Here is a 115,343-nt window from a genome sequence, read left to right on the forward strand (position 1 = left end):
CCACCTATTACCGCAACCGCGTGTTCGTGCAGGGCGGCAAGCTCAACTACAAGGAAAACCTGCGCAACATCGGCGGCATCTGGCGCATCGGCGACGAATGGTCGGTGTTCGCCTCGTACAGCGAAGGGTTCACGCTGCCGAACATCGGCATCCCACTGCGCAACATCAGCACGCCGGGCCAGTCGGTCAGCCGCATCCGCGACCTCGAGCCGATCATCTACAAGAACAACGAATTCGGCTTCAACTGGCGCGGCGACAATGGCGCGTTCGGTGCGACGCACTACATCTCGAAGTCGCCGTTCGGTTCCTCGCTCGCCGTGGACCCGCACACCACCGACTTCATCCTCTCGCGAGCACCGGTCCGTATCGAAGGCACGGAAGTGACCGGCGAGTGGCGCTTCAACGACGCCTGGAAAGTGAACGGGATCTACTCGCACATCACGGGCCGCACCGCCTTCTGGTCGGCGGACCCCGCGGGACGATTCGGCGCGGGCAGCCTGAACAAGCCCCTGGGCGTGCTCGACATCAACCCGGACAAGCTGGCGTATTCGGTCACCTGGAACTACTCGGCGCGTGGCGACGCCACGCTCGGTGCCACCTCGCTCTTCGGTCGCCATGTATCCGGTCACGACGTGCGTGCCTATGACGGCGCGACCTTCAGCTACGACGAGCGGACGCACGGCTATACCTTGTGGGACCTGGGCGTGAACTACAGCCTGGAGCGCTACGGCAAGCTCTCGCTCGGTGTCGAGAACCTGCTCGACAAGCAATACATCCTCAGCTGGTCGCAACTGGCGGGTTACCAGAACTACTGGGCCGGCCGCGGTCGCGTCACCTCGCTCACCTACACCATCACCTTGTGAGGCGATGGCGTTTCCACGGGGGCCGTGCCGTTCGGGCGGCCCTGTTGGCCTGCGTCCTCGCCGTCGCTCCGGCATGGGCGGGCGAGACGTGGTCGCCGGCACGGCTGGAGACGCTGCATGCCTTCCTGCGTGACGCGACGTCGAGCACCGGATATCTCGGCGGCGTGAGCCTCATCGTCCACAAGGGGCAGGTGGTCGACGTCGGTGTCTACGGTGACGAGGACCTCGGTCGCCGCCGGCCGATGCGGCGTGACGCGATCTTCCGCATCTATTCGATGACCAAGACGGTGACGTCGGTTGCGCTGATGATGCTGGTGGAGGAGGGCAAGGTATCGCTCGACCAGCCGGTGTCGGATTTCTTGCCCGGATTCGACACGCCCAGGGTCATGACAGGCGGCAGTGCCGAATCTCCCCTGCTCAGGGAGGCCTCGCGCCGTGTCACCCTGCACGACCTGCTGACGCATACCGCCGGGTATCCCGCCGGATTGCCAGGTGACCGTCTGGCCGTGGCGGCCATGGAACGCATCGATCCCCATGCCGCCGATGATCTCGCCGGCTTCGCCGGGCGGATGAGCCGGGTGCCGCTCGCCGCCGATCCCGGTACGCGTTTCGGTTATGACGGGGCTTCGCTGGAACTCGTCGCCCGGGTGGTCGAGGTGGTGGCGAAAAAGCCCTTCGCCGACTTCCTGAGTGAACGGATCTTCGTTCCGCTGGGCATGCGCGATACCGCGTTCTCCGTAGCGCCCGCCAAGCGCGGCCGGATCGTGGATCTGACCCGGATGGGCAACGACGGCCGGCTCGCGCTGGACACGAGTTCCAGCGCCCGCCATCCCGGTGAGTCACTGAATCGCTACACGAGTGGGGCCGGTGGCCTGTACTCCACAGCGGACGACTACGCCCGTTTCGCCCTGATGCTGCTCGACGGAGGCCGCGCGGGCGATCGTGTCCTGCTGGGGAGGAAGACGGTGGAACTGATGATGAGCAACCACCTGGGCATGCTCGATCCACCGGTCACCCCGTTCAACGCGGGCGAGGGCTTCGGCATCGGCGGTTACGTCGTGATCGACCCGGCACGGCGCGGCCAGCCGGGCTCGGTGGGCCAGTATGGCTGGGCAGGCGCCGCCTCCACCACGTATACGATCGATCCACGCGAACACCTCGTGGCGATCCTTCTGCTGCAACACCTTCCTCGCAACGACGGCGGCAAGGATCTCCCGCGCCTCGCGCGGCCTTTCTACGACCTCGTCTACCATGCCCTTCCATGACCTTCACGCCGCGCCCGCCCATGAATCCACCGCCTGACGACCGTGACGATACCCCCCGGGTGATCCACGAGTTCAAGTTTTCCCATGTCACCACGGGACGCTACCTTCCCACGCCCGGCAAGGCGCCCGGCTGGCCATTCGCCGAGATAGGTCACTGGAAGATGGATGTCGACGGCAGCGCGGACGACTGGGTCCGCGAACTGGCCGACTGGCGCCGCGAGCACCTCGTGCGGATCGGCTACGACGACGCCAACTACCGCCGCCCGGAGTTGCAGTGGGCACAGCGTAACTTCGTCCACGCGCAGATGATGGTGGAGGACCGCTACTTCTACGATCCAGTGGCGGGGCGCTACACGGTCGACCGGTACCTGGACGATCTCGAGGCACGCTTCGGCGGCATCGACAGCGTGCTGATCTGGTTCGTCTATCCGAACATCGGCGTCGACGACCGCAACAAGACCGATCTCGCTTTCGACCTTCCCGGTGGATTGGAGGGGCTGCGCTCCGCGGTGGATGACTTCCACCGGCGAGGCGTGCGCGTATTCCTGCCCACCATGCCCTGGGATCACGGCACGCGGCCGCCGGAAGAAAACGATTGGCGGACGATGGCCGGACTGGTCGAAGCGGTGGGTGCCGATGGCGTCAACGGCGATACCTACAACGGCGTACCACGTGCCTTCTTCGATGCCTGCGACGCCGTGGGCCATCCTGTCGTGCTGCAGCCGGAATCGACGATCAGCGCCGAGGAGCAGTTGATCTGGAACGTACAGAGCTGGGGCAAGAAGGCGCCCAACGAGGCTATTCCTCCCGTCGCCAAGTTCAAGTGGCTCGAACCGCGGCACATGATCAACTACGAGAACCGCTGGGGCCGCGACCGCAACCACGACCTGCAATACATCTTCTTCAACGGCATCGGTTACAACGCCTGGGAGAACGTCTGGGGTATCTGGAACCAGTTCACGCCACGCGATGCCGAATCGCTTCGACGCATCGCCCGCATCGAACGCCGCTTCGCCCCCGCGATGGTGAGCATGGATTGGCGGCCCTACGAACGGACCCTGCAAGCGGGCGTCTTCGCCAGCCGCTTCCCGGTGGAAGCCTATACGGTGTGGACGGTCGTCAATCGCAACGAGTACATCATCGATGGCGAGCAACTGGCCGTTCCCCATGCCGAAGGAACGCGGTACTACGACCTGTGGAATGGCGTGGCACTGAAACCGCGCATGGAAGAGGGAAGGGCGGTGCTGGGCATGGCCCTTGAAGGCCGCGGTTTCGGCGCCGTGCTGGCGTTGCGCGCAGGCGCGTCCGTGGATGGCCTCGACGACTTCCTCGCGGACATGCGTGCCGCTGCGGCCACGCCACTGGCCTCGCTCTCATCCACCTGGCGCAGCCTGCCACAACGCCAGGTCCCCATCGCCCGGACACTGCCGCAATCCTCCCCGCCGCACGGCATGGTGCCGGTGCCGGGCGGTGTGTTCGACTTCGTCGTCGGCGGCGTCGAGATCGAAGGGCAAACGTGGGAAGGCAACGATGTCCAGTATCCCTGGGAATCGAGCCCCCGCCGCGGCCACCGTCACCGTATGCCGATCGAGCCGTTCCACATCGACCGCACACCGGTCACCAATGCGCAATTCGCCGTCTTCCTCGCCGAGAGTGGCTGGGCACCGGCCGACGAACACCATTTCCTTCGCCATTGGCGTAATGGCAAGCCGCCTGCCGGTTGGGAAAACAAGCCCGTCACCTGGGTGGCGTTGGAGGACGCACGTGCGTATGCCGCATGGGCCGGCAAGCGGCTGCCGCACGAATGGGAGTGGCAGTACGCCGCCCAGGGCGGCGATGGCCGGCACTATCCCTGGGGCGACGACTGGCGCGACGACCGTGTGCCCATGCCGAATCGCGGGCGCACGTTGCGCGCGCCGGCGGACGTCGACGCGTTTCTCGCGGCGGCCAGTCCGTTCGGCGTGCTCGACCTCGTCGGCAACGTCTGGCAGTGGACGGACGAATACGAGGACGAGCATACGAGGAGCGCGATCCTGCGCGGAGGCAGTTCCTATCAACCGCAGACCTCGCACTGGTACTTTCCGCAGGCCTATCGCCTCGACCAGCATGGCAAGTACCTGTTGATGGCCCCGTGCAAGGACCGCTCCGGCTGCATCGGCTTTCGTTGCGTGGTCGACGCCGCATGAAGGTGCGTACCCGCCTGGATGGCCTTCTCGGCGATGCCCTGGCCGCGAACCTTCGCGGCCGGCTGTCGCATTTCATCGTCGATGAAAGAAGCCCCGCGATCGCTCTGTTCGCGCCGGAACGCCGCGCATCGAACGAGGAAGGCGACTGGTATGGAGAGCATGCGGGCAAGTGGCTGGTGGCGGCGACGCGTGCCGCGGCGCGCAGCGGTGACGCGGCCTTGCGTGCCAGCGTGCTTCGCGTGGCCGATTATCTCGTCTCCGTGCAGGAAGACGACGGTTACCTGGGTACTTACGCGCCGTCGCGGCGCTTCATGCGCCCGCAACCGCCGAAGCCGGTGAGCTGGGATGGCGCACCGAGCGTACGTACGTGGGACATCTGGACGCACGCCTACCTGATGCTCGGCCTCGTCGAGGTTCATCGCCAATGGGGTGGCGAGCACTATCTCGAAAGCGCGCGGCGCATCGGCGACCTGTGCCTGCACACGCTGACCGAAGGCGGCATCGACATCACGGATCTCGGCAACCACTTCGGCATGTCGGCGACCGTGTTGCTCGATCCCGCCGTGGAGCTGCACCTCGCCACGGGCGATCCCCGCTATCTCGAACTGGCCCGATGCGTGCTCGCTCAAGCGGATGCGAACCCGCCGCTTGCATTGCTGAAGCAGAGCCTCGCCGGCACCGATGCCGCCTTCATCGGCACGGGCAAGGCCTATCAGCTGGCCTGGAACATGGTCGGCATGGCCAAGCTACATCGCGTCACTGGCGAAGTCGACCTGCTGCGCGCGGTGAAGAACGTCTGGACCAGTATCCGCGATCACCACCTGACGCTCGGTGGCGGACCCTGGGGCGGCGTGGCACACCGTTCGCGCGAGGTTTTCAATGCCCCTGGCGCGTTCAGCCCGGAAGGCTATGTGGAGACTTGTTCGACCCTGGCCTGGATCCAGCTCAACCGCGAGTTGCTTGCGATCACGGGCGAGGCGCGCTATGCGGAGGAAATCGAACGCTCCGCGTACAACGACCTCCTTGCCGCACAGGCGCCCGATGGCGAGGACTGGTGCTACTACGTCTTTCCCAACGGCCGCCGCGTGCATACCACCTATTGGCGTTGCTGCAAGTCCAGCGGCGCCATGGCCGTCGAGGAACTGCCCGACATCGCCGTGGGCGTGCGCGATGCGGCGACCCTCGATGTCAATCTCTTCGGTGCCGGCGAATCGATGGCCACGCTGGAAGCCCCGGGGCGCGTCACGCTTCGGCAGGTCACGGCCTGGCCGTATCCGGACGACGTGCGCATCGATCTCGAGGTGGAGCGCGAGGCGCGTTTCAGGCTACGGATTCGCGTGCCTTCATGGGCGGTGGGCGCCACCGTGCTCGTCAACGGCGTGGCAGCCGACGCAACGGTCGTGCCGGGAGGCTACGCCACGATCGAGCGCGAGTGGCACACCGGCGATCGCGTCCTGGCGCACTTTCCCGCCCGGCCGACGGTGCATCACGCGACGAACCGCAACGTGCAGGAATCGCGTGCTCCCGACGGCAGCGCTGTGCGGCAGGAAGTGCTGCGTTTCGAATACGTCGGCTTCACCTGCGGTCCGCTGGTCTATGCCACGGAACGCGTCGACGGCTTCAAAACCAGCGAGACGGTGAAGCTGCCGGAAGGGCCGGTGGAGGATTGGCTCGTATGTGAGCGGGGGGAAGACGGCGAACCCATGCTGCGCTTCGATCCCGGATACCGGCCGCCGCTGCGGTTCACGCCGTATTTCGCCACGGGAGGCCGCCACGATGGGGCCTGGCGGCTCACATGGCTAGGCCTGGCGCCGGCGGACTGATTGCATCTTCAAGCAATATTTTCTGCTGCCAGAACATATCGAAGCGGGCTGTTTCGGGCATCCCGCCTGCTGCAAAGTGATTCGCGGAAACGGGACATGGCAACTGTGGATACCGAGGCAAACATGGAAACGTCGACATCGTCCCCCCGCCGAGCGTCCGGTCCACTCGCCGGCGTGAAGGTGCTGGACCTGAGCGCCTATATCGCCGGCCCCTATGGCTGCACGCTGCTCGCCGACCAGGGCGCGGACGTCATCAAGATCGAGCCGCCCGGTGGGGATAACCTGCGCCAGTATCCATCGACGCTGGCCGCCGAGAGCCGGGCCTTCCTCGGCGTGAACCGCAGCAAGCGCGGCATCGTGCTCGACTTGAAGCATCCGTCCGATCACGCCGCGCTGTTACGCCTCGTGCGCGAGACGGACGTGCTCGTGCACAATTTCAGGCCGGGCGTGCCGACACGGTTGGCGATCGACCACGAACGGCTCAACCTGATCAATCCCCGCCTGATTTATTGCGCGGTCACCGGCTACGGTGAATCCGGCCCGATGAAGGACAAGGCCGGCTATGACCAGGTCTTGCAGACGATGACTGGCATGTGCACCTTGCAGGGCAAGCGCAACGGTCCGCCGGAAGTGATCTACGGCTCGGTGGTGGACTACTACGCGGCCGCGCTGCTGGCGGCGGGCGTGTCATCGGCACTGTATGAACGCGAGCGCAGCGGCCTTGGCCAGTACGTCGGCATCTCGCTGCTGCGCAGTGCGCTCACCATGCAATCCGCGCGAATGATATGGGCCGAAGGCGAGTCGCTCGACATCGGTCGCGACATGCGGTCGGGCGGGGTCACCGGCATCCATCCCACGCGTGATGGCTACATCTACATCTCCGCCAATACGCCGCATTTCTGGAAGGCCTTGTGCGAGCGTACCGGCCTGCAGGCGTTGCATGACGACGAGCGCTACGACACCGTGCGCAAGCGTGCCGAGCACCACAACGAGATCGTGCCGCGGCTGCACGACGCGCTCGCCACGCACAGCGCGCTCGAATGGGAAGCTATCTTCGGCGACGCGGTGCCCAGCGCCGCCGCGCGTCGTATCGAAGACATGTTCGATCACCCTCAGGTGACCGCGGAGGGCCTTGTCGCCACGTTCGAACATCCCGTGGTGGGCCAGTATCGCGGGGTGAATCATCCCATCCATTTCGGCCGTACGCCGGCGCCGGAACCTTTCGCCGCACCGACGCTCAACCAGCACGAAGATCTGCTCGAGCGCTGAATCGGCGATTTGCCGGGACGGTGCGCGTCCCAGCCCTCCAACCTGCGATCATCGGTACCCGGGAAAGCCGCCCGGGCTCGCATGTGGAGGGTGTCATAAACATTATTGTCGTCGAAGGTGATCCGGCGCTCGGCGCCGCCATGGCGCGCGTGCTCGGGCAGATGACGTATGCGGTGACGTGGCTCCGGTGCGGCGCGGAACTGCTGGAAGCGCTGCGACTGCGCCATGTCGATCTGGCCTTGTTCGACGTCGATATTGCCACGGACCATGGGCTGGACATCCTGCGCCAGGTCCGCCGCGTTGGCATCCGTACGCCGCTGCTGGCCACGACGGCGTGCGAGGTGGTCGAAAGGCGCATCGCCATTCTCGACGCCGGTGCCGACGATTGCCTGACCAAGCCCTTCGACCTGGATGAACTCACGGCGCGTGTCCGCTGCCTTGCACGCCGCGCCCGTGGGTTCGCCGACAACGTCATCGAGCTGGGGGACCTGTCGATGAACCTGTGTTCCCTGGAAGTCACCTACGGGGGGCGGCGAATCGAACTCACCCGTCGTGAGTTCTCACTGTTGCAGATGCTGGTGGAACGGGCAGGTCGGATCGTCCGCCGCGAGGTGATCGAAACATCGATCTATGGTTGCGACGCGGAGGTGGGCCCGAACGCGCTCGAAGTCCTCATGCATGGCCTGCGGAGGAAAGTGGGACCCGGTGCGATCCGTACCGTACGCGGCTTCGGTTACATGGCGGTGCTTTGACGCAGGTGAGCGGCGACGCGTATCGCCGCGGCGAGGGGGCAGCCGTCATCGCTGCGGAAGCCCAGGTTACGTCCGCCGAAGGGAGCATAGCGATCGGGATCGGTGGCGCCGAAGATGCCGATCGTGATGGCCCGGGTCGCGGCCGCCAGATGCATCACGCCGCAGTCGGCACTCACATAGGTGTCGGCGGCATCGATGAACGCGGCGAGCTTGCGTGGATCGCTGGTGAAATAGGTCGGGTAGGCATTGCCGATGCGCGATTGACCATCTGCCGCCACGAGTTCGACGATGCGAAACGGCCCCGCACGCCGGATGAGCTCGTCGACGAAGGTTTGCCACCATGTGGCATCGAGGCGCTTGCGGCCCGTCGCGTTCGGGAAGATCGCCAGCGTCGGGGCATCGTTGGCGGGAGCGCTTTGCAGGACACGTTCCAGCATGGCCGCACCACGCTCGCGTTCCGCCGCTGACAGCCGGAGGTCGAGTGTGGGGATGGGCTCGAGTCTTGCCTCGCCCAGCGCACGCCGAAGCGCATGCACCGGCCGCGCAGCGAAATGTACTGGCGCATCGCCGCCGCTTCCCTCGACGCGTACCTGATAGCGGGCCTTCGCCATGCCGGCGGCGAGACGTCCGGATGACGATCCCGAAGCCGCATCGATGACGAGGTCATAGTGCTTGCGGGAGAGACTGCGCAGCGTTCGCAAGCTGGCTAGTGGGCGCCGCAACGCGCGACGGTCCAGGAGGAACAGTTCGCCGATCGTGGCGAAGCCACCGAGTATGCCGCGGGTTGCCTCGCCGGAGCCGAGCACGTCGACTTCCGCGCCCGGAAAGTGGCGCTCGATCTCACCCATCAGCGACGTGAGCAGCACCGTGTTGCCCAAGCGGTGATTCGGACGGCAGACCAGGATGCGCTGTATGCCGATGCGTGGCAGCTGCCCGGGGCCCACGAGGTTGTCCCGCGCAGGCAGGAGGTGCCGGAGCAGCCATGCCACGGCGCTGCGCCGGAAAGCGTGACCCCGACCGTGCAGTGGAGTGCGCGGCACGACCGGTTCTACCCGCTTGACTGAAACGACCGTCGACATGAAAGGTCTCGTGCATGCCCTGTGATCCGGGCGTTCCCGCTACGATGCCAAAGTCACCTTAGATGCAGCTGTCCGTTTCATGACGGTGTGCTTACAGCGTGCGTTTCTGCCCAAAGCATGCGCTAAGCCATCCGTAACACCATGGCAACATGGCAGCGGCCGCCCGGCGAAATCCCTCTTCGCACACCATGCCGCGCCTTGAACGCGGCACCACTATCCGCAGGATCATGACGCACCATGATGCTTCAGTCGCAACTACTTTCTGTCCAGGAACTGAACGGATTTGGCGTCGGACCGGTATCCATTACCCTGGCCGCTGGTGAACGGTTGGCGGTCATGGGTGCATCCGGCGCGGGAAAGTCGCTCCTGCTGCGCCTGTTGGCGGATCTCGATCCCGGGGAAGGCAAGGTCACACTCGCCGGGGAGCCGCGCGACGCGATCGCGGCCGCATGCTGGCGCCGCCGCGTGATGCTGGTGCCCGCACAGGCAGGATGGTGGGCATCCACGGTGAGCGGGCATTTCGAGCTTTCGATGATGGATACGGCGGTGGCGACGGCCGCGCGTCTCCTGCTTCCTCCGGACATCATGAAACGTGAGATCCGCGTGCTGTCCACCGGAGAGCGGCAACGCCTGGCCCTGGTCAGGGCATTGGCCCGGCAGCCCGAGGTGCTCCTGCTCGACGAGCCCACCAGTGGCCTCGACCCGGCGGCGACCGAGGCCGTGGAAGCCTTATTGGTCGAATGGAGCCGGGAGCGCAAGGCTATCGTGATGGTGACGCATGACGCCATGCAGGCGCAGCGCATGGCCCATCGCACGTTCACCATGAACCGGGGGAGGCTCATGCCGGCATGAACGTCATCTCGTTGCATCCCTACGACCTCGCGGTGGCGTCGACGCTGATCCTGCTCGACGCGGTGATCTCGCTGGTGTTCCGCTTGCGCCTGCATCGCGGATTGCTGTTGGCGGCGTTGCGCATGGTGGTGCAGCTGGTGGCCGTGGGCTTCGTACTTCGCTACGTGTTCGGCGTGGGCGAAGCATGGCTGACCCTGCTGGTGATCTTCGCGATGGTGCTGGTGGCCGCGCGCGAAGCGGCAGCGCGGCCCGTGCATCGTCTTCGACGCGGTGGCTTTCTCATCAGCCTCGCCAGTGTCGCCACGCCGGCCTTGCTGACGTGCCTGTTCGCGCTGCTGACCGCCATTCGTCCGCATCCGTTGCTGTCACCGCAGTACGCGATCCCATTGGCGGGCATCATCCTCGGCAACGTGCTCAACTCGGCAAGCATCGCCTTCAGCGGCGTGCTCGACGGCGTCGGCGTACAGGCATCGGCCATCGAGGCGAGGCTGATGCTGGGCGATACCTACCGTACCGCCACGGCCGAACTGGGCCGGGACGCCATCCGCCGCAGCATGATTCCCATCGTCAACCAGATGAGTGCCGCCGGTGTCGTGACCCTGCCCGGCATCATGACCGGCCAGATCCTCGCAGGCCTCGATCCGATGGAAGCGGTGAAGTACCAGATCCTGCTGATGTTCCTGCTCGCCGGCGGCAGCTGCCTCGCCTCGATGGTGGCGGTGTACCTCGCGGCGGCACGATTGACCGATAACCGGGGGCGGCTGCGGTTGGACCGACTCGCGACGGGTTGATTCCGATCAGCCGAGCGCGTGGTGTGCCGCCGCTCGCGCATGGATGGCGGCGGTGTCGAACAGCGGCACGCTGGCGTCTTCGCCGTCGACCAGCAGGGCGACCTCCGTGCAACCGAGGACGATTGCCTCGGCGCCCTCGTCCACCAGCCGGGACATCACTTGCCGGTAGCATTCGCGGGATTCGTCGCGAATGATGCCCTGGCACAGTTCGTCATAGATGATCCGGTGCACATCGTCACGGTCGGCGTCGTCCGGCACGACCACGTCGAACCCTCGCGCGGACAGGCGTTCGCGATAGAACGCTTGCTCCATGGTGAAGCGCGTGCCGAGCAATCCCACGCGGTGGACCGCATGGTGGGAGAGCGCATCGGCGGTGGCATCGGCGATATGCAGCAAAGGCAGGGCGCTGGCACGCTCGATCACCTCCGCCACCCGGTGCATGGTGTTCGTGCACAGTACGAGGAAGTCCGCGCCACCGGCTTCCAGTGAACGCGCCGCCGACGCCATGGCTTCACCGGCGCCGCCCCAATCACCTGCGTGCTGGAGGCGTTCGATTTCATGGAAGTCCACGCTGTAGAGCAGGAGGCGCGCGGAATGCAGACCCCCCAGCTCGTCCCGGATCGTTTCGTTGATGGTCCGGTAGTAGGGCAGGGTGGATTCCCAGCTCATGCCGCCGATGAGGCCGATCGTCTTCAAGTCGTTGCCCTGCGCGTGCCGTGGACGTCGCCCCAGCATAGACGATGGCTGGCGTGGCGCGTGCAAAGAGGGACCAATTGCACAAGCGCGTATCGTCTTCCTGTCGGACACTGCGATCATGTGTTACGCATAACCGTCCATCGTCAGGAATCCCTCATGCCACCATCCACCGCCGAGCCGGCAAGTCTTCCCCGCGCCACACTGTATGCGATGGCGCTGGCGGCGGGATTGGCTGTCGCCAATATCTATTACAACCAGCCGATGCTCGGCATCATGTCGAGGGACCTGCACGACGGCGCGGTGGAGCGGTGGATTCCGATGCTGACCCAACTGGGCTACGCCGCGGGCCTTCTGTTCCTGCTGCCCCTGGGCGATGCGCTGGAACGGCGCCGGCTCATCGCCGTGCAGTTCATCGTCCTGTCCCTTGCGCTGGTACTCGCGGCCGTGGCGCCGGGGCTGGCCATGCTGGCGGTGGCCTCGGTGATCGTCGGCGCGGCGGCGACGGTGGCGCAGCAGATCGTGCCCTTCGCCACGATCCTTTCCGCGCCGGAAAAACGCGGTGCCGCGGTCGGCACCGTGATGAGCGGCCTGCTCACCGGTATCTTGCTCAGCCGGACGATCGCCGGCTTCGTCTCCAGCATGGCTGGATGGCGGGCGATGTTCTGGCTGGCCGTTCCCGTGGCCTTGATCGGCGCGGTGCTGATGGCGACACGCCTGCCCGAGCATCGGCCGGCGCGACGTGTTCCCTATCGCGAACTGCTGGGCTCCCTGGTGGGCCTGTGGCGCGCCGAACCGCTGCTGCGCCGCGCGGCGCTCACCCAGGCCGTGATCTTCGCGTCGTTCTCGGCGTTCTGGACCGTCCTTGCGCTGCGCCTGGAACAGCCTCCCTTGCATCTCGGCGCGGCGACCGCCGGTCTTTTCGGCATCGTCGGCGCAGTGGGTGTCGCGATGGCGCCGGTCGCGGGACGCATCGCCGACCGGCGTGGGCCCTGGCTGGTCATCGCCATGGGTGCGGCGGCGACCGTGCTCGCCTGGGCTGTCTTCGCGCTATGGACGAGCCTTGCCGGACTCATCGTCGGCGTCATCGTGCTCGACTTCGGCGTGCAGATCGCCCTGGTCTCGCATCAACACCTCATCTACGGCCTGCATCCCGAATTCAAGAGCCGTCTCAATACGCTTTTCATGACGACGATGTTCCTCGGTGGTGCCGCGGGCTCGTTCGCCGCCGCGGAGGCGTGGCGGCGGGCAGGGTGGTTGGGCGTATGCGTGCTCGGTGGCGGCCTCGCCATCATTGCGCTCGTTTCGCGGATGCTGCACCGGCCGGCACCGCACCCCGTGCACGAGGCCTGAAAATAATTCAACCAAGTGGTTGACTAACGAGTGGTGCTTGCGTACATTCAACCTCATGGTTGAATTAGACGCCCCGCAACTGGACCCGATTTTCCACGCCCTCGGCGATCGCACGCGGCGGCACATGCTGCGTGAGCTCGCCGCTGGCGAGCGGACCGTGGGCCAGCTCGCCGAACCCTTCGAGATGTCCCTCGCGGCCGCATCCAAGCACATCAAGGTGCTGGAAAACGCAGGCCTGATCCGCCGCGAGGTACGCGGACGTGTCCATATCTGCCGACTCGACCCTGGCCCGCTGGCCAGCGTGAGCGAGTGGCTGGCCTTCTACGAGCGCTTCTGGACCGATCGTCTGGGCGCGCTCGACCGGCTCCTGCGTCAAGCCGATGCCCACGAGCCCCCGCCCTCCAAAGGAGACACGTCATGACCGACCTGGCCACCCCCGATACCTATGGCACGCTGATCGAACCCACCACGTTGAAGATCCAACGCGTCCTGCCAGGACCGATCGAGCGGGTCTGGGCCTACCTGACCGAGGGCGACCTGCGTCGCCAGTGGCTGGCGAGCGGCGAGATGGAGATGAAGGTGGGATCGACCTTCGAGTTCGTCTGGCGCAACGACGAATTGACGGATCCGCCCGGACAGCGGCCACCCGGATTTTCCGGCGAGCACCGCATGGAAGGTTCCATCACGGAGGTCGATCCGCCACGCAAGTTGGCGATCACCTGGGGAAGCACGGGTGGCGTCAGCTTCGAACTGGAGTCCAGCGGTGACCAGGTCCTGTTGACGCTGATCCACAGCCGTGTGCTCGACCGTACGATGCGACTGAACGTCAGCGCGGGCTGGCATATGCACCTCGACGTGCTGGCGGCGCGCATGGAAGGTACCCAGACCGGGCCGTTCTGGGACGGGTGGTTACGGTTGAAGGAGGAGTATGACGGGAGGCTTCCTGCCTGAGGAAATCTTCTGCGCCGCGTCATGCATGAGCACCCCTGATTGGATGGTTTTACTGGATGATTCATCCAGCCGTGGGTCGTTTATCGGCGGGATGAAGGGGCCTAAGCTCAAACCTCCATCGGCTCATGAAGGAGATATCCCGTGGCAGACCATTCCATCAAAGGCAAGGTCGTTCTCATCGCCGGAGGCGCCAAGAACCTCGGCGGCCTGATTGCACGCGACCTGGCTGGACAAGGCGCCAAGGCCGTCGCGATCCACTACAACAGTGCGGCTTCCAAGGCCGATGCCGATGCGACCGTAAAGGCGATACAGGCCAGCGGAGCGCAAGCCGTGGCCTTGCAGGGTGACCTGACGACGGCCGCCGCCGTCGAGAAGCTCTTCACCGACACCATCGCCGCGGTCGGTCGGCCGGATATCGCCATCAACACGGTGGGCAAGGTGCTGAAGAAGCCGTTCACCGAGATCAGTGAGTCCGAGTACGACGAGATGACGGCGGTCAATTCCAAGACCGCCTTCTTTTTCCTCAAGGAAGCCGGCAAGCACGTCAACGACAACGGCAAGGTCTGCACGCTGGTGACCTCGCTGTTGGGCGCATTCACCCCGTTCTATGCCGCCTATGCCGGAACCAAGGCGCCCGTGGAGCATTACACCCGCGCGGCTTCCAAGGAGTTCGGTGCGCGAGGCATCTCGGTGACCGCGGTCGGCCCGGGTCCGATGGATACACCGTTCTTCTATCCCGCTGAAGGCGCGGATGCGGTGGCTTACCACAAGACCGCCGCGGCACTTTCCCCGTTCAGCAAGACAGGCCTCACGGACATCGAGGACGTCGTCCCCTTCATTCGCCACCTGGTCAGCGATGGGTGGTGGATCACCGGCCAGACCATTCTCATCAATGGTGGCTACACCACAAAGTGAGGCAAGGACACCGACGGGCCAAGACGCATGGACAGATTCAACCAGTACAGGGTGTTCGCTCAGGTGGCGGAGATGGGCAGCTTCATCAAGGCGGCGAATGCCCTCGATGTGCCGCGGGCGTCGGTATCCGCGGCCATCCAGCAGCTGGAGGGCCAGCTGGGCGTGCGCTTGCTGCATCGTACGACGCGGCAGGTGCGGCTGACGACCGACGGGGAACAGTTACTGGACCGCGTGCGGCCGTTGCTGGCCGAAGTCGAAGACATCGATCAGCTGTTCCAGGCCAGTCGGCGGCAGGTGTCGGGACGACTCGTCGTCGATGCACCGAGTCGCATCGCCCGTCGCCTGATCGCCCCGGCATTGCCGGGTTTGTTGCGCCGCCATCCCCGGCTTCAATTGGTCCTGGGCTCGACCGACCGCGTCATCGACCTCGTGCAGGAAGGGGTGGACTGCGCGGTGCGCATCGGTGCGCCGCATGACAGCAGCCTGGTCAGCCGTCCACTGGGCCACATCGCCTTGGTCAACTGCGCGAGCCCAGCCTACCTGCGTGAGCACGGCGAACCGACCCAGCCTGGCGACCTGCAGCACGGACATTCGGCCGTGGGTTATGCGTCGCCTAAGACGGGCAGGGCGTTACCGTGGGAGTACCTGTCCGACGACGGTGGCGAGCAGCTGGTCGACGTATCCAGCAGGGTCGTCGTGAACAATGCCGAAAGCTATATCGCCTGCTGTCTCGCGGGACTGGGACTGATCCAGGTTCCACGCTTCGACGTCCAGCACCTGTTGGATTCGGGCGACCTGGTGGAGGTGATGCAAGGCTACCGTGCGGCTTCGATGCCGGTGTCATTGCTGTACCCGCATCGACGGCAGCGATCGCGGCGGCTGGCGGTTTTCCAGAAGTGGTTTGAAGCGTTGATCCAGCCACACCTGGATCGCTGACAGCGTTACCTCGGCCGAACAACGGGCTTGCGAGGGTGCCCGAGATCGGACTTGGTCCGATGTGCCTCGTTGCGGGGTACTTTTTTTCGCGCGTCGATTTACACGTATTCCGCGCTGAACGACTCCGCCTTTGTCACGGGTAAAGGGCCGATCGTGGCGGCGTGCTTCCCTCCTTTCGCATGCCATGCCTTGCCTGCCACCGTGAACAGCCAGACCTTTCCGTAATCGGTGACAACGGAGCCACCGGTAACGGAGCCACCGGTCTCCTGGGCCAAGGCAGGACGGCCAAGGTCCAGCCTTGCTTATTTCCGAGGGACTTCCTGGAACGCATTCACCATCGCATCCAGGAAAACACGGGCTTTTCGCGGCATGTTCGTTCGATCGGGGAACAGCGCGACGATGGGCAGGTCGCCACCATGCCAATCGGGCAGCACGCGTTCCAGCCGGCCGGACGCCATGTCGTGGCTGACGTCGACGATCGACTTCAACATGATGCCCAGCCCGGCGACGCACCAGTCGTGCAAGGCATCGCCATTGTCGACGCGCATGCGGGCCGGTGCCGGAATCGATTCTGTTGCGCCATTCGGGCCGTACAGACGCCAAGGGGCGACGAAATCTCCGTAACGCAGCAGGTCGTGGTTGCGCAGGTCCAAAGGCGTCGATGGACGGCCGCGACGATCCAGGTAGGCCGGCGCGGCCACGAGGATGCGCGAGTTGTCGGCGATCTTGCGCATGGCGGCACTGCTATCGACGAGTCCGCCACCGATGCGGATGGCCACGTCCGTCGCGCCGCCCACGACATCCACCACTTTGTCATCGAGGGACAACGAAATGGCGAGCTGCGGATAGCGGCGCGTGAGTTCCCCCAGAATGGGCGCCACGTGCCTGCGCCCGAACGACACCGGGGCGGACACCCGCAACGTCCCGACCGGCTCGTCGCGACCGGTCGCCAACAGCTCCTCGCCCTGGCGGATCGCCTCCAAGGCACGATCGATCTCGACCATCAGGCGTGCACCTTCTTCCGTCGGGGAGAGACGGCGCGTCGTCCGGTTGACGAGGCGCACGCCGGTGCGCCGCTCCAACGTGGCGAGCCGCTTGCTCACCACGGCAAGGCTGACGCCCATGGCGTTCGCGGCGGCGGTGAGCGAGCCCGATGCCAGTACCTGCTGCAACGTTCGAAGTTCGTTGAGATCGTCGAGCATGTTGCCTCGCAGTTGAGACTGACTAAGTTGATCGAGTAATTACATGTCTTTGTGGAAATTATTATGTTGTGGGCCTGCGCTGCGGGGCAAGGCCCGGGCGCTACACCGTCCCCTCAGGCCAAAACGAAGGACTATTCATGCGCACCCTTTTTGCCATCGCCTTGGCGCTTGCGGCCCCGTCCTGTTTCGCCGCCCAGGTGGACGACCGCGCGGCGGTCGCCATCGCGAAACCCCAGGAACTGGTCGTCGACGAGAGCCTTCCATCCACGTCCGTGGACGCCCTTCTGGCCCCCGTGGATGCGTTCTACGGGTTCTGGAACAACGGTAGCGCGCAGCTACTTTCCAAGGCGCTGTCGCCCTCGTTCATCGACCACACGTTGCCGCCCGGCAGGCCGCAGGGCCCGACCGGCCCCATGGTCGCCTCGAAGGCGTTCCTTGCCGCGGTTCCCGACCTGAGGGTGGCCGTGGTGCAGCGCCTGGTGGTCGGTGACCGGGTGGTCAGCCATCTTCGCTTCACCGGCCACTTTACTGGCGAGTTCATGGGCCGGAAGGGGCAAGGACAGCCGATCGACTTCATCGCCACCGACATCCTGCGCGTCAGGGCTGGTCGCGTCACCGACAACTGGCATCTCGAAGACAACCTCGCGTTCATGCATCAGATCGGCGCGATGTGACCTAGCGAGGCGGCTGCAACTCGCCCATGTCGAACAGCAGCACCTCGCCATCCACGCCATCGGAGAGCACGACGCGTTCCTCGCCGGTGATCTTGGCAGCGTCGCCCGCGGACAGCGGGTGACCGTTGACATGCACGCTGCCACGGACCACGTGGACGTACACCAGACGCTCGAAATCGATCGTGTGATGCGCGGTTTCGTCGGGGCCGAACAGCCCCGCGTAGATCCGGACATCCTGGTGAACCGTCACCGATCCGTGTTCGCCGGACTGGCTCGCCACCAGGCGCAGCTTGCCGCGCTTTTCCGCATCGGGAAAGAACTTCTGCTCATACCCGGGCGCCAGGTTCAGCTGGTTGGGGATGATCCATATCTGCAGGAAATGGGTCTCGGTGACCGCGTTGTTTTCCTCCGAATGCGTCACGCCATGACCGGCGCTCATGCGTTGTACTTCGCCAGGCCGGATCACGACGGCATTGCCCATCGAATCCTTGTGGGCCAGTTCTCCTTCGAGCACGTAGCTGATGATTTCCATGTCGCGATGGGAGTGCGTGCCGAAACCGGCTCCGGCGGCGACACGATCCTCGTTGATGACGCGCAGCGGACCGAAGTGGACGTGCTCTTCGTCGCGGTAGTCGGCGAACGAGAAGCTGTGGTGTGAATCGAGCCAGCCGTGGTTGGCGTGGCCGCGTTCGGAAGCGTGGCGAATGACGAACATGGTGTCTCCAGGATGAAAGATTGTGTTCCTACCGCCGGTTCAGGCCATCGCGATGGGGGAGGCCGGCTCGGCCGCGGCCAGAGAGTCGTGACGGATCGATGCGAGGTGTTCGTGCACCGCCTGGATCACGGCGGACCCCTCTCCGACGCCGGATGCGACGCGTTTCACCGATCCGGAACGGACGTCACCCACGGCGAATATGCCGGGGCGGCTGGTGGCATAGGGCGAGGTCGCGGGGATGCCGGCGCAGGCCCGTCCGGTTTCCACGAAGCCCTTCGCGTCGATGCCCACGCAATCGCCGAGCCAGTCGGTATTGGGATCGGCTCCGATCATCACGAACACGTTGCCGACCGGATGCACGACGACCTCGCCGGTGTCACGGCGACGGCACGCCACCGATTCGAGGTGCTCGTCGCCCTCGAAACGGACGATCTCGCTGTGGACATGCAGGGTGATCCGCGTGGAGTGCGCGATCCGTTCGATGAGGTAGTTGGACATCGTTGCCGCCAGGCCGCCGGCGCGGACCACCAGGTGGACCATCGACGCCGTGCGCGAGAGGAAGACGGCCGCTTGCCCTGCCGAATTGCCGCCACCGACGACGATCACTTCCTGCCCCTGGCAGAGTTTGCCCTCCATCGGCGTGGCGGCATAGTGCACGCCGCTACCCTCGAAACGTTCGTAGTCCACCGCCGAAAGCTTCCGGTAGCGCGCCCCCGTGGCCACGACGATGGCATGTGTGCGCACCTCTTCGCCGCCCTCCAGCTTCAGGCGATACGGCTGTTCGTCGCATTCGAGGGAACGGACGAAACGCGAGATGGCGAGCCGCGCTCCGAATTTCTGCGCCTGGATGTGGGCGCGTCCCGCCAGAGCCTGTCCCGAGATGCCGGTGGGGAAGCCCAGGTAGTTCTCGATGCGCGACGACGTGCCGGCCTGGCCACCCGGGGCCAGGCCCTCGATGACGACGGTGTTCAGGCCTTCGGAGGCCGCATAGACGGCGGCGGCGAGTCCCGACGGACCGGCGCCCACCACCACCACGTCGTAGACAAGCGCGTCGTCGAACGCCTCGGTCAGGCCGAGACGATCGGCGAGTTCGGCGGTGGAGGGCCGGCTGAGAGCGCTTTGATCGGGAAAAATCACCACCGGCAGTCGCTCGGCCGTGGTTCCCATGCCTTCGAGCACCTGGTCTTCGGCACCGGCATCGGAGGTATCGATGAGGCGATGCGGGTAGCCGTTGCGTGTGAGGAAGCGCTGCAGGGCAAGTGTCGCGGCCTCGTGCGCACCGCCCACGATGAGGACGCCACCGGTGCCGTTCTGGATCAGCCCGACACGACGAAGGATCAGTGCGCGCATGACGATCTCGGCGATGTCCGGCTCGGCCGCCAGCATGCGCTTCAGGGCATCGCGTTCGATCTTGATGACGCGCGTTCCGGCCATGGCACGCGCATAGACGAGGACCTCCCGCTGGTTCAGCAGGTCCAGCTCACCGGTGAATTGTCCATGGGTATGGGTCGCGAAGACGACCGGTTGCCCGGAAGCGTCGAGATCGAACACTTCCACGGTGCCTGCCACGATCACGAAGAAGCACACCGCGCGTTCGCCGCGGGCGTATAGCAGCGTATCCGCCTGGAAATCCTGCTCGACGCCGTAGTGCCGCGCCGTGTCGATCATGGACTCGTCGAGGCGTGGAAAGATCTGCGCCGTCCGCGCATAGGGATCGTTTGGATCGATGGTGTTCACGTCCGCACCCGGAAGGACAGCGATGGTCCCTCGCACTGTAGTGTCGGCATCGGGTGGCTGATTGAAGAATTCGTACCCCTGTCAAAGACTGCTTTCGATCAGTGGGATGGTTAACGCACATCGCTCCTCCGGGGCCCGATCGGGCCGGTGGGTGAAGCGGCCTTACCCGTCTGGTTATGGGCTGTGTCGGAAAAGTGGGTCGACGTCAGTTAAGGGCTTTCGACAGCAAGCAGTGACAAGGTGAAGGGAGCCCGACAGATGACGCCAACATTCCCTCTTGACTCTAGACCTGTATCAAAGGTCTAGACTCAACCCCATGAACACCCAAACCGCCCTCACCATCGGCCGCATCGCGCAGAGCGCGGGCGTCGCCATCGACACCATCCGGTTCTACGAGCGGGAAGGGCTCCTGCCCGAACCCAGGCGCCGGCCCTCCGGATACCGCGAATACGACCAGAGCGCCGTTTCGCGGCTGCGGTTCATCCGCCGGGCCAAGGACCTGGGTTTCACCCTGGAGGAAATCAGAGAGTTGCTGGCCTTGTCGGCTGACAGGCATGGCGGCGTGGAAGGCGTGCGCGAGCGCGCCGCGGCACGCTTGCAGGCGATCGACGAGCGCATCGCGGAGTTGCAGCGCGTGCGCGACGGACTGGCGGAGCTGGTGGAGGCCTGTCCGGGGCATGGGGCGCCGGAGGATTGCCCGATCCTCAAGGCGCTGGCGGAGCCGAACGCATGAGCCGCGCCTGCTGTGGACACGACGCCGGCGCACAGGCCGGCGTGGTGAAGGATCCCGTGTGCGGCATGACGGCGGACCCGGCGACCACGCCGCACCACGCCACGCATGAAGGCCACGATTACCACTTCTGCGGCGCGCGGTGCCGCGAGCGGTTCGTCGCCGAGCCGGGCAAGTACCTTGGCCCGAAGGAGCCTGAACCGGAAGCGCCGCCAGGCACGATCTACACCTGCCCGATGCATCCGGAGATACGCCAGGTCGGCCCGGGCTCCTGCCCGAAGTGCGGCATGGCGTTGGAGCCAGCGATGCCGACACTGGACGAGGACGATGGTGAAGTCCGCGCGCTCGGCCGGCGCCTGGCGCTACTGGTGGGCTTGACGATTCCCGTGATCCTCGTCGCGATGGGGCCGCATCTCGTCGACATGACGTGGCCCGAGCCCTGGTCGTCGCTGGCGCGCTGGGGCGAGGCCTTGCTGGCGACCGTGGTGGTGCTGTGGGGCGGCGCGCCGTTCTTCGCTCGCGGCTGGCGTTCGCTGATGCCGTGGTCGCCGAACATGTACACCTTGATCGCGCTGGGTACGGGCGTGGCGTGGTTGTACAGCGCCGTGGCATTCCTTTTCCCGTCGTCGTTCCCGCCCACCATGCGCAACGCACACGGCATGGTCGACGTGTATTTCGAATCGGCCGCGGTGATCGTCACGCTGGTGACACTGGGCGATTTCCTGGAGCTTCGCGCACGCCGCCAGACCGGAGAGGCCTTGCGCGGCTTGCTCGGGCTGGTGCCGAAAACCGCGCGCCGGGTGGCCGAGGATGGTCGCGAGGAAGACGTGCCGCTGGACAGCCTGCGAGTCGGCGACCACGTGCGGGTGCGGCCGGGCGAAAAGGTTCCGGCGGACGGCAGCGTGCTGGATGGCGAGAGCCACGTCGACGAATCCATGCTCACCGGTGAAGCGATGCCGGTGGCGAAACGCGCGCACGACAAGGTCACGGCCGGTACGCAGAACCAGCACGGTGCGTTGACGATCCGAGTGGATCACGTGGGCGCGGACACGGTGCTTTCGCGCATCGTCGCGATGGTGGCCGAAGCGCAGCGTTCACGCGCACCCTTGCAGCGCGTCGCCGACAAGGTCGCCGCGTGGTTCGTGCCCACGGTGGTGATCGTAGCGATGCTCGCCTTCGCCGTTTGGTGGACCGTGGGCCCGCAGCCTTCGCTGGCGCATGCGCTGGTGGCGGCGGTGTCGGTGCTGATCATCGCCTGTCCCTGCGCCCTGGGCCTGGCGACGCCGATGTCGATCATGGTGGCCAGTGGCCGCGGTGCCCAGGCGGGCGTACTGTTCCGCGACGCGGCAGCGATCGAGACTTTGCGCGAGATCGACACGCTGGTATTCGACAAGACCGGCACGCTGACGGAAGGCAAGCCGGTGCTGACCGAGCTGCGCAGCTTCGGTTCCGATCGTGCGGAAGCACTGGCTCTTGCCGCGGCGCTGGAACGTCCCAGCGAACATCCACTGGCCGCCGCGATCGTCGCCGCCGCCGAAGGCGAGGGACTGGCGATCCCTACGGTATCCGGGTTCCAGGTGGCGGTGGGGCGCGGTGTCACTGGACGAGTGAACGGGCGCGACGTCGCCATTGGCAATGCGCGGTTGATGGAAGATGACCGCGTGGATGTCAGCGTCGCGCACGAGGCGGCCGGGAAGGCACGCGCGAAAGGCGCCACGGTGATGTTCCTTGCCATCGATGGCCGGTTGGCCGCGCTGCTTTCGCTTGCCGACGCGGTCAAGCCGTCGACGAAGCCCGCGTTGGATGCCTTGCACGAGGCAGGCGTGCGACTGGTGATGCTGACGGGCGACAACGAGGTCACGGCGAAAGCCGTCGCCTCATCGCTGCCGATCGACGAGGTGCACGCGGGTGCGTCACCGGAGGACAAGGCCCGTCTCGTTTCCTCGCTCAAGGCGAAGGGCTTGAAGGTCGCGATGGCGGGCGATGGCGTGAACGATGCACCAGCGCTTGCCGCCGCGGATATCGGCATCGGCATGGGCAACGGCAGCGACATCGCGATCCAGAGCGCATCGGTGACCTTGCTCAAAGGCGACCTCGCCGGTATCGCAAGGGCGAGGGCCTTGTCCGAGGCCACCGTGAAGAACATCCGGCAGAACCTGTTCTTCGCGTTCATCTACAACGCGGTCGGCGTGCCGGTGGCGGCGGGTGTGTTGTACCCGCTGCTGGGAGTGACGCTGTCACCGATGATCGCCGCGCTGGCGATGAGCCTGAGTTCCGTATCGGTAGTGGGTAATGCGTTGCGCCTGCGACGCGACACGTTCTAACCGAAGAGCCCGCACCTCGACTTGAGATGCGGGCTCCCACAAACAGCCGGTCAGCGCTTGTCGAAGGAGGGTGGGACGTCCGAGGGTTTCGTCGCCCACGAGGTGTTCGGCTTGTCCGACAGGTCGAATTGCAGCTTGCCGCCCTTCCGTGCGAACGATTCCGGTAGCCACGCGCGCGTGGACACTTTGCCGTCCACCTTCAGCGCGGTGACATAGGGCTTGCCGATGCCCGCGTTCGGCGCCTCGATCGTCACGTCGCCGTTCTCGCGATGCACGACGGCGCGGGTGAACAGCGGGCTGCCTGTCACCATTTCCGCACGGCCTGGAATCGACGGATAGATGCCGAGCGCGGCGAATACGTACCACGACGACATTTCGCCGAGATCGTCGTTGCCGGGAATGCCGTTGGGCGCGTTGAGCCAGATCGTGTCGAGCACGCGGCGGACCAGTTCCTGCGTCTTCCACGGCTGTCCGGCGTAGTTGTAGAGCCAGGGCGTGCCGATGGACGGCTCGTTGTCCAACTCGGCGTGCAGGGGGCCCGACTTGGTCACGGCGAAGCTGCCGTCGGGCTGATAAAAGAACGCGTCCAGCCGCTTGCGCGCCTTGTCCCGGCCGCCCATGGCGTCGAACAGGCCACCGACGTTGAAGGGCACCATCCACACGTACTGTGCGGCACTGCCTTCGACGAAGCCGTCTTCCGTGGATGGCGTGAACGCGTGCGGGGCTTCCTTGTCGTCGTCCTTCACCAGCGCCCAACTTCCGCCGGCATTGCGGTTACGGATGTAGCCCCCTTCCGGGGTCGCCTTCGGGTCGAAGAGGTTGCGCCAATACTGCGCACGTTCCAGGAAGCGGGCGGAGGTAGCCGTGTCGCCGAGGCGCCCTGCGAGCGCGCTGATGCCGAATTCGGCGGCGACGGTTTCCAGCGTATCGGCGGCCGGCCCCCAGGCGGGCGCGCCGACCGGGATGTAATGCAGTTTCAACCAGGCGTCGAGCCCGGGGCGTTGGCCCACGCATTCGACTTCGCAGCCATCGTGCGAGGTATCGAGAGCGGTCGGATTGTCAGCGGCGTGCACCAGCGAGGCAAGGGCGCCCTTGACGTCGAAGTCGCGTGCACCGAAGGCATACATGCCGGCGATCGCGGCGGCGGACGGATCGCCGTTCATCACATGCGTGCCACCGTTGTTGTGCGTCCAGCGATCCCATACACCATTGTTCTGCTGCGCCTGGTTGTAGAGGCTCTGCGCGATGTCGCTGGCGGTCTCCGGTTCCAGCCAGGCCACCAGCGGCAACTGCGACCGGTAGACATCCCAGCCGGAGAAGTTGGCGTACTGCGCCTTCTGGCTGCCGGTGACGCGATGCACGGCGTTGTCGAAACCGCGGTACTCGCCGTTGACGTCGCTGAAGACGTTGGGATGCATCAGCGCGTGATACAGCGCGGTGTAGAACACCGTGCGTTGGTCGGGCGTACCGCCTTCGACGTCGATGTGGGAGAGTCGTGCGTTCCAGGCGTCGACGGCCTTGTCGCGCAGGGCTTCGAATGTCGTGCCCTTCGGATTCTCGGCATCGAGGTTGGCCTGCGCATTGGCGAGGCTGACGTACGAGATGCCGACGCGAACATTCACCACACCGGTTCCCTTGGCGAACCCGACCCACGCACCGGAGCCCTTTCCCGCCGCCGGGAACCCCTTTTCGCCGTAACCCGTACCGCCTTCCGCGTGCGTGCCGCCCTTGTGCACGCTCGTGTCTTGCCACGTACCCGTGGAGGTGAACGGCTGATCGAAGTCGGCGACGAAGTAGAGCGTGTAGTAGCTGCGCCGGTCGGCTTCGTTGATGTAGCCGCAGAAATTGCCGCTGGTCACTTCGCCCGTGACGCGTCTTCCACCCTTGTCGACGGTGACACTGGCCTTCTCGGAGCCGGCCTCGGAATCGGAGGCACGCACAAGCACGTTCGCCGGCTTGCCGGCGGGGAAGGCGAATCGTGCCGCGCCCGAATGCAACGCGGCGGTAAGGTCCACGGCCACACCGTTGTCGAGCGTCACGTGGTAGTGGCCCGCTTTGGCTGTTTCGTTCGCGTGCGAGAACTTCGATGCATACGCATGGCGGAAGTCCGTCGACGGCGAGACGGTGACCTCGTCCGCCACCGGCATGATCGGCACGTCGCCCGAACCACCCGCGCAACCCCAGCCTTCGACGTTGGTGAGACTGAAGCCACGGATGGCATCGGCGCGATATTCATAACCGCCGGGTGCCGCGATGGGTGCCTTCTTTCCCGGCAGGGGCGAGGCTTCCGGACTGAACTGCAGCATGCCGAAAGGAACGACGGCACCGGGGAAGACGTTCCCTCCGTTCGTCGTGCCGATCAGTGGATTCACCCATTCGGCCGGGCCGGAGGTGGCGCCCGCCAAGGGGGGTACGAGTGCGGCGGCGAGGGCGATCGAACGAAAGGCGCGCAAGGGTGAACCTCCGTGAAGCCGGGATTTATCTCGATTGAAATCGCTCCGCGGCCGGTTGTCCCGTGCCAACGGTCATGCTTCGAGAAGATTTACCAGAGGATGCCGTCGACCGGCTTCACCGGCTCCAGGCCATGCGCCTCGCCGAGGGAGTCGCGCAGGTCGATCTCGATGCCGCGGGTGAGGGTCGTCAGCGGCACGTCGTCTTCGAGGTTCTCGAAGGGGTTCTGCATGTCGTTGCCGATCTGCAGCAAGGCCAGGAACAGGAAACCCGCCACGGTGGAGCCGAGCGGGGTGTACAGGCCCAGCGTCTCGACCAGCCCCAGCGGAAGGAGCAGGCAGAATCCATGCGTGAAGATGGCCGGATACGTGGCGTACTGCTGCGGCAATGGGGTGTTCTTGATCCGTTCCATGCCACCTTGCGCATTGGAAATGTCGGACAAGGTGCGTGCGATGGCCGCGAGCAGGATCGGCTCGGGACGCGCTTCGCCGATCCATGCCGCCGTGCGCGCGTGGATGGCGTTCGGCACGTTGGCGACCCCGCGCAGCGCGGCGATTTCCTCGTCGGGAAGGCGTGCGCCCAGTTCGTCCCATGGGGATTGCCGGCGCAGGTGCAGGCGCAGCGCGTGCACGTAGGCGACCTGCCGATGCACCACGGTCGCGGCGGCCGTGCGGTTGGGAAGCAGCGTGACCGCCTCGCGGCCCAGCGTGCGCGAGGCATTGACCATCGCACCCCAGAGCGTCCGCGCCTCCCACCAGCGCGCATAGGCGGTGGTATTGCGGAAGCTGAGGTACACCGCCACGGCGGAGCCGAGGAGGGTGAGGGGCAGGGCGGGGAATTCGGCCGTCCAGCGCGGGTGCATGAAGTACCACAGGGCGGTCACCGCGACGTCCCAGGCCAGCAGCCAGATGAGCGGCCGCCCGACGTAACGCAGGATGTGCCCGAGGTGGGCCCGCCCCGGAAGGATCATGCGCCGTGCTCGCGCTTGATCGCCTCGGCAAGGGGGAGGAAGCGGTTGGCCGCCTCGTCGAGAATGGACACCGTGCCGTCGCCGATGTCGTAGACCCAGCCTTGCAGGGTGATGGCATCGTTGGCCATGGCCGCGGCCACCGCCGGGTGCGTGCGCACGTGGGTGAGCTGCAGGCGCACGTTTTCCTCGATCACCGCCTGCATGGCCTCTGCGCCTTCCAGCTTGCGCGCGAACACGGTGCTCTTGGCCGCCTGCGCGTTGCGCAGCCATGCCTCGACCGTGGGCAGGTCCTTGGTGGAATCGGGATTGAGCAGGCCCTTCATGGCGCCGCAGTCGGTGTGGCCGCAGATCACGATGTGGCGCACGCCGAGCACCATCACCGCGTACTCGACCACGGCGGACACGCCACCGAGCATCTCGCCATAACCCGGCACGATGTTGCCGATGTTGCGGCAGACGAAGAGTTCGCCGGGCTGGGTCTGGGTGATCATCTCCGGCACCACGCGGGAATCGGCGCAGGTGATGAACAGGGTATGCGGGCTCTGGCCCTCGGCCAGTTCGTCGAACAGGTGCTGCCGTTCGGGGAAGACCTTGTGGCTGAAGTCCTCGACACCCCTCAGCAGGCCTAGCAGGCTATCGTCGCGTGGCGTTTCCTGGGTCATGTAGTCACCTTGGAAGATCGCGCCGCCCGAACCGGGCGGCGCCAGGAGCGCAGTTTAGGGCAAAGCCGGCTCCCCCAGGAGGCGGTTTTACACCTCCACGTCTTCCTTGTACGCATCGATCGGGATGCAGGCGCACATCACGTTCTTGTCACCATAGACGTTGTCCACGCGCGACACCGGAGGCCAGTACTTCGACAGCTTCAGCGACGGCAGCGGGAACGCGGCCAGTTCGCGCGGATAGGCGTGGGTCCACTCGCTGCCCGTGACCATCGTGGCCGTGTGCGGGGCGTTGCGCAGGGGGTTGTCCTCGCGGTCCAGGCGACCGTCCTCCACCGCGCGGATCTCGTCGCGGATCTGGATCATGGCGTCGATGAAGCGGTCGAGTTCGTGCTGCGATTCGCTTTCGGTCGGCTCCACCATCAAGGTGCCGGCCACCGGGAAGCTCAGGGTGGGGGCGTGGAATCCGAAGTCGATCAGGCGCTTGGCGACGTCTTCCGCACCGACGCCGGTGGCGTCCTTGAGAGGGCGCAGATCGAGGATGCACTCGTGCGCCACCAGGCCGTTGCGGCCCGTGTACAGCGTCTTGAAGTGCGGCGCGAGGCGCTTGGCGATGTAGTTGGCGTTGAGGAGGGCCACCTGGGTCGCCTTGCGCAGGCCTTCCGTGCCCATCAACGTGATGTACATCCACGAGATCGGAAGGATCGATGCGGAGCCGAAGGTGGCCGCGCTGACCATGCCGACATCGCCCTCGCCACCGAACGCGCGCGGCAGGAAGGGAGCGAGGTGCGACTTGACCGCGCACGGGCCGACGCCCGGGCCGCCACCGCCGTGGGGGATGCAGAAGGTCTTGTGCAGATTGAGATGCGAGACGTCCGAACCCCACTTGCCCGGCTTGGCCACGCCGACCAGGGCGTTCATGTTGGCGCCGTCGGTGTAGACCTGGCCGCCGTGCTTGTGCACCGCTTCGCAGATGGCGACCACGTCTTCCTCGAACACGCCATGCGTGGAGGGGTAGGTGATCATGATGGCGGCGAGGCGGTCGGCATATTTCTCGGCCTTCTCGCGGATGTCGTCGACGTCCACGTTGCCGTTCGCGTCGCAACGGGTGACCACGACCGTCATGCCGCACATCTGTGCCGACGCGGGATTGGTCCCGTGCGCCGATTCCGGAATGAGGCAGATGTCGCGGTGGCCTTCGCCGCGCGAGCGGTGGTAGGCGCGGATGGCGAGCAGGCCGGCATATTCGCCCTGCGCACCGGAGTTCGGCTGGAGGCTGACGGCGTCGTAGCCGGTGCATTCCACCAGCATCGCTTCCAGCTCGTCGATCAGCTGTTTGTAGCCCTGGGCCTGGTCGGCCGGCGCCAGCGGATGGATGTTGGCGAACTCCGGCCACGTCACCGGGATCATCTCGGCGGTGGCGTTGAGCTTCATGGTGCACGAGCCCAGCGGGATCATCGTCCGGTCGAGCGCGAGGTCCTTGTCGGCCAGCCCACGCAGGTAACGCAGCAGTTCGTGCTCGCTGTGGTGCGTGTTGAAGACCGGATGCTGGAGGAAGTCGACGTCGCGCAGCAGGGGCTTCGGCAGGGCGTCGTGGACCTCGGCGTCGAGTGCGTCGATGTCGCCGACGCTGGCGCCGAAGATGCCTGCGAGCGCGACGATGTCCGCACGCGTGGTGGTCTCATCGAGGCTGATGCCGACGCTGGATGCGTCGATGGCACGCAGGTTGACGCCCGCGTCGGCGGCCTTGGCGTGGACCGCCTTGGCCTCGATGCCGGTGATATGCAGCGTGTCGAAGAAGTCGCCGCCGACGGCGATGCCGGCCCTGCGCAGCGCCACGGCGAGGATCGTCGCGAGGCGGTGCGTGCGGCGTGCGATGCGGACCAGCCCTTCCGGACCGTGGTACACGGCGTACATGCTGGCCATCACGGCGAGCAGCACCTGCGCGGTGCAGATGTTGGACGTGGCCTTCTCGCGACGGATGTGCTGCTCGCGCGTCTGTAGCGTGAGACGGTAGGCCGGCTTGCCCTCGGTATCCACGGAGACGCCGATCAGGCGGCCCGGCATCGAGCGCTTGTATGCGTCACGGCAGGCGAGGTAGGCCGCGTGCGGGCCACCGAAGCCATAGGGCACGCCGAAACGCTGCGTGTTGCCCACCACGATGTCCGCGCCCCAGCTGCCCGGCGCGGCGATCAGGGTGAGCGCGAGCAGGTCGGTGGCGACGCAGACGACGCCGCCACGCGCGTGCGTCGCATCGGCCAGCGCCTTGTAGTCGTTGATGCGGCCGAAGGTGTTCGGGTACTGCAACAGCACGCCGAAGCTATCCACCGTGGCGCCTTCGCTGTCGTCGCCCACGTGCAGTTCGATGCCGATGCCGTCGGCACGGGTGCGCAGTACTTCGAGCGTCTGCGGATGGACGTCCCTGGACACGAAGAACACGTTCGACTTCGACTTGGCGGATCGCTTGGCCAGCGCCATGGCCTCGGCCGCGGCGGTGCCTTCATCGAGCAGCGACGCGTTGGAGATGTCCATGCCGGTGAGGTCGGCGACCATCGTCTGGAAATTGATCAGGGCTTCCATGCGGCCCTGCGAGATTTCCGCCTGGTACGGCGTGTACGCCGTGTACCACGCGGGGTTCTCGAGCACGTTGCGCAGGATGACGTTCGGCGTGAGTGTGCCGTAGTAGCCCTGGCCGATGAAGCTGCGGAAGACGGTGTTGCGGTCGGCGATCGCGCGGATCTTCGCCAGCGCCTCTTCCTCGGTGACCGCGGCGGGCAGGGCGAGCGGAGCGGGCGACTTGATCGAGCCGGGAACGATGGCGTCGGTGAGCGCGTCGAGCGTGTCGTGGCCGACCACGCGCAGCATCTCGGCGATCTCGGTGTCGTTGGGGCCGATGTGGCGCTCGATGAAGGCGCCGTGGTTCTCGAGGTCGCGCAGCGAAGGAGAGGTTTTATGGCTCATGGGCTTGGAGGCATCCGAAATAACGCGCCGTGCCGGCACGTGGGGCGCCCCTCTGTCCTTTTGCCTGAGAGTTTGGAGGCGGGAGCCTCTTGCACCTTCGGCGCCGGATCGAACCGGTCTCTCCAGAGTGATGACCGCGCGGTGGTTTTGGGGCCTGAGCGATTACGGGCGTTGCGCCTTCGGCAGCGGGTCCTTCCGCTTCTCCCACCGTGCATTACCTGGCCGATTATACAGGGGTGGAGGGCCGGGAAGAGGGGCTGTCGGTGGATGAGGCCGGGAGGAAACGGGCAGGCATCCCGGGCCCGCGTAAGCGGTGCCCGGCGTCCCTGTAGGTGCTGGCGGCGATTCGCACGGAAGTTCCTGCCGTCGTGGCGTGGTCGTGTTGGCATCTTCGCTCTTCGTGACGAGAAAAGTAGGTAAGTGTGCGTTTCTCTCCGTTGGGGAGGTGGCCTGGAGTGAGAATGCTCTCACTGGGTGGCCGCCGGACGGGACTAACGTCGAAACCGGACTACGCACAAGGAGGTCCCCCATGAGAATCCCCACTCTTGCTATCCGTTCCCTCACGCTGGCCGTCGGTTTCGGCCTGACCTTTCCCTCGGTCGCGTCCGACCTGGCGGCGGTCTCGAACCGGCTTGCCGCAGCCTCCACCAAGGGCACGGGCGGGAGTCCCGCCTTGCCGCCGTCGGCGACGCTGGTGGTTTTCGGCTCGCCAGCCGGTCCTTCGCGGCCGGACAACCGGGGCGCCGCGACCATGTCCGCCGCCGGCCTTCTATCGGACGATATCGACCGCTTGTCATCCCTGTCGCCCGGCGACGTCCTGGCCGTCCTGGGCACGGACGTTCTTCCACTCGCCGAGAACCAGGCCGCATCGCTGAAGCGACTGTTCAACGCTGGCGTCCCCGTCCTGTTGCAACGCGATGGGCCGGCGCCGGTCGCTCCTTCCCTGGTCACGCCACTGTTCGGCATCGCGCCGACGGCCGGCGACGCCCTCTTCCATCGAAACGCGGATGGGGGGGTGGAGGTATTCGCCGCACCGGAAGGGCAGGTGGCGGATGTGGCGGATCTTCTATCGGCCATGATGGCCAGTGTGAGGCAGCAGCCCGATCCGGCCGAGGGCGGACAGTATCGTCTGTCGGCAGCAGAAGCGGTCGAGGGTGCGGCGGTGCTGCCCGCCCGGCATTTCGATGTCAACTTCGTCGATCCCTCCGGTGAGATCTTGGGCGTTACCGGCATCGACGTCGTGCGTAGCCGTACACGCTCGACCGACCTGAAGCTCATCACCTTGACATCGAAGGTTTCGGTGAAGCCGAAACGCGCGGGCATCGTCGATGGCGACCGGGACAGGAAGAACCTGTGGGGTGCCTATCTGCCATTGAAATATCGCCTTCGGCACAGCCTGGCGATGGAGGGTGCCGCGCCGACTTACATGGACCACTTTCCTGTGACGGACGGCCGCACCGAATACACCCAGGTCGACACCGATAGTCGCGGGTTCACCGTCGGCGGTTCCACCGGGACGGAACTGAGTTCGACGGGCAAGCCCGACGATGTGCTCGCTTCGAAGGTCCCATTCAATCTTTCCTTCGGCTATGAGCACAAGTGGCAAACGAGCCTCAGCATGACGTTCAACGATTACTCGATGCTCGCCGCTCCCAGTGGACCCGGTTCGGTGTCATGGGAAGCCTTGATCGCTCCAAAGCTGGAGAATGTCCTCATCAAACGTTGGGGTGCCGACATGCCCCAGCTGACGGAGGAAAAGATGACGCCCATGATGCGTGCGGCGGCTTTCAACACGCTATCGGAATGGAAGCTCCCGGGTGACTACGAGGACATGGCCAAGGTAACCGTGTCCGGAGGTTACGACCTCGACCGTAAAGAGTGGTGGTGGCAGCGCGCCGATGTGCGCCACGACAAGGGAGTGGATACACGGTCGGTGCTTGCCGACTTCGTGCTGGACATGTCCGACCCGTACCTTTCCGCGGAGATCACGGTGCTGATCCGTAGTGCCACCGGTTCGGGCGCTTGCCTGCGCGACAACCAGGGTAACGTGGGCCTGGCTACCTGCAACGCGGCCGACCGGCGACAGATGTGGGGATTGGATGCGTCCAGCCGCTACGTCAATCGCGGCTCGCTCCGCTGCTTGTCCGTGCAGCCTTCCACCCGGAGCGTCATCACGGATACCTGTGAGAACATCACCTACGAGAAACAGTGGCAATGGCGGGCGGATCGCCTCCACTCGCTGGTGGACCACGGCAATTATCGGCTCTATGTCGAAGGAGGCGCGGTGCACTATCACGCACCGGCGGGACGCTTCCAGGATTATCCCGTGAATCCTTACGGCGCCCCGCTCGAGCCGTGGACGAACTATCCCAATTCACCTCGTCCCGGCATCGATGTCCAGCCCGCACCGCTTGGCAGTCGACCCTTGGAGATCGGGCCCGAATGGGCTTCGTTCCAACGGGTCGGTGACGACCAGCGCTGGCGCGTCGAGATTCTCCGGACGGGCTTGTAGCGACTTTCTGAGCCCGGAAATAGCGAAGCCCCGCACCCTCGAAGCCCCGCACCGCTGCGGGGCTTCGTCTATAATCGATGCTCAGAAGGGCTCGGTAGGCCGACAACGCTCCGATTCGGGTGAACTCCAGAGCGATCAGAAGGAATCGGTAGCAATCCAATGAGTCTCTATAAAGAATTTTCCGTACGCCTCAGGCTTCTTATCAAGAAGAATCCGGAGTTGATCACCACAACTCTCAGTAACATCTTCACGATGAGGCTCATTGGTAACAAAACGCATGGCGATCTCGCGGAGGTCGCCATTGCGGAGTTCATTAACCAATACATGTACGACTTCAGCTCGTTACACGTAGGGAAGGATCTTTATCGGGCAAAATCGAACGAAGAAGACGTAACGATTACGAACGACATTACGAACGAATCGTTTCCTCTGAGCCTCAAGGCATACGGAGACGGACCTCTTCAGTTGTCCACGGACAAGAATTTTCGAATGTTTCCCGCGCTCAAGGAGATCGGTCCGCTCATCCAGGGCGATGCCATCGATGCTCTTTGGAGGTCGGAAGTCTTTTCAGGGTTTGGCTCCTTGAACGTGCTTCCTCTTATCTATGACGAGAAGAAGAACCGCTGCAATATTCTCGTGTTCGATCACGAGAGGGCGCAGCAGAGCGTCTCTCGAATCGTTCTGGAGGACCAGGGTAAAGGACGCCTTCATCCGGTTTATCGGTTTTATGATTCCGGCGGTGGCTACATTTGCGAGGTTCGATACGGCGGGGCGACGGCGAACGCGCTTCAACGAGGCCTTTGGACGCACACCCGGAATGGCCTGAAGTACTTCGACAGCGTGACCGATGGCTGGATCGGCTATGCGCACAACACCGTTCTCGTAAAGCTCTTTTCTCATGCCTTGTTGGCGACAACGGCCGGTCACGAGAGGGCACTTGGTGAATTGCGTGCCGATATCGAAGCTCAGAAGATCGGAGGAAATCTTCGATGAGTGCAGCTGGCTTGCTTTCCGCTGTCCGTCTCGAAGAGGCTCCGCCGACGGAGGGCATCAAGTACGCTGGTTCGAAACTCAAGCTTCTTCCCCACATTCTCGAGATGGTGAAGAGAGTGTCTCCCACGACCGTACTTGACGGCTTTTCCGGCAGTACGCGCGTGTCCCAGGCGCTCGCTCGTTCAGGATATACCGTCCACTCCAACGATCGATCGGTATGGTCCGAGACACTCGCATCGGCGTACCTGAAGCATGATCGGCCCATGTCCTATTATCGGGAGCTGATCGCCCACTTGAATGGCCTTGCGCCTGTGGATGGTTGGTTCACCGAAAATTACGGCGGAAGCGTGAGCTCGGGCGGCTCCCTCGGGTTCGACGGGCTGAAGAAGCCCTGGCAGATTCATAACACTCGCAAGCTCGATGCCATCAGGGAAGAGATCGATCGCTTGTCGATCAGCGAGGTGGATCGCTGCGTGTTGTTATCCGCGCTGATGCTCGCTCTGGATGCGGTAGATAACACCCTCGGTCATCACGTGTCCTACCTGAATGATTGGTCCCCCCGGTCATACAAGGCGTTGGACCTGAAGTTGCCCCGGCTGATGCCTGTCGACGGCACGCACACGGTGACGCGCATGGATATCTTCGATCTCTTGCCCGATGTCGAGGTGGACGTCGCGTATCTCGATCCTCCATATGGATCGAATAACGAGAAGATGCCGCCATCGAGAGTGAGGTATTCCGCCTACTACCATCTTTGGACCACGGTGTGTCTCAATGACCGGCCGGAGACGTTCGGTAAGGCGAAGAGGCGGGTCGATTCCAGCGATATCGCAGGCTCCTCGGTGTTCGAGGATTTCCGCCGAGGCTCCTCCGGCAGATTCCTGGCCTTGGAGGCGATACATCGAACGCTCAAGGAGGTTCGGGCGAGGAACATCATCCTGTCGTACAGCTCGGGAGGAAGAGCAACCGCCCAGGAGCTGAGGGATGTCATCAACGACATTGGAGAACTTGTCGAGGTCGAGGAGATCGACTATCGAAGGAATGTCATGTCGACGATGCGGTGGACCAATGACTGGAGCAGGGCAGCCGAGACGCCCAACAAGGAGTTCCTGTTTCTCATCGAGAAGAAGGGTTGAGCGACGTACCCCGCTTTCAGTACAGGCAAAGTGCATGCTATCGCAAAGCAACCCGGAGACTGGCTGCCAACTCAATGCGTTCCTCGTTGGTATAGGGCACTTTCTGCCCCGCATGTAGTCCGTCGTTCGAGTAGCGAGGAAATACATGAAGATGAAAGTGCCACACATCTTGATCGCCGGCCGGCCCGTTGTGTTGGCGAGTGGAGATTCCTTCGCAGCGGAAGGCATTCCGCATAGCGTGCGCTAGGCGACGCGTGGCTCGAAAGAACTCGCTGCCAAGGTTGTCCGGGATGTCCAATACGTTCTCATAGTGGCCCCGAGGTAGCACCAGGCAGTTGCCTTTTATTCCAGCGTAGTGGTGAGTGGGAACCAAAGCGAATACGTCGGCATCCACCAAGACAACGGCTGCTTCTGGAGTAGGCGACGGAAGCGTCTCGGCAATACGGCAGAACGGACACTCGTAGCTGGGTGGGGCGTTCTTCATAAGGCTACCTACCAATAGATCCCATGGTGGGGCGTGTTCCTGCGGAGTGCCCCGGTTACCCGTCAATGAACTAAGGGTAAGAAGGTCTGGGGTGGGCCATGTGTACCAAACACCAGCGTGGACGAAGCGCAGCTTCCTGAATCCCAGATACGACAAAGCCCGCATCGCTGCGGGCTTCGTCTATAATTGGTGCCCAAGAGAGGACTCGAACCTCCACGGTTTTACCCGCTAGTACCTGAAACTAGTGCGTCTACCAATTCCGCCACCTGGGCAGGTGTCTCGAAACAGCTTCGCTGTCCCGTGAGCCGCGTAGATTAGGTAGGTCGAGGAAACTTGTCAACGATTTTGCCCCCCGGATGTGAAACTATTTCACTTCCCCCTTCAAAGGTCCTTACGTGACGAAGAAACAGAAAGGTTCGGGAGCCGACCGCGGCCCTCGTAAACCCAAGGCCAGCCGCCCCGGCAAGGCGCTGGCCAAGTTCGGCGGCAAGGTGCCGCCGGCCGTGGTCGATCCCCATGCCGATCGCGAGGCCCAGCGCTACGACCAGCCGATCCCCAGCCGTGAGGCCATCCTGGCCCTGCTGGAGGAGCGCGGCGAACTGCTGATGGCCGAAGATATCGCCCGCTCCCTCCGCCTGTTCACCGACTACGAGATCAACGCGCTGGACCGCCGTCTGGGCGCCATGGTCCGTGACGGCCAGCTCCTGCGGAACCGCCGTGGAAGCTATGCCCCAGCGGAGAAGCTCAGCCTGATTCCCGGCCGGGTCATCGCCAATGCCGAGGGTTACGGATTCCTGCGTCCGGACGAGGGTGGGGAAGACCTCTATCTCTCGCCATCGCAGATGCGCAGCGTGCTGCACGGCGACCGCGTGCTCGCCAGCGTGGTCGGCATCGACCGCCGTGGACGCCGCCAGGGCGCCATCGTGGAAGTGCTGGAACGGCGTTCACCGCGCCTCGTCGGCCGCGTGGTCGTCGAGAACGGCGTGACCCTGGTGGAGCCGGATGACCGCCGCCTGCACCAGAACATCATGATCCCCGCCGGCCGCGACGCCGGTGCCCGCTCCGGCGAGATCGTGGTCGCCGAGATCACCGATCCGCCGACACCGCACCGCGGTCCCATGGGCACGATCCGTGCGGTGCTGGGCGAGCGTCTGGAGCCGTCACTGGTGGTGGAGATGGCGATCGCCAGCTATGACCTGCCCCACGAATGGCCCGCCCAGGTCGTCCGGCAGGCCGAGGAAGTGGAGCCCAAGGTCACCGCCGAGGAGCGTAAGGGCCGCACCGACATCCGCAAGTTGCCGCTGGTCACGATCGACGGCGAGGACGCCCGCGACTTCGACGACGCCGTCTATGCCGAAGCGCTGAAGGGTGGCGGTTTCCGCCTGATCGTCGCCATCGCCGACGTGTCCCACTACGTACCCGTGGGCACGCCGCTCGACGTCGAGGCGTACGACCGCAGCACCTCCACCTATTTCCCCGGATTCGTCGTGCCGATGTTGCCGGAGACGTTGTCCAACGGCATCTGCTCCCTCAATCCGAAGGTCGACCGCCTGTGCATGGTCTGCGACATGGAGATCGACGAGGAAGGCGAGGTCGTGCGGTCGAAGTTCTACGACGCGGTGATGTATTCGCACGCGCGGCTCACCTATAACAAGGTGTGGCAGGCCGTGGGCGAGCGCAACGCCGATGTGCGCGACGAAATCGCGGACGTGCTTCCGCAGGTAGAGACCCTGCACCGTCTCTACAAGGTGATGGCGAAGGCGCGCAAGCGTCGCGGCGCCATCGACTTCGAGACGCCCGAAGTGAAGTTCCGCCTGGCTCCGTCGGGTGACGTCGTCTCCATGGGCGCCAGCGACCGCAATGACGCGCACAAGCTGATCGAGGAATGCATGATCGCCGCGAACGTGCAGGCGGCACGGTATCTGTCGAAGCGGAAGATCCCGGCGCTCTATCGCGTGCACGCTTCGCCACCGGCGGAAAAATACGACGACCTCCTGCAGTTCCTGCGCGAGTTCAAGCTGAAGATGCCACCGGCCGACGAGGTCACCCCCGCCGACTTCTCCGCCTTGCTCAAGAAGGTGCACGATCGTCCCGAAGCGGAACTGATCCAGTCGGTCCTCCTGCGCGCGCAGAGCATGGCCGTGTACCACCCGGAGAACCAGGGCCACTTCGGCCTGGCGCTGGATGCGTACGCGCACTTCACCTCGCCGATCCGTCGTTATCCCGACCTGCTCGTGCATCGCGCCATCCGTTACGCGCTGACCAAGGGCAAGCCGGCCGACTACACATACAGCGAGGGCCAGATGGCCTCGATGGCCGTGCATTGCTCGCAGCGCGAGCGCCGTGCGGAAGAAGCCGAGCGTGATGTCGACGAGCGCTTCAAGTGCGCCTGGATGGAGAAGCATGTCGGTGAGGAGTTCGCCGGCACGATCACGGGAGTCACGTCGTTCGGCTTGTTCGTCGAACTGGCGGCATCGCGCGTATCCGGTCTCGTCCATGTCTCGCAGTTGCCGAACGACTACTACAAGTTCGACCCGGTTCGTCACCTGTTGTCCGGCGATCGCACGGGCGCCAGCTATCGCCTCGGTGATTACGTGAGCGTGCAGGTGCTGCGCGCGAGCCTGGAAGATCGCAAGATCGATTTCCGCCTCGTGGCCCGTCTGGCCGCATTGCCGAAGCCGCCTCCGCCGGTCGTTGCCGCACCCGCGCCGGTGCCGCGCTCGGGCATGGCGGAAGCCGGAAAGGCGTTCGGCCGTGCCGCGAAGAAAGCGGTGGGCCGGATCTTCGGCAAGAAGACGAAGGCCCCGGTTGCCGCCGAGCCGGTGGCGGAGCATCATGCGCGGCCTGCTCGTCAGGCGGTTGTCGAGACCGAGGCTGGCGGTGTCGCGCGCAAGCGCGCTTCCCACTCCAGGGATGCTTCCCACTCGAAGGACGTTGCGCCGTCGAAGGACGGGGCTCGTTCCACGGGCGGAAATCGTTCGAGAGGGAGGCAGGCCGCGGGGAGCGAGAGGCCAGCGCCCAGGAAGGGCGATGCGCCGCGCAACGACGTGGTGAAGGGGCGCGGAGCGAAGGACGCCCAGCCCGCGAAACAAGCCGGAACCAAGACGGCGGCCAAGCCGGCGCCGGTGAAGAGCGCACCCGCGAAATCCGCGGCCAAGAGCGCACGACGTAGACCCAGGAGCAAGCCGCAAGCATGAGCGAGTCGTGGATCGTTGGCATCAATCCGGTCGAAGGCGCGCTAGCCAACGATCCGGATCGTGTCCGTGAAGTATTGATCGAGCAGAATTCGAAGAACGCGCGCGTGAACGAGATTGCCGCGCAAGCGCGCAAGCTCGGCTTGCCGGTCAAACCGGTGGGCAAGGAGCAGCTCGAGAAGCTCGGTGGCGAAGCGCGTCACCAGGGTGTGATCGCCCGTTACGAGACGCCGCCGCTGCGTGGGGAGAACGATCTTCCCGCGTTGCTCGACGCGGCAGGGTCCGATGCCTTGGTGCTGGTGCTCGATGGGGTCACCGATCCGCATAACCTCGGTGCTTGCCTGCGCAGCGCCGCGGCCGCGAACGTGACCGCCGTGGTCGTGCCGAAGGACCGCGCCGTCGGCATCACGCCGACGGTTCGTCGTGCGTCGGCGGGCGGTGCCGACCTCGTACCGGTGGTCGCCGCGACCAACCTTGCCCGTGCCATGCGTCTGCTCAAGGACGCAGGGGTATGGATCACGGGGCTGGACGGCGACACCGACCAATCCATCTACGACATCGATCTCAAGGGCCCGGTGGCGTTGGTGATGGGTAGCGAGGGCGACGGCATGCGCCGTCTTACCCGTGACACCTGTGACTTCGTGGCGAAGATCCCGATGCCTGGCGGCATGGAAAGCCTCAATGTCTCGGTGGCCACGGGTATCGTCTTGTTCGAAGCGTTGCGTCAGCGAGGAGGCAAGCGATGAATCTGTTCTGGCACGACTGGGCCGGCCTGATCGGTGTCACCCTGGTGTTGGTGGCGTTCTTCCTGCTCCAGGCACACAAGCTGTCGGGACAGGGCTATCCGTACCAGGTGATGAACCTGGTCGGCGCCTTCGGCATTCTTCTTTCGCTGATCTTCGGTACGTTCAACCTCTCCGCATTCCTGCAGGAGATGGCATGGTTCCTGATCAGCGTGTACGGCATCGTGCGCGGGGTGAAGGCGAAGAAGGCGGCCGCGGCGCCCCTGCTGTAGCGATCTTGGTGGTCGCTCGGGGTCAGCGGGGGGTTACACGGGGTGTGTAGAATGTCTGGCGGATCGGCGCAATGCCGGTCCGCATGCGGGGACGACCTCGCGATGCGCATCATCTCCGCGGGGACGGCCCCGCCTATGCGGAGCCGCTTCCATGTACTGGATCATCCTTGTTCTCGCCGGTCTCTTCGAGATCGCCTGGGCCGTCGGCCTGAAATACACCGAGGGTTTCTCCCGTCCCGTGCCCAGTCTGCTGACCGGTACGGCGATGGTGATAAGCATCGTGTTGCTTGCCATCGCCACCAAGAAATTGCCGCTGGGTACCGCATACGCAGTGTGGACCGGCATCGGCGCGGTAGGCGCGGTCACGATGGGCATCGTGTTGTTCGGCGAGTCGGCACAGCCGTTGCGGCTGCTCTGCGTGGGGTTGATCGTGATGGGGATTCTGGGGCTCAAGCTGACGTCGGCGGGTTGAATCGCTGGATCGCTGGAGGGAGAGGGCTATCCTGTCGCCGCTGAAGCGGCTCCCACACGGGCCAGACAGGCCACAGGCCGTCTTTGTGTGGGAGCCGCTTCAGCGGCGATGCCCTCAAGGCTTGTCGAAATCCGGGCTAGCCGTCGTGTCGCGCTTCGTGCGCGGGGCCACCAGCGGTTCGCCGTGGACCACGAACCAGACATTCTCGGCGATGTTCGTCGCATGGTCGCCGATGCGCTCGATGTTCTTGGCCATGAACAACAGATGCGTGCATGGCGTGATGTTGCGCGGGTCTTCCATCATGTAGGTGAGGAGGGCGCGGAACACCACCGTGTAGGCCTCGTCGAGGTCCGCATCCGACTTCCATACCTCATAGGCCGCCTCGGCATCCTGCTCGTCGTAGGCCTTGAGCACATTGCGCAGCTGGTCGGCGGCGAGTTCGGCGAGGTTGGCCAGGCCGCCCGCTGCCGTGATCGGGGCCACGCGGCTGAGTGGAATGGAGCGCTTGGCCACGTTGGCGGCATAGTCGCCGATGCGCTCGATGTCCGCGGCGATGCGCAGCGCCGCGAAGACGTTGCGCAGATCGCCGGCGATCGGCGCGCGCAGGGCGAGCAGGCGGACCACGTCCTGGCTCACTTCCTGCTCGAGCGCGTCCAGCGCGTCGTCATTGTCGACCACGCGCTGGGCGGCGCGCTCGTCGCGGCGCTCGACCACGTCGATGGCCGCTTCGAGTTGCGCAAGCGCCAGTTCGCCCATCCTGACGATCTCGCCGGTGAGACGCTTCAGTTCGCTGTCGTAGCTCTTGATGATGTGTTCGTGCGGATTGTTCATCGCGGGGCCTCGGAGTAGGGGGCGCTCAGCCGAAACGGCCGGTGATGTAGTCTTCGGTCTGCTTCTTGTCCGGCTTGGTGAAGATCTTCTCGGTCCGGTCGAATTCGATCAGCTCGCCCATGTACATGAAGGCGGTCATGTCCGAGCAGCGTGCCGCCTGCTGCATGTTGTGCGTCACGATGACGATCGTGAAATCCTTCTTGAGCTCTTCCACCAGCTGCTCGATGCGGCTGGTGGCGATCGGGTCCAGCGCGGAGGTCGGCTCGTCGAGCAGCAGCACTTCGGGCTTCAGCGCGATGCCGCGGGCGATGCACAGGCGCTGTTGCTGGCCACCGGAAAGACCGAGCGCGCTCTGCTTGAGCTTGTCCTTCACCTCGTCCCACAGCGCCGCGCCACGCAAGGCCTGCTCCACGCGGCTTTCCATCTCCGAACGCGAGAGCTTTTCATGGTGACGGATGCCATAGGCGACGTTCTCGAAGATGGTCATCGGGAACGGCACCGGCTTCTGGAACACCATGCCCACCTTGCTTCGCAGGCGGTTCAGCGAATACTTCGGATCGAGGATGTTCTCGCCATCAAGGATGATCTCGCCGCTGGCACGCAGGTTCGGGTAGATCGCATAGATGCGGTTGAAGATGCGCAGCAGGGTGGACTTGCCGCAACCGGACGGCCCGATGATCGCGGTGACCTTCTTCTCCGGCACGTCCATGGCGATGTTCTTGATCGCGTGGAAGTCGCCATAGTGGAAGTTCACGTCGCGCACGGTCATCTTCGCCGGCACCTGGCCAAGGTCGACGCCCGAGGCGTGCGGCGACGTGCCGAAGCCCGGCTGGGAGGCGACTTCGTTCATGTTAGTCATGGGACACCTTGGAGCGCGAGAAGACGAAACGGGCGATCAGGCTGAGCGCCAGCACGAACATGGTCAGCACGAAGGCACCGGCCCAGGCCAGGGTATTGATATCGGGGCTGGGATCCTTGGTGTACTCGTAGATGACCTGGGGCAGGCTCGGCATCTTGTCGATCGGGTTGAAGGTCATGAAATTGTTGCCGAAGGCCGTGAACAGCAGCGGCGCGGTCTCGCCGCTGATACGGGCCAACGCGAGCAGCACGCCGGTGACGATGCCCGAGCGCGCGGCGCGGATCAGGATCTGCATCGTCAGCTTCCACTGCGGTACGCCGAGTGAGAGCGCGGCTTCGCGCAGCGTGCCGGGCACCAGGCGCAGCATCTCGTCGGTGGTACGTACGATGACGGGCAGCGCGATCAGCGCCAGGGCGATACCGCCCGCGATACCCGAGAAGGTCACGTCACCGTTCGTCAGCCACTTCGACGGCAGCACGATCACGGTATAGACGAAGAGGCCCAACACGATCGACGGCGCGGAAAGCAGGATGTCGTTGAGGAAGCGGATGGTCGGGCCGAGCCGGGAGCGCAGCGAGTATTCCGCCAGCCAGGTGCCGGCGGCAACGCCGATGGGCGTGGCGATCAGGATGCCGAGCACGTTGAGGATCAGGCTGCCGACCATGGCGTTGGCCAGGCCGCCTTCTTCGCGGTAGGCCGTGATCTTCGTGAAGAGCTGCGGCTTGAGGCCGGCGATGCCCTGGCTCAGGGTTTCCCAGAGGATCCAGGCGAGGAATAGCAGGCCCACGGCGGTGGCCAGGATGCTGAAAGCCATCGCCACGATGTTCTTGATGCGGCGCGTCGTATAGAGCGAGGCGGACATTACCTGCCCTCCTTCGTGGCGAGCCGGCGGAGCATGAGGCGGGCGATGAGCAGCACGATGAAGGTCACCACGAAGAGCAGGAAGGCCAGCGCCATCAGGGCCGACTTCTGCAGGCCCTCGGCCTCGCCGAACTGGTTGGCGATGGTCGAGGCGATGGAACTGCCGGTCTCGAGGATCGACGGGGTGAACTTGAACGTATTGCCGAGCACGAAGGCCACGGCCATGGTCTCGCCCAGGGCGCGACCCAGGCCGAGGAAGATGCCGCCGATCACTGCGGTACGGGTGTAGGGCACCACGATGTCCCAGACCACTTCCCACGTGCTCGATCCCAGCGCATAGGCGGACTCTTTCAGGCGCGTCGGCACCGTCTGGAACACCTCGCGCATCACGGAGGAGATGAAGGGGATGATCATCACCGCCAGGACCAGCCCCGCGGTGAGCACGCCCGCACCGAAGAACGGGTATTCGCTGGAGAAGAACTTCGCGATCCATGGCACGTGCTGAACCAGCCACGAGACCTGACCATCCGGCGGGTCGGCGCTGAAGTTGTTCATCAGCCAGGGCTTGATGTGCTCGGCGACGAAGGGAGCGAAGATGAAGAGGCCCCACATGCCGTAGATGATCGAAGGAATGCCGGCCAGCAGTTCGATGGCCGAACTGACCGGACCGCGCAACCAGTCGGGCGCGATCTCGGTGAGGAAGAGGGCGATGCCGAAACTCACCGGCACGGCGAACACCAGGGCGATGACGGCGGTGGTGATGGTGCCCATCACCGGCACCAGGGCGCCGAACTGGTTGTTGCCCGGATCCCAGGCGTCGCTGGTGAGGAAACCCCAACCGAAGGTGGCGAAGGCGTCGCGGCCGAGCCAGAGGGTGGACAGCGCGGCGCCGATCAGGGTGACCAGGACGAGCAGTGCACAGGCCTTGAGCACCCAGCCGAAAAGCCGGTCGTTGCGTGCATCGGTTGCGTTTCGGCCCGCCTCGATCGCGCGGTCTGTTTTCGGGACGGCGTTGCTGGCGGTGGCATGCATGATGGGTTCGGGTTCCCGGGCCTATGCAGACGTGTGGGTCGCCGTCCCTGGCGGGACGGCGACCCCCTTGAACGATACTCTGGGCCCGCTATGTGTCAGCCGGACTGTCGAGATCGGGTCAGTTCTTGAACTCCGAAGCCCAGTAGGCTTCGATCTGCTGCACCAGCGGCGCCGGAAGGGCGACGTAGTCGAGCGAGGCGGCCTGTGCCTGGCCCTTTTCCAGCGACCACTTGAAGAAGTCGAAGGCGACCTTGGAGTGCGAGGCGTTCTTGGCTTGCTTGTACATGATCACCCAGGTCGTCGCCGTGATCGGCCACGCCTGCGCACCCGGGGCGTTGGTCATGATCAGGTTGAAGTCCTTGGCGCTCTTCCAGTCGGCCGTGGCGGCCGCGGCGGCGAAGCTGTCGGCGTTCGGCTGTATCCACTGGCCGGCGGCGTTCTGCATCTGCGCGTAGGAAAGCTTGTTCTTGGTAGCGTAGGCGTATTCCACATAGCCGATCGAGCCCGGGATCTGGCGCACATACTGCGCGACGCCTTCGTTACCCTTGCCGCCCACGCCCGCCGGCCATTCGACGGCCGTGCCGAACTTCACCTTCGACGCCCATTCCGGGCTGACCTTGGACAGGTAGTTGGTGAAGTTGAACGAGGTGCCCGAGCCGTCCGAGCGATGCACCACGGTGATCTTGACGTCGGGAATCTTCATGCCGGGGTTCAGCGCGGCGACGGCCGGATCGTTCCAGCGGGCGACCTTGCCCAGGTAGATGTCGGCGAGCAGCTTGCCGTCGATCTTGATCTGGCCCGGGGCGACGCCCTGCAGGTTGACGATGGGAACGATACCGCCGACGACGACGGGGAACTGGCCGAGGCCGAACTTGGCCAGGTCTTCCGCGCTCATCGGGGCATCGGAGGCGCCGAAATCGATCGTGCCTTCCTTGATCTGGGCGATGCCCGCACCCGAGCCGACCGACTGGTAGTTCAGCTTGTTGCCGGTGTTCTCAGCGTACGTCGCCGACCACTTCGACAGGACCGGATAGACGAAGCTCGAGCCAGCGCCCGTGATGTCGGTAGCCTGGGCGGACATGCCGAAAAGGGACGCGGCGACGAGCGCTGCAATGCGGAGTTTGTGTGTGAACACGGAGCTTTCCTCGGGTGAATGAGTGTCGGGCGAGGCCCGCCCGGGGCTGTATTCCAGCCTTGCCGTGTTGCAATGAGACGTACTGAATGTTGCAGCGATATGACACCCGCCTTTTTGGTGTCATATTCAGGGGCTTACGAAATATCTTAGACGGTGAGCGGAGCCGCCATTTCGCGCTCCGCCAGTTCCAGGCGACGCCAGCGGTTGACGATTTCGCAAAAAAGTTCGGCCGTTCGCTCGGCATCGTAGATGGCCGAATGCGCCTCCCGCGTGTCGAAGGATATACCTGCCGCCAGGACCGCCTTGCTCAGCACCGTCTGGCCGTAGGCGAGACCGCCCAGGGTGGCGGTGTCGAAGCAGCTAAAAGGGTGGAATGGGTTGCGTTTATGGCCCGTGCGGCGCACCGCGGCGTTGAGGAAGGCGAGGTCGAAGGCCGCGTTGTGGCCCACCAGGACCGCTCGCTGGCACTCGGCCGCCTTCACGGCATCGCGTATCGCATTGAACACGTGATCGAGCGCCTGGCGCTCGGGCAGGGCGCCGCGAAACGGGTGGTCCGGATCGATGCCGGTAATTTCCAGCGATCGAGGGTCGATGTTGGCGCCCGGGAAGGGTTCGACATTCGCCGAGACCGCCGCCTGCGGCACCAGGAAGCCCGAGGCCTCCATGGCGATGGGCACCACGGCTATCTCCAGCAAGGCGTCGCGTTCGGCATCGAAGCCGCCGGTCTCGACATCGACGATGACCGGCAGGAATCCCCTGAACCGCCCGGCCATGCTCGAAGCGGTGCTGTTACTCGTCGTATCCATCCTCAAAGGATATCAGCCCGGGACCCGCACCGGCACGGGCCCCGGCCGTTCCCGGACGTTAAGGGAATGTGCGTGTGTCTCCGATCTGTAATAAAAAAGGCATGGAACGGTAAAGGCGACGGCTCATCCTTCGCGCCGTTGGGCCCTTTTGAGGTTTTTCGGACAGAAAAGTCTCAGGAGGGGTCAGGGGTTCCACACACAATCCATCCTTAAGCGGAGAAATCCCATGCGTTCCAAGTTGCTCACGGTGGCCATCGCTGCCGGTCTGGGCGTGACCAGCTTCTCGGCCCTCGCCGCGACGCCCAAGTCGCAGCAGCCGGCCCGGGTCACGGTCGACGCCGCCACCCTTCAGCAGCTGCAGGCGCAGCTCGCCGCGCTCCAGGCCAAGGTCTCCGAGCTGGAGAGCAAGCAGGAAGCCCAGGCTGACGCTCAGGTAGAAACCGCCAAGGCGGTCAACGACGTCCAGGTGCAGGCGTCCGACGCGGTCGCCGCGACCAAGAAGTCGAGCGACAAACTCTCCTACAAGGGCGTCAATCTCACGCTTGGTGGCTTCCTCGCCGCTGAAACGATCTATCGCACGCATCAGGAAGGTGCGGACATCGCTTCGAACTACAACGCGATCCCGTACAAGAATTCGTCCGTCGGCCGTATGTCGGAAGGACGCTTCAGCGCGCGCCAGAGCCGCGTGTCCTTGTTGGCGCAGGGCGATATCAGCCCGGATACGCATGTGGCCGGCTACATCGAGGCCGACTTCCTCGGCGGTGCGCAGACCGCGAACCAGAACGAGTCCAATTCGTTCAACCCGCGCGAGCGAAACGTCTACATGACCGTCGATTGGGACAAGCCGGGCCTGCACCTGCTGGCCGGTCAGAACTGGTCGCTGCTCACGTTGAACAGCAAGGGCATCATCCCGCGTAACGAAGCGGCACCGCCGCAGATCGATGCCCAGTACCTTCCGGGCTTCAGCTGGGCCCGTCAGACCCAGATCCGTCTCGTGAAGGATTTCGGCAAGGAATACTGGCTGGGTGTCTCGCTGGAAAATCCGCAGACGACGTTCTACGTGAGCCCGAACCAGTCCAAGGCGCCGGTCACCTCGATTTACAATACGGCTGCCGGCTCGGGCTACGATTCGGCGAATACCCTGTCGCTGAACCACATTCCCGATGTGATCGTGAAGTTCGCCGCCGACCCCGGCTTCGGTCATTACGAAATCTTCGGTCTGGGCCGTGCGTTCTACAACCGCTACAACTCGGGCAGCGGCAACAGCAACCACAACGTCTACGGCGGTGGTTTCGGCGTGGGCATGCTCCTGCCGCTGGTCGACAAGGTGCTGGACTTCCAGTTCTCCGGCATGCAGGGGCGCGGTATCGGCCGCTATGGCTCGGCCCAGCTGCCGGACGTGACCTTCAAGCCCAACGGCGCCATCTCTCCGATCAAGGAGAACATGCTCCTTGCCGGCCTGACGCTGCACGCATCCCACGACTTCGACATCTACGGTTTCGCAGGCCGCGAGCGCGAGCAGAAGCAGGATTACACCTACAACGGCGTGGCCTTGGGCTATGGCAACAAGGCCTACAACAACGCGGGCTGCGATATCGAAGGTGGCACCTGCGTAGGCAACACCAAGCAGATCTGGCAGGGCACGCTGGGCTTCTGGTGGAAGTTCTACCAGGGCAAGTTCGGCAAGGCGCAGTTCGGTGCCCAGTACTCGCACACCGTGCGTGAGGCATTCGAGGGCGTGGGTGGTTCGCCCAAGGCCAAGGAAGACATGTTCTTCACCAGCTTCCGTTACTACCCGTTCTGATATCCCCATCGGGAGAAACCCGATGCGATGGGTTGGAAAAGCGGCGGGCTTGCCCGCCGCTTTTTTTGTGGCCGGAACCTTTCCCGGACCTTTCCCGGGACTTTTCCAAGGCCCACCCCTGGCGGGAGGCGGGATAAACTGGAGCGGCATCGATGACAAAAGCTTGGGAAAAGACTGCCCGGCGATGATTGTCGTTCGCCGCCCACCGAGCCCCGCACCCCATGCATATCCTCCTACTGGAAGACGACACCGAGTTGGGCGAAGCGATCAAGCATGCGCTCGAACATCAGTCTTATGCGGTGACATGGCTGACCGATGGCCGCCAAGGCGCCGCCGCGCTAGGCGATGCCTCGATCGACCTGGTGTTGCTCGATCTTGGCTTGCCCGGCAAGGATGGCCTGGAGGTCCTGCTGGAGGGTCGTCGCGCCGGGGTCAAGACGCCCATCCTGGTGATGACCGCCCGCGACGCGCCGGAAGCCCGGATCAAGGGGCTCGACCTCGGGGCCGACGACTACCTGGTCAAGCCCTTCCACCTGGGCGAGTTGGCGGCGCGTATCCGGTCGTTGACCCGCAGGGCGCAGGGGCTCGTCGAGAATCGCGTGGAGGTTGGGGGGCTGATGCTCGATTTGGCCACGAAGGACGTTACCTTCCGGGGCGAGCGCATCACCCTTACCCGTCGCGAATTCGCCGTACTGCGCATCCTGATGGAGCGGGCAGGCCGAATCGTCCGGCGTGACACCCTGGAGGGGTCGGTTTACGGTTTCGATACGGTCGTCGACCGCAACGCCATCGAGGTGCACGTGCACTGGCTGCGCCGCAAGCTGAGCGCGGAAGTGATCCACACCGTGCGCGGCATCGGCTACATGATGCCCCGGGAGCCCCGGTGAACTTCAACAGCCTGCGCTCGCGCCTCACCTGGCTGATCATCCTCGTCCAGGTGGCGATCCTTATCCCACTGGCCATCATCAGCTACCAGCGCGAGCTTCATGAGATGAACAAGCTGCTCGATGGGCGGCTTGCCCAGGCGGGTCGCACACTGGGGACCTTGATCGCCTATGGTCAGGGTGGCTACGCGGCGCACGATCCGGATCGTGCCCTGGAGCTCGCCACCGAGGCTCAACGAGGTACCGTCGTCATCTCGGTCCATGCCAGGAACTATGAGCCGGAGGTCGGTTTCCAGGCCTACGATCCCAAGGGGAAGTTGCTCGCGGCCACCGCCAATCTCGCTGATCTCCCCCCGCCGACATCCGCGGAGCGCGGTTTCAGCGATATCGAGCGCAGTGGCATGCGCTGGCGGCTGTTTACCTTGACCAACCGTTTCAATCTCACCATTCGCATCGGTGAGCGGGCGGAGAATCGTTACGACATCACGCGGGGCCTCGTCCTCGAGCATGGCTTGCCGTTGGTCATCGGGCTGCCACTTCTCGCATTGCTGGCGGGACTCGCGGTCAAGCAGGGACTCAAGCCCCTGGCTCTCCTGACGCGCATCCTTTCCCAGCGTGAGCCCGGCAGCCGGAAGCTTATTTCGATCGACCGTTCGCCCGACGAAATCAAGCCGCTGATCGTCACCCTCAATCAACAACTGGAGCGGCTCGAGGACGCGCTCGACCGCGAACATCGGTTCGCTGGCGACGTGGCACATGAACTGCGCACGCCGCTGGCTGCCACCATGATCCACATGGAAAGTGCCCTCATCGCCGACGACCCCGCCGAGATCCAATACACCCTGCGAAATGCCCGGCGCAGCCTGGGCCGGCTGGGGCGCCGTATCGAGCAGATCCTCGCGATAGCCCGGCTCGAGGCGGGAGCGGCTTCCCAGCATCGTATTCCGCTCGACCTGGTGACGATCGCCACCGAGGTGGTCGAGGAACTGGCCCTGGTCATCGCGGAAAAGGACATTTCGCTCAGCCTGAATCACGATGAGCAGGAGCTGCTTGTCTCTGGACACGAGGTGGCCCTCACCGCCATGTTCCGCAACCTGGTCGAGAATGCCCTCCGATACACGCCCGAGCGTGGCCATGTCGACATCGCGATCCGCCGCATCGGCGAAAAGGTTTCGATTGCCGTCGCCGACGATGGGCCCGGCATCCCCGAAGAGCGCCGCCAAGCGGCATTCCAGCGCTTCCACCGGGTGGGCGAGACGTCGGAGGCCGGATACGGGCTGGGGTTGAGTATCGTGCAGCGCGCGGTCGAACTGCATGGTGGTGCCATCGAATTGCTTGAGGCCCCTTACGGGCAGGGCCTTCTCGTGCACATCGTTCTCGACGCCTTGCGCCCTGGCGAGGTGACAGCGGTCTAGGATCGGCGTTTCGCCAGGCACAAAAGATTTCCACAAGAATCGGTCCGGATAATGACCCAGGGCACTACTGCCCGGTCTGAATCCAAGCGACACCGCCGATGAAACCTACCGCGCAAACGCGACATGCGAAACGAAACGCGTACGTCTTGATGCTGTCACATCAGGTCGCGCCAGGGGCTGTCGCATGCTAGCCCTGGTCCGTATCGCGTTATCGCGCCCGTATACCTTCATCGTGTTGGCCCTGTTGATCCTGATCGCCGGCCCACTCGCCGCCTTGCGCACGCCGACCGACATCTTCCCCAATATCGGCATTCCGGTCATCAGCGTCGTCTGGACCTACAACGGATTGCCGCCGGATCAAATGTCCGGGCGAGTGATCTACTACTACGAACGCCAGTTGACGACATCGGTCAACGATATCGAACACATCGAGTCGCAGTCCCTGCCCGGCGTGGGTATCGTGAAGATATTCTTTCAGCCAGGCGTGGACATCCGTACCGCGACGGCTCAGGTGACATCCATCTCGCAGACCGTCGTGAAGCAGATGCCGCCGGGGATCACGCCGCCACTGATCCTCAATTACAACGCGTCCACTGTTCCGGTACTGCAAATGGCGTTGTCCAGCCCGGTGCTGTCCGAGGCCACCATTCGCGATATCGCCCAGAACTTCATGCGCCCGACGCTGATCTCGGTGCCCGGGGTAGCCATCCCGACACCTTACGGCGGCAAGCAAAAGCAGGTGACGCTCGATCTCAATCCACGCGCCCTGGCAGCGAAAGGATTGTCGGCCCAGGACGTCGGCAATGCACTGGCCGCGCAGAACCAGATCATTCCCGTGGGTACCGCGAAGATAGGTACCTACGAATATCACGTGCAACTCAACAACAGCCCCACCGCGATCGATGAGCTGAACAACTTGCCGATCAAGACAGTGAATGGCGCGACCATCACGATCGGCGACGTGGCCCACGTCCGGGACGGCGCTCCGCCGCAAAACAACGTGGTCCGTGTGGACGGGAAGCGTGCCGTGCTCATGCCCGCGCTGAAGAATGGCAATGCGTCCACGCTGGACGTCGTGGCGGGCATCAAGAAACTGCTTCCGCTCATCGCGGAAACCCAGCCAAAGTCGTTGAAGATGAACCTGCTCAGCGACCAGTCCCTGTTCGTGAAGTCCGCCGTGGCATCGGTTGCGCGGGAAGGCGTGATCGCCGCCGTTCTTACCTCGGTGATGATCCTCCTGTTCCTGGGTAGTTGGCGCTCCACGGTCATCATCGCGCTATCCATCCCGCTCTCGATCCTGTCCGCCATCGCGTTGCTGTCCGTGTCCGGGCAAACGCTGAACGTCATGACGCTGGGTGGTCTTGCCCTCGCGGTCGGGATCCTGGTCGACGACGCCACGGTGACCATCGAGAACATCAATTGGCATCTGGAGCAGGGCAAGGACGTGATGAGCGCCATCATGGACGGCGCGAAGCAGATCGTGACGCCCGCATTCGTCTCCCTGCTGTGCATCTGTATCGTCTTCGTGCCGATGTTCATGCTCGATGGCATCGCGGGCTTCCTGTTCCGCCCGATGGCCCTGGCCGTCATGTTCGCGATGGTTTCATCGTTCATCCTCTCGCGCACGCTGGTGCCGACGCTGGCCATGTTCTTGCTGAAGCCGCACCGGATGGAAGGTGGTACCGGGGCCCACCCGGAAGACACCTACCTAAATCACCACGAGGGAGACCAGCATACGAAACGGCATGGCGTGGTGCTGCGCGGCCTGATTGCATTGCAAATGGGGTTCGAGCACAGGTTCACGCGCATACGGGATTCCTACTATGGCGTCCTGGCCGTGGCCTTGGATAACCGGAGACGTTTCGTTCCTGGTTTCCTCATCTTCGTGCTGGCATCTTTCGCGCTCGTTCCAGCGCTGGGGCGCGACTTCTTCCCGACCGTGGATTCCGACTCGATCTCGATGCACGTGCGTGCGCCGATGGGAACCCGCGTGGAGGAGACCGCAGCCGAGTTCGATCACATCGAACGCGCTATCCGGCAGGTGATCCCACCCGGGCAGCTGGACACGATCATCGACAACATCGGCCTGCCATTGAGTGGCGTGAATCTCGTGTACAGCAGCAGTGGCACGATCGGCTCCCAGGATGGCGATATCCAGATCGTGCTGAAGGAAGGTCACGCTCCCGCGGCCGATTTCATGAAGCGACTTCGGGAAGCGCTGCCACGTGAGTTTCCTGGAACCCAATTCGCTTTCCTGCCGTCGGACATGACCAGCCAGATCCTGAATTTCGGGTCCCCGTCGCCACTGGATGTATCCATCGCGGGACGTGACCGCGCAGGCAACGAAGCCTACGCGGAGGCGATCATGAAGGAGATGCGCAAGATCGATGGCATCGTGGACGTTCGCCTGCAACAGAGTTCCAGCTATCCGCAGTTGAACGTCAAGGTCGATCGGGTGCGTGCCGATGGACTCGGTATCACCGAGCGGGATGTCACCAACAGCATGGTCGCATCGCTCGCGGGCAGTTCACAGGTAGCCCCCGCGTTCTGGCTGAATCCCAAGAACGGTGTGTCGTACGCGATCGTCGCCGCCACGCCTCAGTACCTCATGGATTCCATGGCCGATCTCAAGGCGTTGCCGGTCACGTCCTCGGGGAACGGGTCCACGCAGATCCTGGGTGGTCTCGCCACGTTCACCCGCGGACCGAGCGACGCGGTGGTTTCCCATTACAACATCATGCCTGCCTACGACATCTATGCGTCCATCCAGGGGCGCGACCTGGGCGGCGTGGCCAGCGACGTACAGAAAGTGCTGGCACGCTTCGCCGCGACCCGGCCGAAGGGCTCGCTGGTGTCCTTGCATGGACAGGTGGGAACCATGACGGAGGCATTCAGTGGACTCCTGTTCGGTCTGGCTGGCGCCGTTGTGTTGATCTACCTCCTGATCGTGGTGAACTTCCAGTCGTGGGTGGATCCCTTCGTCATCATCACCGCCTTGCCTGCGGCGTTGGCCGGCATCGTGTGGATGTTGTTCCTCACCCACACGAGCCTTTCCGTGCCCGCACTGACAGGCGCCATCATGTGCATGGGTGTCGCAACGGCGAATGCGATCCTCGTGGTGAGTTTCTGCCGCGAGCGGCTCGCCGAGCACGGGGATCCCGTCAAGGCCGCGCTGGAGGCGGGCTTCACCCGGTTCCGGCCCGTGTGCATGACCGCGTTGGCGATGATCATCGGCATGCTGCCCATGGCGCTGAGCCAGGAACAGAATTCGCCGCTTGGTCGTGCCGTTATCGGTGGCCTGATGTTCGCCACGTTCGCCACGCTTCTTTTCGTGCCAGTCATCTTTGCCATCGCGCACGGTCGTACCGCGCCCGAATCGACTGAACATCAACTCATTGGGAACCAACCACATGTCGCATGAAGCCATTGCCGCGATACCCGGGCGGCCGCCCCGCGTTCGCCTGGCGCTTGCCATCGGTCTTTGCCTTGCCGCGGTCGGTGTTGTCGCCGGCCTGTCACTGCGGGCGGTCGAATCACACGAGCTGAGCACCTGGACCAAGGCACAGTTGACGCCAAGTGTGCAGGTGATTTCCGCGTCGGCCCTCAGCGCCACGCAAGGACTGACCTTGCCGGGCCACCTGGACGCGTGGATCGCGACCCCCATCCACGCACGCGTCGGTGGCTACCTGAAGCAGTGGAACGTGGACATCGGCGAGAAGGTGAAGGCCGGCCAGGTGCTGGCCTTGATCGATACGCCGGAACTGGATCAGCAGTTCGAGCAGGCCAAGGCCGAACTCGTGCGTGCCGAGGCAAATGTCCGGTTGGCGGACACCACGGCGAAACGATGGCAGAACCTGCTCGTTTCACGCTCGGTATCCAAGCAGGAGGCCGACGAAAAGGCCAGCGAAGCGGAAACTGCGCGAGCCAACCGGCTCGCCGCGCAGGCGGATGTCGATCGCCTGGCGGCCCTTGAATCGTTCAAGCGCATCGTTTCCCCCTTCGACGGGACCGTAACGGCGCGCAACACGGACATCGGCGATCTCATTACCGCCAACACCAACGGAGGCGACCCGCTGTTCTCGATCGCCGACACGAGCAAGATGCGCCTGTATGTGCAGGTTCCGCAGGGGTACGCCTCTTCGATCGTACCTGGCATGAAGGTCAAACTGCTTGTCCTGGGCCATGGCGGAGAAACCGTGAATGGCTCCCTGATCGGCACGTCACGCGCCATCAATCGCGCATCTGGCACCTTGCTGGCGCAGTTCAAGGTGGAGAACCCCAACCAGGATCTGCTACCTGGAGATTTCGCCGAGGTGCAGTTGTCCACGCACGGTTCCGCGAACACCGTGACGGTTCCTGCCACGACGCTGCTGTTCCGGGCGGCTGGACCACAGATCGCCGTGCTGGGAAAGGACAACACGGTTGTCTTGCGTGACGTCCACATCGCCATGGACCTGGGAGACAAGCTGGAGATCGACCAGGGCTTGCATCCGGATGACCGGATCATCGATCACCCCACCGATTCGCTGGCTCAGGGAGACATCGTCCAGCCTGCCGTGCCGCAGACCGACGGAATCCATCATGCCAAGAATGCGTGAGCTGGCCCTGAGTGGGGTGTGCGTGATCGGCCTGTTGGGCCTGGGAGGGTGTTCACTCGCACCCACCTATGTCAGGCCAGCCGTGGGCGACCTGCCCGATGCCTACAAGGGCGCTGTCAACCCACAAGGCTGGACGATCGCCCAGCCCAGCGACGCCGCCGCACGGGGACCTTGGTGGAAGGTCTACGGCGATCCGACGCTGGATGGCCTTGAGGAAAAGCTCACGGCCAACAATCCCGATATCGGCGTCGCCCTGGCAAGGCTGGACGCGTCGCTCGCGTTCCTCCAGCAGATCGGGTCGCAGGAAGCGCCGCAGGCAGGCGTTTCGGTCAATCCAACGAATGCCAGGCAGTCGGACCACCGACCGCTACGCGGTTCCAATCAGCCCAATGAATACGATACCCGTACCGTGGGCTTTGGCGTGGATTACGAGCTCGATCTCTGGGGGCGCATACGGAACGAGGTCGCTCAGGGCAAGGCAAACAGCGATGCGGCCAAGGCCGACCTGGCCGCCGCCCGCCTCAGCTTGCAAGGTGAACTGGCCGACCTCTACATCCAGCTGCGTGGTGACGATGTCGAGCTTCGCATCGTTCAGAACTCGCTTGCCGCGTTCGGCGAAGGGCGGACGATCACACAGAACCGCATGGATGGTGGGGTTTCCTCCGGACTCGACGTGGCGCGAGCGAATGCCCAGTATGCCGACGCCGAAGCGCAGGCGACGGAACTGGGCGTGCAGCGAGCGCTGACCGAACATGCCATCGCGGCATTGATCGGTGAATCGGCTTCGAATTTTTCGCTCCCCGCGGAGACATCCGCTCTGGCGGTACCGGCCATCCCTCTGGATGTGCCTTCCACCCTCCTGCAGCGTCGGCCGGACATCGCCGCCGCCGAACGGCGGGCTTATGCGGCGAACGCCGGCATCGGCGTGGCCCGCGCGGCATATTTTCCGACCCTGAGCCTGGGCGCTGTTCTGGGTTGGCAAGACGTCGGCCACGGCAGCCTCCTGGCCGCCAGCAACCAGTTCTGGAGCCTGGGTCCGCTGGCTTCGCTCAGCCTTCTCGATGGCGGTCTTCGGCGTGGACGCGAGGCTGAGGCGAAAGCCGAATTCGCGGCGGCCTCCGCGCAGTACAGGGGCGTCGTGCTGAAGGCGTTCCGGCAAGTGGAGGATGACCTGACGTTGTTGCAAGGACTGGGCCGCGAGGGCAAGCAGCAAGACGAAGCCGCCGATGCCGCCAGGGAGTCGCAGACGCTGGCGACCAACCGCTACAACGAGGGCGTCGTGAGCTATCTGGAAGTGGTGACCGCGCAGACGGCGGCGCTGACGGCCGAGCGCACGGCGGAGCAGGTGCGGACCCGTCAGCTACAGGCGAGCGTCGACCTGATCCGTGCCCTGGGCGGCGGCTGGAGCGAGGGCGCATCGGGAACATTACAGGCGAACGTGCGCCAGTAGGAGGCGCACGTTGGTCGGCAGGCGCTGCCGGCGATCGCTTCAGGGCGGTCTGTCCGATTTCATGAGGGTGGGAACTTGGCATATCAAACATTTCGACGTGTGGTGGCGATAGTCCTCATCACGGGACTTGCAACGGGGTGCGGACTCCGGCTTTCCACCAGCACGGTCCAACCGTCCGACACCTACGGCCTCTGGGAAGACAGGCTGGATCACATGCCATTTCTCTTTCACTTCCCGGACGGGCATCTCGAGACCTTCGACGATCGCGGGAATGCCTTGACGGAGGCCGGCGGCACGTCGGACGTCGATTCCGGGAGACGGGTAGAGGTCTACATCGGAGGCCTCCCTTCCTCGACGGGCTCGCTGTGCGGCAATCCGACGGTTCACGTATCGCCGGGGGCGGAACCCGCCGGGGCGAATGTCGTCTCGGCGCTTTGCGATCGCTCTCGTACCGTCGTGTCCTTCAGCGACCATGTGAGGCCCCGTGTCCTGGCGGCTACCCGAAGCTACGTGCCGCGTGTTCGCCACCTTCTCCTGGAAGGTATATGGGAGAGTGTCGCGCAGGAGCCCGAGCCGCTACACGAGTAGTTGGCTCCCGGAGAACGACGGAGGCCGCCCAGGTCCGCCGTTTTCGTTCCCGGTTGCGAATCGTCTCAGCATCGCACCGCGCATCCGGACGTCCAAATCCTGAATGGCATCGGTTGCCTTCGCGCGCAGGAGCCGTCAAAAACCCTTGCCGGATCACAGTTTCGATGCAAAAAACCCGGTCAATCTGAATTTGTTGCATCGCCACACTTGCACCCGTCACATTCGCTGGGTAGGTTCGGGTGCATGAACCTCCTTCCGACCGCCACCCTGCGTCGCATCGCGAGCACGTTTCTCGTGCTTCTCGCGCTGTTCGTCGTGTGCGCCGGCGTACAGGCGATGCCGTGCGAACGGCATGCCTCGTCGGTCTTGGAGCAACAATACGCGTCGCCCTCGGGTGGCGCCGTCGACGACGTCGTGGACCTGGCCGACCAGGACCCCGTGCCCTCGATCGAAGATAACGGCGGCGGCCTCGACGACACCTTCGATGTGCCTCCGCAGCACGTGGTGACCGTGCCGCATCTGGTCGAGGCCCGTCCGCAAGGCATTCTGCCTGCACCCCGCCCACACCATCCCAGCCTGGATCTGCGCCCTCCCATCGGCTGATCGTGCCGGCGCCGTTCCGTGCGCCCGGCTTCGTTACATCCCTGTAACCCGTTGACCCGTGCGTGCCGGCCAAGCCGGCCGTCAGCGAGCGTGCGCGCTCGCCCCCCATTCTCCCCAAAGAGGAACACCGCCATGGAACGTCTCATCCAGGGTTTTCATCACTTCCGCCGCCACATGACCGCCGAGCAGCGCGAGCTCTTCGCACGACTGGCTTCGGGGCAGACGCCACACACGATGTTCATCACCTGCGCCGATTCGCGCGTGATGCCCGAACTGATGTTCGCGGCCCAGCCAGGTGACATCTTCGTCTACCGCAACGTGGGCAACATCGTTCCACCCTACGCGCAGCACGTCAGTGGCGTGATGGCGGCGATCGAATACGCCGTCTCGGCGCTCAAGGTGCAGCACATCGTCATCTGCGGTCACTCCGACTGCGGAGCGATGAAGGCGCTGCAGAACCCGGCGTTGCTCCAGGGCAAGCCGTCGGTCGAGCAGTGGCTCAAGCATGCCGATGTGGCGCGCTACGTGGTGGCCGAAAACCGTCCCACCATTCACGGCGAGGAAGGCCTGCGCTACCTGACCGAGGAGAACGTCGTGGGCCAGCTGGAACATTTGCGCACCCTGCCTGCGGTGGCCGCGGCCATGGCCAATGGCAGTTTGCGCATCCACGGCTGGATCTACGACATCGCCAAGACCGAGATCACCGCCTTCGATCCGGTCGAGGGCCGCTTCCGCCCGCTGCTCGCCGGGGATACCAACGTGCCGGACGCTACGCCGCACGCGCGCTTCTCCACGCCGCCGCCGGTCGCGTCCGCCGCTTAAAGGAACGTTCGCCATGCGTGCTTATTTCTCCCAGGGCCTGTTTGGCCGCGACCTCCTAGGATCGGTGGTCGTTTTTCTTGTCGCATTGCCGTTGTGCATGGGTATCGCGATCGCGTCGGGCATGCCGCCCAGTGCGGGACTCATCACCGGCATCGTCGGCGGTATCGTCGTGGGCGCCATCGCCGGTTCGCCACTGCAGGTCAGCGGTCCGGCGGCGGGCCTCGCGGTCCTGGTATTCGAACTGGTGCGCGAGCACGGCGTGGCCGCTCTCGGTCCCGTCGTGCTTCTTGCCGGCTTGATCCAGATCGCCGCGGGCCTTTGCAAGGTAGGCGTGTGGTTCCGCATGACCTCTCCCGCGGTGGTCGCCGGTATGCTGTCGGGCATCGGCATCCTCATCGTCGCTTCGCAGTCGCACGTGCTGCTCGACGCGGTTCCCAAGGCCCGTGGCCTGGAGAACTTCGCCGCGCTGCCCGGCGCCGTTTGGGAATCGGTGACGGGAGCCGGGGAGGGGCAGGCGCCCGCCGCGCTGATGATCGGCCTCGGTACGATCGCGATCATGCTTGCGTGGGAAAAGCTCCGTCCGGCAAGGCTGCGTTTCGTACCGGGCGCACTGCTCGCGGTGGTGGCAATGACCGCCGCGGCGCAGTTCGGGGCATTCGACGTGAAGCGCGTGGACGTGCCGTCCAACCTGTTCTCGGCGGTGACGTTGCCGAGCCTGGGCAGCCTGTTCGGCGTGTTCGACGCGACACTGCTCGTGGCCGCGGCGACCTTCGCTTTCATCGCCAGCGCGGAGACCTTGCTCTCGGCGGCCGCCGTGGATCGCATGCATGATGGCCAGCGCACCAACTACGATCGTGAACTCACCGCACAAGGCGTGGGCAACCTCATCTGCGGTTTCCTGGGTGCGTTGCCGATGACGGGTGTGATCGTGCGCAGCGCGGCCAATGTGCAGGCCGGTTCGGCCACGCGCATGGCCGCGATCCTGCACGGCGGCTGGCTGCTGGCCTTCGTGATGCTGTTGCCGTGGCTGATGCGGATGACGCCGGTCTCGTGCCTCGCGGGCATCCTCGTGTTCACCGGCGTGAAGATGGTCAACCCGAAGCAGATCAAGAGCCTCGCGGCCTATGGCAAGGGTACGGCTGCGGTCTACGTCGCGACCACGCTGGCCATCGTCGCCACGGACCTGCTGACGGGCGTCATCGTCGGCTTCGGGTTGTCGCTGCTGCGTCTGGCGCTGCTCTCGTCCAAGCTGAAGATGGACGTGACGCATCATGACGAGCCGGGCATGGCCACGCTGCACCTCGAGGGATCGGCCACGTTCCTGAAGGTGCCGTCGATGGCGCGTACGCTCGAGCGCATTCCACCGAACACGCGGCTGTCGGTGATGATGGACCGTCTGCATCACGTGGATCAGGCGTCGCTGGAGTTGCTGCGCGAATGGGGTAGCAATGCCTCCAAGCGTGGCTGCGAGTTGATCGTCGACTGGCAGGAGCTTGGGCGGCGGGTGGAGGGTTCGAGGCAGGCTGCCTAGTTCCGGCATCGCCGAATCGCCGACAAGTCGGCTCCCACCCGATTATCGGAACCTGGTGGGAGCCGATCCTGCTCTGGTGGGAGCCGACCCTGTCGGCGAAGTTTTTGCTTTGGTGTGGGAGCCGACTCCGTCGGCGATGCCCTTAGCCGAGATCCTTCGTCTTATGCTTGTAAGCGCACAGGTCGACGATCGGGCAGACAGGACACTCCGGCTTCCGTGCCTTGCATACATAGCGCCCGTGCAGGATCAGCCAGTGGTGCGCGTCCTGGATGAACTCCTTCGGGATCACCTTGACCAGCTTGTCCTCGACCTTGCGTACATCCGGCCCTGGGGCGAGTCCCGTGCGGTTGGCGACACGGAAGATATGCGTGTCCACCGCCAGGGTCGGCTCGCCGAATGCCGTGTTCAACACGACATTGGCCGTCTTCCGGCCGACGCCCGGCAGTTCCTCCAGCGCTTCGCGTGAACGCGGCACCTCGCCGGCATAGCGGTCGACCAGGATCTGGCTCATGGCGATGAGGTTCTTCGCCTTGTTGTTGTAGAGGCCGATGGTGCTGATGTAGCCCTTCAGCTTCTCGAGTCCCAGGTCGAGGATCTTCTGCGGTGTATTCGCCACGGGAAACAGCTTTCGCGTGGCCTTGTTCACGCCGACATCGGTGGCCTGTGCCGAAAGGGCGACGGCGGCCAGCAGCTCGAATGGCGTGGTGTATTCCAGTTCGGTCTTGGGGTGTGGATTCAGCTCGCGCAGGCGGCTGAACATCTCGACCACGTCGGCCTTCTTCACGGGGGATCCTTTTTCTTCGCCTTGGCCCTGGCCAGGGCCTCCAGCACGGGGTTTCGCGCCGTGGCCGCGGCGACGTCCGCCTTGCTCGCGGCGAGCTTGCGTTCGCGCGTATCGCGTTCGCGGGCGAGCCGCCGTTCGCGACGCTGGAAGCGCGAGCGGGCGGCGTCGGCATGTACGCGGTCGTCCACTTGCGCCAGTGGCATCGGGTCGAGCGCGATGCAGTCCACCGGGCAGGCGGGTACGCAGAGTTCGCAGCCGGTGCAGAGGTCGGCGATCACGGTGTGCATCAGCTTCGACGATCCGACGATGGCGTCGACGGGGCATGCCTGGATGCACTTCGTGCAACCGATGCAATCGGCTTCCACGATGCGTGCCAGTGTTCTTGGCTTCTCCACGCCATGCGTGGGATCGAGCGGAACGATGGGGCGATCGAGCAAGGTGGCGAGCCGCGCGATGCCGGCGGCGCCACCGGGCGGGCAGCGATCGATACCGGCATCACCGGCCGCGATCGCTTCCGCATACGGGCGGCACCCGTGGAACCCGCATTGCTCGCACTGCGTCTGCGGCAGCAGGTCGTCGATCCGGTCGGCGAGCGTTGGCGTCATGGCTGGCGCGTGCCGATGGATGGTCGTCAGCGAACGGTGGCGCCCGGCACCGCACCCTGGTCGGCATCGAGCAGGAACAGGTCCGTACCGCCGTCGCCGGCGGAGAGGATCATCCCTTCGGACAGGCCGAAACGCATCTTGCGCGGTGCAAGGTTGGCGATGAAGACGACATTGCGACCGACGAGCTTTTCCGGTTCGGCGTAGGCGGCGCGGATACCCGAGAAGATCTGGCGCTTGCCCAGTGGGCCGGCATCGAGCTCGAAGCGCAGCAGCTTGTCCGAGCCTTCGACGAACTCGCAGGCGAGCACCTTGCCGACGCGCAGGTCGAGCTTGGCGAAGTCGTCGATGGAAATAGTGGCGTTCGCGGTGGCGGCGTCGGTCATCGGTTTCGGTGCTTCCGTGGTTTTCTTGGTGGGCTTGGCGTTCGCGGTGGCGGCCTTGGGCTGTTCCGCGGGAGAGAAGGATTCTTTCGAAGCCTCGATCATCGCCTCGATCTTTTTCGGGTCGAGACGGCCAAACAGCGGCGAGAAGGCGTTGACGGTATGACCGAACAACTCGCGGCGGGCATCGGCGAAGTTCGCGATGGGTGCGCCGAGGAAGGCCTCCGCGGCCGCGACGGTGATCGGCAGGATCGGCTTGAGCAGGCCGGACAGCAGGCGGAACGCGTTGATGGCGAACGAGCAGACCTGCTGCAGTTCGTCGCGGCGCGACTCGTCGCGCGCGATGACCCAGGGGGCCTTTGCGGCGATGTAGCCGTTCACGGCATCGGCCATGGCCACGAAACGGCGCGAGACCTCTGCGAATTCGTCCGCCTCGTACACGGCCTCGATGCCCTCGTACTGGGCGAGCAGGTCGCGCCACAGCGCCGTGGCTTCGTCGTCGAAGCGATCGGCGAGGGCACCGGCGAAGTGGGTATGCAGGAATCCGGCCGTGCGGCTGGCGATGTTCGCCCACTTGCCGACGAGGTGCGAGTTGACCCGTTCCTCGAACGATTTGAGGTCGAGGTCGACGTCCACCGGCTGCGGGCCGAGCATGGTCGCGAAGTAGTAACGCAGCGCCTCGGGGTCGAGCCCCGCGTCGAGGTAGGTGCGAGCCTGGATGAAGGTGCCGCGCGACTTGGACATCTTCGCACCGTTCACCGTCAGGTAGCCGTTCACGTGCAACGCCGTGGGCGTGCGCATGCCGGCGCCGTGCAACATCGCCGGCCAGAACAGGCCGTGGAAGTTGATGATGTCCTTGCCCAGGAAGTGGTGCATCTCGGCGGTGCTGTCGGGGCCGAGGAAGTCGTCGAAACGCAGCCCCATCCGTTCGCAAAGCGCCTTGAACGAGGCGAGGTAGCCTACCGGCGCATCGAGCCAGACATAGAAGAACTTGCCCGGGGCGTCGGGAATGGGGAAACCGAAATAGGGGGCGTCGCGCGAGATGTCCCAGTCGCGCAGCCCGCCGTCGAGCCATTCGGCGAGCTTCGCCGTCACGCCACTGTTCGCCACCGGCTTGCCGCCGGTGAACTTGCCGTCGAACCAGTCACGCAGCAAGGTTTCGAACTTGCCCAGCTCGAAGAAGTAGTGCTCCGAATCGCGCAGGATCGGCGTCGCGCCGGACATCACGGAATAGGGCGCGATGAGGTCCGTGGGCGCGTAGGTGGCGCCACAGTTCTCGCAGTTGTCACCGTACTGGTCGGGCGTGCCGCAATTGGGGCAGGTGCCCTTGATGTAGCGGTCCGGCAGGAACATGTCGCGCTCGGGATCGTACAGCTGCTGGATATCGCGGCGGGCGATGTAGCCGCCGTCGCGCAGGCGCGTGTAGATGGCCGTCGCGAGATCCCGGTTCTCCGGCGAATGCGTGGTGTGATACTGGTCGTAGCTGAAGTGGAAGCCGGTGAAGTCGGCCTCATGGCCGGCGCGGATGCCGGCGATGTAGTCTTCCGGGGACTTCCCCACCTTTTCCGCCGCCAGCATGATCGGCGTGCCGTGGGCGTCCTCGCCGGCGACGTACCAGACCTCGTTGCCCTGCATTCGCTGCGCGCGCGCCCAGATATCGGCCTGGATGTAGCCGAGCATGTGGCCGAGGTGGAGCGGGCCATTGGCATAGGGAAGCGCGTTGGTGACGAGGATGCGACGGGCCATGGGGATCGGGTCGGTTGCGGGACCGGGGATTATGGCATGCGCGCTTCCGTCCTGACCCCGCGTGTCCTGGCGGTGGCTGCTACGATTCGTCTTCCTCCCTGCCCAAGGCCGCCTGCATGACCCGTCCCGTCCGTCTCGCCATCAGCGGCGCTTCCGGCCGCATGGGGCTCGCGCTGCTCGGGCTCGTGCGTGACGACGAACGGTTCGAGCTCGCCCGGGCCATCGTCTCGGCCGGCTCGCCGCGACTCGGCAAGGCCGCCCATGGCGATCTCTCCGCGTTGCGCTTCACCGACTGGACCGACGCGGCCGGTGTCGACGTCGTCGTCGACTTCAGCGGACCGGACGGCCTCGCGGCGGCGCTCGATCATTGCGAGGAAAGCGGCGCGGCGCTGGTCACCGGCACGACCGGGCTTTCCGACGCGCTGGAAGAACGCCTGACAAAGGCGGCGGAGCGCATCGCCGTCCTTCGCGCCGCCAATTTCAGCCTCGGCGTGGCCGTGCTCACGCGCCTCCTGCGTGAAGCCGCGGCGGCCTTGCCGGGGTGGGACCTCGACATCGTCGAAGCCCACCACAACCGCAAGGAAGACGCCCCGTCCGGAACCGCGCTGGCGCTCGGTCATGCGGCAGCCGCGGGTCGTGGCGCAAGCCTGGACGAACTGGCCGTCTATTCGCGCGAAGGCCGGCCGGGCGCGCGCAAGGCCGGCACGATCGGCTTCGCCGTCGTGCGTGGTGGCGACATCGTCGGTGAGCACCAGGCCTTGCTGATGGGGCAGGGTGAACGCATCGAACTTGGCCACCGCGCGACCGACCGTTCGATCTTCGCGCGCGGAGCCCTGGAGGCCGCCGCCTGGATCGCCGGCCGGGCCCCCGGCGCCTGGTCGATCGAAGACGTGATCGCCTCCAAAAGGGGTTGATATCTCGAAGCCGTGTTAACATCCGCGCCGATGTCATTGGGGAGTAGCCATCCTCGTTCCCCCTGAGGAGTTCGCGTCAACAGACTTGGCGGTCCTTGCGACCCCATGGCGCGAACGGCAGCGGCGCATGGAGAGTGCGTCGCCGGCCCGGCGAGACCTTTGGCCATCGACATGCTCACCCGGCCGGGCGAGCGGTGTCGTTGTGCCATCGGTTTTCTCGCGCTCGCCCGGCCTATAAGCGAACCATGCTGCTGACGTGTTTCCTGTTCCTGGTTTCCGCCGGGGCCATCTATTTCGCCTGTGAGTACTTCGTCAACGGCGTCGAATGGTTCGGGCGCAAGCTCAACCTCGGCTCGACCACGACCGGTACCGTGCTGGCGGCTTTCGGTACCGCGTTGCCGGAAAGTGCCGTGACCTTCGTCGCCGTGATTTTCGGCAAGTCTCCGGAAGCGCGTGACATCGGTGTCGGGGCGGCGCTCGGTGGCCCCCTGGTACTGGCGACCGTTGCCTACGCGGTGGTCGGATTCGCTTTATATGCAGGGCGTAAACGCTTGAAAAGGCCGGATACGCGGATCCGGGTGGATAACCGGCGGCTGGCGCGCGACCAGTCGTGGTTCCTGGCGATCTTCGTCGTCAAGGTAGGCCTCGGCCTGGTCGCCTTCAGCTGGAAGCCATGGCTTGGCGTGCTGTTCCTGCTTTCGTACGCATTCTACGTGTGGCGTGAAATGCGCGACGACATCAGCGGTCCGGACGACGAGGTGCTCGAGCCGCTCACCTTCCGTCCGAACGACGCGAATCCCGGCATGAACTGGGTGATCCTGCAGACGGGGCTCGCCCTGGTGGTGATCGCCATTGCCTCGCGCACCTTCGTCTGGCAGTTGGAAGCGCTGGGCGAGTTCTTCCATCTGTCACCGCATCTGGTCGCGCTCGTGTTGAGTCCGGTCGCCACCGAATTGCCCGAGACCGTGAATGCGCTGATCTGGGTGCGTCAGGGCAAGGAGCGGCTGGCGCTCGCGAATATCTCCGGGGCGATGATGATCCAGGCGACGATACCCAGTTCGCTCGCGCTGTTCGCCACGCCGTGGCTCTTCGACACGCCGTTGATCGTGGCGGGCGTGATCACGGCCGTGGCGGTGGTGGCCTTGTGGGCGATGTTCCGCCGGGGAGCGGTCGAGGCGCGCTGGCTGATGCCGATCGGGGGGCTTTACGGGGTGTTCGCGCTGTTCGTGGGGTGGTATTTCGGGGCGCGCTGAGGGAGTCCGAATCGTCGACAGGCCCGGCTCTTGTGGGAGCCGGCTGTGCCGGCGATCTTGCTGAGTCGGGCATGTCTTCGCGAGGCCCGTCGCCGCTGAAGCGGCTCCCACAAGTGCGGCCGTTCCACCCTGCGGTATGCAGTCGAAACCTGGTGGGAGCCGACCCTGTCGGCGATGGGGTTGCCTCAGTCCGGATGCGAAGCGCTACGGTCGCGGTCGGCGCCCATCTTGCGGTCGAGTTTGCCGAAGATCTTCTTGAATGCCCGCGAGAACTTGCCTCGCTTGGTCTTGCGGGTCTTTTCCTCTTCCGAGGTCAGCCACGCCACCTGGATCACCCGGCGCTCGCCCTCGTAGGGCAGGTGACCGTGGAAGGAGTTCTCGGCACGACGGAACACGGCGAATTCCCCGTACAGCGGCTTCAACTCCGGCGCGACCATGTCGTCTATATCATTGATCGAGCGAAGGAAACGCAGGCAGCCATCGCTGGTGTCCGGCCACATCGGATTGAGATAGATCAAGGCCGTGGCGATTTTCGACTTGCTGTCGGTGTGGATGGTGCCGTGGCGTCGGTTGAGCAGGCGGCAGAGGGTGACCAGGGTGGGGTAGTTCTCCAGGCCTTCGATGCCCAGGTGGCGGCCGATGGCCGCGGAGAACGCCCGCGAGGTCATCTGCTCCACCAGCTCGTTCACCGAGGGGCCGCAGTCGCTGGCGTCGTAGGGGAAGAACCCTGCGCTGCTGTACTGCGGGAAGTCGCGCTCCAGGTCGTTGCGTGCGTCGTCCGGGAGCTGTCCGTGGGCGATCATGAACGAGAACGGCTCGTGCCTGATGTCGGTGTCGGGACGTTCCAGGCGGGCGGGGTCGAGCAGCATGCGGGCGAGTCTCGGGTAGGTACCTCGCGGGCATTGTATCGTGTCGGGCCGCTGTCCCTGCGATATTCGGCCACGTGCGCGTTCATCGTTTGCCGGTGGACAGAATGGGCTTTCACACCTATCATTCTTACCCGCCCTACGATTCCTTATCCCCAAGGCCCACGAGCCGCTTTTTGCTGGCTTGCGGGCTTTGCTGCACCTGAAGGCGGCCATCCCATGCGTACTCCTGCTCTGCTTGCTCTCGAAGACGGCAGCGTTTTTCACGGCCACGCGGTCGGTGCCCGCGGTGAGACGGTTGGCGAGGTGGTGTTCAACACCGCCATGACCGGTTATCAGGAAATCCTGACCGACCCGTCGTACTCCCGCCAGATCGTCACGCTCACCTATCCCCACATCGGCAATACCGGCACGAACGACGTCGACGTCGAGGCCGACCGCGTCCACGCGGCCGGCATGATCGTCCGCGACGTTCCGCGCCTGGCCAGCAACTGGCGCAGCACCGAACCGCTGCCGCATTACCTTGCCCGCCACGGCGTGGTCGCCATCGCGGGTATCGACACCCGCCGGCTCACCCGCATCCTTCGCGAGAAGGGCGCGCTCAACGGCTGCATCGTGGCTGGCGAAGGCATCGACGCGGACGCCGCGGTGGCCAAGGCCAGGGCCTTCCCGGGCCTCAACGGCATGGACCTGGCCAAGGTGGTCAGCACCACCAAGACCTACCAGTGGAGCGAGGGCGTCTACGACCTCGACAAGCAAGCGTTCTACAATGCGCCGAAAAAATACCGCGTGGTGGCCTTCGACTATGGCGTGAAGCAGAACATCCTGCGCCTGCTCGCCAGCCGCGGCTGCGACATCACCGTGGTTCCCGCGCAGACACCAGCCTCGGAAGTGCTGGCGATGAACCCCGATGGCATCTTCCTCGCCAATGGCCCGGGCGACCCGGCCGCGTGTGACTACGCGATCGCCGCCACGCGCGAAATCCTCGAAACGAAGATCCCGTTGTTCGGTATCTGCCTGGGCCACCAGATCCTGGCGCTGGCGATCGGCGCGAAGACCTTGAAGATGAAGTTCGGCCACCACGGCGCGAACCACCCCGTGAAGGACCACGATTCGGGCCGCGTGCTGATCAGTTCGCAGAACCACGGTTTCGCGGTGGACCCGGATACCCTGCCGGCCAACGTGCGCATCACCCATACCTCGCTGTTCGACGGCTCCCTGCAGGGCTTCGCCCTGACGGACCGCCCGGCGTTCTGCTTCCAGGGCCACCCGGAAGCCAGCCCGGGCCCGGAGGACGTCGGCTACCTGTTCGACCAGTTCATCGCCTCGATGGAGCAGGGCAAGGCGACCAAGGCGTCCTGACGCCGTACCGCCGCCCGCTAGACCATCAGCCTTCGATTCGCGAGAGAAACCATGCCCAAGCGTTCAGACATCAAGACCATCCTCGTCATCGGCGCCGGCCCGATCGTCATCGGCCAGGCCTGCGAGTTCGACTACTCCGGCGCGCAGGCATGCAAGGCGCTGAAGGAAGAGGGTTACCGCGTCGTCCTGGTCAATTCGAACCCGGCGACGATCATGACCGACCCGGAGACGGCCCATGCCGTCTACATCGAGCCGATCAACTGGCAGACCGTCGAGCGCATCATCGCCAAGGAGCGCCCGGATGCCGTGCTGCCCACGATGGGTGGCCAGACCGGTCTCAACTGCGCGCTCGACCTCGCCGACAACGGCGTGCTGGAGAAGTACAACGTCGAGTTGATCGGCGCGTCGCGCGACGCCATCCGCATGGCGGAAGACCGCGACCTGTTCCGCAAGGCCATGGCCGAGATCGGCCTGGAGTGCCCGAAGGCCGAAGTGGCCCGCTCGATGGAACAGGCGCTGGAAATCCAGACCACCGTCGGCTTCCCGACCATCATCCGCCCGAGCTTCACCCTGGGTGGTTCGGGTGGCGGCATCGCCTACAACAAGGAAGAATTCGTCGAGATCGTCGGCCGCGGCCTCGAGCTTTCGCCGGTGCACGAGGTGCTTGTCGAGGAATCGGTGCTGGGCTGGAAGGAATTCGAGATGGAAGTGGTCCGCGACAAGGCGGACAACTGCATCATCGTCTGCTCGATCGAGAACTTCGACCCGATGGGCGTGCACACGGGCGATTCCATCACCGTCGCCCCCGCGCAGACCCTCACGGACAAGGAATACCAGCGCCTGCGTAACGCCTCCATCGCGGTGCTGCGCAAGATCGGCGTCGATACCGGCGGCTCCAACGTGCAGTTCGGCATCAACGCCGAGGATGGCCGCGTCGTGGTCATCGAGATGAACCCGCGCGTGTCGCGTTCGTCCGCGCTGGCCTCCAAGGCCACCGGCTTCCCGATCGCCAAGGTCGCCGCCAAGCTCGCCGTGGGCTACACGCTCGACGAGCTCAAGAACGACATCACCGGCGGTCTCACCCCGGCCTCGTTCGAGCCGTCGATCGATTACGTCGTTACCAAGATCCCGCGCTTCGCCTTCGAGAAGTTCCCGGCCGCCGACGCCCGCCTCACCACCCAGATGAAGTCGGTGGGCGAGGTGATGGCGATGGGCCGCACCTTCCACGAATCCATGCAGAAGGCCCTGCGTGGCCTGGAAATCGGCAAGACCGGACTGAACCCGACGGGACTGGATATCGGCAGCGAGGAAGGATTCCAGATCCTCAAGCGCGAATTGCGCGAACCGCGCCCGGATCGCGTCTTCCACGTGGCCGACGCCTTCCGAGCGGGCCTTTCGCTGGAAGAAGTGCACAACCTCACCCGCATCGATCCCTGGTTCCTCGCCGCATTCGAGGACATCGTGATGACCGAGGGCGAAGTGCAGCGCCAGGGCCTTACCGCGCTCGACGAGCCGCGCATGCGTGAACTCAAGCGCATGGGTTTCTCCGATGCGCGCCTGGCCGAACTGGTCGGCACCGACGAGGCCGCCGTGCGCCACGTGCGCCGTACGCTCGGCGTGCGCCCGGTGTACAAGCGCGTCGACTCCTGCGCCGCCGAGTTCGCCACCACCACCGCGTACATGTATTCCACGTACGAGGAAGAGTGCGAGGCCAACCCCACCGACAAGGAAAAGATCATCGTCCTGGGCGGTGGCCCGAACCGCATCGGCCAGGGCATCGAGTTCGACTACTGCTGCGTGCACGCGGCGCTCGCCCTGCGCGAGGATGGATTCGAGACCATCATGGTCAACTGCAACCCGGAAACCGTCTCCACCGACTACGACACCTCCGACCGCCTGTACTTCGAGCCGCTGACGCTGGAAGACGTGCTGGAGATCGTCGACCTCGAAAAGCCCAAGGGCGTGATCGTGCAGTACGGCGGGCAGACGCCGCTGAAGCTCGCGCGCGCGCTCGAAGCCGCCGGCGTGCCCGTGATCGGAACCTCCGCCGAGTCGATCGACCTGGCGGAAGACCGCGAGCGTTTCCAGCAGCTGATCACCAAGCTCGATCTCAAGCAGCCGCCGAACCGCACCGCGCGCAATGCCGACGAAGCGTTGGCCCTGGCCCGCGAGATCGGCTACCCGCTGGTCGTGCGCCCGAGCTACGTGCTCGGTGGCCGTGCCATGGAAATCGTCTACGCGGACGCCGACCTGTCGCGCTACATCCGCGACGCCGTGCAGGTGTCCAACGATTCGCCGGTGCTGCTCGACCGCTTCCTCGACCACGCGGTGGAAGTGGACGTGGACATCGTCGCCGACGCCGAGGGCAACGTCCTGATCGGCGGCATCATGGAGCACATCGAGGAAGCCGGCGTGCACTCGGGCGATTCCTCGTGCTCGCTGCCGCCGTACTCGCTCTCGCAGGAAGTGCAGGACGAGATGCGCCGCCAAGTCACCGAGCTGGCCCGCGAACTGAAGGTCATCGGCCTGATGAACACGCAGTTCGCCATCCAGGGCGACGATGTCTTCATCCTCGAGGTGAACCCGCGCGCCTCGCGCACGGTACCGTTCGTCTGCAAAGCCACGGGTATGTCGTTGGCGAAGATCGCCGCGCGTGCCATGGCCGGCCGCACGCTCGCCGACCAGGGCACGACGAAGGAGATCATCCCGTCGTACTACTCGGTGAAGGAAGCGATCTTCCCGTTCCTGAAGTTCCAGAACGTCGATCCGATCCTCGGTCCCGAGATGCGTTCCACGGGCGAGGTGATGGGCGTCGGCCGCAGCTTCGGCGCCGCCTTCGCACGTGGCCACGAAGCCGCCGGGATCAAGGCGCCGCCGAAAGGCAAGGTCTTCATGTCGGTGCGTGACGCCGACAAGGACCGCCTGCTGCCGATCGCCCAGGACGTCGCCGCGCGCGGTTACGTGATCGTCGCCACGACCGGTACGGCCGCGTTCCTGGAGCACAACGGCGTGAAATGCGAGCGCATCAACAAGGTGCTCGAGGGCCGGCCGCACATCGTCGACCTGATCAAGAACGGCGAGGTCGTCTATATCGTCAACACGACGGAAGGCAAGCAGGCCATCTCCGATTCGTTCTCGATCCGTCGCGAGGCGTTGCAGCAGCGCGTCACGTATTCCACGACCGTCGCAGGTGCGCGTGCCCTGGTGCACTCGCTGGACTTCCACGCCAATGGCGAAGTGAACAGCCTGCAGGACCTGCACAAGGAGCTCAACGCATGAGCAGCACCCGTCCTCCCATGACCCAGAAGGGCGCCGAGCGCCTGCGCGCGGAACTGGAGTACCTGAAGGGCCCGAAGCGCCAGGAAATCATCGCGGCGGTGGCCGAGGCGCGTGCGCACGGCGATCTCAAGGAAAACGCCGAATATCACGCCGCACGCGAGATGCACGGCTTCAACGAGGGCCGTATCGGCGAACTCGAAGCCGCCTTGTCGAACTCCGAGATCATCGACACCGAGCGCCTCGGCGTCGGCAAGCGCATCGTCTTCGGTGCGATCGTCGACCTGGTCGACGTCGACACCGACACGAAGGTCACCTACCAGATCGTGGGCGACCTCGAGGCCGACATCAAGCAGAACCTCATCGCGGTGTCGTCGCCTATCGCCCGTGCCCTCATCGGCAAGAGCGAAGGCGACGAGTTCGATTTCACCGCGCCCAATGGCGTGAAGAGCTACGAGATCATCGGCGTTCGCTACAGCTGACGCCTCAGAGCAGATCGGCCTGCTGGGTGGCGGTATACCAGAGCAGGCCGTAATGCCCGTAGGGGAACGTGTAGCTGGCCGTTTCCCCCTGGATCTGCGACGTGTGCACGCCATAGACCAGGCACACGCCGCCGTAGCAGTTGATCTCGTCGGCGTACGACTTGAACGAATACATCTTCGCGCCGAAGCGATGCCCGGCGATGCCGTTGAGGAAGGGGCTGCCGATCGACAGGCCCCAGGCCCCGCAGGTCGTCGTGGCGACGTTGAAGGGATACATGCCGCACGAATAGAGGCCGCGGAAGGCCCCCGCGATACCGATGAAGGTGTCGACCGAGCCCGAGGCACCGATGCGGTCGATCACGCGGGCGGCGAGGGTGGCGCCCATCGAGTGGCCGATGACGTCGATCTTGCCCGTGCAGGAGGAGGCCAGCGCATCGACGATGGCGTTCTCCACCGGCGTTTCCTCGCTGCCGTTGTGGTCGTTGCAGGCGGCGCAGAACGCGTTGCCCCAGCTGGGCGCGAGGATCTGCGATTCGGCATAGCCGCGCTGGCGGAGCAGATCGTGGGTGGCCTGGAAGTCGGATGGGCTGCCGGTGTTGCCGTGCACGAGCACGACGGAATCGACACAGGCCGCGTGGGCGGAACCGCAGACGAGCAACAACAGGGCGAACAGCGACATGGTGAAACGCATGGCTTTGCCTCCGTGGTGTGATGCGCGCGGTCAGACCACCCCGAGCGCGTAGTAGGCGACGATCGCCACGAAGACCGCGAGGGTCTTGATGACGGTGATCGCGAAGATGTCGCGGTACGATTGGCGATGGGTGAGGCCGGTCACGGCCAGCAAGGTGATGACGGCACCGTTGTGTGGCAACGTGTCCATGCCCCCCGACGCCATCGCCGCGATGCGGTGGAGCACCTCCATCGGGATGCCCGCGGCGTGCGCGTTCTCGATGAAGGACTGGCTCATGGCGCCGAGCGCGATGCTGAGGCCGCCCGAGGCCGAACCGGTGATGCCGGCGAGCGCGGTGACGGAGACGGCCTCGTTGACGAGCGGGTTAGGTATCGCATGCAAGGCATCCGCGACCGTGCGGAAGCCGGGCAGCGCGGCGATCACGGCACCGAAGCCATACTCGGACGCCGTATTCATCGAAGCGAGCAGTGCACCGCCCACGGCGGCCTTGCTGCCTTCGGCGAAGCGGGTGGCGACGGGACGCCAGGCGCATGCCAGCACGCAGGCGATGCCGAGCAGCAGCGCCCCTTCGACCGCCCATATGGCGGCCACCTTGGAAACCTCCTGCACGACCGGCGGCGCGCTGCCGACGACGGTGGGAACGAAGGACTGGGTACTGCCGTAGACGCGCGGTATCGCCACGGTGAGCAGCTTGTTCGCCACGCCCACGACGACCAGGGGCAGGAGGGCGATCAGAGGGTGCGGCAGGCGCTCGCCGGTGAACGCGACCGGCTCGTTGGCCAGGTCATCGCCGTAGCCTTCGCCTGCGACCGCCGCGGCGCGCCGGCGGCGCTCAAGGTAGAACAGACCGGCGGCGAGGATGAAGACCGAGCCCAGCGTGCCGAGCCACGGCGCGGCCCAGGTATCGGTGCCGAAGAATGCCGTGGGGATGATGTTCTGGATTTGCGGCGTGCCCGGCAGTGAGTCCATGGTGAAGGTGAAGGCCCCCAGCGCGATCGTTCCGGGGATCAGCCGCTTCGGTATCCGTGCTTGGCGGAACAGTTCCGCGGCGAAGGGATAGACAGCGAACACGACGACGAACAACGACACGCCGCCATAGGTGAGCAGCGCACAGACCAGCACGATCGAAAGGATGGCGCGCTTCTCGCCGAACAGGCCGATGGTGCCGGCGACGATGGAGCGTGAGAAACCCGAGAGCTCGATCAGTTTGCCGAACACCGCGCCGAGCATGAACACGGGGAAGTACAGCTTGAGGAAGCCGACCATCTTGTCCATGAACAGGCCGGTGAACATCGGCGCGACGAGGCCGGGGTCGGTCAGCACGACCGCGCCCAGCGCCGCCACCGGCGCGAACAGGATGACGCTGTAGCCGCGATAGGCGACCAGCATCAGGAAGGCCAGCGCGGCCAGCACGATCAGCAATGCCATCGAAACATCCGTCCCCAGGTCGGTCTATGCGTCCGTCGGACGGCGAGTATCCGCAGGCGGGGGATGGCGCGGCACTGTACCAAGGTACAAGTGTGGCCATCACGGCCTGTTCCTATGCTTCGTGTCATTCGGCGCCGAGGGGGCGTCGCGCACAGGTATCCGGGGGATGTCCATGAAGCACGCACCGCTGACGCTGGCGATCGGTCTGGCAATCGGTTTCGCCGCCACGCTTCCCGCCATGGCACAGGACGCCGGCCAGGCGAACGCGCCAACAACGACGGAGGCGAAGAAGAAGCAGCAGGAGGCCACGCAGCTGACCGAGGTTACCGTGAGCGCCCGGCGTCGCGAGGAATCGCTGGAGAAAGTGCCGGTCGCCGTGAGTGCCTTCTCCGAGGAGGACATGAAGGACCTGCAGGCGACCAGCATCGATGGGCTACAAGGCGCCGTGCCGAACATGAACATCGTGCAGGGGCGCGGTTCGTCGTCGTCGGTGAATATCTTCATCCGTGGCATCGGCCAGCCGGACGCGCTGCAGACCTTCGACCCGGGCGTGGGCATGTATGTGGACGATGTCTACTACTCCCGCATCCAGGGCGCCCTCATCAGCCTGTTCGACGTCGACCACGTGGAAGTGCTGCGTGGACCGCAGGGCACGTTGTACGGAAAGAACTCCACCGGCGGTGCGGTCAAGGTCGTCACGAAGAATCCGGGCGCCACGCCGGAAGGGTCCGTCGAGGCCACCTTCGGTAACTATGGCCGCCGGGAGGGCCGGTTCTACGGTTCGACGCCGCTGGGCAAGGATGGCGCCTGGTCGGCCTCGCTGGCCGGAGCGATCACGCGCAACGACGGTTATGTCCACGACTACAGCGGCCACGACTTCAACAACGACGACACCAAGTCGATCCGGGGCAAGCTGCGTTTCCATCCTTCGGACACCTTCGACGGCGTATTGGCCCTCGACTACACGAAGATGGACACGGCGCTCACGCTTGGCCAGCCGGTGTCGCGGCTCACGCGCACCGACCTCGTCCTCGGCACGGTGACCTTGCTGCAGCCCAACCTCGACGAAAAATACAATTTCCATACGAGAACCTCGTTCCCGTCGAATGATGGCCAGGAGCTCACGCACAAGGGCGTGGCGCTGAACATGAATTGGAAATTGTCCGACCAGTGGAACCTGAAGAGCATCACCGCCTACCGCAAGCTCGACAGCGAATCCTATATCGACATCGACGCCTCGCAGTTCGAGCTGGGCGACGTCTTCGTCGGCTTCCACCAGAAGCAGGCCAGCCAGGAACTGCAGTTGGCCTTCGATAACGGCAGTAACCTCCAATCGGTGTTCGGCGCGTATTTCCTGCGGGAGAACGTGCCGTCCACGCAGTACGCGTTCGCCGACGACCTGTTCGCCATCGCGGGCCGGACGGTGCCGTTCCTGCGCACCATCGGCGACGACCTCACGACGAAAAGCTGGGCGGGTTTCGCTCACGTGAACTGGGAATTCGTTCCGAGCTGGACGCTTGCCGCCGGCATTCGCTACAGCAGGGAAAGCAAGGATTACGACCGCACGACCAGCACGTTCTGGGGCGCGCCGCTGGCCGCCTTGAACGAAACCGTGCCGCTCGCGCGCAACAAGGACTGGACGGCGTGGACGCCGACGGTGAGCCTGCAAAAGCAGTTCGACCCGCAGACGATGTGGTATGTCTCCGCCAGTCGCGGCTTCAAGTCGGGTGGTTTCAACGGCCGTGCGAACTCGGCCGCCGAGGCGAAGACGGCCGAGTTCGACCCGGAATACGTCTGGACCTTCGAGACGGGCCTGAAGCTGCGCAGCGCGGATAACCGCCTGCAAGCCAACCTCGCGGCTTTCCACAGCAACTACAAGGATTTCCAGGCGCGTGTCTCCGAGATACAGAATCCCGGCTCGCTGACGCCGACCTTCGCCTTTCCGGTGATCAATGCCGCGAAGCTGAAGATGGATGGCTTCGAGGCGGAAGGCGTCGCACTGGTGGGGGAGGGCACGCGCCTGAGCACCCAGATCGGTTACCTGAAGGCGAAGTACGACCGCTTCGACGATGCGCGACTCGATCCGTCGAACCCCCAGTACAACCCGACCATCCACGACCACGTGCCGTTCTCGCCGAAGTGGACGGCACGCGTCGCCGCCACGCAGACCTTCAATCTCGCGGGTGGCGCACTGACCGTCGGCGCCGACGCCTCCTACCGTACCGAGACGTGGCTCAGCGTGGACAACTACGCGGCGCTGAGCCAGAAGGCATACACGCTCGTCGGCGCGTTCGGCATCTTCGATTCCGGCGACGGGCACTGGCAGTTCCGCGCCGGCGTCCGCAATGCGACGAACAAGGTCTACAAGACCGATGGCCAGGAGTTCTCGAGCGTCGGTAACATCCGCACGGCGTACTACGGCATGCCGCGCAATTACTACGCGTCGGTGCGCTACAACTTCTGACAAGGGGAATCCCATGCGCCGTCTGTTGCTTGCCTTCGCCTTGCTCGCCGGTGGCGCTTCCGCCGCCGATGCTCCCGCCGCGTTGCCTTCGCTGAAGATCGACGCGTCGCGCGTCACGGTCGCCGGCCTGTCTTCGGGCGCCTACATGGCCACCCAGGCACAGGTAGCCTATCCGGACGTATTCCATGGCGCGGCCCTGGTTGCCGGCGGTCCCTACGGTTGCGCCCGGGGAAAGCTCGACGTGGCCTTGGGTAGCTGCATGAAGGGAACGCCCGTGCCTGATGTCGCCGCACTTGCGGCACAGGCGCAGTCGCGCGCCGCCAAGGGCGAGATCGGTCCGCTGTCGAGGCTCGCCTCGGCCAAGATCTATGCCTTGCATGGCGCGCAGGACGCGCTGGTGGCACCGGCGGTGGGACACGCCTCGGCCGGCTTCTACGATGCGTTGAAGAAGGCCGATCCGTCCCTCGCGGGCATGAGCGTCATCGACGACGGCGACCGCGCCTTCGCCCACAACCTGCCGATCGCGGCCAAGGGCGACGACTGCGGCAAATCCGTCTCGCCCTTTCTCGGCCATTGCGGTTTCGACGCCGCCGGGGAGATCTTCGCGAAGCTTTATGGGAAGCCTTCGCGTGACGCCTCGACGGCACGCGGCGAAGTTCGCGCATTCGACCAGGATGCGTACAGGAAGGACGGCAAGGACGCCTTCCTGGCCTCGACGGGGTACGTGTACCTGCCGCCGGATTGCCTTGCCGGGAAACCCTGCGGCGTGATGGTCGCCTTGCACGGCTGCAAGCAGAACGCGGACCTGGTCGGGAAGGCCTTCGTGGAGGACGCCGGGCTCAACCGCTGGGCGGACGTCTACGACGTGGCGGTCCTGTATCCTCAGACCCGCGCGGTGTTCGCGCCATTGAATCCGCAGGCATGCTGGGACTGGTGGGGATATTCGGGGGAGAACTACGACACACGCGCCGGCGTGCAGTTGCGCTGGCTGGTGGATGCGCTGCGTGGGTTGGGGCTTCCAGCCGTGAAATGAGGCATGTCGCCGCTGAAGCGGCTCCCACAGAAGATCGCCCCATCGCGGGAGTCTCTTCCGGAAGCCCCATCGCGGGGGTTCCCTCTGGAAGCCCGGCCGCTGCAGCCCCCTGTGGGAGCCGCTTCAGCGGCGACGCTCTCGGCCCTCACCCATGAGCCCCTGGATCGTCACCACCGCCGCGGCGCTCTGGTTGTGCATGCTCTTCGCCGTGGCGCTCTTCGGCGAGCGCAAGCCCGCCTTCCTCGAGCGTCGCTGGGCGATCGTCTACGCGCTCTCCCTTGCGATCCACTGCACCTCATGGACCTTTTACGGCACGGTCACCCAGGCCTCGCGTTCGGGATGGTGGCTTCCGCCGACCTTCGTCGGCGCGATCCTGATGTACCTGTTCGCCGTGGGGGTGTTGCGGCGGCTCGTCGTCATGGCCCGCGACTACAACGCGGGATCGGTCGCCGACCTGGTTTCCGCCCGCCTGGGCAGGCATCGCGGGCTTGCGGCGCTGGTCACCGTGGTGATGCTGATCGGCATCGTTCCTTATATCGCCTTGCAACTGAAAGCTGTGGCTATGAGCTACGGCCTGCTCGCTCGTGGGCGTGATGCCGAGGCACCGGCGTGGCAGGACAGCGCCCTCTACGTCGCCCTGCTGATGGCCGCGTTCGCGGTGCTGTTCGGCACGCGCCGCGCCTCGGCCATGGCGCACAACCGTGGCCTCGTCCTCGCCATGGCATTCGAATCGCTGTTCAAGCTGGCCGCGATGCTCGCGCTGGGGACACTGCTGATCGACGCCGCGCCGGACCCGGTCGCGGTCGCGCGCGCCGCGGCCATGCCGCACGACGCCAGCGGCTTTCCCGCCTTGATCCTGCTCGGTGCGCTGGCGATGTTCACGCTTCCGCACCAGTTCCACGCGGGCATGGTGGAATGCCGCGACGTGCGCCACGTGCGTACCGCGAGATGGCTCTTTCCCGCCTACATGCTGCTGATCTCGTTGCCGATCCTGCCCCTGGCGAGGCTGGGTGACGCCACCCTCGCGCCGCTCGGCGTGCCCTCCGATCTCTATGTGCTGGCCTTGCCGCTGTCACGCCAGCAGGGCGGGTTGGCCTTGTTCGCGTTCCTTGGCGGCTTGTCCGCGGCGACCAGCATGGTCGTCGTCGCCACGCTGGCGCTCAGCCTGATGGTGGTGAACCACTTCATCGCTCCGCTGCGCGTGCTTGGCGGCTGGGGTCGCGACGAGCGTGGTGACCTGCGCGGGCAGGTCATCACGCAGCGCCGCGTGGCCATCGTCGTGGTGATCCTTCTCGCCTGGGCGTATAGCCGCATGCTCGCGGGTAACGACGCGCTGGCGGATATCGGCGGCATCTCGTTCTCCGCACTGGCCGGTCTTGCTCCCGCCTTGTTGATCGCCGTCTACCGTCCGCGCACGGGCGCGCGCGCCGTGGGCGCCGGGCTCGTCGCCGGCACCCTGGTGTGGCTGTATGTCGTGCTGCCCGCCCTGGTGGCGCCCGGGCCGGCGTGGGTGGTGGCGGGACCGTTCGGCATCGGTTGGCTGGCGCCGGATCGCCTGCTCGGGCTCGACGACTGGAGCCGCCTCGGCCGCGCCGTGGTATTGGGGCTCGGCGCGAATATCGCCACGATCGCCCTGGTCGCGCCATCGCGCTACGGCCGCGCGGCCTTGCCTTCGGCGGAACTCGGTGGTGTCGACGTCGGTGACCTGCATGCGCTGGCCGCCCGGTTCCTCCCCGAGGAGCGCGTCCATGCCTTGTTTGCCGAGGCACCGTCGCAGGGTGCCGCGGGCGGGGCGCTCGCGGCACTCGTGGAACACGAACTGGCGGCGGTGATCGGGGCCGGCTCGGCCCGCCTGCTATTGCAGGTGGTCCATCGGCAACGGCGGGACGAACTGGACACCGTCGCCGCGATCGTCGGCGAAGCGACCCAGGACCTGCGCTTCAATCAGCGCGTACTCGAAGCCGCCCTGGAAACGATGAGCCAGGGCATTTGCGTGGTGGACGCGGACTTGCGGCTGGTGGCGTGGAACAGACCCTATGCGGAACTCTTCGGCTACCCACCGGGCATGTTGCGCGTGGGTCGCCCGGCGACCGATCTCGTCCGCCATAACGTCGCCAGCGGGTTGATCGGTCTCGGTGACATCGACTCGCGCGTGGAGCGCCGCATCGCGCACATGCGCCGCGGTTCGCCGCACCTCGCCGAACGCCGCTTTCCCGATGGGACGGTGGTGGAAATCCGCGGCAATCCGATGCCGGGTGGAGGGTATGTCGCCACCTTCACCGACGTCACGTCGTTCCGCGAGGCCGAGGACGAACTGATCCGCGCCAACGAAACACTCGAGTTGCGGGTGACCGAACGCACGGTCGAACTGCAGCAGGCGATGGCGGCCGCCCACCAGGCGAACGAGGCCAAGGGCCACTTCCTCACGGCGGTGAGCCACGACCTGCTGCAGCCGCTGCATGCCGCGCAACTCTTCGCCCATGCCTTGCGTTCGGGGCACGGCGACGATGAAACGGCACGGCACCTCGATGGCGCGCTGGCCGCCACGGAGAACCTGCTTGCCGGCCTGCTCGACATCGCGCGTCTCGAAGGCGGCAGGCTGGAGCCACGTGTCGCCGACGTGGCGCTCGCCGACGTCATCGGGCCACTCGCGGCGGAAAGTCGTGCGCTCGCGGTGGAGCGGGGTATCCGCTTCGATTGCGTACCGACCCGTGCGTGGGTGCGTACCGATCCGCAATTGCTGCGCAGGATCGTGCAGAACTTCCTCGCCAACGCCTTGCGCTACGCCGAAGGCGGGCGCGTGCTGCTGGGTTGCCGCCGGGCGGCTGACGGAATACGCATCGAGGTGTGGGATACCGGGCCCGGTATCGCTCCCGGTGACCGCGAGGTGATCTTCGAGGCGTTCCGCCGGGGCGACGCGGCGGCAGGACAAGGCCTGGGTCTGGGGCTTGCCATCGCCGAACGCACGGCAACCCTGTTGGGCCACCCGCTGGCGTTGCGTTCGTGGCCGGGGCGCGGCAGCGTCTTCGCTGTCGTCGCGCCCGGCGCCCCGTACGGCGCGATCGAAGCACCGCCACCGCCTGCACTCGTGGCGGCGATCGCCGGCCACGCGATCGTGGTGGACAACGATCCGGCGGCGCTCGTCGCCACCGCCACGCTCTTGCGAGGCCTTGGTTGGACGGTCGACGCGTTGCGCACCCCCGAAGGTCAGGCGACCGTGCCGGACCTGCTCGTGCTCGACTACCACCTCGACGCGGGACGCACGGGACTCGATGCCTTGCGTGTGTTGCGCGCGCGCTTCGGTGACGTGCCCACGGTATTCGTTACCGCCGACCGCGACATGGACCTGCGCGCACGGCTCCAGGATGCGGGAGGAAGTGTGCTCTACAAGCCGCTGAAGCCACTGGCGATGCGGCAGGCTATGCAACGTCTCGTGGCGAGGGCGTAGCCGCTTCGGCTGTCCGTCAGGGTTCCATCCCGCCGAGGTCCAGCGAACGCAGCAATACGCCCGCCTGCGTACGATTGCGTACCTCCAGTTTCTCGAAGATCGCCGTGACGTGCGCTTTCACGGTGCGTTCCTGCACGCTGAGCCGGTCCGCGATCTGTTTGTTGAGCAGGCCTTCGGCGAGCATGGAAAGCACGCGGAATTGTTGTTCCGTGAGCCGTGACAGGCGGGTGGCGAGGGCGGTGTCGTGGGCATCCGCGGGGAGCGCGGCGACCGCGCGCGCCAGCTCGGCGGGCAACCAGTGGCCGTGGTCCAGCACGTTGCGCACCGCTTCGGCGATGGTTGCGGGATCGGCACTCTTGGGAATGAAACCGGCGGCGCCGTGCGCAAGGACACGGCGCACCACGGACGGCTCGTCGTGGGCCGACACCACCAGCACGGCCACGCCCGGGTATTGTCCGCGTAACGCGGCGAGGCCGGAGAGGCCTCGGCTTCCCGGCATGCGCAGGTCCAGCAGCACGAGGTCGGTGTCGGGCGCGTCGGACAACGCGGCGAGCAGACTCGCCAGGTCCGCCGCGTCGGACACGTCGGCATCGGGCACGGCCGCGGCGGCCGCTTGCCGGAGCGCGGCGCGGAAGAGGGGATGGTCGTCGGCGACGAGGATACGGTTCATCGCTGTCGACGGTAGCGGTGTAACGCGGCTCCGTCGAGTGCGTGTTGCCCTTTCGTACGATGGCGGGTGGCGAGCCGCTTGCTATCGTGCGCCGATGTCACGCATCTTCTCCCTGGCCGTCATCGCCGCCGCTTCGTTCGGTGCCCTCTCCTGCGCGACGGCGCCCGCCACGAGGAAAGAGGCCATGTCCACACCCGACCGCTTCGGCGAAGTACGCGTCACCACGCATCGCGACGGCGACGACCTGTTGAGCGGGGGACTCGGCTTGCGCGGCCTCGCCGGCACCCCGGCGGCATTCGCCCGGCCCGCCGCGCCGACGCCGGCGGAACTTCGCCGACGCGCCATCCAGGGCAGTTGGAAGGGCATCGCGGATCTCGGTCCGCTCGGTGGCTTCGGTACGCTCTATGGACGGATGCCGAGCGTGCCCGGCCGCGAATTCACCGCGTTCGCGACCTTGCCGGGCGTGCGTGTTCCACATCGCGTGCTGGTCCAGGTGCCGGACGATTTCGATCGCACGAAACGTTGTCTCGTCGTCACCGCGTCGTCGGGATCGCGTGGCATCTACGGCGCCATCGCCCTGGCCGGCGGCTGGGGTCTGCCGCGAGGCTGCGCCGTGGCATACACCGACAAGGGCACGGGCGCTGGCTATTTCGACACGGCGGACGGCACCGGCGTCGCGCTGGATGGCACGCGGGCGAAGGCCGGCGAGGCGCCGCTGGAATTCGAGCCTGCGGGAACGGCGCCGCACGCCGGCATCGCGGTGAAGCATGCGCATTCGGGCGACAATCCTGAAGCCGATTGGGGCCGCCATGTGTTGCAGGCCGCGCGGTTCGGCCTGGCCATGCTCGATCGCGCTTTTCCCGATGCGGCGCCGTTCACCGCGGGGAACACGCGCATCATCGCGACGGGCCTGTCCAACGGTGGCGGCGCGGTGTTGCGTGCGGCGGGCGACGACGAGGACGGCATGCTCGCGGCCGTCGTCGCGCTGGAGCCGAACATCCATGTGCCCGGCCATGGCCGGGCCTTCTACGACTACGCCACGGAGGCGGCGCTGCTGCTTCCGTGCGCCCTCGCCGCGCCGGCGTTCGATGGCGTGCCCTTCGCCCGGGTGGCCACGGCCGCGCCGCCAGCCTGGGCCCTGCGCTGCGCGTCATTGAAGGCCCATGGCAAGCTCACCGCGGTGACGCCGGGTGCGCAGGCGTCCGAGGCCCTGGCCATGCTGCGCGCGTCCGGATGGCAGGACGATGCGCTGGCGGTGGGTGCCTCGTCGACCTCGCTCGATCTCTGGCGCGCCGTGACCGCCGCCTACGCATCGGCATACCTCAGGCGACCGGTGGGCCGCATGCCCTGCGGTTTCTCGTACCACGCGCAGTACCCGGGCGTCGGCCTGGCGGACCCGGCCAGCGCGATCGTCCGCGCCGCGTGGTGGGCCGATGGCTCCGGCGTGCCTCCTGGCGCAGGGGTGCTGCTCGCGGGGGGCACCGACCTCTCGCTCGATCCGACCTTGCCCGGCAACCTGTGCCTGCGCGAACTGTGGATAGGGCAGGGGGCGGACGCGCGTGGCTTGCGCCAGGGCGTCGAGGCCACCCTGGCGCGGCTTCCACGTGCGGGCCTGCCGATCCTCGTCGTCCATGGCGCGCAGGACGGCTTGATCCCGGTGGCGTTCAGTTCCGAGCCTTACGTGGCGTGGCTGCGTGCGTCGGGGCGTCTGCCGGTGTTCTGGAAGGTGCCGTATGCGCAGCATTTCGACGCCTTCCTGGCGTTCCCGGATTTCGGCGATCGTCATGTTCCATTGCTGCCGTTCGGATACGCCGCGCTGGACCGTGCCTGGGCCCACCTGGCCGAGGGCAGGCCGCTGCCCGAGGACGCGGCCGTGCGCGAGGCGCGGCCCCGCGGCCCCGGTGCGTTGACCGCGGAAAACCTGGGCTTGCCCTTGCATTGAGGTCTTCGTCACGCCTTCTTGCTTGAACTCTTGGGAATCGGGCGCCATCTTCGGTAGCCTTTGCAGCCCCCTGGCCCGGCCGCGCGAAGCGACCGGGCCGACTTTCAACGAGTTACAGGAATCGCGATGACCATCAACGTCACCATGAAGACGAACAAGGGCGACATTCACCTGCGCCTGCACGACGAGAAGACCCCGGTGACGGTGGCCAACTTCGTCAACCTCGCCAAGCGCGGCTATTACGACGGTCTGTCGTTTCATCGCGTGATCCCCGATTTCATGATCCAGGGCGGCTGCCCGGAGGGTTCGGGCCGTGGCGGTCCGGGTTACCGCTTCGGCGACGAGTTCGACGCCAGCCTCAAGCACGACAAGCCCGGCATCCTGTCCATGGCCAATGCCGGCCCGGGCACGAATGGCTCGCAGTTCTTCATCACGCACGGTGCGACCCCGTGGCTCGATGGCAAGCACAGCGTGTTCGGCGAGGTCGTGGGTCCGGAAGACCAGGCCGTGGTCAACAAGATCGTCGGCGACGACACCATCGAGAAAGTAACGGTCGAGGGTGACGTGGACGCGCTGCTCGAGAAGCAGGCGGCCAAGGTGAAGGAATGGAACGAGGTGCTCGACGCGCGCTGAGGCGGGCGAGGGTGCACCGGTGGAGAACGCCGCCTTCGGGCGGCGTTTTCGTGTCCGGGGATCACCGCTGAAGCGGCTCCCACAGACAGCACGACTTCGTCCACGGGTGCGGCAAGTCTTGTGTGGGAGCCGCTTCAGCGGCGATTGGCGCGTTTGCGCGGCCAGACCGGCCAGGCCCGGTGGGAGCCGACCTTGTCGGCGATCCGCGCGGCGGCGCGGCCAGACCTCCGCACCCCGTGTTAAAATGCCTGCCTTTGCCCATCCCCCCGCCGAGGAAACGATGCCGCAGCTCGCCAAGCGTATGGGTCGCGCCAAGCCCAGTGCGATCATGGTCATTGCCGAAAAGGCCAAGCGCCTGAAAGCCGAGGGGCGTGACATCGTCAGCTTCTCGATCGGTGTGCCCAATTTCCTTCCCGGCGAGCACGTATACGCCGCCGCCCGCGAGGCGCTGGCGAAGGATTCGGGCCAGTACGGCAGCAATCGCGGCGCCGACGCGCTCATCGACGCCTTCCTGGCGCACATCGAAGCCCTGGGTCTCACCGGTTACACCCGCGCCAACGTGACGACCGGCGTGGGTGCGAAGCAGGTGCTCTACAACCTCGCCGAAGCCCTGCTCGACGAAGGCGACGAGATCGCCTTCCCGGCGCCGTACTGGACCAGCTACCTCGACATCGCCGAGATCGTCGGCGCGAAGATCAACATCCTGCCGTGCCCGCCGGAGCAGCACTACAAGCTCACGCCGGCCCAGCTCGACGCCGCGCTGGCCCGCAAGCCGCGTGTATTCCTGTTCAACAATCCGTCCAATCCCACGGGCATGGTCTATACGCGCGAAGAAATCGTCGCTCTGGCCGACGTGATCGCGAAGTACCCGGATACCTGGATCATCACCGACGACATCTACAACACGATGGTGTTCGACGGCGTCGGTTACCACAACTTCGTGCATGTGCGTCCGGAACTGAAGGACCGCGTGATCTTCGTCGACTCGCTGTCGAAGACCTACGGCATGCCTGGCTGGCGGGTAGGCTTCATCGCCGCACCCGAAGCCGTGGCGCTCGCCGTCACGACGCTCAACTCGAATCACATCACCAGCCTGCCGGAAGTGGTCGGTGCCGCGGCCGTCGCCGCGCTTTCCGGTCCACAGGACGTGCCGGCGGCGAAGTGCGTGGAGTTCGCGGCCAAGCGCGATCGCGTGTACAACGCACTGGTTTCCATTCCTGGCGTGGTCTGTCCGCGTCCGCAGGGCGCGTTCTACGCGTTCCCGGACATCTCCGTGGCCTTTGGCAAGAAGCACAATGGCGTGGCCATCGAGTCCGACGTGGACTTCTGCGCCGTGCTGCTGGAAGCCAAGGGCGTGGCCTGCGTGCCCGGCTCCGCGTTCGGCGAGCCGCGTGCGCTGCGCATTTCCTATTCCTGTCCCGACGAGGCACTCGACAAGGGCATGGCCCGTATCGTCGAATTCTTCGCCGAACTGAACTGATCGTCAGTCCCACGATATCCCCGAGGAGTCGAAAGATGAAAGCACCCGTTCGCGTTGCCGTCACCGGCGCAGCCGGCCAGATCGGTTATGCCCTGCTGTTCCGTATCGCCGCCGGCGACATGCTGGGTCCGGACCAGCCGGTGATCCTGCACCTGCTCGAGATCACCCCGGCCTTGCCGGCCCTGCAGGGCGTGGTGATGGAACTCAACGACTGTGCGTTCCCGACGCTGGCCGGCGTGGTCGCCACCGACGACGTGAACGTCGCCTTCAAGGATGTCGACTATGCGCTGCTCGTCGGCGCGCGTCCGCGCGGCCCGGGCATGGAGCGCAAGGATCTGCTGGAAGCCAACGGCGCCATTTTCGGCCCGCAGGGCAAGGCCCTGAACGACCACGCCAAGCGCGACGTGCGCGTGCTGGTCGTCGGCAATCCGGCCAACACCAACGCGCTGATCGCCCAGCAGAACGCCCCGGATCTCGATCCGAAGTGCTTCACGGCCATGGTCCGCCTCGACCACAACCGTGCGCTGTCGCAGCTGGCCGAGAAGACCGGTGCGCACACGACCGACATCAAGAAGGTCACCATCTGGGGCAACCACAGCTCCACGCAGTACCCGGACCTCCACGAGACCACCGTGAAGGGCAAGGCGGCGCTCGAACAGGTGGACCAGGCCTGGTACGCCGATACCTTCATCCCGACCGTGCAGCAGCGTGGCGCGGCGATCATCAAGGCTCGTGGCGCGTCGTCGGCCGCGTCGGCCGCCTCCGCGGCGATCGACCACATGCGCGACTGGACGCTCGGCACGGCCGAGGGTGACTGGGTCTCCATGGGCATCCCGTCCGACGGCTCCTACGGCATCGAGCCGGGCGTGATCTTCGGTTATCCGGTGACGGTCAAGGACGGCAAGTACGCCATCGTCCAGGGCCTTAAGATCAACGAGTTCTCGCAGGCGCGCATCGACGCGACCGACAAGGAACTGCGCGAAGAGCGCGCCGGCGTGCAGCACCTCTTCAGCTGACCGATGGGAGCCGACCTTGGCCATGACGGGTGGGAGTCGACTTTGTCGGCGGTCCCGCGGTAGCGGGCCAGGTTGAGGCGAGCACGCATCGCCGACAGGGTCGGCTCCCACCAAAAGATCGGCTCTTGCCAAAAGGTTGGTCCCACGAACAAAAAGGCCGCGCCGCGAGGCGCGGCCTTTTTGTTTGGTGGGAAGGACTGCTACCTTCCACGTGCGTTCCGAAGGTGGCGAGGAATCCGCTCCATGGCCCACAGTTCACGACTTGTCGTCTATGCCGCGCTCGCGGCCAATGTCGGCATCGCCATTGCCAAGTTCATCGCGGCGGCGGTCAGCGGCAGTTCCGCCATGCTCTCCGAAGGCGTGCATTCGCTGGTCGACAGCATCAACGAGGTCTTGTTGTTGCATGGACTGCGCCGTTCGCAGCGGCGGCCCGACCGGCAGCATCCGTTGGGGTTCGGGAGGGAGCTGTATTTCTGGAGCTTCATCGTCGCTTTGTTGGTACTGGCGCTTGGCGCGGGCTTTTCGCTGTACGAGGGCGTCAACCACATCCTTTCTCCGGACCCGCTGCGCGACCCCACGCTGAACTACGTCGTGCTCGCCGTTGGCGTGCTCTTCGAGGGCACCTCCTGGTGGCTGTCGCTCAAGAGCGTGCAGCGCAAGAAGGGCAAGCTCGGCTACTTCGAAGCGTTCCGCGGCACGAAGGACCCCACGACCTTCTCCGTGTTGTTCGAGGACAGCGCCGCGCTGGTCGGCCTCGCCATCGCGGCGGTAGGCGTGTACCTGTCGCATGCCTTGGGCGATCCGCGCATCGACGGCTGGGCCTCCATCGGCATCGCGGTGGTACTGGCCCTTGCTTCGGTGATGCTGGCGCGAGAGAGCAAGGCCCTGCTCATCGGCGAGCCTGCTCATCCGCACCTGCTCGCCGATGTCTGTGGCATCGCCGGAAAGGTGGAGGGCGTGGAAGCGGTCAACGGCGTGCTCACCGTGCAGGTGGGGCCGGACCATGTGCTGGTGGCGCTATCGGCGGCCTTCGACGACCGCCTCACCACAGTGGAAATCGAGCAATGCGTACGTACGATCGAGGCCCGTACGAAAGAGGCCAAGCTGCCGATCGTGGCGCTGTTCATCAAGCCGCAGACACCGGAAAGCTGGCGTGAGCGCTTGCGCGAACTGGACGGCGAATCCTGACCGGTCGCAAGGACGGGATCGGTCGCAAGGATGAGTCGACCTGGTGGGAGCCGACCTTGTCGGCGATCCCGCGGCAGCGGGCCAGCTTGAGGCAAGCATCCACCGCCGACAGGGTCGGCTCCCACCTGGATCATTCACTCACACGATCACTCACTCAGGAGTGTTCGCCTTCCTTCGGCGGCTTGCCGCGGCCTTCGATGTGCCCACCGAAGCCCATGCGCATCGCCGAAAGCAGGCGTTCGGCATAGGTGTGGTCCTGGCGCGAGCGGAAGCGGGCGAACAGCGCGGAGGTGAGTACCTCGGCGGGGACAGCCTCCTCGATGGCGGCGTTGATCGTCCAGCGGCCTTCACCGGAGTCGTCGACGTAGCCGGAGTAGTTGTCCAGCTCCGGACCCTTGGCCAGGGCGCTGGCGGTGAGGTCGAGCAGCCAGGAGGACACCACGCTGCCGCGGCGCCAGACTTCGGCGATGTCGGCCATGTCGAGTTCGTAGCGCTCGCGCTCGGGCAGGTAGCCGGCGTTGCGGTTCTTCAGGATGTCGAAGCCTTCCGCGAACGACTGCATCATGCCGTACTCGATGCCGTTGTGGATCATCTTGACGAAATGCCCCGCACCCGCCGGGCCGGCATGCATGTAGCCGTTCTCGACGCGCGGGTCGCGGCCTTCGCGGCCTTCGGTACGCGGGATGTCGCCGGCGCCCGGGGCGAGGGTCTTGAAGATGGGGTCGAGGTAGTCGACGGTCTGCTTGTCGCCGCCGATCATCATGCAGTAGCCGCGTTCGAGGCCCCACACGCCGCCGGAGGTACCGACGTCGACATAATGCTGGCCCTTCGCGGCCAGGGTCTCCGCACGGCGGGCGTCGTCCTTGTAGAACGTATTGCCACCGTCGATGACGATGTCGTCCTTGCCCATCAACTCGCTGATCTTGGCGATCGTGGTCTCGGTGATCTCGCCCGCGGGCAGCATGACCCACACCACGCGGGGCGAGGGCAGCGCTTTCACAAGGGCTTCCAGTGACTCGACGGCTTCACCGCCGTCCTTCGCGAGCGCCGCGCGGGCGTCGGGATTGTTGTCGTACACCACGGTCTGGTGACCGTCCCTCATCAGGCGGCGGGCGATATTGCCGCCCATGCGGCCCAGTCCGATCAAACCGATTTTCATGCGTGGGGTCCTCGATGTATGGAACGTGGGGAATATGCGGATGTCCACGCGGGATGCAAGGTATACCTAGGGATGTAAGCGGGCGGCGGCGGGGCCTGGTGTGCGTTTCCAGGCCCGCTGGCATGTTCCGCGTGGGGTCCAGCCAAGAGTGGCTCCGCCAATAGTGCGTTTTGACGCCACGTAAGTCGACCGGTTTCGCCGGATGTGGACGAGAACTGCAAGATCGATCTTCGCCGGCCTGACTTTCGGCAGGGTAGAGGCGGGCTTCGTTTGCCGGTTAGGCTCAGGGGTCGTCCCCTGGGTGTCCCCGATGAAAAACGTTGCCCGCCTGTCACTCGCCGCCATCACCCTCGCGGGGGCGCTAGGCGCCACGGCCGCCACCTTCGATCCGCGCGAGACCTTCGCCCCGTTCACCTATCCGCAGCCCGTCAATGCGTACCGTTCGGGCAGCGGCCTGCCTGGTCCCCTGTTCTGGCAGAACCGCGCGGACTACGACCTCGCCGCCACCCTCGACCCGGTCAAGAACACCATGACGGGCAAGGCGATCATCCATTACACGAACAACAGCCCGGACACGCTGGACGTGCTGTGGCTGCAACTGGACGAAAACCGCTTCACGGCCGATGCCCGTGGCAATTTCACCTCGGGCAAGACGGAGAAGCGCCATACCGACGGCTATCGCATCGCCTCGGTGACGGTGGAGCAGGGTGGGCGGGAGGTTGCCGTGAACCATGTCGTCAGCGATACGCGGATGCAGGTGAGGCTGCCGGTGGCCGTGGCGGCACATGGCGGCAAGGTCTCGCTGACGATCGCATATTCCTACGACCTGCCCGGCGACTTCGGTGGCCGCACGGGCTTCGCTCCGTCGAAGAACGGCAACATCTACGAGATGGCACAGTGGTATCCACGCATGTGCGTCTACGACGACCTGCGCGGCTGGGACACGGCGCCATACCTCAACAGCGAGTTCTATCTGGAGTATGGTGATTTCAACTACGCCATCACCGTGCCTTCGGACATGATCGTCGCCGGATCGGGCGAGCTGGTGAACGCCGAGGACGTGCTCACCGCCGCCCAGCGCGAGCGCCTGGCCAAGGCGCGCGAAAGCGACACGACGGTGATGATCCGGACACCCGCCGAAGTGACCGACCCTGCCAGCCGGCCGAAGAAGGGCGGCACGCTCACCTGGAAGTTCCGCATGAAGAACACCCGCGACGTGGCCTTCGGCGCGTCGACGGCCTATGTCTGGGATGCGGCGCGGATCAACCTGCCGGAAGGCAAGAAGGCGCTGGCCATGTCGGTCTACCCGGTGGAAAGCGTCGGTGACGCGAGTTGGGGGCGTTCCACCGAATACCTGAAGGCGTCCGTGGAGCATTTCTCCAGCAAGTGGTACCCGTATCCCTATCCGGTGGCGATCAACGAAGGCGGTTCGGCGGCAAGCGGCATGGAGTACCCGGGCATCGTCTTCGACCCGATGAAGGCGCCGGCCAAGGCGCTGCACATGGTCACCGCGCACGAGATCGGCCATACCTGGTTCCCGATGATCGTCGGCAGCGACGAGCGCCGTAACGCGTGGATGGACGAAGGGTTCAACACGTTTATCGACGTGTATGAAGCCGACGCCTTCAACCATGGGGAATTCGCTCCCAAGCGCGACGGCGAGTACGCGCCGAAGGGCGGCAATCCCGTCGACGAGATCCTGCCCCTTCTGGCCGACGCGGATGCGCCGCCGCTGTTGATGGGCGCCGACATGGTCAAGGAGAAGTACCGCCACCCGGCGACTTACTTCAAGGCGGCGCTCGGTCTTGTCCTGTTGCGCGAGCAGATCGTCGGTCCGGAGCGCTTCGATCCGGCTTTCCGCAAGTACATCGCCACCTGGGCGTACAAGCATCCCTCGCCTTCGGATTTCTTCCGCCTGATGGAGAGCGAGACGGGGGAGGACCTGGGCTGGTTCTGGCGCGGCTGGTTCGAAAACAACTGGCAGCTGGACATGGCCGTCACGAAGGTCGAGGGGTCGAGCGTCACCGTGGAAAACCGCGACCAGCTCGTCATGCCGGCGACGCTTCGCGTCACCTTCGACGACAAGACGACTCGCGATATCCGCGTGCCCGTGGAGACGTGGCAGCAGCACACGAGTTTCGACGTGAGCGTGCCGGGTGGGCGCAAGGTAGTGCGCGCCCAGATCGATCCGGATCACGCGATTCCCGATCGCGACCGTTCGAACGACACCTGGCCACGTTGACGGAGGGGCCAGTGTCTCCACGTGTCACCGCGGTCTCCAACCTGTTCGCCATCGTGGTCGCGGCGGTGGCGTGGCCGGCGCTCGTCTTGCAGTACTGGCTGACGATGTGGTCCGGCTTCGAAGGGCTGGCGCTACTGCGCTTCTTCAGCTTCTTCACCATCCTATCCAACGTGCTGGTGGGGCTGGTGGCCGCCTCGGCGGCGATGGGGGGCAACTGGGGACCCGTGAGGTTCTGGCGCGGCCCGCGCGTTCGCGGGCTCGCGGCGGTGTCGATCACGGTCACCTGCCTGGTCTATGCGACCGTACTGCAGTCGACATGGGAGCCGCTGGGCCCGCAACTCATCGCTGACCGGGCGTTGCACTACGTGGTGCCGGCACTGTACCTCGTATGGTGGGTCGCGTTGCTTCCACATGGCGCGCTGGCGTGGCGCGACGCCCTGCACTGGCTGTGGTTCCCACTGTTGTTCGCCTTGTGGACCTTCGCCCGTGGCGCGATCGTGCGCGAATATCCGTATCCCTTCCTGGACGTGGAACGCCTCGGTTACGGGATGGCGCTGGCGAACGCCTTGCTGGTCGGCATGGTATTCCTCGTTCTGGGAGCGACCTTCGTCGTACTCGACCGCGCCCTGTGCAGGAACCGTTTCAGCGGCGGTGGGCGCCAACGCTAGTAACGCGGCAGGCTGACCCGGGCGATCCGTTCCCTGCACATGCCGTGCGCGTCGAGTCGGACTACAATTGGCGGATGATCTTCCGCTGGTTCGAATCCCTCATCGACATCTTCCGCGAGGCGCCCGACCGCGCCCCGCCCAAGGGTGTCGTGCGCTTCTACGCCTATTACCTGCGTCAGGTGTGGAAGGTGTTCGCCGCCGCCCTGGTCGTGGGGTTGGCCGTGGCCTTGATCGAGGTGGCGCTGTTCGACTTCCTCGGCCGCGTGGTCGACATGGCGCAGAAGACGCCCGCGGCGGTGTTCTTCCAGACGCATTGGCGCACGCTGGCCTGGATGGGGTTCGTCGTGGTGATCTTGCGGCCGTTGTCGATCGGCCTGCACGACCTCCTGGTCAACCAGACGCTCAGCCCCGGCATGACCAACATGGTCCGCTGGCAGCACCATCGCTACGTGCTCAAGCAAAGCCTGTCGTTCTTCCAGAACGATTTCGCCGGCCGTATCGCCAACCGCATCATGCAGACGGCGCCGGCGCTACGCGAGTCCGCGGTGCAGGTGGTCGACGCCCTGTGGTACGTGAGCGTCTATGCGGGCACCTCGATCTATCTGTTCGCCAAGGCCGACGTCTGGCTGGCCCTGCCGCTGGTACTGTGGATCGTGGGATATGTCGGCATGCTGGTGTTCTTCGTGCCCAGGGTGAAGGAGCGCTCGTGGAAGGCCTCCGAGGCACGCTCCAAGCTGATGGGTCGCATCGTCGACGGCTACAGCAACGTGATGACGCTGAAGCTCTTCGCGCACACGCATCGTGAAGAAGCGTATGCGAAGGAAGCGATGCAGGAGCAGACCGACAAGGTGCGTTCCTCCAGTCGCATGATCACCTCGATGGATGTCTCCATCACCTCGCTCAATGGGTTGTTGATCGCGGGTACGAGCGTGCTGGCGCTGTGGCTCTGGTCGCGAGGTACCGTCTCCACCGGGCAGGTGGCACTCGCCGTGGGCCTGGTGATCCGCATCAACAACATGTCCGGCTGGATCATGTGGGTCGTCAACGGCATCTTCGACAACGTGGGCACGGTGCAGGATGGCATCACCACCCTGGCCCAGGAGCGCACCGTAGTGGACCGCGACGACGCGCTTCCTCTTCGCGTGACGAAGGGCGAGGTCCGTTTCGACAACATCCATTTCCACTACGGCAAGGCCGGCGGCATCATCGGTGGCCTGGACCTGATCGTCCGCCCCGGCGAGAAGATCGGCCTGGTCGGTCCCTCCGGGGCGGGCAAGTCCACCCTGGTCAACGTATTGCTGCGCCTGTACGACCTCGAGGATGGCCACATCTTCATCGATGGCCAGGACATCGCCAGGGTCACGCAGGAGTCGCTGCGTTCCAGCATCGGCGTGGTCACGCAGGACACCTCGCTGTTGCACCGGTCGATCCGCGACAACCTGCTGTATGGACGGCCGGACGCCAGCGACGCCGAGATGGCCGAGGCGGTACGCCAGGCGCGTGCCGACGAGTTCATTCCCGGTCTCTCCGACGGCGAAGGACGCACCGGCTACGACGCCCATGCGGGCGAGCGGGGCGTCAAGTTGTCCGGCGGCCAGCGTCAGCGGATCGCGATCGCGCGGGTGTTGCTGAAGGACGCGCCGATCCTCGTGCTCGACGAAGCTACCTCGGCATTGGATTCCGAAGCCGAGGCGGCCATCCAGGAAAGCCTGGAGACCTTGATGCGAGGCAAGACGGTGATCGCCATCGCGCACCGCCTCTCGACCATCGCGAAGATGGACCGGCTGGTGGTGATGGAGCACGGCGCGATCGTGGAGACCGGCACGCATGCGGAATTGATCGCGCGCGGCGGCTTGTATGCGCGGTTGTGGGCGCACCAGACCGGCGGTTTCGTCGGCGTCGAGTAGGTTCCGCTGCCGCTATCGCCGCTGAAGCGGCTCCCACACTGCTGCCTCGTCTCCCACACTGCCTCGTCTCGTTCCCAACCGGACGCCAGGAAGGTTTCAGCCCTTCGGAAGCTTTTTGTGGGAGCCGCTTCAGCGGCGATAGCGTGGGAGCCGACCCTGTCGGCGATGCTCCTCAGCCCCGCGATTCCTGCGCCTCGCGCTCGATCCAGCCGATGAACGCCAGCGCCGCGGCGGACGGCGGGCGGTGCGCGGAATGCACCAGGTAGTACGCATATCGCGTCGGCAATTCCGGCCCCGGCAGACGAACCAACCGGCCGTCGGCAAGGTGAGCGGCGGCGAGACGCGTGCGCGCAAGCACCGCGCCCAGCCCCGCCGCCGAGGCATTCAAGCCATCGGCCGAGTCGCTGATCGTATGCATCGTGCCGCCACGCGGATAGCGAACAGCGGCGGCGCGGAACCATTCGCGCCAGCCCTCGGGCGCGATATCGGTGAGAAGGGGCAGGCCGGCGACATCCTCGGCGGACTGCACCCGCGACGCCAGTTCCGGCGACGCCAGGGGCTGCAACGAGTCGTCCATGAGGAAACGCGACGTCAGGCCCGGCCATTGGCCGAGGCCGTAGCGGAGCCCCAGATCCGGACCGCCTTCATCGAAGCGCACGAGGGAGCGATCGGTATCGATCGACAACCGCACCGTGGGATGCGCATCGATGAACCGGCGCAGGCGGGGCGTGAGCCAGTTGGCCGCCAACGAGGGCAAGACGCTCAGGCGCAGCCCATTGTCGCGACGATGCTGGCGCAGGCTGTCGAGCACCGACTCGACCTCGGCCAGGGCCGAGCCCGCGGCGTCGGCCAGCAAACGTCCTTCAGGGGTCAAGGCCACACCACGCGCATGACGCTGGAACAGGCTCACCCCGAGCGCGGTCTCGAGCTTGCGCACGTGGTGGCTCACCGCGCTGGCGGTGAGGTGCAGTTCCTCGGCCGCATGGGCGAAATTCTGGTGCCGGGCGGCGGAGGCGAAGGCGGCAAGGGCGGGGAGCAGGGCGGAACGCATCGTAGGGATGAATCAAATGAGAGGCTGGCTTGCAAAGGATGCGCTTGTGCGGCCTCCGGTTCCAGCGACAATAGGGGTTAGCCACAAGCGAGGTTCGTATGTCCGCCGCCGATACCCCCGTCGAATCCATCGTGTCCGCCGCCGAGAGGGACTGGCGCACGCCGGCGGAGCTTGTCGCCCTCGGCGCCATCTGGGGTGGTTCGTTCCTCTTCATGCGAGTGGCGGCCAAGGATTTCGGGCCGTTTCCCATGGTGGCCACCCGCCTGCTGTTCGGCTCGGTGATCCTGCTGCCCTTGCTGTTGCGCGCCCGCAAGACGATCCGTCCCGCCCACCTGTGGAAGATGCTGGTACTGGGCGCGCTCAGCGCGGCCATCCCCTTCACCTTGTTCGCTTGGGGTGCGGAGCGGGCGCCGGCGGGCATCGGTGCCATCGCCAACAGCATGACGGTCCTGTTCGCGGCCCTGGTGGCCTTTATCGGTTTCGGTGAAAAGATCGGCACGCGCAAGGCTATCGCGCTCGTGGCGGGCTTCGTCGGTGTCGTCGTGCTGGCAAGCGGCCGCACCGCGGGAGAGAACGTCGCGCCCGCAGCGCTCGCCGGTGCCGCCGCGTCGTTCTGTTATGGCCTGGCGGCCAATCTCATCAAGAAGTACCTGTCGGATATCGCGCCCACCGCGGTGGCGGCAGGCTGCCTGCTGGGCGCCACCATCCTGATGGCTCCGCTGGCCCTGCTGACCTGGCCGGACGCGCCGATTCCGGCGAAGTCGTGGATGGCGGTCATCGCGCTCGGCGTGTTGTGCACCGGCCTGGCCTATGCGTTCTACTTCCGCCTCATCCAGCGTATCGGCGCCTCCCGCGCCGCGACCTCGACCTATCTCGTGCCTTTGTTCGGCGTGGGCTGGGCGTGGATGTTCCTTGGCGAGGCCCTCACGCCGACCATGGCTCTGGCGGGTGCGATCATCCTGGGCAGCGTGATCCTGAGCCAGAAACGATCGGTGTGATCCATCGCCTGGCGAGGTCTTTCGCCAGGTCTCGCGACGTGGAATAGTCCCGGCACCTCATCCGCCACGGACCCGACATGCCGCCTCTCCGCTACCTTCTCGCCTTCGGCGTCACGAGCTTCGCCTTCGCCCTGGCCGCGCACGCTCAGGATGCCGCGCCGACGGCCGTCGCCAGCAGTGCCGGGGCACGTCCCGATGCGCTCGCCGACTTCGACGCCTACGTGGATGCCACGCGCAAGCAGTTCGACGTGCCAGGCATCGCCGTGGCGATCGTCAAGGACGGCAAGGTGGTGCTGGAGATGGGCTCGGGCGTACGCAAGTTGGGCGAGCCGGCCAAGGTGGACGCGCACACGCAGTTCGCGATCGCGTCGAATACCAAGGCCTTCACCGCCGCCTCGCTGGCGATCCTCGCCGACGAGCACAAGCTCGACATGAATGACCGCGTGATCGATCGCCTGCCGTGGTTCCAGATGTCCGATCCGTATGTGACGCGCGAAATGCGCGTGCGCGACCTGCTCGCCCACCGCAGCGGACTCAGCCTGGGTGCCGGCGATCTCCTGTACTGGCCCGCCACCTCGTACACCACGAAGGAGGTCGTGCAGCGCCTGCGCTACGTGCCCCTGGCCAACAGCTTCCGTGCCGGTTACGCCTACGACAACATCCTCTTTGCCGTTGCCGGGCTGGTCATCGAGCAGGTGTCGGGCAAGCCGTGGGCCGACTTCGTGCGCGAACGCATCTTCGTGCCGTTGGGCATGACCGAGTCGCAGTCGCACGCGCCGGACACCATCGGTCCGAACGACGACATCGCCACGGGTCATGCGAAGTTCGACTTCAAGGACCTCAAGCCGGTGGCGGCGATGTCCTGGAGCAACAACCCCACCGCGGGCGGCATCTATACCAGCGTGCACGATCTGTCCAAGTGGATGAACATGCAGCTGGCCGGTGGCAAGTACATCGATGCCTCCGGCAAGGAGCAACATCTCTTCAGCGAGAAGCGCCAGGCAGAGATGTGGTCGTTGATCACGCCAATCGCCATCTCCGAACCCGTTGTCCCCGAACTCAAGGCGGCGAAGCCGAACTTCTACGGCTACGGCGAAGGCTGGTTTGTCTCCGATTACCGCGGACACAAGCTCGTCTGGCATACCGGCGGCTGGCCCGGCATGGTGTCGCGCCTGACCCTCGTGCCCGACCTCAAGCTGGGCATCGTCGTGCTGACCAACCAGGAAACCGGCGCCGCGTTCCAGGCGGTGACGATGCGCGCGCTCGATGCATACATGGACGCGCCGAAGACGGACTGGATCGCGGCGTACGCGGCCGGCGTGAAGAAAATGGAAGGCAATGCCGACGACAGCATGAAGAAGCACGAAGCGGCGCGTGCGAAGGGCTCGAAGCCCTCGTTGCCGCTGGACGGCTACACCGGCACCTACCGCGATCCATGGTATGGCGATGTCACCGTGGCGAAGCAGGGTGGCAAGCTGGTGATGACCTTCACCAAGACCGCGCAACTCACCGGCACGCTGGAGCCCTGGCAGCACGATACCTTCATCGCCCGCTGGAACGACCGCTCGCTCAACGGCGATGCCTTCGTGAACTTCGCGCTCGATCCGGACGGCAAGGTGCGCGAGGTTCGGATGGAGCCGGTGTCGCCCCTCACCGACTTCAGCTTCGATTTCCAGGACTTGCGCCTGGCCCCGGTCGAGGCTTCGAAGTAAGCGCTATCAGCTTCCCGGGTCCGGATCGGTCGACGCCTTCGGCGCGCCCGATCCGGTCGGGCCGAGCAGGTCGCCCATGTTGCCACCCGAGCGGAGCACGAGGTCCTGCGGCCTCAGCAGCGGGATCTCGGCGCCGCGCAGGCGCGCGATGATGTCGAACAGGAGGTCGCTCTTCACGCCGCCGACATCGCGTGGGCTACCCACGTAGCAGACGGCGACGAAGGTCATCGCCGCGCGGTCGATGTTGTCGAGCGTGACGGAGGCCGCAGGCGTTTCCTGCACCGACGGGTGCGCATGCATGGCTTCCAGCATGTGCTCGCGTACGTCCAACGGGTCGCTGTCGAGCGGCATGGGCAGCTTGATCAGCACGCGGCCCTGCGGGTTGGCCATCGTCATGTTGCGCACGGGCTTGGTGATGAACGACGAGTTCGGCACGATGATGGTCGAGCGGTCGGCCACCTGGATCTCGGTGGCGCGCACGTTGATGCGGCGGATATCGCCTTCCGCATCGTCCAGCACCACCCAGTCGCCGACCTTCACCGGTCGCTCCGCGAGCAGGATCAGGCCGGAGATGAAGTTCTGCACGATCGCCTGCAGGCCGAAGCCGATACCTACCGAGAGCGCGGAGGCCACCCAGGTCACGTTCTGCACGGAGAGGCCCATCGCCAGCAGGGCGATCGCCACCACGATGACGATGCCGACATAGCCAAGGAGGGTGGTCAGCGAACTGCGCATGCCCGGGTCGAGGTTCGTCCTGGGCAGGTATTGCTCGGACATCCAGTTCTTGACCACCCGCACGGCCAGCAGGCCGAGGAAGAACAGCGCGATCGAGGTGATGATCTGGCTGGGCTTCAGTTCGACATCGTAGATCTTCAGCGACTGCAGCTTGCTTCCGAGCGTGAGGAGGTCGGTCGCGCCGGTGCCGAAACCGGACATCACGGCGGTGATGCCGAACAGGAAAAGACCCAGGCGGACCACGCCCGAAAGCAGTACGCCGGCTTGGTCGAGCAGCTTGGGATGGGTGCCGAAGATCGCCTGTGCGCGGGCGCTCATCGGCCCTTTTTCGGAAAGCAGCGTCTCGAACAGGTCGTCGACCAGGCGCATGGCGAGATACGTCGCGGCGATCACGATCGCCGTCCAGACCACCTGGCCGGCCATGAACGAGGCGAACGAGATGAAGCCGGTCAGGAGGGCGATCCACGACGCGACAATCGCGACCCATGCCGCGGCGATAAGCACGCTGGCCCAGATGGGACGAGGTGCCGGTGGCGTGCCGTCTTCGTCGAACTCGTGCGTACGGCCCAGCCGCAACAGGGCGAGGGCGCTGAGAACGGTGAAGACGATCGCCTGCAGGCTGCTGGTGAGCACGGTGGCGGCGAGGCTGGTGCCGATCGTGTGGTTCAGCTGCTGGAGAAAGTAGAACAGCACCACGGCCAGGGAGATCAGCATCGGGAAACGACGCAGGTCGATCGCTGTCTGGTCGGGAATGGCCGGCAGGCGCCACGACGGCCGCTTCGCCGAGATCAACGACCTGCCGAGGCCGGCGATGAAGGCGCCGAAGAAGACGAATTGCACGATCGTGCGCGCGATCTCGTCGGTTTCCTGGCTGAAGGTGTCGTTCCAGTTCAGGCCCAGGTAAAGCAGTTGCGTGCCCAGGCCGGTGGTGAGCGTGGAGGTAAGGGCGATGCCGAGGATCAGCGCCGAGCGGCGCAGCCTCCCGGGCGGCATGCGGTTGGCGGTCAGGTGACGCACCCGGTGTTCGATGTAGAAGCGGACACCGGTCATGAGCAGCAGGCCTAGCAGCGCGCAGGTGATCAGGGCCGTGCGATTGCCGTCGTTCCAGCTGGCGGCGACATCGGTCTTCACCGTGCCGGCGAATTCGCGGAGGTTGGCCGCGTCACGGGGAAAGGCCGCCGCCGGCTCCGACCAGAACAGCCGCGACAATGGCGAGTTCGTGCGTTGCGAGATGAGTTCCTGGAAGCGGATGCGGCGCAGGTCGGAGAGCTGGTTCGCCGTCTGCTGGGCTTCGAGCGCGATGCCATCCGTCTGTTTGACCTGCGCATCCACCGCGTCGAACGCCTTTTGCGCGTCCTTCCGCGTGGCGGCGAGTTCCGGTGCCTCCTTGGTGCCGATGGCTGGCGGTGGTCCCAACTGGTCGAGCCGGGCCTTCGCCGACTCCCGGTTCTGCTGCAGGGAAGCGGACAGTTTTTGCGCGTCGCCCGCGATGTCCCCGGACTTGCCGCGCAGGTCGTCGATGATCGTATCGGTGATCTTGTCGTCCTTCATCGCCTTCTCGATCTGGTCGAGGCGGCCGCGCAGGTCGTCGATCTGCTGCGATGTGCTGGGGGCGTCCGCCTGCGCGAACGCGCCGCCGGAGCCGGCGAGGAGGAGGGCGATGAAGAGGATTCTCAGGATGCGCATGAAGGGATCATCGGAGCCGGTGTCGACCAGGTCAAATGCCCGATGCATGCGTTACCCTCGGTGAACGGCGCATGCGGCGCCCTCCATGCGGCAATGCAGCTTTGCCGCGGAAGGTGGCGCCGTTATCCTGCCGCCCCCTTTCTCCACGCCTGGAATGCCCCATGCGCAAGAAGCTGGTCGCCGGTAACTGGAAGATGCATGGCTCGCGCGCCATGGCCGACGCCCTGGTCAGGGAGATCGTCGAGAACCGGCCGGACGGCGTGGATGTCGTTGTCTTCCCGCCCGATGTTTACCTGGACGGCCTGACGCGCGGGTACGGCGACCGCGGCCTGGGCTTCGGCGCGCAGGACCTTTCGGAGCATCATGTGCAGGGCGCCTATACCGGCGAGATCGCGGGCGGCATGTTGCACGACGTCGGTGCCCGTTGGGTCCTGGTGGGCCATTCGGAGCGGCGCCAGTACCAGCACGAAGGCGACACGCTGCTGGCCAAGAAGTTCGAGGCGGCGTGCAGGGCCGGGCTCACGCCGATCCTTTGCGTGGGTGAAACCCGTGAGGAGCACGAGGCGGGCAGGGCCGAGGACGTGATCGGCCGCCAGCTGGCCGCGGTGCTGGAGCACAACGGCATCGGCTCGTTCCGCGAGGCCGTCGTCGCCTATGAACCGGTCTGGGCCATCGGTACGGGACTGACGGCGACCCCGGAGAAGGTGCAAAAAATTCATGCCTTCATCCGTAGCCAACTGGCAAAAAAGGATGCTAATATCTCGCTCCTGACCCGGGTGCTTTACGGCGGAAGCGTCAAGCCGGCCAATGCGGCCGAACTTTTCGCCCAACCGGACGTGGACGGGGGACTCATCGGTGGCGCCGCCCTGGTGGCTTCCGATTTCCTGGATATATGCGCCGCGGCGCGATAATCGCGACACGGCAAACCAAGAAGACATGTTCATTCTCTTCAGCGTTTTCTATATCCTGATCGCCGCGGCGATGATCGTGCTGATTCTCATGCAGCGCGGCGCCGGTGCGGAGGCAGGTTCCGGCTTCGGTGGCGGTGCTTCCGCCACGGTGTTCGGTGCGCGTGGCTCGTCGAGCTTCATGACCCGCGCCACGGCCGTCCTTGCAGCCCTGTTTTTCTTGCTCAGCCTCGGCATGGGCATCTACCTCGGTCGCTCGGGCAATCCCCAGCCGGCCGCGGATCTTGGCGTGATGTCCGGTGTTACCACGCCGGCCGCTCCCGCCAACAACGCTCCGGTGACCCCGGCCGCGTCGGACGTGCCCCGCGCACCCGCCGCAGCGAACGGTGACACCCCGGCCGCCACGGCGCCGGCAGCGAACAACGATGTTCCGGCCCCGAAGCAGGATGCCACCAAGGCTCCCGCCGAACCGGCCAAGAAGTAATCAGAAAGACGCGCGACACGCTGTAAAAGTTATGCCCAGGTGGCGGAATTGGTAGACGCACTACCTTGAGGTGGTAGCGGCTTAGGCTGTGGGGGTTCGAGTCCCCCCTTGGGCACCAAACGTGAGTTTCGGGTCGTACCATCCCGACTCAACAGGTATAGAGAACCCGCCCCAGTGGCGGGTTTTTTATTGGTTGGCTGTCCCAGAGTGTCGCTAGCGGTCCCAGCACATCCCCTATTGCGTGTGAGTAACTTTGTGAGTAGAGTTGGCCCGTACTCACACAGATGACGCCCGGTTACTCACATGCTTACCGACGCGAAGCTACGTGCGCTGAAACCAAAGGACAAGCTGTATCGGGTCACTGATGCGGCGGGCCTAGTGGTTGAGGTACCTGTAAGCGGTGGGCTCCGCTGGCGCTTCCGATATCGCTTTAACGGTATCCCGAAGATGCTGAGCCTGGGGACTTATCCGAGTATTTCTCTGGCCCAGGCCCGGGCACGCCGGGATGCGGCTCGTGCGCAGGTAGCAAATGGCATCGATCCAAGCGCTAGCCGTCAGGAGGCGAAGCGGGAACGAGCGTTGGCTCTTGCTCCGGTCCATACTTTCAGGTCGGTAGCCGAGCTTTGGATGGTCCGACAGGACGTGGCGGAGGCGACGGCGAGCAAGTCACGCTGGATATTCAACACGTTCCTTTATCCAGACCTTGGCGACCGGCCGATAAAGGAAATCACCGGCCGTGACCTGCTGGAAACTCTGCGCAAGGTCGAAGGGAAAGACATGCTTGAGACGGCGAAGCGCGCCAAGATCAAGGCAGGGCAGGTCTTCCGTTTTGCGATCATCGAAGGCTTCGCGGACGTCGATCCCACTACGAGCCTCAGGGGTGCTCTGAAAGCACCTAAGGTGAAGCATCATGCTGCCATCGTGGACCCACACAAGGTCGGCGAGCTATTGCGCGCTATTGATGGCTTCTCGGGTCAATACGTGACCCTCTGTGCCCTCCGATTCGCCCCACTGGTCTTCGTGCGCCCAGGGGAGCTTCGGCAGGCCGAATGGTCCGAGTTCGATCTCGACGCAGCGGTTTGGCGGATTCCGGGGGGCCGCATGAAGATGAAGGCCGCCCACATCGTGCCGCTGTCGAAACAGGCTGTTGCGATCCTGCGCGAACTCCAAGGCTTCACCGGTCACGGGCGCTTCGTGTTCCCGAGTATCCGCTCGGCCTCTCGGCCCATGAGCGAGAACACCATCAACGCAGCGTTACGCCGCCTTGGGTACACGGGCGACGAAATGACGGGTCATGGGTTCCGCAGCTTGGCCGCTACACGTCTGAACGAAATGGGTTGGAATGCTGACGCCATCGAGCGTCAGTTGGCCCACGCCGAATCGAACAAGGTCCGTGACGCTTACACCCACGCTGCTCAGTACCTCAAGGAGCGCACGCGGATGATGCAGGCGTGGGCGGACTACCTCGACGCCCTAAAGGCGGGTGGCAAGGTCGTTGCATTCAAGTCGCAGGCGGGGTCTGCGGCGTAAGAATTCTGACGCGAAAGTCAGAAGCGGCGGGACAGGGTATTGCAGTACCCCGCCCGCCTAACCACCACCACGACACATGGAGTCGCGATCATGGCTAACAACATTGTAGCTGCACGCTTGTCCTCACCAGCGTCCCGTTTGGGGGCCCCTTCGGTCCCGCCCATCGTTTTCGCGGAAACGGCTCAGGAGCAGGAACTACTGGACCTGTTCCGTCATCTGTCGCCCCGGAACAAGGTGGCAATTCTCGCAGCCGTGCGGACCCTCGCCGACATGTCCGCCCTCGCCACCAGTGCAAAGAACTGAGGACACGGCCATGGGTAACGAACTGCATGCTAGCCGCGCGTTCAATGGCAATCTCGCGGATTTTCTGGATAGCCAGCCCTCAATAAAGCGTCTTCGCGTTCTCGATGACGCCATGGTCGGTACCATCGCTGCTGGAGACATCATTACCGTCGATATGGGTAACCGCGAGGTCGATAGCGGTCATTGCTATCTCATCCTTTCGGAGGGAACCGTGCGGGTACGTCGCCTTGCAGTTAGCGACGGGGTGCTAAGCGTTAATGCCGATAGCACGGACAAGACTCTTTACCCTGACATGACCATCGCGGGGGATTCCCCTGACTTCGCCGTACTGGGTCGAGTGACCGAGCGGCAGAGTGATAAAGGACTTTAATCCTCGCAGATATCGCCACAGAGCCCGCCCTAACCGGCGGGCTTTTTTTGTTGCATAGATGATTCGGTTGCCGCAGTCGTCTCGTAGGCGTACGGTGTGAGTAGTCCGCCTAAACGGTTGGGACTCACCCATGCCCCGCAAGAGCGCCCCTGGCAGGGCCAAAGCCACCGTTAGGGCGGCTGAATACGTGCGGATGTCTACGGACCAGCAACAGTATTCGACCCAGAACCAGTCTGCCGCTATTGCGGCCTATGCCGCTGCTCACGCTATGACTATCGTCAAGAGCTACCGTGACGAGGGTCGAAGCGGCGTGCGGATAAAGGGGCGACGCGCCCTTCAAGATCTACTCGCGGACATTCGCAGCGGCGAGAAGGACTACGACGTCGTTCTCGTGTACGACGTTAGCCGATGGGGCCGGTTTCAGAATCCAGATGAGGCGGCGTACCACGAGTTCGTGTGCAACCTAGGCGGCGTAAGCGTCGTCTACGTGGCGGAGTCGTTCTCCAACGACGGAACGCCATTTTCAGCTGTACTGAAGGGCCTGAAACGGGTAATGGCTGGCGAATATAGCCGTGAGCTTTCGGCAAAAGTCTATGCTGGACAGTGCAGGCTTATCGGCATGGGATATCGGCAAGGCGGCTCAGCTGGTTATGGCTTAAGACGCATGCGACTGGATGCTTTAGGACGACCTCGGGGCATCTTGGAGCATGGACAGAGAAAGGCAGTAATCACCGACAGAGTGATCCTCGTGCCTGGTCCCATGGATGAGGTTCGGATAGTGCGCAGGATATTCCGGGAGTTCGCCGCTGGGATGGGCGCAGCTGCGATCGCACGCGGACTAAATGCAGAAGCGATCAGTTTCCTTGACGGTAAAAGTTGGAATAACCATCGCATCCGGGCGCTACTGAAGAACGCGAAATATGTTGGAGACAATGTGTTTGGACGTACCCACGGGAGCTTTCAACTGCCTCGGGTTAATGTGCCCGAGGATGCTTGGGTTATGCGGAAGTCCTCCTTTAAACCCCTCGTGTCGCGTCAATTGTTCCTCAAGGCCAGAGAGCGCTTTGAGCAGATGGCTAAGAAGAGTGACGAAGACGTGTTGTCTCCCCTTAGAGAAATCCTTGCGAGGGAAGGGCAGATCAATAGCCGGCTGATCCGGGAAGACCGGCAGGCGGTGTCCGTGCCAACGCTCGTGCGCCGTTTCGGCGGTCTCAGGCACGTATATCGACTCATCGGGTTTACGCCCAAAAAGAATCTCGCCTATGCGGACGCCCGGGCCCATTTTCTTGGGGTGCGGGAGAGCACAATGGCCGACGTTAAGGCCATGTTTGAGCAAGTGGGGTTGCCCGTGACTCGCCAGGGTTGGCGGCTTCAGATCGAGCACGCGTGGTCACTGTCCGTTGCGGTTGTAAGGACATCGCTTTATCACGAGACCGAACGCTGGTACGTCAGACAGGTTCCCGACGATGCGGACATTGTGATATTTGTGCGCCTATCGGCCGACGGTTCCACCATCAGAGACTACGTATTTTGGCCCGCTGCGATCTACGGGTTCATCCCGGAGAATGTTTCTGGACGAACCTATCCGGCCGTAGCGGCATATACGTCGGGTTCGCTTCTCTCGCTAGCTCGCTGCCTGGGACGAGGGTCGGTCGACGCACCGCCTCTCGATCACGCAACCGATATTCATGGGCTGGCGCAGAGGTGCAGAAAGCGCGGCCAGTCGATTTCAGAAGCACTGATCATCGTCGAAGGTTTTCTGGAACTCGCGAAAGAGGGGGCGAACTTCGGTGCGCTGGAGAATGCTCCGGAAGGCGACGGGGAAACGATCCTTCGATACGTATTGCTATCCCGGCAAGGCAGCGTCCAACTAGAAAATGCCGCCCTGGTTTGTTGGCTGGCGAGGCATCACCAAGCGGCATTGACCGTACTCCAATGGGCCTCGGATGACCTCCTGACGGGAATGGGGGGATGACACGGCCCGTATGGTCTGTCCCGTTGCAATTCGCACAGCTTGGGCGCATATTGTGTCCGTCGCCGCAAATTCGGTGACCGGGCGTAGGAACCCGTAAATTACGAGGCGCAACGGCGCCTATGGCGCTTTTTTTGTGTCTGTTGCGACACGCCTGCTTTCTGGTGGGCGTGCAGGGCAGCCTTCGGGCTGGTCGGTTACCTCGTATTCCGGCATTCCTACCCCTGCACGTCCGCCACCTTACGTGTCGGTCATTCCTCTTCAGCATCGAGGTGTGCCATGGGTAACGAAAGTGCAGTCGCCAAAGTCTCCGAACTGTTCTCATTCAACGGCAAATACTCCATCCCCGATGAAAACAGGCCACATCAGCTGCTCAACGACGCCTCCAATTTCCTGTCGAGCGCGATCGAGATCTTCCTCGGTGAGATAGAGGGTATCGACTGCTTGTCACGAAGCGCCGGAGACCTCGGCCGAGGTCAGCGTCTCTGGGGGGCGTACCACCTATTCCAGATGGCTCAGGGGACGGTGGATGCCGCCAATTCGCGCCTCGGCCGCACTCGGGGCGGGGAGGGGCAGTCATGAGCGCCCAAGTTCTGACCCTCCCTGTCGGCGGGCAGCGACACAAGGCCCCATCCGTCACGGCCTGCACGGTTCTCCGGTTCCCCACGAATGACCGGACAAGGCCGATCAGCGACGAAATGTAGGCCGTGTGGGAGACGCGTTGCCCGCCTGGCCGTGACCTCTATGCCTTCCGTGCTGACATCCTTTCAATCCTTCGGGACGCATTCCCGCAATACGGAGCCACCTTCGACACTATGTATGGCACAGAGGCAGCAGCCGGAGGACGGCCCTGCTCTGAGCTAGGCTTTGAATTAAATCAATCAATCAAACAGGGGGAGGTTCGCCTCTCCCGCCATGAGCAGGCGGAGTCATGGAACAGGAAAAGCACGACGACATTAGTGCCACGTTGCAGCGAATGGCCGAAGAGTTTTCGGCCAAGGTCTCGCGATATTCGGAGGTGTCTGGGCTTTCGAACCTCCAGGCTCGGAAGGTTCTGCTTGCGATCAGTGGTTTGCGTTCGACTCGGGAAAAGATTCGGAACTTGCGAGGCAGGGCCGATCTTCCCGTCAGTTCAGACACCGAATCGCTGTTTGAGAGCCTATCTATCGGACAAGCATTCCTTGCTGGCGGTGAGCGGGAGGTAGACGTTGCCATTGAGCGAGCCGAGCAGGATGACTTCCTTGCCGCCTTCGTAGCTACCGTCCATGTGGTGAGCGACATCGCCATAGCTCTGGACTTCCTCGCGAGCGAGGAGCGGCAATCCAAAGCGTCGCGGGCTGCTGTTGCGCGGCACCTCGTAGATAACAAGCGCAAGGAAGACGCCTTTGAGCTGTTCCTATCGCGAGAGTGGAAGTTCAAGGCCGATGCAGCCAGGGCCATCGAGCGGGTGTTCCACGTCACGTACAAGACCGCTGAGCGCTGGATTAGCGAATGGACCCGTCCAATCCCCCCGTCTACGTAGCAGAGAGGGGATTCTCCTGCGCTCAGTTGGGCTTCTGCTCGGCAAACATGGGCGAAATAAACCCCTGTCGGATATAGGTTAGGCATCACCCAACACAAGGTGATGCCATGCAGTCCCCTGATGCAATCCGCTTCTCCCGACTCCCCGAGGTCTGCCATCAGACAGGGTTGAGTCGAACCCACATTTACCGCCTTGAGTCCAAGGGTCGGTTTCCCCGTCGAATCCGCTTAACGGAAGCCACTACCGCCTGGGTCGAATCTGAGATCCAGCAGTGGTGTGCGGAGCGCATCGCCGCGTCACGAGGTGATGCATGAATGGGGCGGTACGTTGTCCCCGTTTCGACTCGTGCAGCGCTCCCATCTGCCCACTCGACCCAAAATGGCCCACCGCCCAGCACATCCAGGGCGAACGTGTCTGTGGGCTTCTGACCGAAGTGGTGAAGGTTGGCGGCCAGCAACGTGTGGGGAGCGTCCTGTTCGCCGATCAGTTCGCCACGCTCGTTCGCGAGTGGCCGAAGGTGGAGGCACGATGGGCAGACATCCGGGCTCGCCTCCGGGCATCGGCCAAGACGGGCTCACGTATTGACCGCGCAATAGCCAATTTCCGTACCCCATCATCGGGAACGCAGGCCATACCCCTACCTACCCCCTTCGTCCCCCCTGAATCCTCGATGGTTGGGGCCTTTTCAGGGGGTGCCGAGTGACGACAAAAAAGCGTTGGAAAGAAAAGGGGCGCCGAGATTCCGGGCCTTTTGTCCGAATCCCTCATGAGCTTCAAGACTCTGAGAATTGGAAGGCTTGCGGCGGGTCCGCTCTTAAGCTGCTGTGTGCCCTGGCCCGTCAATACAACGGCAAGAACAACGGCGATCTGGGAGCGTCAATACGTGTACTAGGCCCCCGTGGCTGGCGCTCATCCGACACGCTGGATAGATCCCTAAAAGAATTGCTGCATTTTGGGTTCATCTCGCTGACGCGCCAAGGCGGTCGCAACTCGCCCAGCCTCTACGCAATCACATGGCGGCCCATCGACGAGTGTGGCGGGAAGCTTGATTGCCCAGCTACCAACATTGCGTCGAATGATTGGAAGGAGCCGCGAGGGCCGTTCAAGCGCCTTTCAAAAATCGCATCGTCAAGTTCGGAATCCGGAGCAACTAGATACGGAATCCGGAGCAGTGCTGTTTCTAGGGCTGCATGATTGCTCCGGAATCCGGAGTTGTCAGCGCACTTTTCGGTAATTCCTTGCTCCGGATTCCGAACACCTTTATAGATATATACCAAGGGGTCTCTGTTTATGACCGTCCACTATCTCCCCGGATACGTCCAAACGACCTCCGGTGGCGCGTCGAAGTTGTTCGCGTCGAAAGAGGACACGCCCGGATCCGATATAACGGGCCGTAACGCTCTAAGTAACGCCCTAGCCGTTACTCAACGGTCTCCGGGCTGGAACAACCGCAGACCCGATGTCCAGCGAGTCCAGATCGGTGCTTGCACGCTGTTGGCGGTGCCGTACCGCCGTTGGGCTTGGCGACGCTACGAGCTTCGCGTCGCCGAACAGCGACGCCGGGAAGCCTGAATGACTATCGGCAGGCGGGCCGATACGGACGAGGAAACAATCGAGCGAGCCGCGCGACTTCTCGCAGGGGCGCTTGGTTACGGGAGTCCGTGGTTTGCAACGACCATTGACTCCCCTTATGTGCCGGGGACTGACAATGATCCCAAGAACCATGCACTGACGGTGTGCAGTCCCGGGCTGGTGACGGAGCAGGCTGCATGGAGCGTTGATGGCTCTCGGCACGTGAGGCGACAGCGGGCATGGCGTCAGTCGGCCTACCGAGTAGCCACACCGGTCTGTAAGCCAAGGCATAGCGTCCTTGCAGCGTTGTCTCTGGCAAAGCTGGACGGTCCCCTTGAATCAGTCCTTTTTCTCTACGTAACCGGTGACGTTGGGCGGTTCTGGCCGGACGTGGAGCGGTTCGGGCTGGCATGCGTTAGTGGTGCGTTTGCGTCGGAAGCGCTTAACGACGCCATGGAACGAATCATGTTCCGGAGAGCGTCCATTTCTCAGGATGCGAGGGCGAAGACGCTGGGAATTCGTGCGAGTGGCTATCGTGCTGCTACACGTGCCGCCGAGGTCCGTCTGCGCTCCTGGCTGCTCATGGCATCTAGACGCCTCTTGGTGGCCCTCGGCTAAGGAGCCTAATCACGCTGTGGCCCGCTACGATCGTTAGCTAGAGGACGCAATTCGACCTCTAGCATTCCTTGTAGTGTCCTCAGGTGTCCTGGCTCGTGGCGTGCAAGCCAGTTCACAAGTTCTGCTTGTCTCAGCAGCCTAGCGATGCTTCCCCTAAGAATGACAAATTCCAGAATGTGAACCCCTTCGTCCGTCCCGCTGCGGGCTGCCCTAGCGGAATGAACGAGCGCATTCGCGGCCAGCCCGTGTCGCGCAAGCAAGGCCGCGAATGAAGTGTCGGTTTTGAGATATTCAAGGGCCGCCCCCGCACTGACGATGCAGGCCTCGCACATCGTGACAAAGTTCGAAAGAGCTATCTGCTCATTACGAAGCCGTGCCGCAGTAGCTAGCTCGGTCAACCACACGCCACTGCACTCATGGCAGACACGATTGCGAGATCGCGGAGTACATGTAGGGACGTAAAGGTGTGCGCCTCAAGGAGAGGCCCGTTCTCGTTCCGGAGGCTTATCCGCCCAGGGCCGCACGCGATGCGAGGGAGTACCACGTAATCAATGGGCACTGCGCCGTCCGGGGTCATCCTGGCGAAGACCACGATATCAGTGTTCATGGGCGTGCGGCGAGATACCCACCGGGGACGGCCTTTGTACTGAGATGCCTGAAGAATGACTGCGCTTATCGTCCATGCGTCATCAACATGTATTACCCAACCGTCTCTGCGGGTTCGTGAACCTGACTCATCGATGATCTCAGTGATAAAAGTCGTCAGGCTTTCTCTCCACCCCTTAAGGCGCAGCCTAGGTACGACGAAATCCAGGTTTCTTTGGGCTTTGTAGCCCACTATCTCGTAAAGCTCTCGCATGCTCCCAAAGCGGTTCCTGTACTGCGAATACACCACGCCCGGTTCATCGCGAATTTGCTTGATGCTGAGAAAGCCATCCCTCGCCAAAATCCGCCGTGCGGTCTCCAGCATCTCGCTCGTAGTGGGTTCCTCCCGCTGGCGTGCTAGACGCTCTGCTGCTTTATAGAACAGGCCTGGGGGAACGATTCCCTCAAAGGCTGAATCTTTTCGGGCCCATGCCGATGGAGGGTTGTAAACGGTTCGTTGCTTGAGCTTCTTGCTACAGCGGGAGAAAACGTTGTTGCCAATGTATTTTTCGTTTACGAGTATGCGCCTGATGGCACCATAGACCCAGCGACGACCGAGAAGATTAGGAATTTCATCGGCATTTAGCCGAATCGCTATCTGACGTAGAGATCTTCCGCCGACGTACTCACGAAATATCCGCCTGACGACAGCCACTTCGTTTGCTGGGCCCGGTACGAGGATAATTCTATCGGTGTAGATGCTTTTCCGCTGACCGAACTGGAGTATGCCCTTTCGGGCTCCCTCCGCATCAATCAGCATCCGCCTCATTCCATAACCCGAGTAACCTCCTTGCCGGAACCCTAGGCATGTCCCCCTGTATTGTCCCGCATACACTTTTTCAGACAGTTCGCGACTGAATTCGGCGGCCATGGTGCGTTTCAGGCCCTTGAGGATCATCGCCAGCGGCGAACCGTCATTGTCGAATAGCTCGGCGACGTAGCAGACCTTTATTCCAGCCTGCGTACACAGGAATTCGTAGTAGGCGGCTTCGTCCGAATTCTGGAATCGGCCCCAGCTACTGACGTCGTACACAAGGACTACCTTGAACTCTGCATAGCCTGACTGCACGTCTGTAATTAGCCGTTGCAGGGCATCCCTCCCGCCAATATCCAGGCCGCTTCGTCCCTGATCGAAGTAGCTTCGGACGACACGCATGCCGTGTTCTTGCGCATAGGCTGCTATGGCGATGGATTGATTGACCGGGGAGCATATCTGGAGATCCGTGGACATGCGGATATACTCCGCCGCTGGGACGGGCAATCGACCCCTGCCTGTAGGGTCCGGGGCGCTCATGGATGAGGCCGAAGATTAGATATCTTGGACGCTACGCCGAGCGGCGTCACTTAGCAACGCTCTAGGATTCGGGGAGTGGGTAACTCCCCGAATCACCAGCTTTAGACCCCGATCATCTTCCAACGCGTGGACTGGTCATTCGTCGCCCCACATCCATTTGCTTCAAATGGGCGATAGAACGTCGCATCTGCCTTCAGGCACCAATGGGTTGCCACGCTGACGATGTGGCGGGCAAGAAGGGGGATAGGGAACGTATTCGTCCCGACGGTGAGGCTTTGGGTGGGCGCCTCAATCGTAAATTGCTGAAGTGGGTCATTGACATTGCACACGTGCTGGCGAAGCCCGATGGCTCCTGTCGTCGGGTCTACGTTCTCTGCAGCAGCACACATCCCCGAGCCCACGTTAACGATCCTAGCCATGGAAGCACCCGAACTAAATGCGTACACCTGAAAGGCCCACGACTGATTGGACGTGCCCGTGCACGGATACAGCTGAATAATCGCTCCGTCGGCGGTAGAGAAGTCCACGACGTCCCAGCACTGGTTTGTGAGGTTCGACACGATTGCGGACGAAGGCGCTGCCTGGGCATTTGCGTGGGGCGTCATCACTAGCCCGGCGAAAGCCAAGAAAAGGCCGAGGATACTGTTCTTCATATATCTTCCCTTTGGAGCCGCGATATGGCGGCGACGTATCCTCCATAATGCAAGGGGTGCTGTCTGTAGGTTTCCGCCTACAATCGTAAGCGCCGACCTACGTCAGTACTATAAGCACGTCACGGCAGGTCGGCTTGGTGGTCTTCGTCCACCCAATAAATCGGTTTGTGAGCGGACCATTCGATCTCGCGGGCTAGGGAGTCGTCCATGGGATTGCCCTTGAGGATGGCCTCGACCATGCGCTCTGAGGTTCCTAGGATGTCAGCCTGCTCACGTAAGCTGCTCACGCCGTCCGCCTCCAATTCGCGCAAAACCGTGGCGAGGTTGGCCCGCCTGATCTCGGAGATACTGGTCATGACTGAAGGATCACAAAGGATCAAAGCCGATGGCATCGAGAGCGTGGGCTAAGGCGAGCATTGCCTCGCCATAGTTCTGCCGTGGGGCGGAGCCGGGCGGGCCGAGCCTGTCCAGCACTCTAGCGCCAGCCAAGACGATATCTTCCAGGCCCGCCGCGTCAGCCTTGGCGATAACTAGCTGTGCACGAAACCTCGCTTCGTCGAAGTCACGGGCAAGGGCCGCATCGTTCATGGCTGCCGAGTCACGCACGATCGCGGCGATAGTAAGGATGCTCTCGGTAGCAGGTTTCATCGGCTGAGTGTAGCCAGGACGATAAACCAGCGAGTTTATCTTTCATGGGACGGAAATACATCCCGAGGACGACTATATACGCAGGGACCCTTGCCGCCTCAAGGCCCTACCTCGCCCGACGCCGTGCCGGGTAATGCACGGCTCTTCTTTTGCCAGTGGGCGGAACTGGTCTAACTATCATCGAGGCAAAATCATGGGCGGCGGAAGCTCTCAACCAAAAAACACGACGACCACGACGAAGACCGAACTCCCGCCGTGGCTGGCGAATGCGTATCAGGGCTTCTTCAATTAGACGAATGCCGTCAATGACAAGCCCTACCAGTCCTATCAGGGCCCCCTGAACGCTAATCCGACCATCGATCAAACCTACGCGCTGGAATTGGCCCGTTCTGGTGCGCAAGGCAATCCATAGCAGACGGCCGCGCTCAATCAGCTTCTCGGCGGAAGCCAGAACGTGCAGGCGCAAGCCAGCCCCTATGCTGGTCCGAACCAGTATCTCGATCAGGTTATCGGTAATTCCAACCGGGACATCACTGATGCCTATCAGCGAGGTGCTGGCGTTGGGTTACCCACGCAGTTCGCCTAGGGTGGAGCCTTTGGTGGCTCGGCGATGTAGCAGGCGCAGGACTCAAGCAAATACCAGCTTGCACAGACTCTCGCCGACAACACAAGCAGCCTTCGATATCAGGACTACAACGCCCAAGCTGATCGCTGGCAGCAGGGGTTCCAAAACCAGCTAGCCGCATCTCAGAACAACTCGCAGAACATCCTGGGCGCATCTTCGGGCCTTAATGGTGCGGGTGCGCTATAGGCGCAGTTCAACGGCCAATACGGCCAGCTTGCGCAGATCCAGCAGGACAAGGCTCAGGGCGACATCGACCAGGCTTACAACGACTGGTACCAGCAGAAGTTCGGCTACGACCAGCAGCGGCTTGCGAACTACGGCAACGCGCTCAACTCCGTTGCGGGCCAGTTCCAGGGATCGGCTACGTCCGGGCTTAACCCGGCATATAAGCCTCGCACTGTCGGCGGTGCGGTTGCTGCCGGTGCGGGTGGTGCTGCGACTGGTGGAGCGATTGGTGCCGCCATTGCGGGTGGCTCGGCGGGTTCCGTCGCCCCAGGTTGGGGCACTGCCATCGGTGCCGCCGCTGGCCTCGCGTCCTACTACCTCTAAGGGGGCCATATGGAATACCTGATTGTGCTTACCCCCGAGAGCGTTGCCGCAAGGGCTCACGTGATGCCGGGCGGAATGCCGTACTGGCTTCCGAGTGACGACGCCGAGACCAGGATCATTTGCCCAACCCTACGGTGCACGTGGATAGACGGCTCTCTTCCGAGCTTCCTGCGGGTCGAAATGCTTCCGGACCACAACGGCATCCGGAACATTGTGTGGTTGCCGACAAATGAGGTCGTCACCATCTTTGAGCCAAACCATAATCCAAGCGTGGCCGTTAACGCGCCCACACTCGTGCACTAAGGCGGACAACACATGGCAATTCTCGATGGGCTTCTCGGGCCCACCCCAGGCATCACGGACGACGAACGTCGCTAGCTTGCTAATAGCGGACTGCTTAATGCTGGTCTGTCTATCCTGGCTGCTAACAGTCAACCGGGCGTGACACCAATTTAGGCGATCTCCGGTGGTCTGCTGGGTGGCATCAACTCCGCTCAACAGGGAGCGCGGCAGCTTCAGGACGACAAGTCTCAACAGCAGCGGATGCAGTTTCAGCAAACGCAAATGGCAGATCAGCAGGAACAAATGCAGCGTCGTCGGGCAATTCAGGATTTGGCTCTGAAACACGTCACGCCGGGCCCTGACGGAAAGCCGGTTTTCGACCAGCAGGGATATGTTGCGGAACTGGCGAGCATGGACCCACAGGCCGCGATGGAATTGCACCAGAACGAACTGCGCAACAAGCTAACGGAACTCCAGACCCAGAAAACGCAAGATGAATTGAACACGAGGGACATCACGCAGGGCTCCAACGTTCTCCATCAGACGCGGCCTAGTGCTGACGCACCGTGGGTGACTGAAAGCACGGCTCCGCGCTGGCAACGGCCGTCTGGCGGAGGTGGTGAGCAAACGGCCATTGAGCGGAATGCGGGCTTCCTGATGAAGCAGGGTTATTCCCGTGAGCAGGCGCTCCAAGCTCTCGGCCTGCCTCTCCCTGGAGGTACGACAGACGCACAGGGCTATGCTCCCGGCACTCCCAACGGCGAGGACTTCCTCAAGACGCTTCCGGCTGACCGTCAGGGCGTTGTCCGTGCAGTGGTGGAAGGCCGCTACCCCGTTCCCACGGGTAAAGCTGCGACCTCGCCGTGGTGGCAATCTGTCGTACAGGATGCGCAACAGGTCGACCCGACGTTTGAGGCGGGCAGTTATCAGGCACGCGCAGCGGCACGTAAGGATTTCACGTCAGGGGCTACCGCGAAGAACATCACGGCACTCAACACGGTAGCCCACCATCTCGACCAACTGCTTGAGCAGGGAAAGCAACTCAACAATGGTCGTTTCCCGCTCTGGAACAGCATTGCGAACTCGGCAGGCACGCATGTGGGCAAGGATGCAGTGAACAATTACAACCTCAATGCGGACGCTGTTGCCGACGAACTGGCGAAGGTCTTCGCGGGTAGTAGTGGGGCACTGGCCGACCGCGAACAGATCCGCTCCCGCCTCGATGCCAGCCTGTCACCGACACAGCAGGAGGGTTTTGGACGCACAGCGGCCAGCTTGATCGAGGGCCGCCTCGCGGGTCTTCAGGCACAGCTTGACCAGGGTTTGGGGTACGGGTCCAAGAACATTCAACTCGTAAGCCCTGATGCCAACGCGTTGTTCACCAAGTTCAAGGGCGGAGAGAAACCCAAAGCTGCGGCGAACGGTGGCTGGTCTGCACGGAGGGTCGACTGATGCCTGTTTTTCACGTTACCGGCCCGGACGGACACACGTACGAAATCAACGCCCCGGAAGGCGCTACCGAACAGGACGCTATCCAGTACGCCCAGGCGAACCTCGCTCAGCCAAGCGGGGGTGCTCCCGCGCCCACCCAACCGCAGCCTTCTGCCGCTCAGCCGGAACAATCCTTCATGGATAAGTTGGGCGATCAGCTGACGTACCAGTACGACCAGTTGAACCAATTCGGTAACAACCTCGTTGATCCGATCGCACACCACTTCGCGAGTATCCCGGTTGGCCTCGCCCAGCTTGGCATGCATGGCGCAAAGGCCGTCGGTGACGTCATAGCCCCCGCAGACAACACGCTCTCCGGCCTGATTACCGGAAAGCAGGATGGGAACTGGATCGACCGACAAACCGCCGCCTACGACAAGTGGGTGCAGGACCGCGAGAACGCCTACCAGTAGTCGGTGCCGGACAATTACGCGAGCTATGCGGGCGCCACGATTGGCGAAGTGCTCCCATGGGCAACCGGGCTCGGTGAGGCTAGGGCGCTTGGGCTACTCCCTACCGCCACCAAATTGGGCGGTAAGCTAGGCCTACTTGGTGCTGAAGGCGCCGTCATGGGCGCGACCCAGCCCGTTACGAACGGCGGGCAGAATTACGCCATTGATAAGGCGATTCAGGTAGGTGCGGGTGCAGCTACGGGGCCGGTACTTTATGGCCTTGGCGCGGCAAGCAAGGGTATAGGCAACGCTGCCCAACACATCACTAATCCGCAGGCCATCGCCGACGCGAACATTGCCCGCCTGTATGGGGCCGATGATGCGACGGTGCAGCGATTGGCTAATGCCCCGGCGTTCGTCCCCGGGGAGGTTCCTTCGGCTGCCCAGGTGTTGCAGACGCCAGAGGCGGTGCAGGCCGAACGGATGCTCC

91 protein-coding genes, 2 tRNA genes and 2 riboswitches (2 of these 95 cut by a window edge) are annotated in these 115,343 nt (G+C 64.4%); of the genes, 62 read left to right on the forward strand and 31 right to left on the reverse strand.

What is annotated here, in order from left to right; genetic code table 11:
* The 6 genes from J2T07_RS13140 to J2T07_RS13165 form a co-directional block, all read left to right on the forward strand.
* Positions 1-863, forward strand: the final stretch of a protein-coding gene (locus J2T07_RS13140; RefSeq protein WP_306850534.1) for a TonB-dependent receptor. Its footprint begins 1,390 nt before the window's first position; only the last 863 of its 2,253 coding nucleotides appear in the window; its start codon lies off the left edge, out of view; it ends in the stop codon at positions 861-863.
* Positions 864-907: 44 nt separating this feature from the next.
* Positions 908-2,128 carry a serine hydrolase domain-containing protein gene (locus J2T07_RS13145; RefSeq protein WP_306850535.1) on the forward strand — a complete coding sequence of 407 codons (1,221 nt, stop codon included), beginning with the start codon at positions 908-910 and terminating at the stop codon, positions 2,126-2,128.
* Between the two features lie 20 nt (positions 2,129-2,148).
* On the forward strand, positions 2,149-4,314 hold the full coding sequence (locus J2T07_RS13150; protein WP_306850536.1) for a formylglycine-generating enzyme family protein: 2,166 nt from the start codon (positions 2,149-2,151) through the stop codon (positions 4,312-4,314).
* Positions 4,311-6,137: a glycoside hydrolase family 127 protein gene (locus J2T07_RS13155; RefSeq protein WP_306850537.1), complete on the forward strand. Its 1,827-nt coding sequence runs from the start codon at positions 4,311-4,313 to the stop codon at positions 6,135-6,137. Before J2T07_RS13150 ends, J2T07_RS13155 begins: the two co-directional genes overlap by 4 nt.
* Positions 6,138-6,260: 123 nt before the next feature.
* Positions 6,261-7,406, forward strand: a complete 1,146-nt coding sequence (locus J2T07_RS13160) for a CaiB/BaiF CoA transferase family protein (protein ID WP_306850538.1) — start codon at positions 6,261-6,263, stop codon at positions 7,404-7,406.
* Positions 7,407-7,426: 20 nt separating this feature from the next.
* Positions 7,427-8,158, forward strand: a complete 732-nt coding sequence (locus tag J2T07_RS13165) for a response regulator (RefSeq protein WP_306850539.1) — start codon at positions 7,427-7,429, stop codon at positions 8,156-8,158.
* On the opposite strand, the gene J2T07_RS13170 is transcribed toward J2T07_RS13165, so the two are convergent.
* Positions 8,140-9,147, reverse strand: coding sequence for a glycosyltransferase family 9 protein (locus J2T07_RS13170; protein ID WP_306850540.1), 1,008 nt, complete (start codon positions 9,145-9,147; stop codon positions 8,140-8,142). The genes J2T07_RS13165 and J2T07_RS13170 overlap by 19 nt on opposite strands.
* A 327-nt stretch (positions 9,148-9,474) precedes the next feature.
* Between J2T07_RS13170 and J2T07_RS13175 the strand changes: the two genes are divergently transcribed.
* Both J2T07_RS13175 and J2T07_RS13180 read left to right on the forward strand, forming a co-directional pair.
* The gene (locus J2T07_RS13175) at positions 9,475-10,089 is read left to right on the forward strand and encodes an ABC transporter ATP-binding protein (protein WP_306850541.1); all 615 of its coding nucleotides are present in this window, start codon (positions 9,475-9,477) and stop codon (positions 10,087-10,089) included.
* Positions 10,086-10,880, forward strand: coding sequence for an ABC transporter permease (locus J2T07_RS13180; protein WP_306850542.1), 795 nt, complete (start codon positions 10,086-10,088; stop codon positions 10,878-10,880). The genes J2T07_RS13175 and J2T07_RS13180 overlap by 4 nt, the downstream gene beginning before the upstream one ends.
* 6 nt (positions 10,881-10,886) lie before the next feature.
* Here J2T07_RS13180 and J2T07_RS13185 read toward each other — a convergent pair whose 3' ends face one another.
* Positions 10,887-11,615 (reverse strand): aspartate/glutamate racemase family protein, encoded by a 729-nt coding sequence (locus J2T07_RS13185; protein WP_306850543.1) that lies wholly within the window; start codon positions 11,613-11,615, stop codon positions 10,887-10,889.
* A 117-nt stretch (positions 11,616-11,732) separates the two neighbouring features.
* Here J2T07_RS13185 and J2T07_RS13190 point away from each other — a divergent pair, with 117 nt between their 5' ends.
* The 5 genes from J2T07_RS13190 to J2T07_RS13210 all read left to right on the forward strand — a co-directional run bounded on the left by J2T07_RS13190 (position 11,733) and on the right by J2T07_RS13210 (position 15,728).
* Positions 11,733-12,926: an MFS transporter gene (locus J2T07_RS13190; RefSeq protein ID WP_306850544.1), complete on the forward strand. Its 1,194-nt coding sequence runs from the start codon at positions 11,733-11,735 to the stop codon at positions 12,924-12,926.
* A 37-nt stretch (positions 12,927-12,963) separates the two neighbouring features.
* A complete protein-coding gene (locus J2T07_RS13195) occupies positions 12,964-13,347 on the forward strand; it encodes an ArsR/SmtB family transcription factor (protein ID WP_306850545.1) in 384 nt (127 codons plus the stop codon).
* Positions 13,344-13,877, forward strand: a complete 534-nt coding sequence (locus J2T07_RS13200; protein WP_306850546.1) for an SRPBCC family protein — start codon at positions 13,344-13,346, stop codon at positions 13,875-13,877. Before J2T07_RS13195 ends, J2T07_RS13200 begins: the two co-directional genes overlap by 4 nt.
* Before the next feature lie 141 nt (positions 13,878-14,018).
* Complete coding sequence (locus J2T07_RS13205; RefSeq protein ID WP_306850547.1) at positions 14,019-14,792, forward strand: SDR family oxidoreductase; 774 nt, start codon at positions 14,019-14,021, stop codon at positions 14,790-14,792.
* Positions 14,793-14,819: 27 nt separating this feature from the next.
* Positions 14,820-15,728 (forward strand): LysR family transcriptional regulator, encoded by a 909-nt coding sequence (locus J2T07_RS13210; RefSeq protein WP_306850548.1) that lies wholly within the window; start codon positions 14,820-14,822, stop codon positions 15,726-15,728.
* 302 nt (positions 15,729-16,030) lie between these two features.
* Here the strand turns inward: J2T07_RS13210 and J2T07_RS13215 are convergent, their stop codons facing one another.
* Positions 16,031-16,930, reverse strand: a complete 900-nt coding sequence (locus J2T07_RS13215) for a LysR family transcriptional regulator (RefSeq protein ID WP_306850549.1) — start codon at positions 16,928-16,930, stop codon at positions 16,031-16,033.
* Between the two features lie 137 nt (positions 16,931-17,067).
* Here J2T07_RS13215 and J2T07_RS13220 point away from each other — a divergent pair, with 137 nt between their 5' ends.
* A complete protein-coding gene (locus J2T07_RS13220; RefSeq protein ID WP_306850550.1) occupies positions 17,068-17,604 on the forward strand; it encodes an ester cyclase in 537 nt (178 codons plus the stop codon).
* Position 17,605: 1 nt separating this feature from the next.
* On the opposite strand, the gene J2T07_RS13225 is transcribed toward J2T07_RS13220, so the two are convergent.
* Positions 17,606-18,319, reverse strand: coding sequence for a pirin family protein (locus J2T07_RS13225; protein WP_306850551.1), 714 nt, complete (start codon positions 18,317-18,319; stop codon positions 17,606-17,608).
* Between the two features lie 39 nt (positions 18,320-18,358).
* On the reverse strand, positions 18,359-20,056 hold the full coding sequence (locus J2T07_RS13230; RefSeq protein ID WP_306850552.1) for an FAD-dependent oxidoreductase: 1,698 nt from the start codon (positions 20,054-20,056) through the stop codon (positions 18,359-18,361).
* A gap of 316 nt (positions 20,057-20,372) precedes the next feature.
* Here J2T07_RS13230 and J2T07_RS13235 point away from each other — a divergent pair, with 316 nt between their 5' ends.
* Both J2T07_RS13235 and J2T07_RS13240 read left to right on the forward strand, forming a co-directional pair.
* Entirely contained in the window at positions 20,373-20,789 is a 417-nt protein-coding gene (locus tag J2T07_RS13235; protein ID WP_306850553.1) for a heavy metal-responsive transcriptional regulator, read from the forward strand.
* The gene (locus J2T07_RS13240; RefSeq protein ID WP_306850554.1) at positions 20,786-23,110 is read left to right on the forward strand and encodes a heavy metal translocating P-type ATPase; all 2,325 of its coding nucleotides are present in this window, start codon (positions 20,786-20,788) and stop codon (positions 23,108-23,110) included. The genes J2T07_RS13235 and J2T07_RS13240 overlap by 4 nt, the downstream gene beginning before the upstream one ends.
* Positions 23,111-23,160: 50 nt before the next feature.
* Here the strand turns inward: J2T07_RS13240 and J2T07_RS13245 are convergent, their stop codons facing one another.
* From J2T07_RS13245 to gcvP, 4 genes are all read right to left on the reverse strand, one after another.
* On the reverse strand, positions 23,161-25,563 hold the full coding sequence (locus J2T07_RS13245) for a GH92 family glycosyl hydrolase (protein WP_306850555.1): 2,403 nt from the start codon (positions 25,561-25,563) through the stop codon (positions 23,161-23,163).
* Positions 25,564-25,652: 89 nt separating this feature from the next.
* Positions 25,653-26,531, reverse strand: a complete 879-nt coding sequence (locus J2T07_RS13250) for a bestrophin family protein (protein ID WP_306850556.1) — start codon at positions 26,529-26,531, stop codon at positions 25,653-25,655.
* Positions 26,528-27,193 carry a carbonic anhydrase gene (locus J2T07_RS13255; RefSeq protein ID WP_306850557.1) on the reverse strand — a complete coding sequence of 222 codons (666 nt, stop codon included), beginning with the start codon at positions 27,191-27,193 and terminating at the stop codon, positions 26,528-26,530. The genes J2T07_RS13250 and J2T07_RS13255 overlap by 4 nt, the downstream gene beginning before the upstream one ends.
* A gap of 87 nt (positions 27,194-27,280) precedes the next feature.
* Positions 27,281-30,151: an aminomethyl-transferring glycine dehydrogenase gene (gene gcvP, locus J2T07_RS13260; protein ID WP_306850558.1), complete on the reverse strand. Its 2,871-nt coding sequence runs from the start codon at positions 30,149-30,151 to the stop codon at positions 27,281-27,283.
* Between the two features lie 42 nt (positions 30,152-30,193).
* Positions 30,194-30,287, reverse strand: a riboswitch (glycine riboswitch).
* A gap of 393 nt (positions 30,288-30,680) precedes the next feature.
* Here gcvP and J2T07_RS13265 point away from each other — a divergent pair.
* The 3 genes from J2T07_RS13265 to J2T07_RS13275 all read left to right on the forward strand — a co-directional run bounded on the left by J2T07_RS13265 (position 30,681) and on the right by J2T07_RS13275 (position 34,792).
* Positions 30,681-32,663: an RICIN domain-containing protein gene (locus J2T07_RS13265; RefSeq protein WP_306850559.1), complete on the forward strand. Its 1,983-nt coding sequence runs from the start codon at positions 30,681-30,683 to the stop codon at positions 32,661-32,663.
* A 159-nt stretch (positions 32,664-32,822) separates the two neighbouring features.
* A complete protein-coding gene (locus J2T07_RS13270; RefSeq protein ID WP_306850560.1) occupies positions 32,823-33,656 on the forward strand; it encodes a hypothetical protein in 834 nt (277 codons plus the stop codon).
* Positions 33,653-34,792 (forward strand): DNA adenine methylase, encoded by a 1,140-nt coding sequence (locus J2T07_RS13275; protein ID WP_306850561.1) that lies wholly within the window; start codon positions 33,653-33,655, stop codon positions 34,790-34,792. Before J2T07_RS13270 ends, J2T07_RS13275 begins: the two co-directional genes overlap by 4 nt.
* 37 nt (positions 34,793-34,829) lie before the next feature.
* Here the strand turns inward: J2T07_RS13275 and J2T07_RS13280 are convergent, their stop codons facing one another.
* Positions 34,830-35,441 (reverse strand): HIT family protein, encoded by a 612-nt coding sequence (locus J2T07_RS13280; protein WP_306850562.1) that lies wholly within the window; start codon positions 35,439-35,441, stop codon positions 34,830-34,832.
* A gap of 22 nt (positions 35,442-35,463) precedes the next feature.
* A tRNA-Leu gene (locus J2T07_RS13285) sits at positions 35,464-35,548 on the reverse strand.
* 123 nt (positions 35,549-35,671) lie between these two features.
* Between J2T07_RS13285 and rnr the strand changes: the two genes are divergently transcribed.
* The 4 genes from rnr (at position 35,672) to sugE (ending at position 39,957) form a co-directional block, all read left to right on the forward strand.
* Positions 35,672-38,473: a ribonuclease R gene (gene rnr / locus J2T07_RS13290; RefSeq protein ID WP_306850563.1), complete on the forward strand. Its 2,802-nt coding sequence runs from the start codon at positions 35,672-35,674 to the stop codon at positions 38,471-38,473.
* Positions 38,470-39,216 carry a 23S rRNA (guanosine(2251)-2'-O)-methyltransferase RlmB gene (gene rlmB / locus J2T07_RS13295; protein WP_306850564.1) on the forward strand — a complete coding sequence of 249 codons (747 nt, stop codon included), beginning with the start codon at positions 38,470-38,472 and terminating at the stop codon, positions 39,214-39,216. Before rnr ends, rlmB begins: the two co-directional genes overlap by 4 nt.
* Positions 39,213-39,485 (forward strand): CBU_0592 family membrane protein, encoded by a 273-nt coding sequence (locus tag J2T07_RS13300; RefSeq protein WP_306850565.1) that lies wholly within the window; start codon positions 39,213-39,215, stop codon positions 39,483-39,485. The genes rlmB and J2T07_RS13300 overlap by 4 nt, the downstream gene beginning before the upstream one ends.
* Before the next feature lie 151 nt (positions 39,486-39,636).
* Positions 39,637-39,957: a quaternary ammonium compound efflux SMR transporter SugE gene (gene sugE, locus J2T07_RS13305; protein ID WP_306850566.1), complete on the forward strand. Its 321-nt coding sequence runs from the start codon at positions 39,637-39,639 to the stop codon at positions 39,955-39,957.
* Positions 39,958-40,071: 114 nt separating this feature from the next.
* Here the strand turns inward: sugE and phoU are convergent, their stop codons facing one another.
* The 6 genes from phoU to rnt form a co-directional block, all read right to left on the reverse strand.
* Positions 40,072-40,788 (reverse strand): phosphate signaling complex protein PhoU, encoded by a 717-nt coding sequence (gene phoU / locus J2T07_RS13310; protein WP_306850567.1) that lies wholly within the window; start codon positions 40,786-40,788, stop codon positions 40,072-40,074.
* Positions 40,789-40,813: 25 nt separating this feature from the next.
* On the reverse strand, positions 40,814-41,638 hold the full coding sequence (gene pstB, locus J2T07_RS13315) for a phosphate ABC transporter ATP-binding protein PstB (RefSeq protein WP_430539365.1): 825 nt from the start codon (positions 41,636-41,638) through the stop codon (positions 40,814-40,816).
* 1 nt (position 41,639) lies between these two features.
* On the reverse strand, positions 41,640-42,509 hold the full coding sequence (pstA, locus tag J2T07_RS13320) for a phosphate ABC transporter permease PstA (RefSeq protein WP_306850568.1): 870 nt from the start codon (positions 42,507-42,509) through the stop codon (positions 41,640-41,642).
* Positions 42,509-43,540, reverse strand: coding sequence for a phosphate ABC transporter permease subunit PstC (gene pstC / locus J2T07_RS13325; protein WP_306850569.1), 1,032 nt, complete (start codon positions 43,538-43,540; stop codon positions 42,509-42,511). Before pstC ends, pstA begins: the two co-directional genes overlap by 1 nt.
* A gap of 118 nt (positions 43,541-43,658) precedes the next feature.
* On the reverse strand, positions 43,659-44,675 hold the full coding sequence (gene pstS, locus J2T07_RS13330) for a phosphate ABC transporter substrate-binding protein PstS (protein WP_306850570.1): 1,017 nt from the start codon (positions 44,673-44,675) through the stop codon (positions 43,659-43,661).
* A 146-nt stretch (positions 44,676-44,821) separates the two neighbouring features.
* Positions 44,822-45,481, reverse strand: a complete 660-nt coding sequence (gene rnt, locus J2T07_RS13335; RefSeq protein WP_306850571.1) for a ribonuclease T — start codon at positions 45,479-45,481, stop codon at positions 44,822-44,824.
* 226 nt (positions 45,482-45,707) lie between these two features.
* On the opposite strand from rnt, the gene J2T07_RS13340 reads away from it, so the two are divergent.
* The 9 genes from J2T07_RS13340 (at position 45,708) to J2T07_RS13380 (ending at position 59,176) form a co-directional block, all read left to right on the forward strand.
* Entirely contained in the window at positions 45,708-47,285 is a 1,578-nt protein-coding gene (locus tag J2T07_RS13340) for a hypothetical protein (protein WP_306850572.1), read from the forward strand.
* 221 nt (positions 47,286-47,506) lie between these two features.
* The gene (locus J2T07_RS13345; protein WP_306850573.1) at positions 47,507-48,172 is read left to right on the forward strand and encodes a response regulator; all 666 of its coding nucleotides are present in this window, start codon (positions 47,507-47,509) and stop codon (positions 48,170-48,172) included.
* Entirely contained in the window at positions 48,169-49,584 is a 1,416-nt protein-coding gene (locus J2T07_RS13350) for an ATP-binding protein (RefSeq protein ID WP_306850574.1), read from the forward strand. Before J2T07_RS13345 ends, J2T07_RS13350 begins: the two co-directional genes overlap by 4 nt.
* 184 nt (positions 49,585-49,768) lie before the next feature.
* Complete coding sequence (locus tag J2T07_RS13355) at positions 49,769-53,005, forward strand: efflux RND transporter permease subunit (RefSeq protein ID WP_306850575.1); 3,237 nt, start codon at positions 49,769-49,771, stop codon at positions 53,003-53,005.
* Entirely contained in the window at positions 52,995-54,182 is a 1,188-nt protein-coding gene (locus J2T07_RS13360; RefSeq protein ID WP_306850576.1) for an efflux RND transporter periplasmic adaptor subunit, read from the forward strand. The genes J2T07_RS13355 and J2T07_RS13360 overlap by 11 nt, the downstream gene beginning before the upstream one ends.
* Positions 54,166-55,632, forward strand: a complete 1,467-nt coding sequence (locus J2T07_RS13365) for an efflux transporter outer membrane subunit (protein WP_306850577.1) — start codon at positions 54,166-54,168, stop codon at positions 55,630-55,632. Before J2T07_RS13360 ends, J2T07_RS13365 begins: the two co-directional genes overlap by 17 nt.
* Before the next feature lie 831 nt (positions 55,633-56,463).
* Positions 56,464-56,823: a hypothetical protein gene (locus J2T07_RS13370; RefSeq protein ID WP_306850578.1), complete on the forward strand. Its 360-nt coding sequence runs from the start codon at positions 56,464-56,466 to the stop codon at positions 56,821-56,823.
* 132 nt (positions 56,824-56,955) lie between these two features.
* Complete coding sequence (locus J2T07_RS13375; RefSeq protein WP_306850579.1) at positions 56,956-57,645, forward strand: carbonic anhydrase; 690 nt, start codon at positions 56,956-56,958, stop codon at positions 57,643-57,645.
* 13 nt (positions 57,646-57,658) lie between these two features.
* Complete coding sequence (locus tag J2T07_RS13380) at positions 57,659-59,176, forward strand: SulP family inorganic anion transporter (RefSeq protein ID WP_306850580.1); 1,518 nt, start codon at positions 57,659-57,661, stop codon at positions 59,174-59,176.
* A 142-nt stretch (positions 59,177-59,318) separates the two neighbouring features.
* On the opposite strand, the gene nth is transcribed toward J2T07_RS13380, so the two are convergent.
* From nth to metG, 3 genes are read right to left on the reverse strand one after another with little or no spacing between them, the layout of a single operon-like run.
* Entirely contained in the window at positions 59,319-59,960 is a 642-nt protein-coding gene (gene nth / locus J2T07_RS13385; RefSeq protein WP_430539355.1) for an endonuclease III, read from the reverse strand.
* The gene (gene rsxB, locus J2T07_RS13390) at positions 59,957-60,565 is read right to left on the reverse strand and encodes an electron transport complex subunit RsxB (RefSeq protein WP_306850581.1); all 609 of its coding nucleotides are present in this window, start codon (positions 60,563-60,565) and stop codon (positions 59,957-59,959) included. Before rsxB ends, nth begins: the two co-directional genes overlap by 4 nt.
* A gap of 26 nt (positions 60,566-60,591) precedes the next feature.
* The gene (metG, locus tag J2T07_RS13395; RefSeq protein ID WP_306850582.1) at positions 60,592-62,691 is read right to left on the reverse strand and encodes a methionine--tRNA ligase; all 2,100 of its coding nucleotides are present in this window, start codon (positions 62,689-62,691) and stop codon (positions 60,592-60,594) included.
* A gap of 116 nt (positions 62,692-62,807) precedes the next feature.
* Here metG and dapB point away from each other — a divergent pair, with 116 nt between their 5' ends.
* On the forward strand, positions 62,808-63,605 hold the full coding sequence (gene dapB / locus J2T07_RS13400) for a 4-hydroxy-tetrahydrodipicolinate reductase (RefSeq protein ID WP_306850583.1): 798 nt from the start codon (positions 62,808-62,810) through the stop codon (positions 63,603-63,605).
* Positions 63,606-63,631: 26 nt separating this feature from the next.
* A riboswitch (yybP-ykoY riboswitch) is annotated at positions 63,632-63,834 on the forward strand.
* A 16-nt stretch (positions 63,835-63,850) separates the two neighbouring features.
* The gene (locus J2T07_RS13405; RefSeq protein ID WP_306850584.1) at positions 63,851-64,858 is read left to right on the forward strand and encodes a sodium:calcium antiporter; all 1,008 of its coding nucleotides are present in this window, start codon (positions 63,851-63,853) and stop codon (positions 64,856-64,858) included.
* Between the two features lie 185 nt (positions 64,859-65,043).
* Here the strand turns inward: J2T07_RS13405 and J2T07_RS13410 are convergent, their stop codons facing one another.
* Positions 65,044-65,727, reverse strand: a complete 684-nt coding sequence (locus J2T07_RS13410; RefSeq protein ID WP_306850585.1) for a 2OG-Fe(II) oxygenase family protein — start codon at positions 65,725-65,727, stop codon at positions 65,044-65,046.
* 216 nt (positions 65,728-65,943) lie between these two features.
* Between J2T07_RS13410 and carA the strand changes: the two genes are divergently transcribed.
* From carA to greA, 3 genes are read left to right on the forward strand one after another with little or no spacing between them, the layout of a single operon-like run.
* Positions 65,944-67,086, forward strand: a complete 1,143-nt coding sequence (carA, locus tag J2T07_RS13415) for a glutamine-hydrolyzing carbamoyl-phosphate synthase small subunit (RefSeq protein ID WP_306850586.1) — start codon at positions 65,944-65,946, stop codon at positions 67,084-67,086.
* A gap of 51 nt (positions 67,087-67,137) precedes the next feature.
* The gene (carB, locus tag J2T07_RS13420; RefSeq protein WP_306850587.1) at positions 67,138-70,365 is read left to right on the forward strand and encodes a carbamoyl-phosphate synthase large subunit; all 3,228 of its coding nucleotides are present in this window, start codon (positions 67,138-67,140) and stop codon (positions 70,363-70,365) included.
* Entirely contained in the window at positions 70,362-70,844 is a 483-nt protein-coding gene (greA, locus tag J2T07_RS13425; protein WP_306850588.1) for a transcription elongation factor GreA, read from the forward strand. The genes carB and greA overlap by 4 nt, the downstream gene beginning before the upstream one ends.
* 4 nt (positions 70,845-70,848) lie before the next feature.
* Here the strand turns inward: greA and J2T07_RS13430 are convergent, their stop codons facing one another.
* Both J2T07_RS13430 and J2T07_RS13435 read right to left on the reverse strand, forming a co-directional pair.
* Positions 70,849-71,535: an alpha/beta fold hydrolase gene (locus J2T07_RS13430; protein WP_306850589.1), complete on the reverse strand. Its 687-nt coding sequence runs from the start codon at positions 71,533-71,535 to the stop codon at positions 70,849-70,851.
* A gap of 30 nt (positions 71,536-71,565) precedes the next feature.
* A complete protein-coding gene (locus tag J2T07_RS13435; protein ID WP_306850590.1) occupies positions 71,566-72,963 on the reverse strand; it encodes a GntP family permease in 1,398 nt (465 codons plus the stop codon).
* Positions 72,964-73,135: 172 nt separating this feature from the next.
* Between J2T07_RS13435 and J2T07_RS13440 the strand changes: the two genes are divergently transcribed.
* The 3 genes from J2T07_RS13440 (at position 73,136) to J2T07_RS13450 (ending at position 79,908) form a co-directional block, all read left to right on the forward strand.
* Positions 73,136-75,427 (forward strand): TonB-dependent receptor, encoded by a 2,292-nt coding sequence (locus J2T07_RS13440; RefSeq protein WP_306850591.1) that lies wholly within the window; start codon positions 73,136-73,138, stop codon positions 75,425-75,427.
* Between the two features lie 13 nt (positions 75,428-75,440).
* Complete coding sequence (locus tag J2T07_RS13445) at positions 75,441-76,460, forward strand: extracellular catalytic domain type 2 short-chain-length polyhydroxyalkanoate depolymerase (RefSeq protein WP_306850592.1); 1,020 nt, start codon at positions 75,441-75,443, stop codon at positions 76,458-76,460.
* A gap of 151 nt (positions 76,461-76,611) precedes the next feature.
* Positions 76,612-79,908 carry a hybrid sensor histidine kinase/response regulator gene (locus J2T07_RS13450; protein WP_306850593.1) on the forward strand — a complete coding sequence of 1,099 codons (3,297 nt, stop codon included), beginning with the start codon at positions 76,612-76,614 and terminating at the stop codon, positions 79,906-79,908.
* Positions 79,909-79,924: 16 nt separating this feature from the next.
* Here J2T07_RS13450 and J2T07_RS13455 read toward each other — a convergent pair whose 3' ends face one another.
* The gene (locus J2T07_RS13455; protein ID WP_306850594.1) at positions 79,925-80,578 is read right to left on the reverse strand and encodes a response regulator transcription factor; all 654 of its coding nucleotides are present in this window, start codon (positions 80,576-80,578) and stop codon (positions 79,925-79,927) included.
* A gap of 184 nt (positions 80,579-80,762) precedes the next feature.
* On the opposite strand from J2T07_RS13455, the gene J2T07_RS13460 reads away from it, so the two are divergent.
* From J2T07_RS13460 to J2T07_RS13480, 5 genes are all read left to right on the forward strand, one after another.
* A complete protein-coding gene (locus tag J2T07_RS13460; RefSeq protein ID WP_306850595.1) occupies positions 80,763-82,520 on the forward strand; it encodes a 3-hydroxybutyrate oligomer hydrolase family protein in 1,758 nt (585 codons plus the stop codon).
* 126 nt (positions 82,521-82,646) lie between these two features.
* Positions 82,647-83,153 (forward strand): peptidylprolyl isomerase, encoded by a 507-nt coding sequence (locus J2T07_RS13465; protein ID WP_306850596.1) that lies wholly within the window; start codon positions 82,647-82,649, stop codon positions 83,151-83,153.
* Between the two features lie 280 nt (positions 83,154-83,433).
* Positions 83,434-84,633 (forward strand): aminotransferase class I/II-fold pyridoxal phosphate-dependent enzyme, encoded by a 1,200-nt coding sequence (locus J2T07_RS13470; RefSeq protein WP_306850597.1) that lies wholly within the window; start codon positions 83,434-83,436, stop codon positions 84,631-84,633.
* A 35-nt stretch (positions 84,634-84,668) separates the two neighbouring features.
* The gene (locus J2T07_RS13475; protein WP_306850598.1) at positions 84,669-85,649 is read left to right on the forward strand and encodes a malate dehydrogenase; all 981 of its coding nucleotides are present in this window, start codon (positions 84,669-84,671) and stop codon (positions 85,647-85,649) included.
* Positions 85,650-85,892: 243 nt separating this feature from the next.
* Complete coding sequence (locus J2T07_RS13480) at positions 85,893-86,837, forward strand: cation diffusion facilitator family transporter (RefSeq protein ID WP_306850599.1); 945 nt, start codon at positions 85,893-85,895, stop codon at positions 86,835-86,837.
* A 154-nt stretch (positions 86,838-86,991) separates the two neighbouring features.
* Here J2T07_RS13480 and gnd read toward each other — a convergent pair whose 3' ends face one another.
* Entirely contained in the window at positions 86,992-88,032 is a 1,041-nt protein-coding gene (gene gnd / locus J2T07_RS13485) for a phosphogluconate dehydrogenase (NAD(+)-dependent, decarboxylating) (RefSeq protein ID WP_306850696.1), read from the reverse strand.
* Positions 88,033-88,306: 274 nt separating this feature from the next.
* Here gnd and J2T07_RS13490 point away from each other — a divergent pair, with 274 nt between their 5' ends.
* The 3 genes from J2T07_RS13490 to J2T07_RS13500 all read left to right on the forward strand — a co-directional run bounded on the left by J2T07_RS13490 (position 88,307) and on the right by J2T07_RS13500 (position 92,813).
* Entirely contained in the window at positions 88,307-90,238 is a 1,932-nt protein-coding gene (locus J2T07_RS13490; RefSeq protein ID WP_306850600.1) for a M1 family metallopeptidase, read from the forward strand.
* Between the two features lie 11 nt (positions 90,239-90,249).
* Positions 90,250-90,906, forward strand: coding sequence for a Pr6Pr family membrane protein (locus J2T07_RS13495; protein ID WP_306850601.1), 657 nt, complete (start codon positions 90,250-90,252; stop codon positions 90,904-90,906).
* Between the two features lie 74 nt (positions 90,907-90,980).
* Complete coding sequence (locus tag J2T07_RS13500) at positions 90,981-92,813, forward strand: ABC transporter ATP-binding protein (protein ID WP_306850697.1); 1,833 nt, start codon at positions 90,981-90,983, stop codon at positions 92,811-92,813.
* Between the two features lie 172 nt (positions 92,814-92,985).
* Here J2T07_RS13500 and J2T07_RS13505 read toward each other — a convergent pair whose 3' ends face one another.
* Positions 92,986-93,864, reverse strand: a complete 879-nt coding sequence (locus tag J2T07_RS13505; RefSeq protein WP_306850602.1) for a LysR substrate-binding domain-containing protein — start codon at positions 93,862-93,864, stop codon at positions 92,986-92,988.
* A 98-nt stretch (positions 93,865-93,962) separates the two neighbouring features.
* Between J2T07_RS13505 and J2T07_RS13510 the strand changes: the two genes are divergently transcribed.
* Both J2T07_RS13510 and J2T07_RS13515 read left to right on the forward strand, forming a co-directional pair.
* Complete coding sequence (locus J2T07_RS13510; RefSeq protein WP_306850603.1) at positions 93,963-94,862, forward strand: DMT family transporter; 900 nt, start codon at positions 93,963-93,965, stop codon at positions 94,860-94,862.
* 77 nt (positions 94,863-94,939) lie between these two features.
* On the forward strand, positions 94,940-96,574 hold the full coding sequence (locus J2T07_RS13515; RefSeq protein WP_306850604.1) for a serine hydrolase: 1,635 nt from the start codon (positions 94,940-94,942) through the stop codon (positions 96,572-96,574).
* 6 nt (positions 96,575-96,580) lie between these two features.
* Here J2T07_RS13515 and J2T07_RS13520 read toward each other — a convergent pair whose 3' ends face one another.
* Complete coding sequence (locus J2T07_RS13520) at positions 96,581-99,043, reverse strand: DUF3772 domain-containing protein (RefSeq protein ID WP_306850605.1); 2,463 nt, start codon at positions 99,041-99,043, stop codon at positions 96,581-96,583.
* Between the two features lie 113 nt (positions 99,044-99,156).
* On the opposite strand from J2T07_RS13520, the gene tpiA reads away from it, so the two are divergent.
* The 9 genes from tpiA to J2T07_RS13565 all read left to right on the forward strand — a co-directional run bounded on the left by tpiA (position 99,157) and on the right by J2T07_RS13565 (position 106,398).
* Positions 99,157-99,906 carry a triose-phosphate isomerase gene (gene tpiA, locus J2T07_RS13525; RefSeq protein ID WP_306850606.1) on the forward strand — a complete coding sequence of 250 codons (750 nt, stop codon included), beginning with the start codon at positions 99,157-99,159 and terminating at the stop codon, positions 99,904-99,906.
* A 25-nt stretch (positions 99,907-99,931) separates the two neighbouring features.
* Entirely contained in the window at positions 99,932-100,387 is a 456-nt protein-coding gene (secG, locus tag J2T07_RS13530) for a preprotein translocase subunit SecG (RefSeq protein WP_306850607.1), read from the forward strand.
* 33 nt (positions 100,388-100,420) lie between these two features.
* Positions 100,421-100,505: transfer RNA gene (locus tag J2T07_RS13535), tRNA-Leu, on the forward strand.
* A 185-nt stretch (positions 100,506-100,690) separates the two neighbouring features.
* Positions 100,691-101,917, forward strand: coding sequence for a tyrosine-type recombinase/integrase (locus tag J2T07_RS13540; RefSeq protein ID WP_306850608.1), 1,227 nt, complete (start codon positions 100,691-100,693; stop codon positions 101,915-101,917).
* A 313-nt stretch (positions 101,918-102,230) separates the two neighbouring features.
* Positions 102,231-102,590: a S24 family peptidase gene (locus tag J2T07_RS13545; RefSeq protein WP_306850609.1), complete on the forward strand. Its 360-nt coding sequence runs from the start codon at positions 102,231-102,233 to the stop codon at positions 102,588-102,590.
* A gap of 130 nt (positions 102,591-102,720) precedes the next feature.
* Positions 102,721-104,565 carry a recombinase family protein gene (locus J2T07_RS13550; RefSeq protein ID WP_306850610.1) on the forward strand — a complete coding sequence of 615 codons (1,845 nt, stop codon included), beginning with the start codon at positions 102,721-102,723 and terminating at the stop codon, positions 104,563-104,565.
* 276 nt (positions 104,566-104,841) lie between these two features.
* Complete coding sequence (locus J2T07_RS13555) at positions 104,842-105,144, forward strand: hypothetical protein (RefSeq protein WP_306850611.1); 303 nt, start codon at positions 104,842-104,844, stop codon at positions 105,142-105,144.
* A gap of 349 nt (positions 105,145-105,493) precedes the next feature.
* Positions 105,494-106,084, forward strand: a complete 591-nt coding sequence (locus tag J2T07_RS13560; RefSeq protein ID WP_306850612.1) for a hypothetical protein — start codon at positions 105,494-105,496, stop codon at positions 106,082-106,084.
* Positions 106,085-106,191: 107 nt separating this feature from the next.
* Positions 106,192-106,398, forward strand: a complete 207-nt coding sequence (locus J2T07_RS13565) for a helix-turn-helix transcriptional regulator (protein ID WP_306850613.1) — start codon at positions 106,192-106,194, stop codon at positions 106,396-106,398.
* Positions 106,399-108,668: 2,270 nt separating this feature from the next.
* On the opposite strand, the gene J2T07_RS13570 is transcribed toward J2T07_RS13565, so the two are convergent.
* From J2T07_RS13570 to J2T07_RS13585, 4 genes are all read right to left on the reverse strand, one after another.
* On the reverse strand, positions 108,669-110,213 hold the full coding sequence (locus J2T07_RS13570; protein ID WP_306850614.1) for a recombinase family protein: 1,545 nt from the start codon (positions 110,211-110,213) through the stop codon (positions 108,669-108,671).
* Between the two features lie 101 nt (positions 110,214-110,314).
* Entirely contained in the window at positions 110,315-110,866 is a 552-nt protein-coding gene (locus J2T07_RS13575) for an RICIN domain-containing protein (protein ID WP_306850615.1), read from the reverse strand.
* Between the two features lie 119 nt (positions 110,867-110,985).
* A complete protein-coding gene (locus tag J2T07_RS13580; protein WP_306850616.1) occupies positions 110,986-111,222 on the reverse strand; it encodes a hypothetical protein in 237 nt (78 codons plus the stop codon).
* Positions 111,223-111,232: 10 nt separating this feature from the next.
* Positions 111,233-111,514, reverse strand: a complete 282-nt coding sequence (locus tag J2T07_RS13585; RefSeq protein ID WP_306850617.1) for a hypothetical protein — start codon at positions 111,512-111,514, stop codon at positions 111,233-111,235.
* A gap of 1,738 nt (positions 111,515-113,252) precedes the next feature.
* Here J2T07_RS13585 and J2T07_RS13590 point away from each other — a divergent pair.
* The 3 genes from J2T07_RS13590 to J2T07_RS13600 form a co-directional block, all read left to right on the forward strand.
* On the forward strand, positions 113,253-114,422 hold the full coding sequence (locus J2T07_RS13590; protein ID WP_306850618.1) for a hypothetical protein: 1,170 nt from the start codon (positions 113,253-113,255) through the stop codon (positions 114,420-114,422).
* Entirely contained in the window at positions 114,422-114,874 is a 453-nt protein-coding gene (locus J2T07_RS13595; RefSeq protein ID WP_306850619.1) for a hypothetical protein, read from the forward strand. Before J2T07_RS13590 ends, J2T07_RS13595 begins: the two co-directional genes overlap by 1 nt.
* Positions 114,875-115,030: 156 nt before the next feature.
* Positions 115,031-115,343: the 5' portion of a hypothetical protein gene (locus J2T07_RS13600; protein WP_306850620.1), read on the forward strand. The gene runs 1,310 nt beyond the window's last position; the window shows 313 of its 1,623 coding nt (coding positions 1-313); its start codon is at positions 115,031-115,033; the stop codon falls past the right edge of the window.

The organism is Luteibacter jiangsuensis (assembly GCF_030812295.1).
GTDB classification, from domain to species: domain Bacteria; phylum Pseudomonadota; class Gammaproteobacteria; order Xanthomonadales; family Rhodanobacteraceae; genus Luteibacter; species Luteibacter jiangsuensis_A.

Coding starts and splice junctions, on each gene's coding strand:
- J2T07_RS13505 (WP_306850602.1), bottom strand. CDS start 93,864: ATGCGTTCCGCCCTGCTCCCCGCCCTTGCCGCCTTCGCCTCCGCCGCC.
- J2T07_RS13235 (WP_306850553.1), top strand. CDS start 20,373: ATGAACACCCAAACCGCCCTCACCATCGGCCGCATCGCGCAGAGCGCG.
- J2T07_RS13365 (WP_306850577.1), top strand. CDS start 54,166: ATGCCAAGAATGCGTGAGCTGGCCCTGAGTGGGGTGTGCGTGATCGGC.
- J2T07_RS13160 (WP_306850538.1), top strand. CDS start 6,261: ATGGAAACGTCGACATCGTCCCCCCGCCGAGCGTCCGGTCCACTCGCC.
- J2T07_RS13150 (WP_306850536.1), top strand. CDS start 2,149: ATGAATCCACCGCCTGACGACCGTGACGATACCCCCCGGGTGATCCAC.
- J2T07_RS13455 (WP_306850594.1), bottom strand. CDS start 80,578: ATGAACCGTATCCTCGTCGCCGACGACCATCCCCTCTTCCGCGCCGCG.
- J2T07_RS13380 (WP_306850580.1), top strand. CDS start 57,659: ATGCGTGCTTATTTCTCCCAGGGCCTGTTTGGCCGCGACCTCCTAGGA.
- pstB (WP_430539365.1), bottom strand. CDS start 41,638: ATGAACGAAGTCGCCTCCCAGCCGGGCTTCGGCACGTCGCCGCACGCC.
- J2T07_RS13200 (WP_306850546.1), top strand. CDS start 13,344: ATGACCGACCTGGCCACCCCCGATACCTATGGCACGCTGATCGAACCC.
- J2T07_RS13225 (WP_306850551.1), bottom strand. CDS start 18,319: ATGTTCGTCATTCGCCACGCTTCCGAACGCGGCCACGCCAACCACGGC.
- rlmB (WP_306850564.1), top strand. CDS start 38,470: ATGAGCGAGTCGTGGATCGTTGGCATCAATCCGGTCGAAGGCGCGCTA.
- J2T07_RS13185 (WP_306850543.1), bottom strand. CDS start 11,615: ATGCTGGGGCGACGTCCACGGCACGCGCAGGGCAACGACTTGAAGACG.
- carA (WP_306850586.1), top strand. CDS start 65,944: ATGCGTACTCCTGCTCTGCTTGCTCTCGAAGACGGCAGCGTTTTTCAC.
- J2T07_RS13190 (WP_306850544.1), top strand. CDS start 11,733: ATGCCACCATCCACCGCCGAGCCGGCAAGTCTTCCCCGCGCCACACTG.
- J2T07_RS13540 (WP_306850608.1), top strand. CDS start 100,691: ATGCTTACCGACGCGAAGCTACGTGCGCTGAAACCAAAGGACAAGCTG.
- dapB (WP_306850583.1), top strand. CDS start 62,808: ATGACCCGTCCCGTCCGTCTCGCCATCAGCGGCGCTTCCGGCCGCATG.
- J2T07_RS13375 (WP_306850579.1), top strand. CDS start 56,956: ATGGAACGTCTCATCCAGGGTTTTCATCACTTCCGCCGCCACATGACC.
- J2T07_RS13440 (WP_306850591.1), top strand. CDS start 73,136: ATGAAGCACGCACCGCTGACGCTGGCGATCGGTCTGGCAATCGGTTTC.
- J2T07_RS13180 (WP_306850542.1), top strand. CDS start 10,086: ATGAACGTCATCTCGTTGCATCCCTACGACCTCGCGGTGGCGTCGACG.
- J2T07_RS13545 (WP_306850609.1), top strand. CDS start 102,231: ATGGGTAACGAACTGCATGCTAGCCGCGCGTTCAATGGCAATCTCGCG.
- sugE (WP_306850566.1), top strand. CDS start 39,637: ATGTACTGGATCATCCTTGTTCTCGCCGGTCTCTTCGAGATCGCCTGG.
- J2T07_RS13275 (WP_306850561.1), top strand. CDS start 33,653: ATGAGTGCAGCTGGCTTGCTTTCCGCTGTCCGTCTCGAAGAGGCTCCG.
- J2T07_RS13300 (WP_306850565.1), top strand. CDS start 39,213: ATGAATCTGTTCTGGCACGACTGGGCCGGCCTGATCGGTGTCACCCTG.
- J2T07_RS13500 (WP_306850697.1), top strand. CDS start 90,981: ATGATCTTCCGCTGGTTCGAATCCCTCATCGACATCTTCCGCGAGGCG.
- J2T07_RS13450 (WP_306850593.1), top strand. CDS start 76,612: ATGAGCCCCTGGATCGTCACCACCGCCGCGGCGCTCTGGTTGTGCATG.
- phoU (WP_306850567.1), bottom strand. CDS start 40,788: ATGAACAATCCGCACGAACACATCATCAAGAGCTACGACAGCGAACTG.
- J2T07_RS13210 (WP_306850548.1), top strand. CDS start 14,820: ATGGACAGATTCAACCAGTACAGGGTGTTCGCTCAGGTGGCGGAGATG.
- J2T07_RS13240 (WP_306850554.1), top strand. CDS start 20,786: ATGAGCCGCGCCTGCTGTGGACACGACGCCGGCGCACAGGCCGGCGTG.
- secG (WP_306850607.1), top strand. CDS start 99,932: ATGTTCATTCTCTTCAGCGTTTTCTATATCCTGATCGCCGCGGCGATG.
- J2T07_RS13155 (WP_306850537.1), top strand. CDS start 4,311: ATGAAGGTGCGTACCCGCCTGGATGGCCTTCTCGGCGATGCCCTGGCC.
- J2T07_RS13590 (WP_306850618.1), top strand. CDS start 113,253: ATGGCAGATCAGCAGGAACAAATGCAGCGTCGTCGGGCAATTCAGGAT.
- J2T07_RS13520 (WP_306850605.1), bottom strand. CDS start 99,043: ATGCATCGGGCATTTGACCTGGTCGACACCGGCTCCGATGATCCCTTC.
- J2T07_RS13515 (WP_306850604.1), top strand. CDS start 94,940: ATGCCGCCTCTCCGCTACCTTCTCGCCTTCGGCGTCACGAGCTTCGCC.
- pstC (WP_306850569.1), bottom strand. CDS start 43,540: ATGCATGCCACCGCCAGCAACGCCGTCCCGAAAACAGACCGCGCGATC.
- J2T07_RS13470 (WP_306850597.1), top strand. CDS start 83,434: ATGCCGCAGCTCGCCAAGCGTATGGGTCGCGCCAAGCCCAGTGCGATC.
- carB (WP_306850587.1), top strand. CDS start 67,138: ATGCCCAAGCGTTCAGACATCAAGACCATCCTCGTCATCGGCGCCGGC.
- J2T07_RS13560 (WP_306850612.1), top strand. CDS start 105,494: ATGGAACAGGAAAAGCACGACGACATTAGTGCCACGTTGCAGCGAATG.
- tpiA (WP_306850606.1), top strand. CDS start 99,157: ATGCGCAAGAAGCTGGTCGCCGGTAACTGGAAGATGCATGGCTCGCGC.
- J2T07_RS13345 (WP_306850573.1), top strand. CDS start 47,507: ATGCATATCCTCCTACTGGAAGACGACACCGAGTTGGGCGAAGCGATC.
- greA (WP_306850588.1), top strand. CDS start 70,362: ATGAGCAGCACCCGTCCTCCCATGACCCAGAAGGGCGCCGAGCGCCTG.
- J2T07_RS13340 (WP_306850572.1), top strand. CDS start 45,708: ATGCGTTCCAAGTTGCTCACGGTGGCCATCGCTGCCGGTCTGGGCGTG.
- J2T07_RS13265 (WP_306850559.1), top strand. CDS start 30,681: ATGAGAATCCCCACTCTTGCTATCCGTTCCCTCACGCTGGCCGTCGGT.
- gcvP (WP_306850558.1), bottom strand. CDS start 30,151: ATGAGCCATAAAACCTCTCCTTCGCTGCGCGACCTCGAGAACCACGGC.
- J2T07_RS13595 (WP_306850619.1), top strand. CDS start 114,422: ATGCCTGTTTTTCACGTTACCGGCCCGGACGGACACACGTACGAAATC.
- J2T07_RS13580 (WP_306850616.1), bottom strand. CDS start 111,222: ATGACCAGTATCTCCGAGATCAGGCGGGCCAACCTCGCCACGGTTTTG.
- metG (WP_306850582.1), bottom strand. CDS start 62,691: ATGGCCCGTCGCATCCTCGTCACCAACGCGCTTCCCTATGCCAATGGC.
- J2T07_RS13565 (WP_306850613.1), top strand. CDS start 106,192: ATGCAGTCCCCTGATGCAATCCGCTTCTCCCGACTCCCCGAGGTCTGC.
- J2T07_RS13280 (WP_306850562.1), bottom strand. CDS start 35,441: ATGCGGGCTTTGTCGTATCTGGGATTCAGGAAGCTGCGCTTCGTCCAC.
- J2T07_RS13445 (WP_306850592.1), top strand. CDS start 75,441: ATGCGCCGTCTGTTGCTTGCCTTCGCCTTGCTCGCCGGTGGCGCTTCC.
- J2T07_RS13435 (WP_306850590.1), bottom strand. CDS start 72,963: ATGGCATTGCTGATCGTGCTGGCCGCGCTGGCCTTCCTGATGCTGGTC.
- J2T07_RS13250 (WP_306850556.1), bottom strand. CDS start 26,531: ATGATCCTTCCGGGGCGGGCCCACCTCGGGCACATCCTGCGTTACGTC.
- pstA (WP_306850568.1), bottom strand. CDS start 42,509: ATGTCCGCCTCGCTCTATACGACGCGCCGCATCAAGAACATCGTGGCG.
- J2T07_RS13510 (WP_306850603.1), top strand. CDS start 93,963: ATGTCCGCCGCCGATACCCCCGTCGAATCCATCGTGTCCGCCGCCGAG.
- J2T07_RS13490 (WP_306850600.1), top strand. CDS start 88,307: ATGAAAAACGTTGCCCGCCTGTCACTCGCCGCCATCACCCTCGCGGGG.
- J2T07_RS13355 (WP_306850575.1), top strand. CDS start 49,769: ATGCTAGCCCTGGTCCGTATCGCGTTATCGCGCCCGTATACCTTCATC.
- J2T07_RS13460 (WP_306850595.1), top strand. CDS start 80,763: ATGTCCACACCCGACCGCTTCGGCGAAGTACGCGTCACCACGCATCGC.
- J2T07_RS13255 (WP_306850557.1), bottom strand. CDS start 27,193: ATGACCCAGGAAACGCCACGCGACGATAGCCTGCTAGGCCTGCTGAGG.
- J2T07_RS13555 (WP_306850611.1), top strand. CDS start 104,842: ATGGGTAACGAAAGTGCAGTCGCCAAAGTCTCCGAACTGTTCTCATTC.
- J2T07_RS13585 (WP_306850617.1), bottom strand. CDS start 111,514: ATGAAACCTGCTACCGAGAGCATCCTTACTATCGCCGCGATCGTGCGT.
- rnt (WP_306850571.1), bottom strand. CDS start 45,481: ATGGATACGACGAGTAACAGCACCGCTTCGAGCATGGCCGGGCGGTTC.
- J2T07_RS13475 (WP_306850598.1), top strand. CDS start 84,669: ATGAAAGCACCCGTTCGCGTTGCCGTCACCGGCGCAGCCGGCCAGATC.
- J2T07_RS13465 (WP_306850596.1), top strand. CDS start 82,647: ATGACCATCAACGTCACCATGAAGACGAACAAGGGCGACATTCACCTG.
- J2T07_RS13360 (WP_306850576.1), top strand. CDS start 52,995: ATGTCGCATGAAGCCATTGCCGCGATACCCGGGCGGCCGCCCCGCGTT.
- J2T07_RS13215 (WP_306850549.1), bottom strand. CDS start 16,930: ATGCTCGACGATCTCAACGAACTTCGAACGTTGCAGCAGGTACTGGCA.
- J2T07_RS13410 (WP_306850585.1), bottom strand. CDS start 65,727: ATGCTGCTCGACCCCGCCCGCCTGGAACGTCCCGACACCGACATCAGG.
- J2T07_RS13405 (WP_306850584.1), top strand. CDS start 63,851: ATGCTGCTGACGTGTTTCCTGTTCCTGGTTTCCGCCGGGGCCATCTAT.
- J2T07_RS13175 (WP_306850541.1), top strand. CDS start 9,475: ATGATGCTTCAGTCGCAACTACTTTCTGTCCAGGAACTGAACGGATTT.
- J2T07_RS13480 (WP_306850599.1), top strand. CDS start 85,893: ATGGCCCACAGTTCACGACTTGTCGTCTATGCCGCGCTCGCGGCCAAT.
- J2T07_RS13550 (WP_306850610.1), top strand. CDS start 102,721: ATGCCCCGCAAGAGCGCCCCTGGCAGGGCCAAAGCCACCGTTAGGGCG.
- J2T07_RS13575 (WP_306850615.1), bottom strand. CDS start 110,866: ATGAAGAACAGTATCCTCGGCCTTTTCTTGGCTTTCGCCGGGCTAGTG.
- J2T07_RS13220 (WP_306850550.1), top strand. CDS start 17,068: ATGCGCACCCTTTTTGCCATCGCCTTGGCGCTTGCGGCCCCGTCCTGT.
- J2T07_RS13270 (WP_306850560.1), top strand. CDS start 32,823: ATGAGTCTCTATAAAGAATTTTCCGTACGCCTCAGGCTTCTTATCAAG.
- rsxB (WP_306850581.1), bottom strand. CDS start 60,565: ATGACGCCAACGCTCGCCGACCGGATCGACGACCTGCTGCCGCAGACG.
- J2T07_RS13570 (WP_306850614.1), bottom strand. CDS start 110,213: ATGAGCGCCCCGGACCCTACAGGCAGGGGTCGATTGCCCGTCCCAGCG.
- J2T07_RS13370 (WP_306850578.1), top strand. CDS start 56,464: ATGAACCTCCTTCCGACCGCCACCCTGCGTCGCATCGCGAGCACGTTT.
- J2T07_RS13430 (WP_306850589.1), bottom strand. CDS start 71,535: ATGCGTTTCACCATGTCGCTGTTCGCCCTGTTGTTGCTCGTCTGCGGT.